The sequence below is a fragment of the Kouleothrix sp. 19917 genome (assembly GCF_057073505.1).
Map to the genome: position 1 here is coordinate 5,246,864 of NZ_CP097099.1, position 115,343 is coordinate 5,362,206.

At 65.0% G+C, this 115,343-nt stretch carries 88 protein-coding genes and 1 riboswitch (2 of these 89 running past the window's edge); of the genes, 37 read left to right on the forward strand and 51 right to left on the reverse strand.

What is annotated here, in order from left to right; translation table 11 throughout:
* The 4 genes from M1P90_RS21255 to M1P90_RS21270 all read right to left on the reverse strand — a co-directional run.
* Positions 1-256: the beginning of a PAS domain S-box protein gene (locus tag M1P90_RS21255; RefSeq protein WP_483697320.1), read on the reverse strand. It extends 2,339 nt beyond the left edge of the window; 256 of the gene's 2,595 nt are visible here — the first part of the coding sequence; it begins with the start codon at positions 254-256; its stop codon lies beyond the left edge, outside the window.
* A 395-nt stretch (positions 257-651) separates the two neighbouring features.
* On the reverse strand, positions 652-5,448 hold the full coding sequence (locus tag M1P90_RS21260) for a response regulator (RefSeq protein ID WP_483697321.1): 4,797 nt from the start codon (positions 5,446-5,448) through the stop codon (positions 652-654).
* A gap of 678 nt (positions 5,449-6,126) precedes the next feature.
* Positions 6,127-6,873, reverse strand: coding sequence for a methyltransferase family protein (locus M1P90_RS21265; RefSeq protein WP_483697322.1), 747 nt, complete (start codon positions 6,871-6,873; stop codon positions 6,127-6,129).
* A 90-nt stretch (positions 6,874-6,963) separates the two neighbouring features.
* Complete coding sequence (locus M1P90_RS21270; protein ID WP_483697324.1) at positions 6,964-7,812, reverse strand: methyltransferase domain-containing protein; 849 nt, start codon at positions 7,810-7,812, stop codon at positions 6,964-6,966.
* A gap of 376 nt (positions 7,813-8,188) precedes the next feature.
* Here M1P90_RS21270 and M1P90_RS21275 point away from each other — a divergent pair, with 376 nt between their 5' ends.
* From M1P90_RS21275 to M1P90_RS21285, 3 genes are all read left to right on the forward strand, one after another.
* Positions 8,189-9,571, forward strand: coding sequence for a bifunctional metallophosphatase/5'-nucleotidase (locus tag M1P90_RS21275; protein WP_483697325.1), 1,383 nt, complete (start codon positions 8,189-8,191; stop codon positions 9,569-9,571).
* Between the two features lie 776 nt (positions 9,572-10,347).
* A complete protein-coding gene (locus M1P90_RS21280; RefSeq protein WP_483697326.1) occupies positions 10,348-13,776 on the forward strand; it encodes a leucine-rich repeat domain-containing protein in 3,429 nt (1,142 codons plus the stop codon).
* Positions 13,777-14,608: 832 nt separating this feature from the next.
* Positions 14,609-15,271 (forward strand): PQLLE family protein, encoded by a 663-nt coding sequence (locus M1P90_RS21285; RefSeq protein WP_483697328.1) that lies wholly within the window; start codon positions 14,609-14,611, stop codon positions 15,269-15,271.
* A gap of 606 nt (positions 15,272-15,877) precedes the next feature.
* Here the strand turns inward: M1P90_RS21285 and M1P90_RS21290 are convergent.
* The gene (locus tag M1P90_RS21290) at positions 15,878-17,044 is read right to left on the reverse strand and encodes a M20 family metallopeptidase (RefSeq protein WP_483697329.1); all 1,167 of its coding nucleotides are present in this window, start codon (positions 17,042-17,044) and stop codon (positions 15,878-15,880) included.
* A gap of 318 nt (positions 17,045-17,362) precedes the next feature.
* On the opposite strand from M1P90_RS21290, the gene M1P90_RS21295 reads away from it, so the two are divergent.
* The 7 genes from M1P90_RS21295 to M1P90_RS21325 all read left to right on the forward strand — a co-directional run bounded on the left by M1P90_RS21295 (position 17,363) and on the right by M1P90_RS21325 (position 26,959).
* Positions 17,363-19,387: a hypothetical protein gene (locus M1P90_RS21295; protein ID WP_483697331.1), complete on the forward strand. Its 2,025-nt coding sequence runs from the start codon at positions 17,363-17,365 to the stop codon at positions 19,385-19,387.
* 470 nt (positions 19,388-19,857) lie between these two features.
* The gene (locus M1P90_RS21300; RefSeq protein WP_483697333.1) at positions 19,858-20,775 is read left to right on the forward strand and encodes a universal stress protein; all 918 of its coding nucleotides are present in this window, start codon (positions 19,858-19,860) and stop codon (positions 20,773-20,775) included.
* A 107-nt stretch (positions 20,776-20,882) separates the two neighbouring features.
* Complete coding sequence (locus M1P90_RS21305; protein WP_483697334.1) at positions 20,883-21,239, forward strand: DUF983 domain-containing protein; 357 nt, start codon at positions 20,883-20,885, stop codon at positions 21,237-21,239.
* 124 nt (positions 21,240-21,363) lie between these two features.
* Entirely contained in the window at positions 21,364-22,605 is a 1,242-nt protein-coding gene (locus tag M1P90_RS21310; protein ID WP_483697335.1) for a L,D-transpeptidase, read from the forward strand.
* A gap of 314 nt (positions 22,606-22,919) precedes the next feature.
* Positions 22,920-24,248 (forward strand): FtsW/RodA/SpoVE family cell cycle protein, encoded by a 1,329-nt coding sequence (locus tag M1P90_RS21315; protein ID WP_483697337.1) that lies wholly within the window; start codon positions 22,920-22,922, stop codon positions 24,246-24,248.
* A gap of 15 nt (positions 24,249-24,263) precedes the next feature.
* Positions 24,264-26,012, forward strand: a complete 1,749-nt coding sequence (locus M1P90_RS21320) for a peptidoglycan D,D-transpeptidase FtsI family protein (RefSeq protein WP_483697338.1) — start codon at positions 24,264-24,266, stop codon at positions 26,010-26,012.
* Positions 26,009-26,959, forward strand: a complete 951-nt coding sequence (locus tag M1P90_RS21325; RefSeq protein ID WP_483697340.1) for a tetratricopeptide repeat protein — start codon at positions 26,009-26,011, stop codon at positions 26,957-26,959. Before M1P90_RS21320 ends, M1P90_RS21325 begins: the two co-directional genes overlap by 4 nt.
* A gap of 126 nt (positions 26,960-27,085) precedes the next feature.
* Here the strand turns inward: M1P90_RS21325 and M1P90_RS21330 are convergent, their stop codons facing one another.
* The 3 genes from M1P90_RS21330 to M1P90_RS21340 form a co-directional block, all read right to left on the reverse strand.
* A complete protein-coding gene (locus M1P90_RS21330) occupies positions 27,086-27,358 on the reverse strand; it encodes a metal-sensitive transcriptional regulator (protein ID WP_483704669.1) in 273 nt (90 codons plus the stop codon).
* Between the two features lie 149 nt (positions 27,359-27,507).
* Positions 27,508-28,344 (reverse strand): alpha/beta fold hydrolase, encoded by an 837-nt coding sequence (locus M1P90_RS21335; RefSeq protein ID WP_483697342.1) that lies wholly within the window; start codon positions 28,342-28,344, stop codon positions 27,508-27,510.
* A gap of 169 nt (positions 28,345-28,513) precedes the next feature.
* Complete coding sequence (locus M1P90_RS21340) at positions 28,514-29,149, reverse strand: hypothetical protein (protein ID WP_483697344.1); 636 nt, start codon at positions 29,147-29,149, stop codon at positions 28,514-28,516.
* Positions 29,150-29,390: 241 nt separating this feature from the next.
* Here M1P90_RS21340 and M1P90_RS21345 point away from each other — a divergent pair, with 241 nt between their 5' ends.
* Both M1P90_RS21345 and rimI read left to right on the forward strand, forming a co-directional pair.
* Positions 29,391-30,209, forward strand: a complete 819-nt coding sequence (locus M1P90_RS21345; protein WP_483697345.1) for a hypothetical protein — start codon at positions 29,391-29,393, stop codon at positions 30,207-30,209.
* 63 nt (positions 30,210-30,272) lie between these two features.
* Entirely contained in the window at positions 30,273-30,947 is a 675-nt protein-coding gene (rimI, locus tag M1P90_RS21350; RefSeq protein ID WP_483697346.1) for a ribosomal protein S18-alanine N-acetyltransferase, read from the forward strand.
* Between the two features lie 259 nt (positions 30,948-31,206).
* On the opposite strand, the gene M1P90_RS21355 is transcribed toward rimI, so the two are convergent.
* The 3 genes from M1P90_RS21355 to M1P90_RS21365 all read right to left on the reverse strand — a co-directional run bounded on the left by M1P90_RS21355 (position 31,207) and on the right by M1P90_RS21365 (position 34,502).
* Complete coding sequence (locus M1P90_RS21355) at positions 31,207-32,865, reverse strand: ribonuclease J (RefSeq protein ID WP_483697348.1); 1,659 nt, start codon at positions 32,863-32,865, stop codon at positions 31,207-31,209.
* A 264-nt stretch (positions 32,866-33,129) separates the two neighbouring features.
* On the reverse strand, positions 33,130-33,717 hold the full coding sequence (locus M1P90_RS21360; protein WP_483697350.1) for a hypothetical protein: 588 nt from the start codon (positions 33,715-33,717) through the stop codon (positions 33,130-33,132).
* 116 nt (positions 33,718-33,833) lie between these two features.
* Positions 33,834-34,502, reverse strand: a complete 669-nt coding sequence (locus M1P90_RS21365; RefSeq protein ID WP_483697352.1) for a uracil-DNA glycosylase family protein — start codon at positions 34,500-34,502, stop codon at positions 33,834-33,836.
* Positions 34,503-34,688: 186 nt separating this feature from the next.
* Here M1P90_RS21365 and M1P90_RS21370 point away from each other — a divergent pair, with 186 nt between their 5' ends.
* The gene (locus tag M1P90_RS21370) at positions 34,689-35,654 is read left to right on the forward strand and encodes a quinone oxidoreductase family protein (RefSeq protein ID WP_483697354.1); all 966 of its coding nucleotides are present in this window, start codon (positions 34,689-34,691) and stop codon (positions 35,652-35,654) included.
* A gap of 176 nt (positions 35,655-35,830) precedes the next feature.
* Here M1P90_RS21370 and M1P90_RS21375 read toward each other — a convergent pair whose 3' ends face one another.
* Complete coding sequence (locus M1P90_RS21375; protein WP_483697356.1) at positions 35,831-37,951, reverse strand: glycosyltransferase; 2,121 nt, start codon at positions 37,949-37,951, stop codon at positions 35,831-35,833.
* 428 nt (positions 37,952-38,379) lie between these two features.
* On the opposite strand from M1P90_RS21375, the gene M1P90_RS21380 reads away from it, so the two are divergent.
* The 3 genes from M1P90_RS21380 to M1P90_RS21390 all read left to right on the forward strand — a co-directional run bounded on the left by M1P90_RS21380 (position 38,380) and on the right by M1P90_RS21390 (position 40,967).
* The gene (locus tag M1P90_RS21380; RefSeq protein ID WP_483697359.1) at positions 38,380-38,769 is read left to right on the forward strand and encodes a response regulator; all 390 of its coding nucleotides are present in this window, start codon (positions 38,380-38,382) and stop codon (positions 38,767-38,769) included.
* Positions 38,770-39,025: 256 nt separating this feature from the next.
* A complete protein-coding gene (locus M1P90_RS21385) occupies positions 39,026-40,408 on the forward strand; it encodes a hypothetical protein (protein WP_483697361.1) in 1,383 nt (460 codons plus the stop codon).
* 49 nt (positions 40,409-40,457) lie between these two features.
* Positions 40,458-40,967 (forward strand): response regulator, encoded by a 510-nt coding sequence (locus tag M1P90_RS21390; protein ID WP_483697364.1) that lies wholly within the window; start codon positions 40,458-40,460, stop codon positions 40,965-40,967.
* 4 nt (positions 40,968-40,971) lie between these two features.
* On the opposite strand, the gene M1P90_RS21395 is transcribed toward M1P90_RS21390, so the two are convergent.
* The 5 genes from M1P90_RS21395 to M1P90_RS21415 form a co-directional block, all read right to left on the reverse strand.
* Positions 40,972-41,925: a PrsW family intramembrane metalloprotease gene (locus M1P90_RS21395; protein WP_483697366.1), complete on the reverse strand. Its 954-nt coding sequence runs from the start codon at positions 41,923-41,925 to the stop codon at positions 40,972-40,974.
* A 77-nt stretch (positions 41,926-42,002) separates the two neighbouring features.
* Entirely contained in the window at positions 42,003-43,796 is a 1,794-nt protein-coding gene (locus tag M1P90_RS21400; RefSeq protein WP_483697368.1) for an aldehyde ferredoxin oxidoreductase family protein, read from the reverse strand.
* Between the two features lie 366 nt (positions 43,797-44,162).
* A complete protein-coding gene (tsaB, locus tag M1P90_RS21405) occupies positions 44,163-44,825 on the reverse strand; it encodes a tRNA (adenosine(37)-N6)-threonylcarbamoyltransferase complex dimerization subunit type 1 TsaB (protein WP_483697370.1) in 663 nt (220 codons plus the stop codon).
* 2 nt (positions 44,826-44,827) lie between these two features.
* Entirely contained in the window at positions 44,828-45,349 is a 522-nt protein-coding gene (gene tsaE, locus M1P90_RS21410; RefSeq protein ID WP_483697372.1) for a tRNA (adenosine(37)-N6)-threonylcarbamoyltransferase complex ATPase subunit type 1 TsaE, read from the reverse strand.
* Between the two features lie 92 nt (positions 45,350-45,441).
* Positions 45,442-45,813 carry a hypothetical protein gene (locus tag M1P90_RS21415; protein ID WP_483697374.1) on the reverse strand — a complete coding sequence of 124 codons (372 nt, stop codon included), beginning with the start codon at positions 45,811-45,813 and terminating at the stop codon, positions 45,442-45,444.
* Positions 45,814-46,097: 284 nt separating this feature from the next.
* Here M1P90_RS21415 and M1P90_RS21420 point away from each other — a divergent pair, with 284 nt between their 5' ends.
* The 6 genes from M1P90_RS21420 (at position 46,098) to M1P90_RS21445 (ending at position 51,176) form a co-directional block, all read left to right on the forward strand.
* Positions 46,098-46,976, forward strand: a complete 879-nt coding sequence (locus M1P90_RS21420; protein ID WP_483697376.1) for a class I SAM-dependent methyltransferase — start codon at positions 46,098-46,100, stop codon at positions 46,974-46,976.
* A gap of 3 nt (positions 46,977-46,979) precedes the next feature.
* The gene (locus M1P90_RS21425) at positions 46,980-47,192 is read left to right on the forward strand and encodes a hypothetical protein (RefSeq protein ID WP_483697378.1); all 213 of its coding nucleotides are present in this window, start codon (positions 46,980-46,982) and stop codon (positions 47,190-47,192) included.
* Positions 47,193-47,234: 42 nt separating this feature from the next.
* Positions 47,235-47,672 (forward strand): hypothetical protein, encoded by a 438-nt coding sequence (locus tag M1P90_RS21430; RefSeq protein WP_483697380.1) that lies wholly within the window; start codon positions 47,235-47,237, stop codon positions 47,670-47,672.
* 273 nt (positions 47,673-47,945) lie between these two features.
* The gene (locus M1P90_RS21435; protein ID WP_483697382.1) at positions 47,946-48,905 is read left to right on the forward strand and encodes a phytanoyl-CoA dioxygenase family protein; all 960 of its coding nucleotides are present in this window, start codon (positions 47,946-47,948) and stop codon (positions 48,903-48,905) included.
* Between the two features lie 560 nt (positions 48,906-49,465).
* Positions 49,466-50,605: an ADP-forming succinate--CoA ligase subunit beta gene (sucC, locus tag M1P90_RS21440; protein ID WP_483697383.1), complete on the forward strand. Its 1,140-nt coding sequence runs from the start codon at positions 49,466-49,468 to the stop codon at positions 50,603-50,605.
* 82 nt (positions 50,606-50,687) lie between these two features.
* Entirely contained in the window at positions 50,688-51,176 is a 489-nt protein-coding gene (locus M1P90_RS21445; RefSeq protein ID WP_483697384.1) for a hypothetical protein, read from the forward strand.
* Positions 51,177-51,265: 89 nt separating this feature from the next.
* Here M1P90_RS21445 and M1P90_RS21450 read toward each other — a convergent pair whose 3' ends face one another.
* Positions 51,266-52,264, reverse strand: coding sequence for a hypothetical protein (locus M1P90_RS21450; protein WP_483697386.1), 999 nt, complete (start codon positions 52,262-52,264; stop codon positions 51,266-51,268).
* A gap of 164 nt (positions 52,265-52,428) precedes the next feature.
* On the opposite strand from M1P90_RS21450, the gene M1P90_RS21455 reads away from it, so the two are divergent.
* Positions 52,429-53,157, forward strand: a complete 729-nt coding sequence (locus M1P90_RS21455; RefSeq protein ID WP_483697387.1) for an SDR family oxidoreductase — start codon at positions 52,429-52,431, stop codon at positions 53,155-53,157.
* A 99-nt stretch (positions 53,158-53,256) separates the two neighbouring features.
* On the opposite strand, the gene M1P90_RS21460 is transcribed toward M1P90_RS21455, so the two are convergent.
* Positions 53,257-54,006, reverse strand: coding sequence for a YesL family protein (locus M1P90_RS21460; RefSeq protein WP_483697389.1), 750 nt, complete (start codon positions 54,004-54,006; stop codon positions 53,257-53,259).
* Positions 54,007-54,058: 52 nt separating this feature from the next.
* Positions 54,059-55,069: a glycosyltransferase family 2 protein gene (locus M1P90_RS21465; protein ID WP_483697391.1), complete on the reverse strand. Its 1,011-nt coding sequence runs from the start codon at positions 55,067-55,069 to the stop codon at positions 54,059-54,061.
* Positions 55,070-55,130: 61 nt separating this feature from the next.
* Between M1P90_RS21465 and M1P90_RS21470 the strand changes: the two genes are divergently transcribed.
* Positions 55,131-55,439, forward strand: coding sequence for a hypothetical protein (locus M1P90_RS21470; RefSeq protein ID WP_483697393.1), 309 nt, complete (start codon positions 55,131-55,133; stop codon positions 55,437-55,439).
* Between the two features lie 161 nt (positions 55,440-55,600).
* On the opposite strand, the gene M1P90_RS21475 is transcribed toward M1P90_RS21470, so the two are convergent.
* Positions 55,601-56,038, reverse strand: coding sequence for a hypothetical protein (locus M1P90_RS21475; protein WP_483697394.1), 438 nt, complete (start codon positions 56,036-56,038; stop codon positions 55,601-55,603).
* Positions 56,035-56,559: a DUF2085 domain-containing protein gene (locus M1P90_RS21480; RefSeq protein ID WP_483697396.1), complete on the reverse strand. Its 525-nt coding sequence runs from the start codon at positions 56,557-56,559 to the stop codon at positions 56,035-56,037. Before M1P90_RS21480 ends, M1P90_RS21475 begins: the two co-directional genes overlap by 4 nt.
* 165 nt (positions 56,560-56,724) lie before the next feature.
* On the opposite strand from M1P90_RS21480, the gene M1P90_RS21485 reads away from it, so the two are divergent.
* Positions 56,725-57,195 (forward strand): hypothetical protein, encoded by a 471-nt coding sequence (locus M1P90_RS21485; RefSeq protein ID WP_483697398.1) that lies wholly within the window; start codon positions 56,725-56,727, stop codon positions 57,193-57,195.
* A gap of 160 nt (positions 57,196-57,355) precedes the next feature.
* On the opposite strand, the gene M1P90_RS21490 is transcribed toward M1P90_RS21485, so the two are convergent.
* From M1P90_RS21490 to M1P90_RS21510, 5 genes are all read right to left on the reverse strand, one after another.
* The gene (locus M1P90_RS21490) at positions 57,356-57,805 is read right to left on the reverse strand and encodes an FtsB family cell division protein (protein ID WP_483697400.1); all 450 of its coding nucleotides are present in this window, start codon (positions 57,803-57,805) and stop codon (positions 57,356-57,358) included.
* A gap of 9 nt (positions 57,806-57,814) precedes the next feature.
* Positions 57,815-58,231 carry a bactofilin family protein gene (locus M1P90_RS21495; protein ID WP_483697401.1) on the reverse strand — a complete coding sequence of 139 codons (417 nt, stop codon included), beginning with the start codon at positions 58,229-58,231 and terminating at the stop codon, positions 57,815-57,817.
* A gap of 133 nt (positions 58,232-58,364) precedes the next feature.
* Positions 58,365-59,135, reverse strand: coding sequence for a tRNA (guanosine(37)-N1)-methyltransferase TrmD (gene trmD, locus M1P90_RS21500; RefSeq protein WP_483697403.1), 771 nt, complete (start codon positions 59,133-59,135; stop codon positions 58,365-58,367).
* A 95-nt stretch (positions 59,136-59,230) separates the two neighbouring features.
* Positions 59,231-60,193, reverse strand: a complete 963-nt coding sequence (locus M1P90_RS21505; RefSeq protein ID WP_483697405.1) for an alpha/beta hydrolase — start codon at positions 60,191-60,193, stop codon at positions 59,231-59,233.
* 61 nt (positions 60,194-60,254) lie between these two features.
* On the reverse strand, positions 60,255-61,358 hold the full coding sequence (locus M1P90_RS21510; protein WP_483697406.1) for a glutaminyl-peptide cyclotransferase: 1,104 nt from the start codon (positions 61,356-61,358) through the stop codon (positions 60,255-60,257).
* Between the two features lie 202 nt (positions 61,359-61,560).
* Here M1P90_RS21510 and galK point away from each other — a divergent pair, with 202 nt between their 5' ends.
* From galK to M1P90_RS21525, 3 genes are all read left to right on the forward strand, one after another.
* Positions 61,561-62,727, forward strand: a complete 1,167-nt coding sequence (gene galK / locus M1P90_RS21515; protein ID WP_483697408.1) for a galactokinase — start codon at positions 61,561-61,563, stop codon at positions 62,725-62,727.
* A 99-nt stretch (positions 62,728-62,826) separates the two neighbouring features.
* Complete coding sequence (locus M1P90_RS21520; protein WP_483697410.1) at positions 62,827-63,516, forward strand: response regulator; 690 nt, start codon at positions 62,827-62,829, stop codon at positions 63,514-63,516.
* A gap of 195 nt (positions 63,517-63,711) precedes the next feature.
* A complete protein-coding gene (locus tag M1P90_RS21525; RefSeq protein ID WP_483697412.1) occupies positions 63,712-64,995 on the forward strand; it encodes a sensor histidine kinase in 1,284 nt (427 codons plus the stop codon).
* A gap of 87 nt (positions 64,996-65,082) precedes the next feature.
* Here M1P90_RS21525 and M1P90_RS21530 read toward each other — a convergent pair whose 3' ends face one another.
* On the reverse strand, positions 65,083-66,153 hold the full coding sequence (locus tag M1P90_RS21530) for an isocitrate/isopropylmalate family dehydrogenase (protein ID WP_483697413.1): 1,071 nt from the start codon (positions 66,151-66,153) through the stop codon (positions 65,083-65,085).
* Positions 66,154-66,299: 146 nt separating this feature from the next.
* On the opposite strand from M1P90_RS21530, the gene M1P90_RS21535 reads away from it, so the two are divergent.
* Positions 66,300-66,677, forward strand: coding sequence for a (2Fe-2S) ferredoxin domain-containing protein (locus M1P90_RS21535; RefSeq protein WP_483697415.1), 378 nt, complete (start codon positions 66,300-66,302; stop codon positions 66,675-66,677).
* 125 nt (positions 66,678-66,802) lie between these two features.
* Here the strand turns inward: M1P90_RS21535 and M1P90_RS21540 are convergent, their stop codons facing one another.
* On the reverse strand, positions 66,803-67,183 hold the full coding sequence (locus M1P90_RS21540; RefSeq protein ID WP_483697416.1) for a RidA family protein: 381 nt from the start codon (positions 67,181-67,183) through the stop codon (positions 66,803-66,805).
* Positions 67,184-67,577: 394 nt separating this feature from the next.
* On the opposite strand from M1P90_RS21540, the gene M1P90_RS21545 reads away from it, so the two are divergent.
* From M1P90_RS21545 to M1P90_RS21555, 3 genes are all read left to right on the forward strand, one after another.
* On the forward strand, positions 67,578-68,591 hold the full coding sequence (locus M1P90_RS21545) for an IS110 family RNA-guided transposase (protein ID WP_483697004.1): 1,014 nt from the start codon (positions 67,578-67,580) through the stop codon (positions 68,589-68,591).
* Positions 68,592-69,567: 976 nt separating this feature from the next.
* Positions 69,568-70,080: an HNH endonuclease gene (locus tag M1P90_RS21550; protein ID WP_483697417.1), complete on the forward strand. Its 513-nt coding sequence runs from the start codon at positions 69,568-69,570 to the stop codon at positions 70,078-70,080.
* A 173-nt stretch (positions 70,081-70,253) separates the two neighbouring features.
* Positions 70,254-70,856, forward strand: a complete 603-nt coding sequence (locus M1P90_RS21555) for a PRC-barrel domain-containing protein (RefSeq protein ID WP_483697418.1) — start codon at positions 70,254-70,256, stop codon at positions 70,854-70,856.
* A gap of 160 nt (positions 70,857-71,016) precedes the next feature.
* Here the strand turns inward: M1P90_RS21555 and M1P90_RS21560 are convergent, their stop codons facing one another.
* Positions 71,017-71,928: an MBL fold metallo-hydrolase gene (locus M1P90_RS21560; protein WP_483697420.1), complete on the reverse strand. Its 912-nt coding sequence runs from the start codon at positions 71,926-71,928 to the stop codon at positions 71,017-71,019.
* A gap of 178 nt (positions 71,929-72,106) precedes the next feature.
* Between M1P90_RS21560 and M1P90_RS21565 the strand changes: the two genes are divergently transcribed.
* A complete protein-coding gene (locus M1P90_RS21565) occupies positions 72,107-72,421 on the forward strand; it encodes a hypothetical protein (protein WP_483697421.1) in 315 nt (104 codons plus the stop codon).
* A 195-nt stretch (positions 72,422-72,616) separates the two neighbouring features.
* Here M1P90_RS21565 and M1P90_RS21570 read toward each other — a convergent pair whose 3' ends face one another.
* From M1P90_RS21570 to M1P90_RS21605, 8 genes are all read right to left on the reverse strand, one after another.
* A complete protein-coding gene (locus M1P90_RS21570) occupies positions 72,617-73,747 on the reverse strand; it encodes an FAD-dependent monooxygenase (RefSeq protein ID WP_483697423.1) in 1,131 nt (376 codons plus the stop codon).
* A 155-nt stretch (positions 73,748-73,902) separates the two neighbouring features.
* Entirely contained in the window at positions 73,903-74,520 is a 618-nt protein-coding gene (locus tag M1P90_RS21575; RefSeq protein ID WP_483697425.1) for a Uma2 family endonuclease, read from the reverse strand.
* Positions 74,521-74,886: 366 nt separating this feature from the next.
* Positions 74,887-77,400, reverse strand: coding sequence for a VWA domain-containing protein (locus M1P90_RS21580; RefSeq protein ID WP_483697427.1), 2,514 nt, complete (start codon positions 77,398-77,400; stop codon positions 74,887-74,889).
* The gene (locus M1P90_RS21585) at positions 77,397-79,211 is read right to left on the reverse strand and encodes a vWA domain-containing protein (protein WP_483697428.1); all 1,815 of its coding nucleotides are present in this window, start codon (positions 79,209-79,211) and stop codon (positions 77,397-77,399) included. Before M1P90_RS21585 ends, M1P90_RS21580 begins: the two co-directional genes overlap by 4 nt.
* The gene (locus M1P90_RS21590; protein WP_483697430.1) at positions 79,208-80,131 is read right to left on the reverse strand and encodes a DUF58 domain-containing protein; all 924 of its coding nucleotides are present in this window, start codon (positions 80,129-80,131) and stop codon (positions 79,208-79,210) included. The genes M1P90_RS21585 and M1P90_RS21590 overlap by 4 nt, the downstream gene beginning before the upstream one ends.
* Positions 80,103-81,512 (reverse strand): hypothetical protein, encoded by a 1,410-nt coding sequence (locus M1P90_RS21595; protein WP_483697431.1) that lies wholly within the window; start codon positions 81,510-81,512, stop codon positions 80,103-80,105. Before M1P90_RS21595 ends, M1P90_RS21590 begins: the two co-directional genes overlap by 29 nt.
* 372 nt (positions 81,513-81,884) lie before the next feature.
* A complete protein-coding gene (locus M1P90_RS21600) occupies positions 81,885-83,285 on the reverse strand; it encodes a peptidase MA family metallohydrolase (protein ID WP_483697433.1) in 1,401 nt (466 codons plus the stop codon).
* 209 nt (positions 83,286-83,494) lie between these two features.
* Positions 83,495-84,322 carry an alpha/beta fold hydrolase gene (locus M1P90_RS21605; protein ID WP_483697434.1) on the reverse strand — a complete coding sequence of 276 codons (828 nt, stop codon included), beginning with the start codon at positions 84,320-84,322 and terminating at the stop codon, positions 83,495-83,497.
* 156 nt (positions 84,323-84,478) lie between these two features.
* Here M1P90_RS21605 and M1P90_RS21610 point away from each other — a divergent pair, with 156 nt between their 5' ends.
* Positions 84,479-84,865 carry a DUF7712 family protein gene (locus tag M1P90_RS21610; RefSeq protein ID WP_483697436.1) on the forward strand — a complete coding sequence of 129 codons (387 nt, stop codon included), beginning with the start codon at positions 84,479-84,481 and terminating at the stop codon, positions 84,863-84,865.
* Positions 84,866-84,953: 88 nt separating this feature from the next.
* Here M1P90_RS21610 and M1P90_RS21615 read toward each other — a convergent pair whose 3' ends face one another.
* Positions 84,954-85,757, reverse strand: coding sequence for an alpha/beta fold hydrolase (locus M1P90_RS21615; RefSeq protein WP_483697438.1), 804 nt, complete (start codon positions 85,755-85,757; stop codon positions 84,954-84,956).
* A gap of 177 nt (positions 85,758-85,934) precedes the next feature.
* On the opposite strand from M1P90_RS21615, the gene treS reads away from it, so the two are divergent.
* The gene (gene treS, locus M1P90_RS21620) at positions 85,935-89,294 is read left to right on the forward strand and encodes a maltose alpha-D-glucosyltransferase (protein WP_483697440.1); all 3,360 of its coding nucleotides are present in this window, start codon (positions 85,935-85,937) and stop codon (positions 89,292-89,294) included.
* A gap of 334 nt (positions 89,295-89,628) precedes the next feature.
* Here treS and M1P90_RS21625 read toward each other — a convergent pair whose 3' ends face one another.
* From M1P90_RS21625 to M1P90_RS21645, 5 genes are all read right to left on the reverse strand, one after another.
* On the reverse strand, positions 89,629-91,782 hold the full coding sequence (locus tag M1P90_RS21625; protein WP_483697442.1) for a BTAD domain-containing putative transcriptional regulator: 2,154 nt from the start codon (positions 91,780-91,782) through the stop codon (positions 89,629-89,631).
* An 846-nt stretch (positions 91,783-92,628) separates the two neighbouring features.
* A complete protein-coding gene (locus M1P90_RS21630; protein WP_483697444.1) occupies positions 92,629-94,380 on the reverse strand; it encodes an NAD(P)-dependent oxidoreductase in 1,752 nt (583 codons plus the stop codon).
* Between the two features lie 327 nt (positions 94,381-94,707).
* On the reverse strand, positions 94,708-95,865 hold the full coding sequence (locus M1P90_RS21635; RefSeq protein WP_483697446.1) for a M20/M25/M40 family metallo-hydrolase: 1,158 nt from the start codon (positions 95,863-95,865) through the stop codon (positions 94,708-94,710).
* Positions 95,866-95,901: 36 nt separating this feature from the next.
* Complete coding sequence (locus M1P90_RS21640) at positions 95,902-96,591, reverse strand: cyanophycinase (protein WP_483697447.1); 690 nt, start codon at positions 96,589-96,591, stop codon at positions 95,902-95,904.
* Positions 96,592-96,757: 166 nt separating this feature from the next.
* Positions 96,758-97,723: a potassium channel beta subunit family protein gene (locus tag M1P90_RS21645; RefSeq protein ID WP_483697449.1), complete on the reverse strand. Its 966-nt coding sequence runs from the start codon at positions 97,721-97,723 to the stop codon at positions 96,758-96,760.
* Positions 97,724-98,339: 616 nt separating this feature from the next.
* Between M1P90_RS21645 and M1P90_RS21650 the strand changes: the two genes are divergently transcribed.
* Complete coding sequence (locus tag M1P90_RS21650) at positions 98,340-98,828, forward strand: NADPH-dependent FMN reductase family protein (protein WP_483697450.1); 489 nt, start codon at positions 98,340-98,342, stop codon at positions 98,826-98,828.
* 257 nt (positions 98,829-99,085) lie between these two features.
* Here M1P90_RS21650 and M1P90_RS21655 read toward each other — a convergent pair whose 3' ends face one another.
* From M1P90_RS21655 to fsa, 5 genes are all read right to left on the reverse strand, one after another.
* On the reverse strand, positions 99,086-102,790 hold the full coding sequence (locus M1P90_RS21655) for a methionine synthase (RefSeq protein WP_483697452.1): 3,705 nt from the start codon (positions 102,788-102,790) through the stop codon (positions 99,086-99,088).
* A gap of 64 nt (positions 102,791-102,854) precedes the next feature.
* Positions 102,855-103,028: riboswitch (SAM riboswitch) on the reverse strand.
* Between the two features lie 75 nt (positions 103,029-103,103).
* On the reverse strand, positions 103,104-103,544 hold the full coding sequence (locus M1P90_RS21660; RefSeq protein WP_483697453.1) for a response regulator: 441 nt from the start codon (positions 103,542-103,544) through the stop codon (positions 103,104-103,106).
* Between the two features lie 31 nt (positions 103,545-103,575).
* On the reverse strand, positions 103,576-105,093 hold the full coding sequence (locus M1P90_RS21665; protein WP_483697455.1) for a sensor histidine kinase: 1,518 nt from the start codon (positions 105,091-105,093) through the stop codon (positions 103,576-103,578).
* A 464-nt stretch (positions 105,094-105,557) separates the two neighbouring features.
* Positions 105,558-107,621, reverse strand: coding sequence for a transketolase (gene tkt / locus M1P90_RS21670; RefSeq protein WP_483697456.1), 2,064 nt, complete (start codon positions 107,619-107,621; stop codon positions 105,558-105,560).
* Between the two features lie 76 nt (positions 107,622-107,697).
* Entirely contained in the window at positions 107,698-108,345 is a 648-nt protein-coding gene (gene fsa, locus M1P90_RS21675) for a fructose-6-phosphate aldolase (RefSeq protein WP_483697458.1), read from the reverse strand.
* A gap of 332 nt (positions 108,346-108,677) precedes the next feature.
* On the opposite strand from fsa, the gene M1P90_RS21680 reads away from it, so the two are divergent.
* On the forward strand, positions 108,678-112,445 hold the full coding sequence (locus M1P90_RS21680) for a tetratricopeptide repeat protein (protein ID WP_483697459.1): 3,768 nt from the start codon (positions 108,678-108,680) through the stop codon (positions 112,443-112,445).
* 494 nt (positions 112,446-112,939) lie between these two features.
* Here the strand turns inward: M1P90_RS21680 and M1P90_RS21685 are convergent, their stop codons facing one another.
* Positions 112,940-114,031: a ferritin-like domain-containing protein gene (locus M1P90_RS21685; protein WP_483697460.1), complete on the reverse strand. Its 1,092-nt coding sequence runs from the start codon at positions 114,029-114,031 to the stop codon at positions 112,940-112,942.
* Between the two features lie 12 nt (positions 114,032-114,043).
* A protein-coding gene (locus tag M1P90_RS21690) for a hypothetical protein (RefSeq protein ID WP_483697461.1) crosses the window boundary here: on the reverse strand, positions 114,044-115,343 show its 3' portion. It continues 386 nt past the right edge of the window; the window shows 1,300 of its 1,686 coding nt (coding positions 387-1,686); the start codon falls outside the window, past its right edge — the gene reads right to left on this strand; its stop codon occupies positions 114,044-114,046.

The following is a 115,343-nucleotide window of genomic DNA, read 5'->3' on the forward strand; positions in this document are numbered from 1 at the left end:
GCAGCTCGGCATCGGCTTGCTCGCGGCCGCGCATTTCGGCCTGCTGACGCCGCTGGTTGGCGCGCAGCAGCGCATACAGCATGATCGTGCTGAACAGCACAAAGGCCCAGCCAGTGTATACCTGCAAACGATCAGCGCGGCGCGGATCGCCGATGCTGGCCTGCAGCACAAGGTTTGCCAGCAGCATCCACAGCAAACCAGCCAGGCCATAGGTCAGGCTCGTTTGCAGCGGTTCGTCGGCAATTTGTTTGCGCATATGCCCTCCTCATTCGGTCGCTCGAACCCAGGACGCAGTGGTCAGGGATCAGTGGTCAGGGATCAGGGATCAGAACCGCATGAGGTTTTGGGTCTGGGGTTTTGGGATTGAACCTGCATCGCAGTTTGCCATCGGCAGAAGGCAGAAGGCAGGTGCATTTTCCACACGCTGCGTTTCTTGCCGGTGCATGAGTGGTCAAGTGTTCTGCAAACCGCTATAACCTGCAAACAGGCGTATGTAATACGCCCCGGCGGCAACTCGCAAACCTGCCAACCTGCAACCGGCTAACCCGCAGCCCTTCGCGGTCTCTGCGCTCTTTGCGGTAAATCGTCCTTTGTCTTTCCCCCCTTCGTCTTTCGTCTTTCCCCCTTCGTCTCAGCACGCAGGAACGAACTTCACCCAAGCCGGGGCCGCTGCAGATAGCCCTCGATGCTGCGCAGCAGCGTGCGCAGGCTGACGGGTTTGGTAAGGTAATCGCTGGCGCCGGCCGCCAGGCAGCGCTCGCGGTCGCCCGGCATTGCCAGCGCCGTTACGGCGATGATTGGGGTATCGCGCAGGGCTGCGTCGGCCCGGATGCGCCGGATCGCTTCCAGGCCATCTATGCCCGGCATCTGAATATCCATCAGGATCAGCGCCGGAATCGCTTCCTGGGCGTGCAGCAGTGCCTCGCCGCCATTCCGCGCCACTAGTACTTCGTAGCCTTTGGAATGCAGATAATCGCGCATGAGATCAATGGTTGATTCATTATCTTCTGCCAGCAAGATGCGAAGCGGCCCAACGCCGGGCAGATCAGGGCCTGTTGCGGCGGGGGCATCAGGCGCGGGGGCCGGCTGGCCTGCCAGGCTCGCCACACGCTGCAATGTCTGCGCGAATACGGCGCGGTCGATCGGCTTCAGCAGGAAGCCGGCCGCGCCAAACACGCGCGCGCGCTCGGGGTCATCTATCACCGATGTGATCAGCACGGGGATGGCCTGTGTGCGCCGATCGTTCTTCAGCTGGTGGAGCACATCCCACCCCATGCCATCCGGCAAAAGAACATCGAGAATAATCAGGTCGGGCAGCAGGCCGACGGCGCGCGCAACTGCCCCGCTGGCCTGCGCGTGAATGGCGACCTGAATGCCAAGCTCATGCAGGTAACGCTCGATCTGTTCAGCGGAGGTAGCCGAGTCTTCGATCACCAGCACCGAGCGCACGGTGAGGTTTGGGCTGAAGGCTGGTTCACTGGCCGCCACCAGCGGTTCGGCAGCTGTATGCGGCTGCCAGGGCAATGTCACGCTGAAGCGGCTGCCCTGGCCGGGCGTGCTTTCCACTGCCACGCTGCCGCCATGGGCCTGCACCAGCCGGAGCACGAGCGCCAGCCCCAGCCCAGTGCCTTCATACTGGCGGCTTAGTTGGCTATCGATCTGCACAAAGGGCTTGAACAGCAACTCCATATGTGTTTCTGCAATGCCAATGCCGGTGTCCCAAACGGTGAGGGTAAGGGTATCGTGCTCAGCGTCGCCCTGCACTTCCAGGCCAACTTTGCCGCCCTCGGGCGTAAATTTTACAGCATTGGAAAGCAGATTTACGAGCACCTGTTTCAGGCGGCGCGCGTCGGCGGGCAGGGTTTCGGCCAGGGCGTCGATTGTGGAGGTGAGGGCGATGCGTTTCTTGCGGGCGGTTTGCGACACCATTTGCAGCGCGCTGCGGCAAATCGGCGCCAGCGCAATCGGCTCGATCTGCAGATCGAGCTTGTCGGCCTCGATTTTGGAAAGGTCGAGAATGTCGTTGATCAGGGCCAGCAGGTGGCGGCCGCTCGCTTCAACACCTCGAATTGCCTCGGCCTGCCTGGGCGCAAGCGTGCCATAAATTTCTTCTTGCAGGGCTTCGGAACGGCCAAGAATAGAATTCAGCGGCGTGCGCAGTTCGTGCGACATATTGGCAAGAAATTCGTCCTTGAGGCGGGCAGTGCGGGCCAGCTCGGCCTTGGCAATGCTCAGGTCGGCGGTGCGCTCGTCGACGCGGCGGGCCAGGGTGGCGCGCTCGGCGGCAAGCTGCTGCAGCAGGCGCGCATTGCCCAGCGCAAGCGCGGCGCGGTCGGCCAGATCCTGCGCCAGCGCCAGGTCGCTTTCATCGAACAGGGGCGCGCTGGCCCCTATGCGCAGCAGCACAAACGTGCCGATTGCGTGGCCCTGAACGCGCAGCAGGGTCGTCAGCACGCTGGCAACCTGGTTTTCTTCCCAGAATGCACGCAGGCTTGGGTGCAAGGCCGGGTCGTTCCTGGCCGCGCCCACATCGGCCAGCAGGAAAGGCTGCCCGGTGCGCAGCGCAATCGTGGCTGGCACGGTATCGGCGGCAGGGATGGGCGCGAGGAAGCTGCTTTGCTGAACGGCTGCCACGAGCGCCGAGTCGGCATGGTAGAGGTTCGAAACAAACAGGCGCTGGCCGTCTTCCGAAAGCAGGCGCACCACGCACAGCGCCTGAAGTTGTTCAGCGGCTATTCTGGCCATGGTTTCAAGCAGGCGCGGCTCGTCGTCGTAGGCCTCGGCAAAGGTGCGCGAGGCGTCGGCCAGCATCTGCGAGCGCTGGCGCGCGCGTTCGCGTTCGTGCTCGATCTGCTTGCGCTCGGTGATGTCGGCAATAATGCCATAAAAGCCAAGAAACTCGCCACTGGGCGCGTGGGAGGCTTTGCCAATGCCCTGCAGCCAGCGCCACGCGCCATCGGGCATGCGGCAGCGAAATTGCTGGTTATACACAATTCCGCGCTCGATTCCGGCTTGCATGGCGTCGCGCGTGTCGGGCAGATCATCGGGGTGCACGGTGGCAAAGAGCTGTTCGTCCTTGCCGGTGAATGTTTCGGGCGTGAAGCCAAGCAGCTGCATGCCCGTTGGATCAAGCTCGATGGTGTGCGCGCCTGGGTTCCATTCCCATGTGCCGAGCTGGCCGGCTTCCAGCGCAAGCGCGCGGCGCAGCTCGCTGGCCTGAAGCGCCAGGTTGGCCTGCTTGCGCTCGGTGATATCGGCGCTGGCAACCACCACTTTCCAGTCGGGGAAATCGACCGGCACGGCGCTGACGTTGAGCCAGAGACGGCTGCCATCTTCTTTGACAATGCCAGTTTCGACATTGTGCACCGGCTGGCGCTCGCGGTAGGCGCGCGCGCTGGCGAAGGCTTCCACGGGCATGGGCTCGCCCGACGCATCCACATACTGGCGCTGCATGTAGACTTGCCCCTGCAGCGATGTGTTGGATATGGCTGCAATGCGCTGGAGCGCCGGGTTGGCATAGAGCACATGGCGCTCGGCATCGAGGATCGAGATGCCAATCGGCAGCATGTCGAGCAGCGTACTGAGCTTGCGCTCGCGCTCGGAGGCTGCGGCTTCGGCGCGCTTGCGCTCGGCCAGCTCGGCCTGGATCTGGCCAAGCAGGCGCGCGCTTGCAATCGCCAGGGCGGCGCGGTCGGCCAGATCCTGCGCCAGCAGCAGGTCGTCTTCGTCGAAAGGCGGCTGACTGGGCTGGTTGCGAATCAGCGTCATGGTGCCGAACACCTGCCCCTGCGCCTGGAGCGGCACGATGATCGAGCTGTGCGGGTGGAACATTTCGAACAGCGCCCATTGCTCCCTGGGAACCGTTGGGCGGATTGCGGCAGGGTCGATCTGTGGAACAAGGAGCGCCTGTTTCTGGCGAACCACGGCCGCTGTGGCATTTGGCGCACTGATGCTGATGCGAATGCCGCTGTATACCTGCTGCAGCAGGGCCAGTGTGGCTGGGTCGCAATCGTAGAATGTGGCGGGAACAAGCCACTCGCGATCGTCGCTCAGCATATTCACCATGCAGCCAGTGTCGAGCTGTTCCGCGCTGATACGGGCAATCTGCTCGATCAGCGTTTGGAAATCGGCGCCCGCTTCGGCAAAGGCGCGCGAGGCATCGGCCAGGGTGCGCAGGCGCTCGGTGGCGCGGCGCGATGCTTCTTCGGCCTGTTTGCGCGCCGTGATATCGGTGAGCACGCCATACCAGATGCAGCTGCCGTCGTCCTGGCGCTGCGGGATGGAGTGACCTTCGACCCAGATTTCACCACCGGCCGGGTTAAGCACCCGAAACTCTTCGTGCCAGGGCGCCAGCTGCTGGTACGATTGCCCCAGCGAGGCAAACAGCCGCTCGGCGTCGGCGGGGTGCCAGAGCGACGAGACGCCCGATGCATCGCTCGCCAGTGCTTCGGGCGGCAAAGCGTAGATTTCGGCGATGCGCGGGCTGGCATAGGGGAAATCGCTGCGCCCGTCGGGCCAGAGCCGGAAGGCGTGGACAACGCCGGGCACAGTTTCGGCCAGCTTCATGAAGCGGTCGCGCTCGGTGCGCAGCGAGGCTTCGGCCTGCTTCTGGGCTGATATATCGCGGAACACAATCACCGCGCCTTCGATCGTGCCGCCGGCCTGCTGGATGGGTGTGATATTCATGTTGATCGGCGTCTCGCGGCCATCGTGCGCGCGCAGCAGGCAGGTGCCGGCTGGCGCGGCGGCCTGCCCGCCAAGCAATTCGGCAATGGGCGTTGCAATCGGCGCGCGCGTTGCTTCGCTGGCAATCTGAAAGACGGTTGCCACGGGCAGGCCCTGCGCTTCGTTGTAGGTCCAGCCAGTCAGGCGCGCAGCCTCGGGGTTAAGAAAGGCCACTGCGCCCCCGGCATCGACGCTGATCACGCCATCGCCAATGCTTGCCAGCGTCACATTCAAAAACCGCCGCTGCTCCGAAACGCTTGCCAGGGCTTGCTCAAGCCGGGTGTTGCTCACCATCAGCTCGCGGTGCTGCCCAACCAGCTTGCGCTGCAGGCGGGCGCGCTCGATCGCGCCGGCAACCGCGCGCCCAAGCTGGTGCTGAATGAGCGGGCCTTTTACCAGGTAGTCGTGCGCGCCGAGTTTCATGGCCGCAACGGCAAGCTGCTCGTTGCCCGAGCCAGTGAGCAAAAGCATAGCAAAGGCGTTGAGACCATATTCTTCAATAAACGCGCCGAGCAGCACCAGCCCTTCGTCGTCGGGCAGGTGATAGTCGAGCAGCACCGCATCGGGTTGCAGCTCGCGGCAGGCCGCTACCGCCTCGGCCGCGCTTGCGCACTCGTAGCAGATGAAAGAAAACTCGCCATCGCGCTCGAGAAAGCGCCGGAAGGCCAGGCGATCTTCGGCGCTGTCGTCGACAAGCAACACCCGATAAAATTGAGAGCCCATACACACACCCTATGTTTCGCGGTTCTTGTCAGGAAATCTGTTCGGGCCGCATAGCCACCCGTTCGTATATGTATCGGTTATGACGACATATGGAGTTGGCATAAAAAAGAGGAATGCAGGCAATTTGCTCACCTGCTAGCGTGCCTAATACGAAAAGAAAACCAAGAAACAAGAACCGCAGGGCAGCTATTCATGGTTTACGGCGCGGCGCAGTTGTACGGGTGGTTGTGTGGCTCGATCGGTTTGCCCTGGGCTATGGTATGCCCCCGCCGTACCCGAAATTCGTTGCAGGCCATAGCCGGGCGGCGCAGTTTTTGCCGAAAAGAAGAGCGCAAGCGAGGGTGAGCGTTTCGGTCGCTGGCGCGCCAGACGATCAGCGCGCTTGTCGCTATTGGCCCGTGTATCAGCACGGCGCAATGGTTCGAATATACCGGCAGCACATGGTATCTTAGTGCGTTTCGCGGGGTTTTTCAATAGGGGTGCCCGGCCTGTTCTGCGGGCAGTGGATGCGTATTCGCTCGCCTGATGCCAGGGGTGGGCGTTTTGATGGACAAAAGCCTCCGCGAACGCTTGCCTGCGTTTCCCTGAAGTGCAAGCCAGTGTAGTACTCTTCTGCACCAATGCTTGAGCTATGCTTTACGCACTCCGTTCTTCGGAATATCGTGCGTAGGGCGTAGCTTAACAGCAACTTTGGCGTAAGAGGTTTGCCCGAGCATGCCCGGAAACTGCCTGCGCCAATAAGGTAATGCGATCGCCCAGGTTCGCGGCGGCAACCGTTTCTTCCGCCACCTTCAGCGCCTCGGGCGAGTCGATCACGGTGCTGCGCAGGCGCGGGTAGCGCTGGCAGAGCGCAACGCTGTACATGGCGTGCCCGCCGCCAATGTCGATCACCTGCCGCGCCGCAGGCGGCACCTTGAGCTTGCCAACAATCTCGCCCGCGTTCATATGCGCAATCGCCACCATCCAGCGCTGAAAGGCGCGCGAAACCTCGGGGCGCGTTTCGATCCACTCGTAGAGGTTGGTGGGCGGCGCGCCCTGCCGCAGCGATTCGTCGAGGTTCGCCCAAAGCTCGTGCAGGATCGCGCCCCAGTAGATAAAGCCATCGGCGATGGTGTCGGGCGAGCTGCGCGCCAGCCACTTGCGCGCCATGGGGCTGTTGGCATAGCGCGCGCCCTGTTTGCGCAGGTAGCCCAGCGGCACGAGTGTTTCGAGCAGCACCGCCATGCCGCGCTCGCTGGCGCCAATGCGCGCAGCCAGCTCGGCGGGCGTGCGCGGGCGCTCCTGAAGCGCATCGAAGACGCCAAGCTGCACGCCCGCCAGCACGGCCCGGAAGCCCACCGCGCCAAACAGATCGAACAAAGGGCCAGGCCCGGCGTTCAGGCCGAAAAACAGCATGCGCTCGGGAATGTTTGGGAAAAGAGGCATCACGACCTCGTACTATACGTCGCCGCAGGGCAACAGCGGAACACGCCAACACAGGCGTTTCATGCGCCCAGCCGGTAACACGATATCACGCTAGCTTTCCGGCAGAACGAGCGGCGCGGGCGGCGCAGAGGGCCAGCGCAATTGCACGCTGCTGCATTCTTTCTCAAGCGTGAACTCGATGCGGGGCAGTGGCCGCGCCAGCCGTGGCGTGATCGTGATGCTGGGCTCGGCCCATTCCCAGGTGGCCGGGTGGGCGTGCTCGCCGCGCAAGGGCATGAAGCCGCACGGCCGCGCCGACACGCTCCGTAGCTCCTCACCATCGGCTTCGAGCGCCACCGACAGCATCAGGCCGGGCAGAATCGTGAGCGGCAGCACCAGCCGGCCGCCGGGCGCAAGCTGCGCGGGCCAGGCCGGCACAATATCCCACGCGCCCACGGTGAGAATGATGCGGTCGTAGGGCGCGAGCGGCGGGTAGCCATGCGCGCCATCGTGCTGCACAACCTGCACCTGCGCGGCATCGGCGGCGCGCAAATGCGCCTGTGCCCCGGCCACAATATCCTCGTCGATATCGAGCGCTACAACTGCGCCCTCCGGCCCAACGAGCTGCGCCAGCAGCGCGGCGTTATAGCCCGTTCCCGCGCCGATCTCCAGCACGCGCTGGCCGGGCTGCACAGCTAGCTGCTCCAGCATAATCGCCATGATCGCCGGCTGCGACGAGGAGCTGATTGCACGGCCGTTTTCGTGCTTAGTGGGGATGGCCTGGTCGCTGTATGCCTGCGCGACTGGCACCTCGGGCAGGAACAGGTGGCGCGGCACGGCCCGAAAGGCAGCCGCAATGGCGGGCGAAGTGATCAGCCCGCGCTTGACCAGATCATCGACCATGGCGCGATGCAGGTCGGCAGGCTCGGGCGCGTCGGCGCGCTCAGCAGCTTCGCTCATTTGGGCACTCCTTCGCACAGCAGAACCGCAGAACCACGGAACCACGGAACTGGGAACCACGGAACCGGGAACCGCAGAACCACGGAACCGCAGAACCGCAGAACCACGGAACCGCAGAACCGCAGAACCACGGAACCGGGAACCGCAGAACCACGGAACCGAGAACCAAGCAGTCGGCAGTTGGCAGTTGGCAGTTGGCAGTTGGCAGGGAGTGTGATCTGCAACCCGCAAACCTGCAACTCGCAAACCTGCAACTCGCAAACCTGCAACCTGTAAACTGCTATCAGCTCTCGCGCATGACTATACCATACAGGCGCGCAGCCCGGCGTGCTATGATGGCGGCGGCGCGGAACCGGATAGACAAAGGAATAAATCAATGCCATCTTTCACGATTCTGCATACCAACGACATGCACGGCCGCATTGCCGGGCTGGCGCGCGTGGCCACACTGGTGGCGCAGGCGCGCGCGGCCCAGCCCGACACGCCAGTGCTGTATATGGACGCGGGCGACAGCGAAGACACCTCGGTGCGGCTGAGCAACCTGACCAAAGGCACTGCAATGCACCACCTGCTCCATGCGGCCGGCTGCGACGCCGCAACCGTCGGCAATGCCGCGCCGCTGCGCTACGGCGCCGAGGTGCTGGCCGACCATGCGGCGGCGGCGCGCTACCCGCTGCTGCTGGCGAACCTGCGCAACCCCGACGGCTCGCCCGTGCCGGGCGTGCAGCTTCGCGCTATTCTCGGCGTGGGCGGGCTGCGCCTGGGCTTGCTGGGCCTCACCGCCAGCATCGACGGCAGCTACGAGCAGTGGTTCGGCCTGAAGATGCCCGAGCCCGCGCCGCTGGTGCGCGAGCTGGCGGCGGCGCTGCGCCAGGATGGCGCCGACCTGATTGTGCTGCTTTCGCACCTGGGCCTGCCCGACGACCGCGAGCTGGCTGCCGCGCTGCAGGGCAGCATCGATATCATCATCGGCGCGCACACGCACGACCTGCTGCCCAGCGGCGAGCAGATTGGCAGCGTGCTGGTGGCACAGGCGGGCGAGTATGCGCAGCACCTCGGGCGAATCGACGTTATGTGGGAAGATGGGCAGCTCCACGCGCAGGCCAGCGTGCAGCCCGTGCCGGAAGATACGCCCGCGTCGGCGGCGGTGCTGGCCGAGGTGGCGCGTCTGGAAGACGAGGTGGCGCAGTTCCTGAGCGAGCCAATTGGCGAGCTGGCCACGCCGCTTGATTTTGCGACCGACCGCGAGTGCGGCGCGGGCAACCTGATGGCCGACGCAATGCGCGAGCGCATGGATGCAGAGGTGGGCTTGGTCGCGGTTGGGCAGGCGTTCAGCGGGCCGCTGCCGGGCGGCATCCTGCCGCGCCTGGCGCTGTGGGAAGTATGCAGCAGCCCGGCCAACCCCGGCGTGGTTGAGCTGAGCGGCGCGCAGCTGCTGGCGCTGGTGCAGCGCGGCCTCGACCCGGCCTATGCGGCGGAGACTTCGCGCCAGCTGCGCGGCGCGGCACGCGGCCTGTTCCACCTGAGCGGCGCGGAATGGCGCGATGGGCAGCTGCTCGTTGGCGGGCAGCCGCTCGACCCGGCGCGCGCGTATCGCGTGGCCGCCACCGATTGGGAGTTCGAGCGCTATGGCGGCTACGCGCCACAGGAGTGGGGCTTGCAGCCGCAGTACGACATCCCGATCATTTTGCGCGAGGCGCTGGAAGAATACCTGGCGGCGCATCGCCCGGCAGTGGTGACGATGGGGCGGCTGGGGTAGGGCTTTGCCTGGGCGGACCTATGTGTTCGTCCCGTTTGTCTGGGCGGACCTTCGGTCGTGGGCGGACCTGTCTTGGCGGACCTATGTGTCCGCCCCTTATAGCTTTACCAACCCGATGTGCTGTTTGCTCAGGCCGCAGGCAGTACCTGCGAGTAAACCAGTTTGCTCGGGCCGCAAGGCCGCCGGGGCTCGCGCCGCCCCTAACAACCCCGCCGTCGGGGCGCTGCCCCGAACCCCAAAAAGAACGTGGCTGGCATGCGAAATGCCTGACTGTCATGCCTCCGTTGCGGGCCGCGCCGGCATCTGATGATACAACGTGTGCCAGATTGATAGCTTCTATAAACAGTGCTACTTTCATCGTCCGTTGCCAGCTTTTTGGCACAACAGAGGCATGACAGCACTGCCTTTCAGTCGAGTTGACATTCATTCGGGTTCCAAGGGCGCAGCCCTTGGCCGGGGTGCTGGGGCGGGAGCCCTAGCGGCCCTGCGGCCTGAGCAAGCTGGCTTCAAGCTGGCACTGCTTTCATCGCAAGTACATGCCCTGCTGGCAAGCACTCCTAGCGGCCCTGCGGCCTGAGCAAGCACAGCGGGGCGGGCACGCAGGCCCGCCCAGACAGCCACGGCCCTGCGGCCTGAGCAAAACCACGCCCAGCCGCTGAAGCAGCGGGCTACACAGAGCGAAGCCCGCCTGCGCGGGCTGCCCACCCCTTGCATCCTCTGCCGCCGCCGTGCTATCCTATCCCCGTCCTGAATGCCTGAAAACCAACGAGGCTCCTATGCCAGCACTCACCACTGCCCTGCTGTTCAGCGTTGGCCCTTCGGTGGCGAAGGCGCTGCTTGCCGCGATGCTCGACGACTACCCAGTGATCAAAGACCTTGCGCCCGAATTGTTGGAAAAGGGGGTTGACAGCTTCAAGGGCAAGCGCGAACAGCGCGAGGCCGGCGACCGCCTGGGCCTGGTGGGCGAGCACGTTGCGGCGCAGTTGCGCCCGGTGTTTGCCGAGGCGGGGCTGAACAACGAAGACCGCGTGGCGGTGCTGCGCGAGCTGCTGATAACCCTGCGCCAGACCGACGCCGAGCAGGTGCTCGAAAGCCGGGTGGACTCGCGCCGCCTGACCGATGTCCTGCTGACCCACCGCCCCGACGCCACCACAACGCTGACCGCCCGCCAGACCGACATATACAAGCGCGCAATCGCCAGTGCCTCGCAGGCGATTATTCCAATTGCCGCCGAGCTGCACGGCTATGCCAGCCTGCGCGACGCCGAGCTGCTGCACGGGCAGGACGCAAGCGCCGAGCGCGACGAGCGGATGATTGCCGTGCTGGAGGCATTGCTGCGCCAGCCCGAACAGGATATTGCGCGCTTTGAGCAGATGTACCGCGATGCGATTAAAGAAAACCTCGACAAGCTTGAGCTGATTGGCGTGCGCCGACTGAACCAGGCCCTGCGCCGCCAGCGCCTGAATGTAGCCTATGTGACGGTAGAGGTAGAGAACCGGGCTTCCGCGCGCGGCGACGACGTGAGCAAAGTGCTGCACCAGGCAGTTGCCGAGGCCGGACGCACCGCAGCGGCTGAAGGTGAAGCAAGCGGGGCCGGGCCAATTGACACTGTGCTGGCGACCGAGCGGCGTATTGTGGTGCGTGGCGACCCGGGTTCGGGCAAAACCACGCTGTTGCAGTGGATTGCGGTGAAGTCGGCGGGGCGCGATTTTCGTGGCGCGCTGAGCCTGTGGAACAATGCGGTTCCCTTCTTTATTCGCCTGCGCGAGGCTGCGGCGCAAGGTTTCCCACGGCCAGAAGAATATGTGCTCAAGGTCGATCCCGACCTGGCCGGGCGCTGCCCTTCGGAAGATTGGGCGCACCTTCAGCTCGATAATGGCCGGGCCGTGCTGCTGATCGATGGGGTGGACGAGCTGCCAGCCGGCAAGCGTGAGGCATTTCTTGAGCGCCTGCAACGCCTGGTGCGCCGGCACCCGAATGCCCGCTATATCGTTACTTCGCGGCCAGCGGCGGTGAGCGCGAAGAACTGGCCCGAGTGGCACGAATGGATGCGCGAGGCTGGCTTTGCCGAAGTGGCGATCAAGGAGATGAGCCGGAGCGCGATCAACACGTTTATCGACCAGTGGCACAGTGCCTATGATCGCGCCAGCGACGACCCGGCCGAGCGCGCCAAGCTGCCAGTGGCGGCCGCGCACCTGAAGGGGCGGCTTGATGCGCAGGCCGGCATGCGCAGGCTGGCCGGCAACCCGCTCCTCTGCTCGATGATTTGCGCGCTGCACCTCGAGCAGCAGAATACGCTGCCCAGCGAGCGCATCGAGCTGTACCGCGAGTGCATCAACATGCTGCTGGAACAGCGCGATACCGGGCGCGAGGTGTCGCACGAAGATTACCCAAAGCTGAATAGCTCGCAATGGCTCGAATTGCTTGAGGACCTGGCCTTCCGTATGATGCGTGGCGACGAAATCGAGATCGACCGGGAAACCGCCGAAAATCAGTTCAGGCAGTTTTTGCCGCGCCAGGGTTTAGCAGATACAAAGCCGGACCGCGTGCTGGCATTCCTGCTTGAGCGCGCTGGCCTGCTGCGCGAGCCAGCCGATGGCATGATCGACTTCCCGCATCGCTCGTTTCAGGAATATTTCACGGCGCGGGCGATTGCCGATGCTGCCGAAGTTAATTTTCTGCTTGGAAAAGCGAACGACGAAAGCTGGCGCGAAACCATCGCCTTAGCTGCTGGCACCTTCAAGCAGATTGAGCGCGAAGAATTACTACGCGGCTTGTTGTATGGCAAGCGCCACAAGCGCAAGCCCAAACCGGACAAGCCGCTGCCTACCCCCAACACACCGCCCGGTCACCGTGCGCTGGCGCTGGCTTGCCTGGAAACTGCTGGCAATATCGACCCCGCCCTGCGCGAGGAAATATTCAAGGCTGCCGAGGCGCTCTTCCCGCCCTACACCGCCGAGCAGCAGCGCCTTGTGGCGGCGGCTGGCGAGCACGCCATTCCCTACCTCGTGGCCGAGCGCCAGCCGAATATTGCTGCCGGCGCGGCCTGCATTGCCACGCTGGCACGCATTGGCGGCGACAAGGCGCTGGCCGCGATCGAGAGCTACCTGCCAGCCGCACACGGAGCAATTGAAAGGGCAATGGATGAAGCCTGGCCCAGCTTCGACTATCGACGCTTTGCAAGGCGGCTGCTTTCACAGCGTACAAGTGTGCGAGTGAGCGATGTCGCTTTGTTGCCAGCGCTTGCTGATCTATCCCAACTAATCACGCTTGATCTCAGCTACACAAAGGTGACAGATCTCAGCAGCTTGGCCGCGCTGGCGCAGCTGACCGAGCTTAATCTCAACAACACAAACGTGACAGATCTCAGCAGCTTGGCCGCACTGGCGCAGCTGACCAAGCTTAATCTCAACAACACAAAGGTGACAGATCTCAGCAGCTTGGCCGCGCTGGCGCAGCTGACCGAGCTTAATCTCAACAACACAAACGTGACAGACGTGAGTGTTTTGAAAAAGTTGACGCAGTTGACCACGCTCAGTCTTAGCAAGATGCAAGTAGATCGGTTGAGCTTGTTGAAGGAACTTCCTCACCTGACCACACTTAATCTAAGCGATACGCAGGTAACGGATCTGAGCATCCTGAATAAGTTGACACATCTGACTACACTTAATCTCAACAACACAAACGTGACAGATCTTAGCAGCTTGGCCGCGCTATCGCATCTGACCACACTCTTTCTCAGTGGTATGCAGGTGACAGACCTGAGTGTTTTGAAAAAGTTGACGCTGTTGACTACGCTCACTCTTAGCAATATGCAAGTAAGTCAGCTGAGCTTGTTGAAGGAACTTCCACATCTGACTACACTTAATCTCAGCGATACGCAGGTGACAGATTTGAGCATCTTAAATGAGTTGACACATCTGACCAAACTGACGCTTTGGGATAGATCAATGACAGACTTGAGTATGTTAAAGGAGCTGAAGCAACTGACCAATCTTTATATAAGCAATATGCATATAACGGACTTGAACGAATTGAGAGGGTTCAGGCAACTGACCACACTCTTTCTCAGCGATATGCAGGTAAAGGATCTGAGTGCATTAAAGGAGCTGACAAAGCTACAATTCCTCTATTTCGATAACGTGAAGGTGAGTGATCTAAGCGTGCTAAAGGAATTGCCTAACCTGAAGTGGGTTATTTTGTAGGGAATATCAGCGGCGGGTATCTATGCGCTCGCCGCTAGCAAGCCACCCTTATGCATTGCGCCCGGCCCGTGAACGGGCGGGCTACACCTGGCGAAGCCTGCCTTCGCAGGCTGTTTCTGTAAAGGCGGGTGTGAGCAGCGTTTGTATTCGTTCTTTTCCTTTCTCGTTTGCTGCCAGCACCCGGCACAACGGAGGCATGACAGCACAGCATTTCAGTTGAACTGGCATTCTTTCGGGTTCCAAGGGCGTTAGCCCTTGGCCGGGGTGCTGGGGCGGGAGCCCTAGCGGCCCTGCGGCCTGAGCAAGCTGGCTTCAAGCTGGCACTGGCGTAAAAGCAAGCCACGCCCCAGATCATCGCATATACCCTATTGACAAATCCCCGCCCAACGTGCTAGCATAGCGCCAATTCGCCCCGCTGCTTCCTGCCGCTCTGCCTGCGGCGCACCAACGCCCCGGCGCTTCTGGTTCTCACCTTTCGCACGATGCCCCGCCCGCACAACACGCTGTTCCGCTCGCTCGCAGCAATGTACCGCCCGTCAACGGCACTGTACCGTCCGGCAAAGACACTGTACCAGCCGGCAACGGCAGTGTACCAGCCGGCAAAGACACTGTACCGTCCGGCAAAGGCAGTGTACCAGCCGGCAAAGACAATGCACCAGCCGGCAAAGACAATGTACCAGCCGTCAAAGGCAGTGTACCGCCCGTCAACGGCAATGTACCGCCCGTCAAAGGCAATGTACCACGTACACAACCCTTGTAGCCCATAGCGGCAGCGTATTCGCGCATGGCCCGGCATCAACGACAAATGTCTTTGAAGCAGGAGAACAATGCGATGACAACTTCGCCCAGTATCGAATCGATCGCCGGTCGGCTGGCGCGCGCCCGCACCGCCATCGACAACGCCCAGAGCAACACAGCCATTGCCACCAAGCTGGCGGCCTATGGCTACAGCGCCGCCGTGATCGCCGTGGGCCAAACCCTGCTCGACGCGGCGACGAGCAAACAAACCGCGCAGGAAGACGAGTATGCCCAGCAGCTCACCGCCACCGACTCGCTGGAAGCAAACTGGCAGCAGGCGCAATCGACCTATACCCCGCTGGTGCAGCTTGCGCGCCTGGCGCTGAAAGGCGACCGCGGCAGCCTCGACGCCATGAAACTCGATGGGCGGCGCAGCCGCACCGTCAGCGGCTGGGCCAGCCAGGCGCGCGCCTTCTACACCCACGCCCTGCACAAACCCGACATCCTGGCGCGGCTGGCGCGCTTCAACATCACCGAGGCGCAGCTCACCGCCGGCCTGGCCGAAGTGAGCGAGCTGGAAGATGCGCAGGCCCGCCAGAGCGACGAACGCGGCGAGGCGCAATCGGCCACGCAGGCGCGCGACGCCGCCCTCGACGCGCTCGACGAGTGGATGGGCGAGTTCATTGAGGTGGCGCGGGTGGCGCTGCGCAGCGACCCGCAGCTGCTTGAGGCGCTGGGCGTGCGCGTGCTTTCGTAGGGTGCCTTGTCAGGGCGGACCTTCGGTCGTGGGCGGACCTTCGGTCGTGGGCGGACCTGTGTGTCCGCCCCCTATGGCAGTACCAACCCGATATGCTGTTTGCTCGGGCCGCAAGGCCGCCGGGGCTCGCGCCGCCCCTAACAACCCCGCCGTCGGGGCGCTGCCCCGAACCCCAAAAAGAACGTGGCTGGCATGCGAAATTCCTGACTGTCATGCCTCCGTTGCGGGCCGCGCCGGCATCTGATGATACAACGTGTGCCAGATTGATAGCTTCTATAAACAGTGCTACTTTCATCGTCCGTTGCCAGCTTTTTGGCACAACAGAGGCATGACAGCACTGCCTTTCAGTCGAGTTGGCATTCATTCGGGTTCCAAGGGCGCAGCCCTTGGCCGGGGTGCTGGGGCGGGAGCCCTAGCGGCCCTGCGGCCTGAGCAAGCTGGCTTCAAGCTGGCACTGGTTTGAAAGAAAGCATAGCGGCCCTGCGGCCCGAGCAAGCTGGCTTCAAGCTGGCACTGGTTTGAAAGAAAGCATAGCGGCCCTGCGGCCCGAGCAAGCATGGCAGGGCGGGCCCGCCCAGACAGCCACGGCCCTGCGGCCCGAGCACCCTACCGTTGCGCCGCCCGCAGCGCCAGCAGCGCCAGCAGCGCCGTGCGCGGCACAATGCTCGAAACCAGAATGTACTCCTGCGGGCTGTGGTCGAGCCCGCCGACCGGGCCAAGGCCATCGAGCACGGGCAGGCCGAGCGCCGCGAAGTAGTTCGCGTAGGAAACGCCACCCGTCGCGGCGGCACGCGTGCCAAAGCCCAGCTCGCCCGCGCAGGCCACCGCCAGATCGGCCAGGGCGGCAATTGCCGGCGTGCGGGCCATTGGCGGCGCGCCCCAGCCGCCACCCAGCTCGGCGCGCACACCCGCCACCACCTCGCGCCTGGCCACCTCGCGCATCGCCGCCACCAGCGGCTCGACGTCCTCGGGCGCGACGACGCGCGCATCGATTGTGGCGCGCGCGTAGTCGGGTACGGCGTTGGGCACCGTGCCGCCCTGCACCACGCCGACATTGAGCGTCACACCCGGGCGCAGGCCATTCAGCGCCTGCAGGGCAATCGTGTGGTGGGCCAGCGCCAGCACGGCGTGCGCGCCCTTCTCTGGCTCCACGCCCGCGTGCGCCGACCGTCCGAATTCTTCCAGAACATAGTTGCCGCCACCTTTGCGCGCGCCCACAATGTCGCCATTTTCGCGCCCGGCCTCCAGCACAAACACCATATCGTAGCTGGGGGCCAGCTCGTGCATCAGCGCCAGCGACGAGCGCATGTCGGTTTCTTCGTCGCCACCGCACATCAGGCTGAGCGTGCCAATCGGCGCGAGCAGGCCCAAATCCTCCAGCGCGGCCATGGCGTACAGCGCCGAAAGCAGCCCGCTTTTGTTGTCAGCGCTGCCCGGCCCGCGCAGCACATCGCCCTCGATCGTCATCGGGCGCGCGGCCGCCACCCCCACCGGGTAGACCGTATCGAGGTGCGCCGCCAGCAGCACGCGCAGCGTCCCATTGCCGCGCACCGTCGCCACCAGGCTGTCGCCCGCCGTCGCGTCGGGCCACGCGCGCAGCTCCCAGCCGCGCGCCTGCACCCATGCGCGCACCCACGCGCCCGCCTCGTCCACGCCCGGCTTGGAGGCCGTTGGGCACTCTATCGCGCACAATGCGCGCAACTCTTCAATATAGGTATCAAGGTGCGTCTCGAGATATGCCGAGATCGCCTGCGCTTCGGGTGTCTGGATCATTATGTTCCCTTTCGTTGCCAACATATTCACAGTGGGGTTTGGGGAGGCTTTGCCTCCTGCCGAGCAGGCAAGCACATGCGCAGCGCGCCGCCATTATACCGCCGCTGCGGATTAAATAATGGTGAGAAAAAGCGCCGGTTTCGAATGGCTGTTTGCGGCATCACAGCGCGCTTTATGCCATTCGGTTGCGGGTTCAGGAGGTTTGCCGCGCCCCCGGTCGGCGTGCTAGAATCATGCACGGGTGCCACGCCACGCGCCCCTCACCGATCCTCATTCCTGCGAGCGCGCCGCGCCGCACATCCTGTAGAAAGGCTTTGCATGCCATCCACCACTGCGCGCAGCGCCCTGGTGTACCGATATCACGAGCGCTTTTTTCGCCTGGCGCTGCTGCTCAGCGGCGACGCCAGCACTGCGGCGGCCCTGCTCGAAGGCGCCTTCCGCCAGCTCCCACCCAACACCACACCCGACGACGCCGAGTCTACGCTGGCGCGCGCGCTGCTGGGCCAGCGCCTGCCGCGCCGCCGCTGGAACTTCCGCCCGGCCGAGATCACCCACACCGGCCTCGATGCCGCCGCCGCCGACGCGCTGCTGGGCGTGCTGGCCGCGCTCACGCCGCTGGCGCGCCTGCAGGTGGGGCTAGCGCTGCTTGGCGGCCACAGCGCCGCCGACACCGACGCGCTGCTTGGCACCTTTAGCGCCGCCGCCACTCTAGCCGAGCTGCGCGAGCGCGCCGCGCTCGCCCTCGGGCTCGTTCCCGCCGGTGCCGAGCCCGCCGCGCTCGCGCGCCTCGACCGCTGGGCCGAGGGGGAGATGAGCGACGACGAACAGCTTGCCATGCGCCGCGACCTGCTGGCCGACCCGGCCATGCGCGAGCTGCGCGATGGCGTGCTGGCCGTGCGCGAGCTGCTGCCGCGCGCCGTGCCGGCCTTGTTCGCCGCCGCGCCGCCGCTCGCGCTCACCGAACGCCTGCTGGAGCTGGTCGACGAGCGCCCGGCCGCGCCACAGGCCCCCGGTCGGCGGCGCGCCCAGCTTGGGCTGGCGGCGGGCATTCTGCTGCTGGCCGCCGCAATTGTGGCGGTGCCCTCGTGGCTTGCCAGCCGCGCCGCCGCGCCCGCCGCCAGCGTGCGCCCGGCCATCACAAACCCGGCCGAGCTGCTGGCCGCCGCGCTGCATCGTTTCGAGCAGCCCGCGCTGACGAGTGGCATCCTGCACGAAGTGTATCGCGTGCAAAGCGGCGGCCAGCAGGATGTGATCATCGAGCGCTGGTACGACTACGCCGCGCCGCACCGGCTGGCAATCACCGTCACCCCCGAAGGCAACGACGCCGCGCCGCTGCTGCAAATCGCCAGCGACGGCAAGAGCATCGCGCAATTCCGCTATAGCGGCCAGCGCGCCTTTGGCGCACAATCGGCCGACGTGCAGCTTGCGCCAGCCGAGGCGGCGGCGATCATCCCGCTGCTGCGCGGCCAGCCGCAGGCGTCGATTGTCGGGCGCGACAGCCAGGACGAGCCGAGCGACCCCGGCCCGCTGTTTCTGGCGCAGGCGCGCGAAATCGGCGCGACGCAGCTGGGCCAGACCACGCTGCTGGGCCGGCCGGCCGTGCTGCTCACCTACACCACCACGCAATTGCCCGAAGCCGCGCCCAGCGACGCGCCCGCCCGCGTGATTCTCACCATCGACGCGCAAACATACGCCCTGCTCGACGTGGCCGTGCTGGCCGAGGGCGCGGCCGAAAGCACCGCCGAGCGCCCACTTCGCGCGCAGCAGTTCGAGCTATTGGCCGAAGCGCCCGCCAGTGCGCCCTTCACGCTGCCCAGCAGCGCAGGCGTGGTGCAGCGCATTGGCATGGGCAGCGTCCGCTTTCCATTCGTGGATCGGCGCGCCCAACTGACCATCGAAGATGCTGCGCAGCGCCAGACCGGCAATCTGCTGGCCCCGCTGCAACTCCCCGACAATCACATGCGCGGCCTGGCTTTCCAGAACGGCGGGCGCGACAATCAGGTTATTTTGCTCTACGAAGGCGAATTTCAGAATGTGCTGTTACTGCCAAGCTTTAACCCGCGCGGCAGCCAGAACCTGGGCGAAGAGCAAACTGCCGGCGCGTATCGCTACCGCGTGATGCAGAACGAAAACTCGGCTGGCATCACCACGCTGGTGTACCGCCCCGACGCGCCCGACCAGGGCATCGGCCTGATCCTGAACGACATTTTTTCCACCCCCGCCGAGCGGCAAACGCGCCTGCACGCCCTGATCGCCTCGCTCACGCCCGTCAACGAGCAAAGCCTGCCCCTGCTGCGCGCGCAGTTCGCCCCGCCCGACTCGACCGCCGGACACAGCGAGTAACGACTCTGGCAGTTGGCAGTTGGCAGTCGGCAGCGCAAACGAACCATCCACAGATGACGCAGATGAGAAGTTTCATATCTGCGTCATCTGTGGATAGATCTCGCTCTTATTCCAATGCTGCCCTAGCCTTGCTGCCCTGCTGCCTCCTGCCAACTGCAAACTGCTGGAATACTCTGTTGCTGCCATTGCCCTGCTGCCCTGCTGCCACCTGCCGACTGCCAACTGCAAACTGCTGGAATACTCTGTTGCTGCCATTGCCCTGCTGCCAACTGCCGACTGCAAACTGCTGTAGTGCGCTCTGTAGCGTATACTTTCTACCCGCATTGGCAGGACACAACCCCCGGTAATAAAACCTTCACCATGTGCGCGGCCAGCCCTTGCTAGCATACAAGAGCCAGCCCGCTGCAACGCCGCAACTCGCCTGCGCCGTGGCCGCTGGCCTGCCTGCCACTACGCAAAGCGAGGCTGCTATGCAAACCATCCTGGTGCCGCTCGATGGCTCGGCCTTGGCCGAACAGGTGCTGCCCTTTGTGCGGCAGCTGGCCCCTGCCCTCCGCGCCCGCGTCGTGCTGCTCCATGTCGTCACCGACCCCGAGCACGAATACCCGGTGACACACACGCCCGACCTGCCCGCCGCCGCGCCGGGTGGCCGCTGGGCGCGCGAGCAGTACGCGCACTGGCAGCAGCACCAGCACGAAATTCAAGCCTACCTCGCCGCTCAGGCCGCGCCACTGCTGGCTGCCGGAATCGCGGTGGAATACAGCATCGAAGCCGGCATGCCAGCCGAAACGATTCTCGCGGCCGCGCAGCACCACAACGCCAGCCTGCTGGCGCTGGCCACGCATAGCCACGGCCGCCTGCGGCGCTGGGCTTTGGGCAGTGTGGCAAGCCTTGTAGCGCAGCACGCTAACATTCCCATCCTGCTGGTGCGCGAAGGCCTGCACCCGCGCAGCGATCAGCTGCGGCACATCCTTGCCCCGCTCGACGGCTCGGTGCAGGCGCGCCATGTGCTGGCGCACGCGCTGGCCCTGGGGCACAGCGCCAGCGCCGAGCTGGTGGTGCTGCAAACACTCGCGCCCTCAATCGAAGACCTGCTCGGCACCGGCACCAGCCTGGCCGCCCGGCGCGACATGCTGGCCGCCAGCGTTCGCCAGGCCTATGCAACCCACTTTGGCGAAGCGCGCGCCAGCCAGGCGCGTATCACCGCCGTGATCGGCCTGGGCACGCCGCTCGATGCGCTGGCGGAAGAAACCTCCCAGCGCCCCACCGACCTGATTGTTGTGGCCAACCCGCCTCACACGAGCGCCCAGCGCCGATCCAGTCACGAAACGCTGGGCCCGCTGCTGCGTGCGGCCGGCGCGCCCCTGCTGATCGTGCCCTCGCACTAGCGCAATTTGCCATTCGCCCACTCCGTGCTACAATGCAAGCCCTGCATAATGGCCAACCAGTGCTGCCCCCACCGCCGCCGCATGGCGCGCAGGCTGCGAGTACACGGATGCTGCGAATTCTGCGAATTTTATCGCTGGGGCTGCTGCTGATCTGCCCGGCCTGCCAGCACGGCCGCATGTTTCGCTCGCTCTTCACCATGAACGTGCGCTGCCCGGTGTGTGGCGTCATTTTCGAGCGCGACGCCGGCGAAGTGACAGGTGGCATGGCGATCAACATGACGCTCACCTCCACGTTCGCCCTGGTGGTGGGCGGGCTGCTTGGCGTGCTGACCGATATTCCCGCGCTGGTGCTGATTCTGCTGATTGGCGCGGCCACGGTGGGCTGCGGCCTGCTGTTCTACCGGCACGCGCGCGGGCTATGGACCAGCATTCTCTACCTCACCGGCTCGATCTTCGAAGACTAACTGGCTCTACGAATGCCCTGCATACTGCGACAATTTGCGTATAGTCAGGAATTTGAAATGTACATATAATACAAAGAATGGTATCGTACCTTCTAGATCGTGCCGCTTTGTCACCGAGGCCTTTATGCGCCATTCTCGCACCCAACTGCTTGTCGTCCCGGCACTTGCTGCCGCGCTCGCCGCGCTGCTAGTGTTTCTTCCCCGCCCAACCAGCGCCCAGCCCGTCCCCGAGGTTTCCGATTTCTCTGCGCCCATGCCACGGGCGGAAGCCCAGGCGGTGGTTGCCGCCGCGCAAAATGCCGATCAGCAGCGGCGCGACGCGCTGGCCCGCACGCTCGGCGCGACATCGGCAGCCAGCCTGCCGCTTGCGCAGAACATGTTCTTTTCGGCCACTGGCCACCATGTCAGCAACCGCGCCGGCTTTCTCGATTTCTGGCGCGAGCATGGCGGCGTGCTGGTGCTTGGCTACCCGCTCAGCGAAGAAATCGTTGAGGGTGGGCGCATCGTGCAGTATTTCGAGCGCGCCCGCTTTGAATACCACCCCGAGGCGGCTGGCACCGATGCGCAGGTTCAGCTCTCGCTGCTGGGCCGCCAGCTGTTTGGCGATCGTGCCTTTCCCGCTGGCAAGGCCGAAGACGGCACGCTGTTCTTTCCCGAAACGCAGCACACGCTCAGCGGCGCGTTCCTCAATTTCTGGAACAAGCGCGGCGGCCTGGCCGTGTTTGGCTACCCAATCAGCGAGCCGTTCGAGGAAGCAAGCCCAACCGACGGTACGGTGCGGCTGGCGCAATACTTCGAGCGCGCCCGCTTCGAATACCACCCCGAGGAGCTTGGCAGCTTCTACCGGCAGGAAGCCAAGGCGCTGGGCCTGAACCTCGCCGCCCTGCACGAAGTGCAGCTCACCGATCTGGGCCGGCAGGCGGCTTTGCTGCAGAATGGCGCCTTTCCCACCAGCAGCCAGCTCGCCGGCACGCCCGACTGGTCGAACAAGCTCTACACGCGCCGCATCGATGTCGACCTGAGCGCGCAGCACCTGACGGCCTACGAAGGCGACACGCCCGTATTCACCGCGCCGGTCGCCACCGGCAAGGATGGCTTCAACACGCCAACCGGCACCTTCGCGATCTATAGCAAATATGCTATGGAAGATATGGCCGGCTCGGCGGGCGGCGAGACATGGTACGTGCCCGACATTCCCTGGGTGCAGTATATTGTTGGCGGTGTCGCCTTCCACGGCACCTACTGGCACGACCGCTGGGGCTCCGGCTTCCGCCTCTCGCATGGCTGCGTAAACCTGAATATCGACGATGCGCAGTGGCTCTACGAGTGGGCCGACATTGGCACGCAGGTCAATATTCATTATTAGTGCGCTTTCAGCGCGGGGGTTGGGGTTGGGGAATAGGGTTTGGTGTTAGCATTCTGATGCTTTCATCGGCTAGTAGCAGGCGCTACGCACTACGCTTTACGCACTCGTGTGCAACGGCGTAGTGCGTCGTTTTTTACTGCCACTTGGGTTTGCAGGTTTACCCCATCACCCTTTCACCCCCATCACCCAGTCATCGTGTCACCCCGTCACTCTGCCGCCCGCCCCGGCCGCGAACTTTCTGGTATACTGCCGCAATCCTGGCAGCGCCGCCCGCATGAATGGCTGCCACCGCTGCACAGCGCGAAGAGCGTTTCATGACTGCACAGCCCATTCGAAGCAAACTCACCAGCCGTTCGCGCGAGCTTCAACTGCTGATCACTGCCTGCCTGCTGCTGGCTGCTGGCCTCGGCACGCTTGTGCTGGGCAGCGGCGGGCTGGTGCGCTCGGTCGACATCGCGATAGTTGGCGCGTTCGCTGGCCTGTTTCTGGCGCTCAGTCTGGCGCTGGCCCTGCGCGGTTGGGGCGAAGATCAGGTGCTGCTGCCGCTGGCGGCTCTGCTTTCCGGCATGGGCCTGGTGATGACGCGCCGCCTCGAGCCCGACCTCGTGGCGCGCTATGGCGCGGTCTACACCGGCGTTGCGCTGAAGCAGGTGGTGTGGGTGCTGGGCGGCGTGCTGGTGCTGGCGCTGGCGAGCTTTGTGCCGTGGCGCATGCGCTGGCTGAAACACTACCGCTACAGCTGGCTCCTGCTTGGCCTCGCGCTGGTGTTTGTCGCCGCCGTCTTTGGCGTCGAGCGCAATGGCGCGCGGCTCTGGCTCAACCTCGGGCCGTTTCAGCTTCAGCCAGTCGAGCTGCTGAAAATTCTGCTGGTGGTCTACCTCGCCACCTACCTCGACGAACGGCGCATGCTGATTGGCAGCGGCGTCTTTCGGCTCGGGCCGCTGCGCCTGCCGCCGCCACAATACCTGCTGCCCCTGCTGCTGATGTGGGGCGTGACCATTGCCCTGATTGTGGTGCAGAAAGACCTCGGCGCGGCGCTGCTGTTTTTCACGATCTTCCTGGCGATGCTGTTTCTCGTCACTGGGCGCGTCAGCTACGTCGTCGCTGGGCTGCTGGCTTTCGCGATTGGTGCGGCGGCGCTCTACCCGGTGTTTGCGCATGTGCGCGTGCGCGTCGATGCCTGGCGCAACCCCTGGGCCGACCCGCTGGGCACGGGCTACCAGATGGTGCAGGCGCTGTATGCCCTGGCGAGCGGCGGCTGGTCGGGCACGGGCCTCGGCCTGGGCGCCCCCACGATGGTGCCCGAAAGCCACACCGACTTTATGTTCACCTCAATTGGTGAAGAATTAGGTCTGCTCGGCGGGCTTGCGCTGCTGCTCTGCTACGGCCTGTTCGCCGTGCGCGGCTACCAGATCGCACTGCGCACCCGCGACAGCTTTCAGCAGTTGCTCGCCGCCGGCCTCACCACCGCGATTGTCGCGCAGGCGCTGGTGATCACCGCTGGCACCACTAATCTCATCCCGCTCACCGGCATCACGCTGCCATTTGTGTCGTATGGCGGCTCGTCCACGCTCGTCAATTTTGCCATGGTCGGCATTCTGCTGCGCATCTCGGCCGCGCAGAAAGACCCACGCGTGCTCTAGCAGGAAGCCTTGCGCATGAAACGCCTCGCCATCACACCCCAGCGCCGCTACACCCTGGCCCTGCTTGGCGCTGCTCTTGGTCTCGCCATCGTTGGCGCGGGCCTGTTTGTACGCGACACAGCGATCTGGCGGCTGCAACTACTGGCTGGGGTCTGGCTCTTTTCGCTGCTGCCCCGCGCCATCCTCGACCGCAATTCTGCGCCGCTGGTGCGCAGCATGGGCCGGCTCGCGCTGGTGTTCGGCCTGGGGCTGGCAGCGGTTGGCCTGCAGCTCACCCGCGAGCAGGTCAGCCAGGCGGCGGCGGTGCGCCAGCAGGCCACCGCGCTCTTGCAGCCCGCCGCATCGGGCCAGCCCGACACCGCCACGCTGCGCCCGGCCGATCGCACTGCGCTTGGCAATGGCCGCGTCTGGCCGGTCGCCAGCAGCGTGATCACGCGCGGCACGATTTTGGATCGCAACGAAGCCGTGCTGGCCTTCACAAAAAATGGCCGGCGCGTCTACCCCAACCCGGACGTCGGCCTGATCGTTGGCTACCAGAGCCGCCTGTACGGCACCACCGGCGTCGAAAGCACCTTCGACAGCTACCTTTCTGGCGCGAGCAATCGTTCGGCCGAGGCAATCCTGCGGGCGCGCCTGCTTGGCACCGCGCCACAGCTTGGGCCAGCCGCTAACCTGCGCCTCACGCTCGACATGAATCTTCAGCAGGCCGCGCAGGCCGCGCTCGGCGACAAAGTCGGCGCGGTGGTGCTGCTCGATCCGCGCACCGGCGCAATTCTTGCGCTCGCCAGCTTCCCACGCTTCGACCCCAACCAGCTTGTGCTGCCAGCCCAGGCCAGCCAGGCCGATGTCGACACGGTGCAGGCCGCCTACGCCGCGCTGAGCGCCCGCCCCGACAGCCCGCTGCTCAATCGCGCCACCCAGGGCCGCTACGCGCCCGGCTCGGTCATCAAAACCCTTACCGGCGCAGCCGCGCTCGACGCCAAAGTTGTGAACGGCGCCGACGGCCAGGTCACCTGCCCCGAGCAGCTGCAAACCGAAAACGGCGCGCCGCCTGTCGTCAACGCGGTGAAAAACCTCGCCGCGCGCACCGGCAACCCGTCCGACCTGCGGCGCGTCTACGCGTGGTCGTGCAACACGGCCTTTGCGCAGCTTGGCCTCGCCCTCGGCCCCGAGCGCTTTGCCGGCTATGCCGCGCGCTTCGGGCTGCGCGCCGCCGACGCCGTGAGCGTCACTGCCGATCTGCGCGACATCCCTGCCGAGGCCGGCACCATCGCCAACAGCGTCAGTTTCCTCACCCGCCCGGCCGCGCTGGCCGACACCTCATTCGGCCAGGGGCAGGCGCTGGTCACCCCGCTCGACATGGCCCAGATGGTCGCGGTGATCGCCAATGGCGGCCGGCTGATGCGGCCCTACCTCGTGCAGCAGGCCAAGGCCGGCCCGCAGGTGCTGTACAGCGCCAAGCCCGAGGTGCTGCGCCAGGTGATTTCGCCGCAGGCCGCCCAGCAGATGCGCTCCGCAATGCAAACCTCGGTCGAAATCGGCTATGCCAGGCCAGTGGCGCTGCCCGGTGTGGCCATCGGCGCAAAAACCGGCACCGCCGAAACAACCAGTGGCGTGCCACACTCCTGGTTTGTCGCCATCGCCCCGCTCGATCAGCCGCGCTTCGCCATTGCTGTCATCACCGAGAACGGCGGCGAAGGCAGCCGCTCGGCCCTGCCGATTGCGCGCCAGGTGCTGGCCGCCGCGCTGGGAGTGCAGCCATGAAAAATTGGCGACTGAGAACTTGTGCGCGCTTCGTCGCCACGACTGCCGCCGGATTCGTCTTACTCGGGTGCGCGGGTTTTGGCGCGCAGCAGGTGGGGCCATCCGCAACACCCGCGCCACTCGCATCCTACAACGCCGCCATCGCCACCGCGCAGGCTGGCGGCGACCCCAAGGCCCAGGCGCTGGCCTTCTACGAGCGCGGCAATGCCAACCTCGATCAGGGCAACAACCAGGCAGCGGTCGCCGACTACACCCAATCGATCACGCTCGACGCCACCAACGCCCGCGCATTCAACAACCGCGCGCTGGCCTACGCCGCGCTGGGCCAGGCCAACCCCGCGCTGGCCGATTACGCCGCCGCGATCAAGCTCGACCCCACCTACACCCGCGCCTACCTCAACCGCCTGCACCTGCTCGAGCAGCGCGGCGACCTGAAGGCAATTGCCGCCAACTACGGGCAGCTCGCCCAGCTCGACCCGAAAAACGCCGCCGACTACCGCTACCGCCAGGGCAGCGCGCTCCACGGCCTGCGCGATTTTGCCGGCGCGCGGCTAGCCTACGAGGCGGCGCTGGCCGCCAACCCGCAGCACGTCGATGCGCTGTACGAGCGGGCATTGCTTAGCTTCGCCGAAGGCCAGCCCGCCAGCGCCATCACCGACCTCGACCGCGCGCTACAGCTCAGCCCGCGCGCTGCCAACGCCTACTACGCCCGCGGGCAGGCGCACGCCGCGCTTGGCGACCAGGCCGCCGCAATCGCCGATTTCACCCAGGCGCTCGCGCTCCAGCCCGAATACTCCGAAGCGCTGCTGGCGCGCGCCCTGGCCTACCACGCCACCTCCCGCGACGACCTCGCCCGCGCCGACATGGCAACGCTCGCGCCGCTCACGCTCGACCCCACGCTACAAAGCGCCGCCGACGCCTTGCAGCGCGAGCTGCCGGGCCAGTAGCGCGCATTTCCAGCAAAAAAGCACCGGGGCGGCGCTGCCACCCCGATGCTCAACATCTCTATTACAGGCCAGTTGCCATGCTTCAATCGACTGACTTCTGAAACATGACTCCCGACTCCCCGCTATCTATATCTTGCTGCTCGTCTCAAACACTTGCAGTAGCTCAGTAATCACGCGCTCGCGTTCGTCCGCATCCTCACTGCGAATGGCGGTCGTCACGCAGCCCTGCAAATGCCGCTCGAGTATAATGCTGTTGAACTTCTCCAGCGCACGCTGCACCGCCAGCGTCTGCTTGATAATATCCACGCAGTAGGCATCTTCTTCGACCATGCGCTCAATGCCGCGCACATGCCCCTCGATCGATTTCAGCCGGTTGCGGAGTTGTTGCTTGGTTTCCATCACGCCTCATACTTTCTCCCCCATCCCAGGGGGGTAGGGAGATTCTATCATCTGAAAAGGGCGACGTCAAGACATGTGTGCAGTGTGCAGCCAACAAAAAAGCGAAGGAGCATTCTCTGCTCCTTCGCCTGTCGGGTGTCAAGCCGATTTTAGCTGCTGACGATTGAGTTCTGTCGGGCACGCATCCGCCGTGGCGCAGCACGCGGGGCATCCTGCCGCAGAAAGCGCAGCAATGTTTCGTTGAACAAATCGGCTTCGTCGAGGAAGGGAAAGTGGCGACTTTCGGGCATCACCACCACCTCGGCGCTGGGAATATTATCGAACAGGTCGGCCTGATTGGGGTGCACAATTTCGTCGCGCCCGCCATGCACAATCAGGGCCGGCACGGTCAGGCGGCTTAGCTCTGGGCGCAAATCGGTGCGCCACATCGAGCCAACCGCCCGGCGCAGTGTGGTGGAGCTGGATTTCACACTGTCGTCGAGGATTTCGTTCACGGCCGGGTCGTTGGTTTCGCCCAGGAACATGCGGAACATATAGCGGCGGAACCACGGCACGCGCGCAAACGCATCGGCAAGCACCGGCCGGTCGGTCAGCTTCAGCAGCCACGAGAGCGAATCGCCCACAATTGGCGCGCCAACTGCCACCACGCGGCTCACACGCTTGGGGTGGTTGATCGCCGTTTTCAGCGCGACCATGCCACCCATCGAGTGGCCCACCAGCACCACGCGGTCGATGCCAAGCTCGTCGAGAAAGCGAATAACCTGATCGGAGTAGCTTTGGATGCTTTCGGGGGTGGACTGGCCCAGGCGCGTGTCGCCGAAGCCCCAGAAATCAAACGAGTAGGTGCGGAAATTTTCGGCCACGCGCTCGATGGTGGGGAACCAGTAGCGCCAGCTGCCCAGCCAGCCATGCAGAAACAGCACTGGCTGCCCGTAGCCGAAGACTTCATAATGAACGACTTGCTGATCGACGACCATGATACTCATAAGAGTGCCCGTCTGTATTGGCGGCAGTTCAGGTAAGGCGCGTGCATGTCGTTCACGGCATTTACTATACCATAGAACCGCCGAAGCTCGTATGTTGGTTATGGTTGTTGCGCCAATTCAGGACTTTTGACCCATGAGTATGCGCTAAACGGCATTTTGGGCAGGGCAATTAGTCGCCGCTGATGGCGCGCGTGCGCAGCACTGAAATATTCGACTCGCGCTCGTTGAGCGAGCGGCGCAAACGCCACTGAAGCATGGCAATTTCTTCCGAAATGCCGCGCAGGTTCTGCATTTCGTGCTCAAGCTCTTCGAGCAGCGCGCCAGCTTGCAGGCCCGCCATTACCTGCGCCCGATCTTTCGAAAGCGCGCCAACGCGATCCTGAATCGTCGCGAGCAAGCCCATTAGGTGTGCCCAGGCTTCGTTATCCTGCGCAGCCTTGGCGCGCGCGCCGCGCTGGCGGCCCTCGCTCCACTCTTTGATCTGCCCCTGAATATCGGTCAGGCGCGTTTCAAGCTGCTGCACCGTCTGGTCGGCCAGCGCCGCCGACTCAGTGCGCGAGCCGTTTGCATTCTGAACAATCTCAGTCAGCCGATCCTGCAACTGGTTCATCGACGATCCGAGCTGCGTCTGGCGCATGGTGACGGCTTCCTGCTCGTTTAGCAGATCGAGCAGCATTTCGCGCAGCTTGCCCGTTTCGCCGGCGACGCGAGTGGCTTGCTGCTGCAGCAAGTGCGGAACAAACCAGAGCAGCAGGGCCAGCAGCGCCAGCACCATTATTCCCAGAGCGACAAATAATGCACTCATGTTTTCCTCCTAAAGAACTAGTTGGATTATATGCAGAGCGCCCGCTTCTGGTCAACGATTCCAAAGCCCCGCAAATGACATGTGCATTACACCATCATCCCACCACGACGGCGAAAGGCCACTCCACCGCATTCCCAGGGCAGCCCCATGCGCAATGCCGCGCCCGCGCCAATGCGTTGACAAGTTTCGGGGCCGCTTCTATAATGCTGCCGCATTACCGGGTAAAGGCGAGGATGGTACGATGATGGTTCGCAAATGGCGCGTGCTGGCGTTCCTGGCGCTTCTTGGCGCAATGGCGCTGGCCGCATGTGGGCAAGACAATACGCTTTCGGTGCAAAAGCTCGTAAGCGATGCGCAGCAATATAATGGCAAGCAGATCACCGTAAACGGTTTCTACCTCAGGGGCGGCGAAAACCCGGCTGTGTCGGTGCTCGCCCCGGTGATCAGCACGCTCGATAACGGGCTCAGCGCCCGCGCCAACGGCGATATGATCTGGGTCGACGGCTTTCCCGACGATGTGCTTGGCCAGCTGCACCAGCCCGGCGATTCGACCTATGGGCTGGTGCGCGCGACCGGCCAGTTCGAATCGGGCGGCACCTATGGGCCGGAAGGGCAGTACAAATACCGCATGCAGATCGCGTCGGCCGAGGCGATTGAGCGGGTGCAGCGCACTGAGGTGCGTGTGGAAAACAAGCCGCTTGGCGATGGCAAAGTCGGCCTGCTCGAGCTCACCGCTGACCCGGCCAAGTACAACGGGCAGTCGGTTACGACGCAGGGGTATTATTTCTGGAACGGTGTGATCTTTGTGCTGGCCGAGGGCATCGCCACCGAGAAGGATGGCAGCAGCCCGCAGCCGGTTGGCAAAACGATCTGGATGGAAGGCTTCCCGCCCGATGAGTCGGGCAAGCTGCACCTGGGGCCAGGCACGCCGCCCGGCTATGTCTGGGGGCTGGTTGAGGTCACTGGCGATTTCAAGAGCGGCGGGAATTTCGGCAAAGACGGCAAATACACCGAGTTCTTGCAGGCAACCAGCGCCAAAGCGCTGGAGCAGGCAAAGTAACGATTCGTTTATGCGCTGAACTGGCTGGGAGCTTGCGGCTACGCACACGCCAAAGGATCAGTGGTGTATTACTTCATCGAGCCAATGGTCGAGAACGATATCGAGCAGGTGCAGGCAATCGAGCGCCGCAGCTTCACGACCACCTGGTCCGCCACGACCTATCGCCACGAGCTTCGCCACCCCGCCAACAGCCGCTATATTGTCGCCCGCGCATCCACCACGCCGCCGCCGCCGCGCAACGCCTCGCAGCCGGCCCGGCGCGGCTTGCTGGCCAACCTGCTGCCCGCGCTGTTTGGCAGCCCGCCCACCATTCCAATCAGCCCCTACCCGATTGTTGGCTATGGCGGGCTGTGGCTCAGCGTCGACGAAGGGCATATTACCACCATCGCTGTCTCACCCGAGCATCGTGGGCGCGGCATTGGCGAGCTGGCGCTGAACGGCCTGATCGACCAGGCGCTCGCGCTCAACGCCGACATGCTGACGCTGGAAGTGCGCGTCAGCAACCTGGTGGCGCAGCAGCTCTACCTCAAATATGGCTTCAAGCCGGCCGGCACGCGCCCGCGCTACTACACCGACAATGGCGAAGACGCGCTGATTATGTGGACCGACTCGATCCACGCGGTCGCCTACCAGGATCGCCTGCATGCCCTGCGCGAAAAGCTCTTCGAGCGCCTGCGGCTGGAGGCCGCCGAGCCGCCACCGCGCCCCGAGCGCGGGCCGGGCATCCCAGCTTCGTAAATTATATAGCTTGCGCTGTTGTTTTGTTCGGATACCAACGTTGTGATTTTCGCCTGCGGCAGCAAGGTAAAACGACAGTTTCGTGTGCGATGTTTCCGCGCTACGCGCGGAAACATCGCACACAAAGAAAAAATCGAGTACCACGGTTCCCGAACTTGATGAGGGGCTGCCGAAGGCTCAGCAGACCGATTGCGTAAGTCATAAAATAAAAAAAACGCGCCAGCCCGCAAGCTGGCGCGTTTTTGTTTGGCGAAACGCCTTACACTTCCATCACAACCGGGATGACCATTGGCCGGCGGCGCGTCTGGCTGTACAGGAATTCGCTCACCGCATCCTTGATCTTGCGGTGCAGGAACGAGCTGTCAGTCTCGGTCTGGCTGTCGCCCATGTGGCCGTTCAGCGCCTCGCGCACCGCGCCCTTGGTCGCTTCGATCAGGTCGTCGGACTGGCGCATATACACGAAGCCGCGCGACACCACATCCGGCCCGGCAACCATCTCGCCACTGCTGCGGTCGACGCTCACCACCACCATCAGGATGCCATCGCGCGCCAGCATCTGCCGGTCGCGCACGACGACATTGCCAACATCGCCCACAGTCGTGCCATCCACATACACATAGCCAACCGGCGCTTTGCCCGTGATCTTGCCGTAGTTCTGGCTGAACTCAAGGATCGAGCCATTCTCGGCAAGGATGACATTATCGGGCTGGAACAAGCCGCCCATGCCGAGCGCCAGCTTGCGGTACTGCACCATATGGCGGAAATCGCCGTGGAACGGCACCACAAACTCGGGGCGCAGCAGCGTCAGCACCATCTTCAGCTCTTCCTGCGCGGCGTGGCCCGAGACATGCACGCCCGAGGTGCCATAGACGACGTCGGCGCCAAGGCGGAAGAGGTTGTTAATCACGCGACCGACCGAGACCTCGTTGCCGGGGATGGGTGTGGCCGAAACCACTACCGTGTCGCCGGGCTTGATCTTGACGTGCTGATGATCGCGGTTGGCCATGCGCGCCAGCGCCGCCATCGGTTCGCCCTGGCTGCCCGTGCAGACGATTGCAACCTGGTCGTCGGGGTAATTTGCGGCCTCGTGTGGGCGAATAAGCGTGCCTTCCTCGGCGCGCAGGTAGCCCAGCTCCAGCGCGATCTTGCTGTTGTTTTCCATGCTGCGGCCAACCAGCGCAACCTTGCGGCCATAGGCTTCGGCCGAGTCGATTGCCTGCTGCACGCGCGAGATATTCGAGGCGAAGGTTGCCACGATAATGCGGCCCGGCGCGGTGGCGTAGATGTTGTCGAACGCCTCGCCAACGGTTTGCTCGCTGGGTGTGTAGCCGCGCGACTCCACGCGCACGCAGTCGGTGATCAGCGCCAAGGGCTTGCGATGGCCCAGCTCGGCAATAAAGGTCGTGTCGGTCGGCTGGCCGTCGACGGGCGTGTGATCGAACTTCCAGTCGGTCAGGTAAATCACCAGACCAGCCGGCGTGGTGATTGCAAAGCCAACCGTGTCGGGGATGGAGTGCGCGACGTGGAAGGGCTCGATCGTGAACGTGCCGACGGTGAACTTCTGCCCGGCCTGGAAGCGCACCAGCGTGGCGCGGTCGAGCAGGCGGTGTTCTTTCAGCTTGCCGGTAACCATGCCAATGGTGAGCGGCGTGCCGTGAATGGGCGGGAAGCCCAGCTCGGCCAGCAGGTGCGGAATAGCGCCAATGTGGTCTTCGTGGCCGTGGGTGAGCAGAATAGCCTTGATCTTGTCTTTCTGCTCGCGCAGGTAGGTGATGTCGGGTAGCACGAGATCGACGCCCAGCATCTCAGCTTCGGGGAACATCACGCCACAATCGAGCAGCAGAATTTCGTCGCCGTACTCGAGCACCCACATGTTGCGACCGACCTCGCCGGCACCGCCGAGAGGAATGACTCGCACTCTATTTTTCGCCATAGGTTGTAATGAAGCCGGTTGCCACCAATATCACGGGAGGCTCCGCCTTCGCTCCTTTCTATACGGCCGCGCTGCTGCCTGCGACTATGCCGAACCAACCGGTCGGGCATACGCTCGGCCGGCTGTGTCCAGTATGATCGCAGTCGCAGCCGCGACCACTACATCAAAAACCAATATCCTCAGGGTGCCACGCTCGGGCAACCCTTTTGACCACCAGTACGGGGCTCCATGCCCCACCAGAAACAAATATTATACCTGCGGCTCAAGTGTCGGCGCTTCATAGGCCGGCTCGGCGCTCAAACCTGTGCGCTGGCGGATTTCGGCCAGCAGTTCGTCGCGCTCGGCCAGGCCCGCGTAGATCGGCAGCCGCAGCCGGCCATACGCCTGCGCATGGAGCCAGCGCAGCACGGGGTTGCGAATCTGGCCCGTAAAATCCTGGTTCAGCACCAGCTCGTCGGCGGGCTCGTCGGCGTCGGGCTCAAGCCGCTGGATGGCAGCAATGCCATCCCACGGGTAGATAAGCGCCAGGCCCAGCGACGCAAAGTGCAGGCCATCGTCGGCGGGCGTATAGCTCGCGGCCCATTCTTCCAGCAAGTTCCAGATCACGAGGGGGGTGGCTACAATCAGCACCAGCATCAGCAGCGCCGGCACGATCTGGCTAATCGTGAGGCCCTTTTCGATGCTCGCGCGCAGGCTGCCCCAGAAGGCGAGGGGGCTGTAGCTAATACCAAGCGTGGTTTGAAAAACCCAGAGCGCAAAGGCCCAGATGATCAATGCGCCGATCAGCAGCACCAGCGCGGTGCGCCGACCCGAGGAAGAAAGGTTATACGATTTCATAGCACGCGCGCCCGGCAGATCCGGGCAATTTCATCATGGCTCGCTGGCCTGTTGCAGCGGCGCAAGGGCTGTGCCCCGCGCCCGGCTGCGTCGCCACGCAAGCCCATTAAAACATCTCAAAACATCGAAAGCTGCTCAAGCCCCGGTTCGTCGGGCTTGTCAGGTGCCGCATCCGGCTCGTCGGCGTGCGCGCCATAGTCGCGCTCGGCCTGCTCCAGAAGTGCCGGCAGCCGCTGAAAATCGGCTTCGAGCAGCGGGCGATTTTGCGGCTGGTGCAGCGCCGCAGCCGGGTGCATCATTGGGACGATCATGCGCCCGCCGGCCCAGCGCGGCTGCCCGTGAATGCGTGTAATTTTCTCACCGGGAAACCACTTCGCCATCGAGAAGCGGCCCAGCGTGACGATTACGCGCGGGTTGATGGCGGCAATCTGTCGTTCCAGAAACAGCCCGCAGGCCGCGATCTCATCGGCCTCGGGGTCGCGGTTGTTTGGCGGGCGGTGCTTCACCACATTGGCGATGAACACATCCTGCCGCTGCAAGCCAGCCAGCGCCAGTAGCTCGGAAAGGAACTGGCCAGCGGCACCGACGAATGGGCGGCCCTGACGATCTTCGTTGAAGCCGGGCGCCTCGCCAATGAACATAATTTTCGCGTCGGCGGGCCCTTCGCCCGGCACGGCCTTGATTGCGCCACGGTGCAGTTTGCACGCCGTACACACCTGTACTTCGGCGGCGATCTGCGCCAGTTCTTCGGCTGCGCCCACAGTGGCTCTTTCCAGCTCGATCATAACCGCGCACATTATACCATACGCAGGGCGAAAAAGGGGGTCTTGTGCGATCTGCACAAATGCAAATTCAAGGGGTGAATGGTGCTGCAATGCGGCGGAATGTGCGGCTGCAGCGCGGGTTCGTGCTAGAATAGGGCCGCGCAGTCGTTTCGGTTCACGGCCGCGCGAGTCACAGGAGGCGTTTCCATGAAGGCAATTCGTGTTCACGAGTTTGGCGGCCCCGAGGTTCTGCGTATTGATGACATCGCGCTGCCCGAGCCCGGCCCCGGCGAAGCCCGCGTGAAGCTGGCGGCCAGCGGCGTCAATTTTATCGACATTTACCATCGCAAAGGGCTGTACCCCGGCAAGCTGCCGCTGACGCTCGGCCAGGAAGGCGCCGGCACCGTCGACGCGCTGGGCGAGGGCGTGAGCGACCTGCAGGTGGGCGACCATGTGGCCTACGCCAGCGTGCAGGGTGCCTATGCCGATTATGCGATTGTGCCGGCGGCGCGGCTGGTGCCAGTGCCGGCGAGCGTGCCGCTTGAGCAGGCCGCCGCCGTGATGCTGCAAGGCATGACCGCGCACTACCTGGCGTTCAGCACCTTTGCGCTGAAGCCGGGCGACACCGCGCTGGTGCATGCGGCGGCGGGTGGCGTGGGCCAGCTGCTGGTGCAGATCGCCAAGCGGCGCGGGGCGCGCGTGTTTGGTACGGCATCGGCGGCCAAGCTCGATCTCGCACGCGCAGCCGGTGCCGACGAGGTGATTAGCTACAACGAAGACGATTTCGAGGCGGCGGTGAAGCGGCTGACCGATGGCAAGGGCGTGGATGTGGTGTACGACTCGGTGGGGAAAACGACCTTCGACAAAAGCCTGAACTGTCTGCGCCCGCGTGGCTACATGGTGCTGTACGGCCAGTCGAGCGGGCCGGTGCCGCCAATGGACCCGCAGGTGCTGAATGGCAAGGGCTCGCTGTTCCTTACCCGCCCAACGCTGGCTCACTACACCGCCACCCGCGCCGAGCTGCTGGAACGCGCCACCGACCTGTTTAGCTGGATCGCGGCTGGCGAATTGAATGTGGCGATTGACCAGAGCTTCGCGCTCGACGCCGCCGCCGACGCGCACCGCTACCTGGAAGGGCGCAACACCAAGGGCAAGGTGCTGCTGATACCGTAGAATCGAGAACCAAGAACTGAGAACCGAGAACCAAACGCCAGGGAGCGCGGTTCTCGGTTCTTGATTTTTGCTTTCGCACCCTATGGCGAAAGGTGGATTACCTGGGCCACAGAGCGCACAGAGCATACAGAGTTTGGTTCTCTCGGTGATCTCTGTGTTCTCTGTGGCTATAGTTTCTAGGCTGGCTTTTTCGCCTTCACCACGATATTCACAAACGTTTCTTCGTCGCCGCGCAGCTTATCGTTGCGGCGGTCGGCCCAGCGAAACGCCTTGACGCCCAGGTTGATTGGGTTGAGCATGCTGCCGCTGTTGCGCTCGCCACGAAAGCGGTCGGCCGAGTTGCGCAGTTTCTCGGGCAGCAGGTTCAGCTCAATGAGCGGCTTGCCAATGCTGTAGACGATGAAATGGATGAGCGGAAAGGCGTAGTGCGTCTGCTCTTCCAGCGCCTCGATCTCAAAGCCCGCGCCGGCAATCACGCTGCGCAGCGTTTCGGGCGTGTAGAGCCGCCAGTGGTTGCTCCACAGCCCGGTGATCGGCCCCGGGCCGCGCATTGGCCGCAAGCCCAGCGCCTCGATCGCCTTGTTGATCGGGTCCCACAGCACCGGGTAGTTGGCGTGCGGCACGCTTAGTGCCAGGGTGCCGCCGGGCTTCAGCACGCGGAAAACCTCGCGCATCGCCACGCGATCTTCCGCGATATGCTCAAGCACCTCGGTCATCAGCACCTTGTCGAAGCTCCCGTCGGCAAAGGGCAGCGTGTGAATATCAACACGCGAGAGCCGCGCATCGACACCTTCGCGCTCGGCCCACTCCAGCCGACCCACATCGCCGTCCACGCCCACAATATTCAGGTTGCGCAGGCGGCTCATCATCATCATATACACGCCCATGCCGCAGCCGCAATCGAGGATGTTGTCGCCATCGTGCAGGTCGAGATGGTCGATCAGGGTCATGGCGCGGCGGCGAAAGGCCATGTCGGCCTCGTTTTGCAGCAGGCGCTCCAGCGTTGCGCGGTCGCTCGGGCTCAGCTTGCTTGGCGCGGAGGCGGACTGTTGCGGCAGCACGGCCGGCGCGGTCAGCAGCGTGCCGGCGCTCACGGCCTGCAAGGTGTTGCGCGCCTGCGTGCGGGCCGCGTCGATCCTGCCTTTGCGGCCCGATTGCGACTCGCCCACCAGCTGCTGCATTAGCGCCTCGTACTCGTCGAGCGAGCGCGCCGGGCTGAATACTGCCTGCACGCGCTCGCGCGTCGGCTGGTAGGGATGCGGGTCGTTCAGCAGCGCCACAATGCCATCGGCCAGCGCCTGCGGGTCGCGCGGTGCTACCATACGGCCCAGGCCCGTCACCTGCACCACCTCGCGCGCGCCGGGGATGTCGGCCGTCACCAGCGGCGTGCCGCTCATAAGCGCCTCGATCTGCACGCTTGGGAAGCAATCGGTGCGCGAGGGCAGCGCAAAAATATCGCACATGGCGTAGAAATTCGCCATCTTCTGCGGGTCGCGGATCAGGCCGAGGATCGAAATCGCGTCCTGGTGCTTGTCGAGCAGGTGCCGCCAGCGCTCGAAGAATGGCTCGTAGACCACCTGGGTTTCGCCGGCATACAGAAAATGCGCGTCGGGCACCTGTTCGACCACCAGCGGCACGGCGCGCAGCAGGAAGTCGAAGCCTTTTTCCTCGACAAAGCGCCCGGCAAAGCCGATCAGGCGTTTCCCTTCCAGGCCCAGATCGCGCTTCCAGGCGGCGATCATCTCGGGCTGCGGCTCGGGCATTTCCACCGGCGGATAGATCGCGTCGAGCTTGCGCGTAATCGGCGCGAGAAAGGCCGAGTGGCGGCCATAGTCGGCGCTGTGCACCACCACGCGGGTGGCAAGCTGCATGCCCATGGTCATGGTGGTGTCCATGGCGCGCTGAATCACCTGATTCATCACGCCCGCCGGCATCACCACATCGCCCTGGTGTGTGACAATCGAGGGTTTGCCCAGCGCGCGCGCCAATGCCGTCACCAGCATCAGCTCGGGCATGGGTGTGTGGATGTGCACAATATCGTGCTCGGCAATCAGGCGCGCCGCCGTGCTCGGGAAGGCTGGCATCAGCACGGTGCGGCTGACGCGCGCCACAAAAGGCAGGCGCACGACACGCACGCCACCCACCCATTCTTCCAGCGGCAGATCGGGGCTGTGCTGCGAGGTAAGCACCGTCACCTCGTGGCCGCGCGCCACCAGGCCCTCGGCAATGCGCTTGGCATAGGCCGTCAGGCCCGTCCAGTGCGGGTGGTAAAAAGTCAGGGTCACCAGTATCTTCATCGATTCCTCGTCGTATGGGCGCATTGGCAGTGCCAATGACGGCAGGCAGTTCGCTATGAACAAACGCACGCCCAAGCGGGTATGTTGGCAAGCGTGGGCAGTGGCTTGGTTCCAGGCACAGCGTGCCTATTATAGCGGCAGCGCGGGCGAATGACAAAAAGCCGCTTGCAAGGCCCCAATGCGGCGCATGGGCGATCGCTACACAGGGTCGCACGCAGCTTGCAGCCGCCGCGTATCCTCGCTTCCGGACAGGTCGTTTTCCTTGTAAGCTCGTTCGGCCCGCAAACGAATGATGCGCCAGTGTGTCGAGTGCGCTTTCAGCGCAGGGTTAGGGAATAGAGTTGAGTGATTACAATCCACAAACGACACACTGATAGCGCGCAAAACCCGTTGATCGCCATTCTCGCCCGCGTGAGGAGCAATCGTCCATGGAGGCACGTATCCTGGTGATTGAGGCGAATACCGACCTGCGCAAGCTGTTTGGGCACCTGCTGGCCGCCGAAGGCTACCTGGTGGACACATGCGCCGACTGGCAAGCGGCCGACGACTACCTGAAACAGGGCCTGCCCAACCTGATCATCTACGATTGGGAGCAGAATAGCTCGGCTGGCTACCTGTGGGCAGAATCGCTGCGCACCGCCAGCCCGACGGCAAAACTACCCGTGCTGTTCGTGTCGGACAGCCCGCCTTCGCGCCAGCTTCTCGAGCGCCTGACGGCGGCCGATATCTCGCTGATCGACAAGCCCTTCGATATTTTTGTGTTTCGCCGGCGGGTGGATGCCCTGCTTGGCGTTCGCGAGCGCGCGCTGGGCGTGTAAACCGCGCCCGGCTGCGGCGCACGCCCCATTGCGCGTCGCCGCCAAAACCTGCTACCCTCAATAGTACTTCGAACTTCCCCTGCCCCACATCCCATTGCAGCGCGCCGCGCCCGCCACAGGCGGCAGTTAGGCCGCGCGCCGCCCTCCCCACGAGCTTGACAAGTCCTCACACGGCTCGTATGATAAACCGTCATAAATACACGTTTATCGCATACCGCCCATCGCAACCGCGTGTTGTAACCACCGAGGAACGGCTATGATCGCCACCCTTGCGCGCCGGGCCTTGCTCCAATTCCGCTGGATTGCGGTGTTGATCGCCGTGCTGCTTTCGGCGGCCTACCTGCCAGTGGCGCAGGCACAGAACGCCCCACGCTACTTCAGCCAGACCGGCCACTACGTGCGTGGCGCGTTTCGCTCGTTCTGGGAGCGCAGTGGCGGCCTGAGAAGCTTTGGCTACCCGGTTACTGAAGAATATGTGCGCGGGGCCGATGGGCGGATCGTGCAGTATTTCGAACGCGCGCGCTTCGAGCTAACAGTCAGCAACGGGCAGGCAATTATTGCGCTGGGGCGGCTGGGTGCGGAAGTGACGGGCAATCGCGCCTTTCCGCAGGTGCCGCCGTTCCGCAGCTATGCCGCGCGCACCTACTTCCCCGAAACCAGTCACAGCCTGTTTGGCGCATTCAAAAACACCTGGGAGCGCGGGGGCGGCGCGGTTATTTTTGGCGCGCCAATCAGCGAAGAAATTCAGGAGCAGCTGGCCGATGGGCGCTGGCACACCGTGCAATATTTCGAGCGCGCCCGCTTCGAGCTGTGGGCGGATGGTGTGCGCCTGGGGCTGCTGGGCCGCGCACTCGCGCCCGCGCAGTTGCTGGAGCCCTGGCCATCCACGGTTGCGCCGGGCGGCCCGCTGAACGAAAAAGGCGAGCCGCACCCGCCAGCTTCGCCACCCCAACCAACGCCAGCGCCCGCGCCACCAAGCGCGCCGCCCGGCAACCCCGAGCGGCTGGGCGTGGTTATTCATCAGGGGCTGGGCGTGCGCGGCTCGGGCGCGATCTCGCCGCTGGCCGCGCCGCCGGGCGTGGGCTTTACCTTCACCGCCGTCGGCTTCGACGCGGCTGAGCGCGTGGGCGTGTGGCTCACCCGGCCGGGCAAGGGCGGCGTCGAGTCGGTTGATGCGCGGCTGGTGCGCAGCGACACGCGCGGCGGCATTCAGGTGATTTTCACGCCGTCGGCCAAAACCGAAGGCATCTGGACGATCACCGCGCAGGGCGTGAATACGGGCCGCAGCGTCACCGCGCCCTTCAAGCTCACCCGCGATTATGTCGCGCCGCTTGGCACGCCGCGCCCGGCCAGCGTCGGCGGCAGCGTTTCGCCGGCCGAGGGCGGGCGCAGCACGATTTTCGCGCTGACCGGCCGCGGCTTCCGCGCCAACGAGCTGCTCGAGCTGTGGATCACCTCGCCTGATGGCGTGTATGTGCTGGTGTCGGGGCGTGCCGACCGCAGCGGGCGCATTGGCTACGCACCCAGCCTGCTGGTGCAGCTTGGCGCGCAAAACCCAGCTGGCGTCTACGGCTACCACTACATTGGCACACAAACCGGCCACCGCGTCGATCTCTACTTTACCTTTACCGGGCGCTAGGTTTGGCTTTCCCGCGCCCAACATGGCAGTGCTGCAATGGCGCCGCCACATGCACGTCCTACCGCGCACCGCACCGCTGCGCCGCCTGTGCACGGAAGGATCGGAGCGCCCGCACGCCCCGCGGGGCATGGCCGGGCACCCCGAAACGACCACGGAGCGAAGCGAGGCTATGACCGGGTATTTGCTGATTGTCGAAAACGAGCTGGATATTGCCGATGTGATGCGGCGCTACCTTGAGTTCGAGGGCTTTGAGGTGGCGTGCGTGGCAAACTGCGACGAGGCGCGCGCGCTGTGCGAGCGGCGGCTGCCCGACCTGATCATCCTCGATTGGCACCTGCCAACCATGGACGGCGACGAGTGGGTGGAAGAACTGCGCGCCAGCGGCCGCACCGCCGACATCCCGATTATTATGATGACCGGCGGCTACCCAACCCCGGCACTGCTCACGCAACTGCGCGCCGCGCGCATCCCCCTGCTGATCAAACCCTTCTCGCTCAATGAAATGGTCGAGTCGATCAAAGACATGACCAGCCGCGAGCGCACCCTCGGCGCAGCCTAGAGCATCATTCCGCCATCACGCGCCGCAGCGCCACTATCTGGGCGCGCAGCCGGTCGCGATCATCGCAGGTGTGGCGTTGGTCGGCCATTTGCAGCTGCGTTTTACAAAATGCCAGCTTGGTGGCAAGGTGGTGAAAGCGCCGCACCTGCTGGAAGCTGCCCCAGCCGCCCGCAAGCAGGGCGTGAAACTGGCGGCGCACGCGCAGCCCAGGCTCGCTGATCTCGGCATACTCATCCTCGGAAAGCACGCCCTCGCTCACTTCTTCGCGCAATTCCTGCTCGATCCAGCGGCGCTCGTTGCGCCAGGCCAGGATCGCAATCGCCAGCACCACCAGCACGCCACTCGACTGCACCAGCCACGAGGCGAACAATCCCGGCAGCTGAAAGCGCGTGGCAAAGTTATGCAGGGCGTGGAACAGAATTGCCATTGCCAGGCCGATACTCAGCGCGCTAAAGCGCAGCGCGCGCTCGGGCCGGAAACGCACCGCGCCCAGCGCCATGCCAACCAGACTGGTGAAAAAAGCGTGGTTCAGCCCGAAGAAAATACTGCGCACCCAGAACAGCGCGCCGAGGTTGCTGGGGTAGTGGAGGAAATACAGCAGGTTTTCGGTCATTGAGAAGCCGAAACCCACCAGCGAGCCGTAGACAATCCCATCGAGCACGCCATCGAATTCGCGGCGCATAAACAGAAACAGGGCCACCAGCGCCAGCGCCTTGATCGGTTCCTCGACCAGTGGCGAAATGCCCCACGCTGCCACATTCGGCCCCACCGGCGAGGCGGCCAGCGGGATTTCGAGCACGATTTCGAACACAATCGAGATGCCAATTGCCGGCAGCGAGCCCCACACAAACGCAACGGCAATGAGCCAGAGCGGCTCTTTTTCGTAGCGATCGAGCCACCAGATCAAAACGCTGTATACCGCTGTGGGAATAGCGGCAGCGAGAATCGCGGCAACCATAAATATTGGCCAAAGGAGCAAGGAGAAAAGGTGGTGGGGCGGCGTGTCTCCTCATCCTCCGCTTGCCCGCCTCCTTGTCAATCAGTGGCCAGCCCAAGCTCGCGCAGGCGCTCGGGCGTGGGGTCGCCTTCCTGGTTCCAGCCGTGGCGGCGATAATACTCGCCCAGCAGGTCGTCGAGCGCGGGCAGGTGGCCCGAGGCGCGCCCTTCGCTGAGCGGGGTTTCGAGCCAGCGGGCGGGCAGGGTGTCGGGCACGCCGTCGCGCCGGGCGAACAAACGCTCCAGTGTCACAATCCGCTCGCCGAGGCGTGCCAGTTCGCCGCTGGTAAACGTGCGCCCAAGCGCCGCGCCAATCAGCTCAGTCAGCTCGGTAGGCATGACCTGGTAGGCCAGCAATGCCAGCCGCCGGCAGAAACCGGCTGCGTCAAGCGCGGCGGCAAAGCGTTCGTGCCAGATCAGGCGCACAGCCTTGCCTTTGATCGCCTGCGGGTGCGAAGGTTCGTCGGGCAGCCATGCCGGCGGTTCGGCCAGCAACTCTTCGTAGGCCATGGCGTAGCGGTAATCGCCGCCAATGGGCGAGGCCGCCATTGCCAGCGCGATCTCGTGCATGGCGCGGGGATCAATCGCGGGCATGGCCATGTTCTTTACCTGCGGCGCGAAATTTTCGCTGCCGAAGAAAATTTCCTTCATTTCGCCAACGCCCAACGAAAGCACATCGCGCTTTTCCTGGCGCTGGCTCAGCCGCTCAAGCGCCAGCAGCACGGCATCGTCGTCGCCCCAGGGCAGCGTGCCCGAGCGATTGAGGCCGCGCTGCTGGCATTCCATCATAAAGCCAATCGCCGCGCTGGCCGCCACCGGGTCGATCCCCAGGCGCAGACACAGGTCGTACGCGAAAATCACCGAGTCGATGTTCGCAATGCCACACCAGCCGCCAAAGCCAGCCAGCGCTTCGAGGTTCGGGAAAGCCATTGGCTCGCCGCTCCGCTTGATATAGCTGCTGCTACACGGCATCGGGCTGTCGTCGCAGCCAATTGGCACGCGCTTGCCGCGCTGCCCGAACGCGACACGGCCAAGCGCTGCCAGGTGCGGGATACGCCCTTCCTGACCATTGCGGCCGGTCAGCGCGCCCCACTCGGCGGCATGATCGCTGTAGAACAGGCTGCCGAACTGGCGGATGCCGGTGGCAAGTTCGCTGGCGGCAATACGCCGCTCGATGCCCGCAAATACCGCCGCAACGCGCTCGGCGTCGGCGGGGGCGCGCTGGCCCATGCCACGCACCGCTATCGCTTTCACGCGCTTGTGCGCCATGATCGCGCCAGTGCCGGCCGGCTCGGCGATGTGGGCACCTTCCGCGACGATGCCAGCATAGGCCACGCCAGCCTCGCCCGCCGGCCCGAGGCACGCGACACGATACTCTTCGCCCAGCTGTTCCAGGAGTTGCTGGTTGGTCGCGCGCGTATCGCTGCCCGCCACGGCGTCGGCCGGCAGGAACTGCACCGTGCCATTGTCGATCTGAAGCACGCACCACGCGCTGGCCTGCCCTTCGAGCACCAGCAGATCGAAGCCAGCGCGCCGCAGGGCATTGCCCCAGCCACCATGCCCCCACGAGTGCGCGATCAGGCGGGTGAGTGGCGAGCGCGTGCTGACAACGAAGCCGCCAGTGGCGGGCAGACCCATGCCGGCGAGCGTGCCGACGCTGAAGATCAGGGGGTTAGCGGGAGAAAGGGGGCCAGTATTTGGCGGCAGGCGATGCGTCAGCCACCAGGTGGCGGCACCGCGGCCGCCAAGCACAAGCTGCTCGATTTCGGCGGGAAGTTCCTCAACGTGCGTTTCTTGCGTATCGAGGGCAACCCGCAGGATGCGGAGCGGCATAATTTGACCTTTGCTCAAGGCAGGTTGGCGCAAATGCCAGCCAGATTGTACCGCATAGATCTGTTCAAATCAACGGCAATTGCACAACAGCAAGCGTGCGATAGCTTCTCGTACAGCCAGAAGCGCCGAAGGGCGTATTGCTATACGCCCAAACCGCAGAACCGAGAACCGACCAGTGGGCAGCAGGCAATCGGCAATAACCTGCAACCGTAGAGGGTCTAGGGTCTGGGGTTTTGGGATTGAGCCTGCAACCCGCAACCTTCAAACCTATTCTTTGCGCTCTTCGCGCTCTTTGCGGTTTGTTCTTGCGGTCGCCGTCGCAACCCGCAACCTGAAAACCTTCAACCCGCAGACGCCCAGCGGCGCTCAGGCTTGCGGGCGCGCTTTCACCGCCTCGCCCAGGTAGATCGGCTCGAGCGTGGCGATGTCGGCCACGGCACCGGCTTGCCAGCGCTGCCAGGCCAGATCGGCCAGAAAGGCAGGGCGGCGAATGCGGGCGGCGGGCGTGGGAAACAGCGCGCGCTTGCCCAGCTTCTCGCGCAATTCCGCCTGCATAGTCGCATCCACATCGCCGCAGAATAGCGCGCGGCCAGTTGTTTCGGCGCACAGCTCGGCCAGCGTGACATTGCGCGGCTCCAGCACGCCCGCCTGATCGGGCTGACCGGTGGCAAAGCGCTCGCGGCCCAGGCGGATGATCGGCACGGTGGTCGCGCCGGGCTGCGCGAACTGGTAGAGCAGCGCGTCGAGCGTGCCCACGCCCACCAGCGGCAAACCCAGCGCCAGCGCCAGACCCTTGGCGGCGCTCATGCCCACGCGCAGGCCGCTCCAGCTGCCAGGCCCCAGCGCCACGCCCACTGCGCGAATGTCGCTGCGCGGGCGGCCCAGGTGCCGCAGCAGCAAGGTGAGCTGGGGCAGCAGCTGGGCACTGTGGTCGCGGCCAGAATGCCAGACGCACTCGCCCAGCACGCCCTGCTCGTCGTAGCAGGCCAGGCCCGTTTGAACTGTTGATGTATCGATGGCTAGTAACATAGCTATGCAAACGCTGTTTTCTTGAATTCGGCCACCAGCGCCTCGTAGCGCGCGCCATGCGGCACCATGCGCAGGGTACGCTTGGTTTCGGCCAGGTGCTGAAGGTGGATTGCCAGGTGTTCGCTGGGAATGCGCCCGCCGGCCTGCTCGGCCCACTCGACCAGGCACACGCCATCGCCGGCCCAGGCTTCTTCCAGGCCAATGCCAACCAGCTCGTCGGCGTCTTCAATGCGATACAGGTCGGCGTGAAAAATTGGCATGCGGCCGTGCTGCGGGCCGGCGCGGTATTCGTTGATCAGCACAAAGCTGGGGCTGTTCACCATGTCGGTCGAGCCAAGCCCCTGCGCAATGCCTTTAATCAGGTGGGTTTTGCCGGTGCCAAAATCGCCCAGCAGCAGAATGAGGTCGCCGGGGCGCAGCAGCTCGCCGAGGCGCTGGCCGAGCCGGATGGTTTGCGCGACATTGTGCGAAATAATATCCAGCACATGCTGGGATTGAACGGCGTGCGAAATCGGCTTGCTCATGGGCGGTATTGTAGCACAACTGCCGCTCCGCCACGCCCAGTGCGCTTTCAGCGCAGGGGTTAGGGCATGGGAATGGGGGTGGTGACTATGCCCTAGCTGCCAGCTTGCAGCGCCGCGCCAGCCGGCAGCGTGGCGGCAACCGCCGGGGGCAGGCTGCTGGCCAGGTGCAGGCGCTCATTCGCCAGCTCGGCAAAGGTGCGCTGCGCAGCCGGGCTGAATGCGCCGTCGAGCGCGAGCAGCACGCCATGCACGGCGGGGCGCAGCCGCACCAGATCGGCCAGATCCTGCACATCGGCGGCGGTGATCAGCGGGCGGGCCTGCGCCAGCACAAGCAGCAGCGTCCCAGCCGGGTTGCGCAGCAGCAACGACCAGCGATTCGGGCGCAGCTGAGCGGCTTCCATCACCTCGTAGCCGGCCTTGCGAGCAAGCGCGCACAGTTCGCGCGTGGTGGGTTTCACAGCCATTCTCGCCTCACGATTGCGAAAATCGATGCACAGATGGTACGCATAATCGTAGTATCTGCGCGCAAACAAAACGCTGACACAGGCGCGGGCGGGGCGCGATACTCTTGGCAAAAACCTGGGTTGCAGCCAGTATATCATGAAACAAGCGCGCCTACTAGACCCATGCGTACCGTGATGCAGGCGAAGCACAGACAATCGGCTGTTCACACAACAGTTCGCGCCGCCAGCACCTGTTCACCTGAGGTATAATTCTTCAGGAACAGCAGCAACAGTTAGGCGCAATAATGAACGTAACCGAACAACCAGGCATTGCAGCCGGCGGCTACGACTGGCTGGCGATCTGGCACGATATGTACGACCGCGAGCGGGCGCAGGCCGAGCAGTTCCCGCCGCCCGCGCCCGAAACCCGCAACGACTGCTGGGCCGGGCAGGCTTCGCGCTTTGCGGCGGCCGCCCAGCGCGGCCAGCAGCCCGACGGCTTTATGCGCTTTGTGCTGCCACGCCTGCGCCCCACCGATCGCGTGCTCGATATTGGCGCGGGCAGTGGGCGCTACGAGCCAACCCTGGCGGCGGCAGTGGCAGAGGTCCACGCGCTGGAGCCTTCGGCGGCGATGCGCGAACACCTGGCGGGGCGCGTGGCCGAGGCGGGCCTGGCGAATGTGCAAATACACGACACGAGCTGGCCGGCCGACGGCATCCCGCCCTGCGATGTGGCGATTGCCGCGCACGTGCTTTACGCTGTAGGTGAAGTCGGGCCATTTCTGCGCGCCATGTACGATTCGGCGCGCCGCGCCGGCTTTGTGCTGCTCTCGTTTCGCCACCCGTCGTCGTTCGTTGGCCCATTCTGGGAACGGCTGCGCGGCGAGGCGCGGCTGCCGCTGCCGGGAGCGCTCGAATGCCTGAACGCGCTGTATCAGCTTGGCATCCCGGCGCAGCTGGCACGCGTACCCATGCTCAATCGCTTCAGCTATGCGAACGAGGGCGAGGCGCTGGCCGATCTGCGCTGGCGCTTGCGCCTGCCGAACAACGCCGCGACGAATCAGGCGCTGGCTGCCGCGATGGGCGAGCTGCTCGACCGCGACAACGATGGGCAGCTGGCCCCGCGCCAGCAGCCCAGCCACGCCGCTGTGCTCTGGTGGGAGCGCGCGGCCGGTGAGGAATAGGATATGATCGCTTCATTTTTGTTGGTGGCGCTGTGCGCCTCGATTGCATTCGTTGTGCTGGGCCTGGGCGTATTTTTTGCGCTGCTGAAGCTGGGGGTGATAGTGCGCGAGTCGCAGCGGCCAGTGCATCAGGATTTTGGCACCTATACCCTTAGCCAGGGGCGCGAGGTGCGCCCGGAAGAAGAGCAGCCCGCCGCGCGCGAGCGTGTGCAATAAGAACGTGGCCGCGCCCGCACGCGCTGCGGGCCGTGACGATGTATGCGTGACGATGTGATCGAAAGTGTGCTGATCGGCTCCAGCGCGGCGTTGCTGGCTTTGGCAGTGCATGCGTGGACTGCCGAATTGGCGGGGAGCGTGCAGGCGCTGGCGCTGCTGCTGGCTGGCGTGGTGCTGATTGTGGCGCAGCTTGTTTTCAGCGCGCGCCGCAAGCGCCAGCAGCGCCCGCCCGATCCCGACGAGCAAGCTACAGGCATGCTCGGCCCGCCGCGCCAGAACCTGTTTCTCCGCGAGCTGAACAGCGACTGGACTGGCCTGGACGCCCCGCAGCCCGCCCGCAATGGCGCAGAAGAAACTGCTGCGGAAGAAGCCGAATCGGCAATCACAGAAGCGCCGCCCGCCGAGCAAGACCGCAGTTGGAATTCAAGGCCGCAGGAGAAACGAGGGCAGAATGATTCAGCCACAGAGCACACAGAGTAAGCCAGAAACGGTGGTTCTGTTGCTCCATTGATCTGCTCGTTGCTGTAAAGCGCCAAATGCCTTTCGCCAACGGCAATTGTTTCTTTCTCATGTCTTCGTATTCTGGAAAATGCGTTATTTCATACAACGGGCAAGCTTCCAGGAAGCTCATCTGGCTACCAGGTTGAAAGAAAACTGGCTTGAGCTTCCTGGAAGCTGAGTACAGGGAAATTTATTTTCCAGAGCACTTCGTGTCTTCGTGGTTTATTTCCCCCCATAAGCAAAGGAGCTGCCATGCGCGCCGATGCGATTGCCACGCCCTTCCCGCCACCCGCCGCCACACCAGCCTCGCCCAACCACCTTTCGCCCGAGCAGATCCACTTTTTCGATGAACACGGCTACCTGGTGCTGCGCCAGTGGATCCCGCCCGCGCTGCTGGCACGCCTGCGCGCCGCCGGCGACGCCTGGATCGACGCGGGAATGGGCGCGGAGGGCAGCGACCCGGGCCGCGACGATTTTGTGTTTGCCGACCGGCCGGGCGGGCGCGTGATGTTCCGCGTGAACTACCTGCACAACAAAGAGCAGCCCGCCTCGCTGGAGCTGCTGGGCAGCCCGCAGATGCTGGGCGTGGCCGAGAGCATGTGCGGCCCGAACTTCGTGCCGACCTACGAGTCGATGGTATTCAAGCAGGAAGGCGACGGCGAGGCGATTCCCTGGCATCAGGACGCCGTGCACCCGCGCGGCTACCGTATCTTCAACTTCGACCTGTACCTCGACAGTTCACGTGCTGGCGCGGGCGCGCTGCGCGTGCTGCCGCGCTCGCAAACCCACCGCCACGATGTCTGCGCAATTGCGACCGAGCACGGCTGGGATCATCCGGGCGCGATTGACGTGGAGATGGAGCCGGGCGACGTGCTGCTGCATGACGTGATGGTGGTGCACGGCTCGGCGCGCACGCTGGGCAATGCGCTGCGCCGCACAATCTACTACGAGTTCCGCGCGGCCGAAGAAATTCTCGAGGATGGGCCGTGGGATCGCGAGTGGATCGACCGGCGGATGCGGCTGGTGCCGCTGGGTTTGGCACGCCATCGCGCCGCCTTCCCCGACGCCGAGCAGTTCGACTGGCAGGTTGCGCCCGAGTTTCGCCCGGACAGCAGCGGCGACGAGGCGGCCGAGCTGAGGATTGCGCATGTGGTGCATATGCGCGGCTCGTACTGCAGCGCCGGCGATGCACTGCGCGCCCTGAAGGCGTAACATTACCAAAGACGAAGGACGAAGGACGAATGACCAAGAAGCGAACGTTGGTCAGTCGTCCTTCGTCTTTCGTCAATCTAATCAAGCAAATCGCGGCGCCAGGCCACTTCGGTGGGCAGCCAGCCAAGCGCGCCGTAGTGGCGCACCTGCGGGGCGGCGGGCAGCGCGCACTCTAGAAACGTTTGCCACGAAGGCACGAAGGGGTAGCTGGAGTGGTGCGTAGTGCGCAGGGATAGGAAGAAACAATACTCCTGACCCAAGACCCCTGCCCCCGCAAAGGCATTCTAGCACGGCGGGGGCATGCAGCACGGCGCCGTCCACGACACTGGCATCAAATTTCTCAAACGAACCGCGCTGTAACTGGCACGCGCTACTATCAGGGCCATGTCAACGTTGAAAAGTGCGCGAGATATATCCACAGATTACGCAGATTACGCAGATATGAGGTCTCTCATCTGCGTAATCTGCGTAATCTGTGGATGAATTTTGAGATTTTGACGCCCCCTGATGAACGTGCTACCATTCCGGCAGCATCCGCCCGGCGAAAAGAAGGAACACGCATGAAACTGCACGAATACCAGGCGCGCGATATTCTGGAGAAATATGGAATCCCCGTCACTGGCGGCGGTGTGGCCAGCACGCCCGCCGAGGCCCGCGCAATTGCCGAGCAGATCGGCGGCCGGGTGGTAGTGAAGGCGCAGGTGTTTGTGGGCGGGCGCGGCAAGGCTGGCGGCGTGAAGCTGGCCGACACGCCCGAGCAGGCCGAGCAGGTTGCGGGGCAGATCCTGGGCATGGACATCAAGGGCCTGACGGTTGAGAAGGTGCTGGTGGCCGACGCAATCACCTACGAGAAAGAAATCTACCTCGGCGTGGTGATGGACCGCGCCAGCAAGCGGATTGTGCTAATGGCGTCCTCGGAAGGCGGCGTGGAAATTGAGGAAGTTGCCAAAACCAACCCCGACGCAATTGTGAAAGTGGCCGCCGACCCTACGCTGGGCCTGCAGCCCTTCCAGGCGCGCGAGCTGGCCTTTGGCATCGGCCTGACCGACGGCAAGCAGGCGCGCCAGTTCGCCAGCATCGCCACCGCGCTGTTCAAGGCGTATATGGACACCGACGCCAGCCTGGCCGAGATCAACCCGCTGGTGATTCTGCCGGGTGGCGCATTGCAGGCGCTCGACTCGAAGATCGTGCTGGACGACTCGGCGCTGTTCCGCCACGCCGACCTTGAGGCCATGCGCGACTCGTCCGACGAGCCCGAGGCTGAGCGGCAGGCACGCGAGGCGGGCATCACTTTTATCAAGCTCGACGGCGATATTGGCTGCATGGTGAATGGCGCGGGCCTGGCGATGGCGACCATGGACGTGGTGAAGCTGTACGGCGGCGAGCCGGCCAACTTCCTCGACATTGGCGGCGGCGCGGGCAAAGACAAGGTGAAGGCCGCGCTGCAGATCATCCTGGCCGACCCGAACGTCAAGGCGGTGATGTTCAATATCTTTGGCGGCATCACGCGCGTGGACGAAGTGGCGAAGGGCATTATTGCCGCGCTCGACGAGGTGAAGACCGACGTGCCGATGGTTGCGCGCCTGGTGGGCACCAACGAAGAGGCCGGCCGCAAGCTGCTGGCCGAGTCGGTGCTCATTCCCGCCGACAGCCTGGCCGACGCCGCGCAGAAGGCCGTGGCCGCTGCACGCGCGCGCTAAGCCACCGACGAAGGACGAATGACCGAGGACGAAGGGCGCTGTGCCTTTCGTCCTTTTGTTGCAATGACAGCCGAGGTACCCCATGACTCGTTATCATCCATCAATCGGGCATATCGTAACCGGTTTGCTTTTGCTGTTGCTGCTGGCTGCCGGATGTGGCACATCATCGACAGCTAACTTTATACATGTAAAGCTTGACCATGGCCCTCTTCCAGCTTTGGGTGGTAACTTAACGTTACGTGCTACAGTCGATTCAATTGTTGATGGTTCCGATGCTGAGGTAGTCTTTTATCTTCCATCTGGAGTAGTAATCACAAATGGCCAAGTACGCCAAAAAGTGAAAATCCAAAAGAATACATCGCAAATATATGAAATCCAAGTTCAGCTTGTACAGCCTGGTGAACAATTTATTCAAGCTGGGGCAATTATTCATCAAGGGGGAGAAGGTCTAGCAGGTGGTTATGATAGCTTATACCTTGAGGTCAGCGATACTGAGACTGTAGTACGTAAGGACTCGCTCACCCCCACGCCAACCACCGAAGGTATTGTCAGCAGCATTCGTGTTCAGTAAGCAAAAGTTGCATAACAAGAGAACGAGCAACGAATGCTCGTTCCCTTCGCGATAGCTTGCAAGATCAATAGAACGCGGACGATTTTCTGCTAGCTGCCCGCGATCACCTGGAAGCTCGCAACCTGCACCGCGCCGCTGGTGCGGCCCTGCACCACAATCTGCCAGGTGCCAAGCGGCGCGTTGGCCGGCACCGCCCAGCTAAAGCCTATGCTGCCATCGGCCCCGGCGCGCCATTCCCAATCCTTCAGGTCGCGAATGTTGGGCTTAAAGGTATCGTTGTCGATCGGCAGCACCGTGCCGTCGGGCACGTTCGCCCAGGTGCTCAGCACCTCGCCAGGCTGGAAGCCGCCCATTTTGAACAGGAAGGTGCTGCCGGGCCGGCCCACCGCCGGGCTGACGGTCGGCGCAAGGGTGGGCTGCGTGGCGGGCGCGTTAATCGTCGCGGGCAGCGCGACCTCCACGCCGCTATCGGCACCCTTCAGCACGATCTGCCAGGTGCCATATTGCGTGGTATCAGCGGGCGAAACCCAGCTGCCATCGACGCGCCCGCCCGTGTGGGCCTTGCCGTCAAACGTCACTGGCGTCTTGGAGTCGCTGCCGTCGGGCGCGCGCACCCACGCCGACACGCTCTCGCCCTCGGTGAAGCCGGTGGCGTAGAAGCCGAAGATCTGGCCAGGGTTCCCGCTGCTGGGCTGGACGTTATAATCCGCACTGGGCGCGGCATCGGCCGGCGGGTTGATGCCAAAGGTGAACAGGCGCACAGTACCACTGCTGCGGCCCTGCACCACAAACTGCCATGTGCCGGTCTGTATGCCCACTGGCGCAACCCAGCTCCACGATACGCTGCCGTCGGAGACGGCGTTCTTCAATATGCCAGTGTCGTACTCAACCGCGCGGCCATCGGGCGTGTTGGCCCAGGCGCTCAGTCCTTCGCCGGCCGCAAAACCGTTCGCCAGGAACACAAAGCGCGTGCCCTGCGTCCCATTCTCGGGGAACACGCTCCCCGGCTCGGTGGCTGCCTGCGCCGATGGGGCCGCTGCTACCGTGAGCAGCAGCGCCGCCAGCGCGGCAACAATCAGTCGTTTCATATCGCAAACCCTTCTGTTAGGAAGTGAAGTCCTCCGCGCACTGTTATAGCACAGAATGATGAGAATGGCCTGAGGAATCGGGGAGAAAAGCGCGAGCAACATCGCACTGGCGTCGATCTTGCTCTTTTGGCAGGGAAAGAAAAGCCATTACTGACGAGGAAACTATGGAGCTACAAGGCGCAAAGGTGCTGGTGACGGGCGGCGCGCAGCGGCTGGGGCGCGCTATCGCTACCGAGTTGGCGCGGCACGGCGCACACGTGATGATTCACTACCACAGCTCGGCCGACGAGGCGCAGACGGTGGTGGAAGAGCTGGCCGCGCTGGCTGGCGAGGCCGGCAGCGTCCAGGGCGATCTCGCCAAAACCAGGGAGGCCGAGCGCGTGGCCGATGCTGCGCTGAAGCGCTGGGGTGGGCTCGACCTGCTGGTAAATAATTCGGGCATCTGGGGCAAAACGCCGCTTGGCAGCGTCACCGCCGAGCGCTGGGACGAGCTGATCGCCACCAATGTGCGCGGCGCGTTTTTCGTGTCGCAGCGCGCCGCCCCGGCCCTGCGCGCGGCGCGTGGCGCGATTGTGAATATTGCCGACGTGGGCGCGCTGCGGCCCTGGCGCAACTACACACCCTACCTGGTGAGCAAAGGCGCGGTGGTGACGCTCACCGAGGCGCTGGCGAAAGACCTTGCGCCCGATGTGCGCGTGAACGCGGTCGCGCCCGGCCCGGTGCTGCTGCCCGAATCATCCTCCGAGGAAGATGTGAAGAAGGCCGCGCGCAGCACCCTGCTCGGGCGGGTGGGCAGCGCGGAGGATATTGCGCGAGCGGTGGCATTTCTCGCCAGCGCCGACTACATCACCGGCGTGATTCTGCCGGTGGATGGCGGGCAGCGCCTTATTTAGGGGCTAGGGTATGGGGAAAGAACATCCACAGATTACACAGATGACACAGATTTTGCTGTCTGCGTAATCTGCGTAATCTGTGAACAAGCAATTGGCAGCTTACTCGCGCGGGCGCACCTGGCCGCCACGCCCTTTTGCGGCGGGCGCATTGCCGGCTGCGGCGAGCTTTTCCTGGCGCGCTTCGGCCTCGGCAATAAGCGTGAGCGTGGCGCGGAAGCCCCACAGCGCGAGAAAGGCGAAGGAAATAGCGAAGGCCAGAATCGGCAGCCAGATCGATGTGACTGTGATGATGATCATCAGCACCAGCGTGCCGAGCGTAAACACTGGCCGGCCAAACACCATCAGCGCGGCGTTGCGCGCAATCGTGCGCACGCGCTTGTCTTCCTGCAACAGCATGAGCGGGCCGAGGTAGATCAGCAGCGCGCACCAGACCAGCAGCAGGTAGAGGAAAACCACCGACAGCAGCGCGGCGAGCGACGAGCCATTCATGTTATAAAACTGCAGGTTGAAGATGATCAGGCCCAGGCCAACGACCCACAGGCCATAGACCTTCCAGCTCAGGCGCGCGTAGCTGCGCATGCCCGCAATGAAATCGCGCCACGAAGAGGTGCGCCCCTCGGTGATGCGCTGCGCAATCGTGAACAGACCGGCGTTGGATGGCCCAAACGACACCAGCGCCACCAGCAGCGACACCAGCAGCATCACGGGCGAGGCGCTCAGCACCACCACCACAACGCAGAAAATCAGTGGCAGGTTGATCAGGCACCAGAGCAGATTGGTGATGAAGAGAATAAACATCTCATCGAGCATTTCACGTACTGCTCGCCAGAAGGTTCGGAAAATATTCATTGTCGTCTCCGCGCGATGGTTTTGGAGCCGCAATTATAGCATGAGTCGCTGCTTAGGCCGCCCGCTCCCGCAGGATGGCGTCGAGCCGCCGCTGCTCGCGCAGGGTCTGCCAGGGCGGCGGCACCGCTTCGAGCCAACGGGCGAACGCGCCACGCGGGGCCGTGCGCCGCGCCTGAATCACGCGCCGCTGCGCCAGCAGTGTTGGTAACTCGCGCAATGCCTCCCAGCGGCCGGCCAGCATGGCGCGGTTGCGCGTGGCCAGGCCATAGCCCGCCGCCATTGTGTCGTAGGCGAGAATAGCCGGCAGCGCGCGCGGCAGCTCTTCGGCGGGGAAGCAGCGCACGATCGTGCGCAGGCGGTTGCGCCCCAGCAGGCGCTGCTTGAAGGGCGAGCCCTGCCCCGACGTGGCCGAGTAGACGTGGCGAGCGCGTGCCTGCGGCACCGCCAGCGTTTCCCAGCCACGCAAACGTGCACGCCAGGCCAGATCGGCGTCTTCCAGGTAGTTGAAGAAACCCGCCTCCAGCACGCCAGTGTCGTCGAGCATGGCGCGCCGGTACAGCGCAAGGCCGCCGCTCGCCCCAAAGGCCGGCTGTGGTGCGGCAGGCAGTTCGGCCACCGTCTGGCCCGTCCACAGATCGAGCGCAAGCCCGTCGCGGCGCACGCGAATGCCAGCCGCCGCCACCAGCTCAGGGCGATGATTGAACACGAGCGTGCCGCTGGCCGCGCCGGGCGCCGGGTTCGCGCGCATGGCTTCCAGCAGCGCAAAAATGCAGCCCGGCTCGGCAAAAGCGTCGTCGTTGATCAGCAACAGGAGTTCACCCAGGGCCACACGCAGCCCGGCATTGACGCCACCCGCAAAGCCCAGGTTCTGCCGCAATGGCAGCACGCGCGCTGCTGGATAGTTCGCCCGCGCCCAGGCCGGCATGCCATCGCTGGAGCCGTTGTCGACCAGCACCAGCTCGGCGTCGGCGGGCAGCTGCGGAACGAGCGCGGCCAGGCAGTCCGGCAGGTGGCGCATGCCGTTCCAGCTCACAATAATGGCGGAAATGGATGGGGTTTGCATGGGTGTTTCGGCAGGGCGGCTGGCCGTGCTATCATGGCGGCGACAGCATGACGAGGACGCAATGAACACTATTCCTGGGACCATCGAGCGCAGTTACCGCGCCGAGCCGCACGCCCTGTTTGGCGCGTGCCTGACGGCGCTCGGCACCATGCAGGCGCGCATCGAGCGCCACGATGTCGAGCGCGGGCTGATTGTGGCGCGCGCGGGGCAGGGCTGGCTTGCGCCGGCCAGCGAGATCACCCTGCGCATTAGCCCCGCTGGCACCGGCAGCGCGCATCTTTCGGCCAGCATGCGCCCGCTGCGGCGCGGCGGCGATCCGCGCTTTCTGCCGGCGCTGCTGCAACTCATTGACGGGATGCTGCAGGTATGACCACCGACGACCGACTACTGACCACCGAGTGGTCGATGTTTAGTTGTCGGTCGTCCAACGCGCGACCACCGACCAACGACTACCAACTACTGGCAACGAAGCGTGCGTTCTACATAGCACGTACTTCCAAATCTTCGTGTCTTCGTGGTGAATGCGGTCTCTTACCCCGCTTCTGGCTTGGGCTGGGCGGGTGCGGCGCGCGGCGCGCCTGAGCGCGCAAAGCGAAACGCCAGCGCCGCCAGCGCCAGGTAGATCGCGCCGACGCCAGCATACAGCAGCTGGCCGTGCTGAAACAACGCGCTCCCGATCTGGTACAGGCCGTAGAGCACCAGGCCCACGCCCGCCATCAGCGCGCCAAACTGCACCATCAGCGCGTGGCGCAGCAGCGCGCCCAGCAGCGCAATCGCGCTGTTCAGGGCAATTATCAGCGCAAAGGCCAGCAGAATGATCGCGCGGATCGTTTCGGCGCGCGGGGAAATGCCCAGCTGCGCAGCGGCGGGCGCGGGGTCACCCAGCGTCACAATCAGGCCGGCCAGATCGCCAATTTCGGCCAGCGTCAGCAGCGCAAACAGGCCAATCGCAAAGGCGCGATTCTTCATCGGCGCACCGCTTCGCGCAGCCAGTCGGCGCGGCCCTGCAAAATTGGGTGGAACATCAAACCCAGGCCCACGCCCGTCACCAGCCCCGCCAGCGTGGTGACGGTGTTGCTGAAGCCCCACAGGCCAAAGACCTGCCCGGCAAACTCAGCCGCATACGCGAAGATCAGCAGCGCGAACACTGGCAGGGCGCGCAGGCCGTACTGCGGCAGCCAGGCACGACTCGCTCCTCCATCGGCGGCGTACCACAGGCGGGTGAGCAGCAAACCCAGCACGGTGCCATAGCAGCGCATGCACACCGCCATGATTGCGCCCCCGGCGAGCGGCACGCCCATGGCGGGCTGCGGGCAGACAAAGCTGCCCATGGTGTAGATAATTCCTGCGACCGTGCGCGGCACCAGCAATCCCCAGGCTTGCAGGAGGGGCGCGGCCAGCGGCCCGCTCAGCAGGGCAACCAGCACGGCATCGGCTACGATTCCGCGCCAGTTCAGCGCGCGCGGCAAGGGCCTCGAAAGTGTTGTCATTGCTTCTTTTCTGCACAAGAATGCGGCATGTGCGCATAAGTACGCGCCGCCGCAGGCTGGCGGATGTTCGCCTATGATACCGCAACATTCCCCGGGCCGCCAACGTCATACGGGCAGATGCACATCCCGCCCGTGGGATGCACTCGATAGATAAGGAGCACAGCAATGAATATCAACAAGCAGCCGCCGGTTGTGGCTGGTGTTTTTCTGATCGCGCTTGGCCTGGTGTGGTGGCTGAACCTGTGGGCGCTGCTGCTGCCCGGCGCGCTGCTGGCTGGCGGCGTGGTTGCGTATCGCCAGCGCCGCGCAATGGGCCGCATGGCCGAGGGCGTTCAGGCCGGGCTGTGGTGCGTCGGTTTGGCGCTGCTGTTCATGCTGCACTTTGTGTGGCCGGGCATTCTGTTCGTTGCTGGCGCGAGCTTCCTGGCGCGCGGCCGCGAAGGCCAGATCGACGCGGCGGTGCAGCAGCTGGGCAGCCGTTTCAGCAGCCGCTCGGCGGCGCGCCCCGCGAGCAGCACCCCTGTGCAGCAGGTGCAGATCAGCACGGTTTACCCCGCGCCGATCGCCCCGCAGCAATCAGCCGCCCCGGTTGCCTCGGCTGATCGTTCGGCCACGGGCGATACAACGCGGCTGTAAAGGCGCAGGGGTCAGGAGTCGGGGTACAGAAGTCAGGGTTCTGAATAACGATCGAACATACCAAAGGGGCGAGTGAGCATATCACTCGCCCCTTTGTTGTGTTCGTTAGCGGAGGCCCTCACCCCATACCCAAAACCCCAAACCCTATCCCCACCACCGCCTACTGTTGATCGGGCGGGAAGAGCGCCGCGCCCCAGCGCTGCCAGTTTGGCACCGGCACAGCCGTGGGGACGGGCGTGGCAGCCGCCTGGGCAGATGTGGGCGTAACCTGCGGGAAGCTCGGCAGGATAACGGTGTCGCCTTCGCGGGCGTAGCCGCGCTGCTCGCGCAGGATGCGCTCGGCATAGGCGGGCGATTGCGAATCGGCCACCTGCGTGGCAAGGGTGGCGTTTTCGGTGGCAAGCTGGGCGTTTTGCGCGCGCACCTCGGCCTGGCTGCGCTGCATTTGCGCGCTGGTGAGGATCTGGCCCACAAAGCCCGAAAGTGTCCACAGCGAGAGGATGATCAGGCCGATCGTCACCACGCGCACGCCCGAGCGGCCAAGTTGCGGGGGACGCATATTCTTGGCTTCGGCGTTGGCCGAACCCCGGCGTGGAGCAGTGCGTCGCATGAGGTTGCCTTACTCGGCGCGGCTGGTGCGCGGCGCTTCCAGCAGCAGCGGCTCGTCGATGTTTGTCGACATGGCGCTTTGCCCGCGGAACAGCCCACCCGGCTCGATATGCAGCGCGGCAGTGGTGATATCGCCCCAGATTTTGCCGGTTGGCGAAATCTCAAGCTGCTCGACTGCGGTAATTTCACCCTTGACAGCGCCCGAAACATGCACGTTCTGCGCCTTAATGGTGGCGATCACGCGGCCAGTTTCGCCAATGATCAGGTTGCCGAGAATTTCGATATCGCCTTCAACCGTGCCATCAATGCGAATATTGCCATCGGATTTGAGGGTGCCCACAATATTGGTGTTCGCGCCAATCACTGTTTCTGGCCGGCCATTCATGGCGGCTGGCGCTGCTGCTTGCGGTTTTTTGTTCCCGAACATTGGACCTCCTATGTTGTCCCGGCTGGAGGAGAAGGAGCGTGGTGGCGGGCCGGGCGACCGTCGGACCCAGAAGATCAGCAAGAATACCGCTACGACCGCAGCCGCACCGGCAATTATATAAGACGTTGTAGGTTCAAGCAAGTTCATGTGGCTCTTTCGGCGCCCATCCAAGCGTTTGAAGGTAGCTACGGTCTGTCGGATTAAGCTCGGCGTGGGCCAGCAGATCGGGCCGGCGTTCGAGCGTGCGGCGCAGCTGCTCGCGCCGCCGCCAGCGCGCCACTTCGCCGTGGTGGCCGGAAAGCAGCACCGCCGGCACCTCGCGGCCTTCCCACACGGCAGGGCGCGTGTAGTGCGGGTATTCCAGCAGCCCGCCGCTGTGCGATTCTTCGCCAACCGACTCGGCGTCGATCACGCCGGGCACCAGCCGCGCCACTGCGTCCACAATCACCATTGCGGCCAGTTCGCCGCCGGTAAGCACATAATCGCCAATCGACAGGTCGCGGTCGATCAGGGCTTCGCGCACGCGCTCGTCGATGCCTTCGTAGTGCCCGCACACCAGCACCAGCCGGTCATATTCGGCGAGCTCGTGCGCGATTTGCTGGCTGAACAGTTCGCCGGCTGGCGTCATCAGCACGGTGAGCGTGCGCGGTGCGGGCGCTTCGGGCGCTTCTGGCGCGGACTGAACGGCGCGCAGGGCGGCGGCCAGCGGCTCGGCCTTCATCACCATGCCCGCGCCGCCGCCATAGGGCGAGTCGTCGGCGGTATGGTGGCGATCAGTCGCGTAGGCGCGAATGTCGTGCAGCGCAATGCTGATCGTGCCGGCCTGAGCGGCGCGTTTCAGAATGCTTTCGGTGAGCGGCCCGCTAAACATGCCGGGAAATAATGTCAGAATATCGAAATGCATATATGCCGAATCTATAAGTTGAAAGCAAGAATTGCTAGCCACAGAGCGCACAGAGAGCACGGAGATTGGTTTCTCAGCTCGGTGTTCTCGGTGGCTCATCTATTTCGCTCGGGGCTATCGCTTTCGACGCTGCCGAGGTGCCGGTCGAAAAACTCGCTCACGCGCGCGACATACGCCGCACGGTCGGCGAAATACGCGCCACAGTGGTCCATTCCCTCGACGATCCAGCGCTCCTTCGGCTCGCGTGCGGCGCCATAAAAGGCATGCACGTGCGACACGGGAATCAGCGAGTCGGCTGAGCCGTGGATGAGCAGCAGCGGGCGCGGGCTGATTGCGGCAACCGCCTCGACCGGGCGCACCGCGCCAAAGCGGTAGCCGTAGCGCCAGCGAGTCAGCGCGTCGGCCAGGGGCACCACCACGCGGGCGGGCAGGTGCAACTGCGCAACGCCGTGCGCCACAACCTCGGCAATGCCAGTGAAGGGGCTATCGGCCACCACGGCGGCGACGCGGGGGTCGCGGGCGGCTAGCAGGATCGCCACCGACGCGCCCATTGAGAAGCCAACCAGCCCCACGCGCGCGCCCGGCACGCGGCCAAGCGCATACCCAAGCGCGGCTTCGGCGTCGCGCAGCTCGTAGTAGGCGAGCGAGTGCTGCGCAATGTCGCTCTGGCCGCGCGAGCGCCAGTCGAACAAGAGCACGTTGTTGCCGGCGCGCCACAGCCCGCTGCCAATGCCCAGCAGGTCGGATTTCGCGCTGCGATGCCCGGCCAGGCCCACAACCACGCGCTGCGACTCAGGGTGCGGCAGCCACCAGCCGGTCAGGCGCAGGCCATCGGCGGTGCGGAAGGAGACTTCTTCGTAGCCCTCAACGCGTGTTTCAAACGGCGAGAAGGTGTAGGCAGACATGAAATCATCGGGGAGGCGATTGTTGATGCGGGCGGTGGCATAGGCGGCAGCGCCAAGCACCACGCCTGCCGCGCCAAGCGCGGCCGCCCCGGCAAGCCCGGCCAAATGGCGCGGCCGGAGGGCTAATTGGTGATTCTGATGCTTTATGTGCATGGCGCGTATTGTAGCATAAGTTATGCTGGCCCCTGAAGATGCGCCCGATTACAAAGCGCTGTCATTGGGTGGGCACCAGCGCGATCTCGAACAATTTCGGCCAGTATTTGCCAGTGACGAACAAGCGCTTGCCAGCGGCGTCGTAGGCGATGCCGTTGAGTACATCCACCGGCTGCGCGCGGTCGGCCGCGCTGAGCAGGCCGCTCAGGTCGATCCAGGCCGTCACCGCGCCGCTGGCCGGGTCGATCCGTGCGATGCGGTCGGTTTGCCACACATTTGCGAGAATCGCGCCATCGACGTATTCCAGCTCGTTAAGCTTTTCCACTGGCCCGTGGTCGTCATAGACACCGACATGGGCGGTTTCCTGCAGCGTGGCCGGGTCGAGCCAGCGCAGCGTTGGCGTGCCATCGCTCGTAATCAACTGCTGGCCGTCGGTAGTCATTCCCCAGCCCTCGCCCGTGTAGCGAAACGTGCGCAGGAACTGGAAGCTGGCCCTGTCGTAGACCATGCCGGTGCCGTTCTGCCAGGTGAGCTGGTAGATCATCCCGCCAAGCACCGTGAGCCCTTCGCCAAAGGCTTGCTCGGGCAGGGCGCAGCGCTGCTGTGTCGCACCGCTCGCCAGATCCACGCGCCGCAGCTCGGAATGCCCGTTCAGGCCCGTGCTTTCGTAGAGCTGGCCGTCGACGTATTGCAACCCTTCGGTGAAGGCCGTTGGGTCGTGCGGGTAGATGTTTACGACGCGATAGCTAAAGGTTGGAACCGGCGCGGGCGCCGTGCGTGTATCAGGCGCGGCAGGCGTTGGGCGCAGTTGTGCGCTCGCCGCGATCTGCTCGGGCGCGACGCACAAGGCGGCCGGCGGCGCAGCCGCGGGCGTTGCCGCAGCGGGCTGCTCGGTAGGCGCGGCAGTAGCAGAGGGTGGCTCGGTCATTGTAGGCGCGAGCGTTGCGGGCGGCGGGCTGGGCGTGAATGTGGCGGGTACAGCACTAGGCGCGGGCGGCGGGCTGGGCAGCGCGGTTGGTGCGGGCGTTGCGGGCAAAGCGGGTGGAGCACTGGTGGCGGGCGCGGCGCTGGGCAGAGCCGTGGGCGGCGCGCTGGCTGTCGGGGCGGAGCCGCCACAGGATGTGAGCATCAGCGTGAGCATGAGCGAAAGCGCCATTCGCCGCATCGGGCGTTCCTTTCTTCCGAAACCCGGCCAGCGCCTGGGCGCGCCCCATGTACCATAGCGCGCACAATTGCGCAAGCAGGGGCGAGAGCCGCACGGGCATATTGCATATGCCCGCTGACTCCTCGCATCTGAATACTGCTATAATGCGCCCAGCAGGCGCACCTGCGCCGCACTGTGTCCGCCCTTCAGCACGAGCACACTCATGATTGATGTCGATATCATTCGCGCTCAGTTCGAAAAACACTACGGAATCCACCCGCACCTGATGGTGCGCGCGCCCGGCCGCGTGAACCTGATTGGCGAGCATACCGACTATAACGACGGCTTTGTCTTCCCCGCCGCGATCGACCGCGCCACCTACGTGGCCGCCCGCCCGCGCGACGACGACCGCGTGCATATTGTGGCGGTCGATCTCAACGACGAAGACGAATTTTCGCTCAGCGACGCAATTGAGCGCAGCGACGCGCACCCGTGGAGCAACTACATTCGCGGCGTGGCGAAGGGCCTGCTGTTCGCCGGGCACCTGCTGGGCGGCGCGAACCTGCTGATCACCAGCGATGTGCCGCGCGGCTCGGGCCTTTCGTCCTCGGCGGCGCTGGAAGTTGCCACCGGCTATACCTTCCAGCTGCTGAACCGGCTCAATATTCTGGGCGAAGAGCTGGCGCTGCTGGCGCAAGGGGCCGAGAACTCGTTTGTTGGCGTGCAGTGCGGCATTATGGACCAGTTCATCTCGGCGCTGGGCCAGCGCGACCACGCCCTGCTGCTCGATTGCCGCGACCTGAACTACCGCCCGGTGCCGCTGCCGCGCAACGTGCAGATCGTGGTGTGCGACAGCCACACCGAGCGCCGGCTCGACAATTCGGCCTATAACGAGCGCCGCGCCGAGTGCAACCAGGCGGTCGAGATTTTCCGCCAGTGGTACCCGAAAATCCTGGCGCTGCGCGATATCAGCGTTGCGCAATTCGAGGAGCACGAGGCCGACCTGCCCGAGCCAGTGCGCGCGCGTGCCCGCCATGTCGTCACCGAGGACGACCGGGCCGTGCGCAGTGCCGCCGCGCTGGAGGCGGGCGATGTAACCACATTCGGTAAACTCATGAACGAATCGCACGTCAGCCTGCGCGACGACTACGAGGTCAGCATTCCCGATATGGACGCGCTGGTAGCGGCGGCGCAGGCCGTGCCGGGCTGCTATGGCTCGCGCCTGACCGGGGCGGGCTTTGGCGGCTGCACCGTCAGCCTGGTGGCGAACGACGCGGTCGAGCGCTTCAAGCAGGAGGTTGGCGCGGCCTTCAACGCCGCCACCGGCCGCAACACCACCATTTATGTTTGCCAGGCCAGCGACGGCGTTGGCCGGGCCGTGCCCGAGTAGGGAGCTTGCGGATATCTCATCCGCGCTTAACATGCTTTTAAACCCAGGAGTGTAGAATGCAAACATCGTGACCCTGTTTGCATTCTCTCACAACACATTATGCCAACCATCCTCCTCGTCGAAGACGAACTGACCCTGGCGGAAACGCTCCGCTACAATCTCGAGCGCGAAGGCTACAGCGTGCTCACCGCTGCCGATGGCGTGCACGGCCTGGAGCTGGCCCGCCGCGAGCAGCCCGACCTGCTCATCCTCGATATTATGCTCCCGCGCCTCGACGGCTTCTCGGTCTGCCGCATTCTGCGGCAGGAAAGCGATGTGCCCATCCTGATGCTCACCGCGCGCCAGGATGAAGTCGACCGCATTGCCGGGCTGGAGCTTGGTGCCGACGACTATGTCGCCAAGCCGTTCAGCCTGGGCGAACTGCTGGCACGCGTGCGCGCAATCATGCGCCGCACCGACCGCCAGCCAGCCGCCAGCCGCGAAGTGCTCGACGCAGGTGTGCTGCGCGTGGATACCGGGTCGCGGCGGGCGTGGCGCGCGGGTGCCGAGCTGACGCTCTCGCAGAAAGAATTCGACCTGCTGACCTGCCTGATCCGCAATCGCGGCATGGCCCTTTCGCGCGATGTGCTGCTTGAGCGCGTGTGGGGCTACGACTTCCTCGGCGACAGCCGCACCGTCGACGTGCACATCCGCTGGCTGCGCGAAAAAGTCGAAGCCGACCCCGGCCGCCCGGCCTACATCCAGACGGTGCGCGGCGTTGGCTACCGCTTTGAGATCCCGCCCCAGTAGCGCGGCAAGGAGACGAACAATCGCGAGGCACGAGATCGAGGGCAGCCGGCTGCCTTGGCTCGTGCCTTTTTTGCGTATGTTCGTGAAAGAAATTATCCTACCGGGCTCGCTTACCAAACTACGCACTACGCACTGCGAACTATCATTATTTTGGCTTTGTAGTGCGTACAGCATCATTGTTCAACCGGATTAAATATGACACTATTTGAAATTGTGCTTCTGCTGGCCCTCGCCGCCACAATCGGCATTGCCTTCTGGCTGTGGCGCAGCCGCCTGACAATTGTGGAAAGCCCCGCGCCGCCCGCCGAGCTGTTCTCGCCCTTGTTTCGCATCGCCTCCGACGCGCTCGACGCTGGTATGCTGATCGCCGACCAGCAGCGCGAAGTGCGCTACCTGAACCAGCAGGCCGCGCACATGCTCGATGTGCCGCAGCCCTATGAGGGCGGGCAGGGCCTGATCGCGCTGGTGCGCGACTACCAGGCCGACGCGCTGGCGCAGGAAGTGCTGCGCGATGGCGAAGCGCGCGAGCTGGTGCTGCAGCCGCTGCAAAGCGGGCGCACGCTGCGCCTGCGCGCCAACCGCATCGACGCGGAGGAGTTTCGCGGGGTTGCCGTGCTGGTGCGCGATGTCACGCAGATCAACCTGCTGGAACGCGCCCGCCGAGACATGGTTGCCAACGTCTCGCACGAGCTGCGCACGCCGCTGGCCTCGGTGAAGCTGCTGGTCGAAACACTCCAGTCGGGGCCGCCGCTGCAGATCGCCGAGCGCATGCTCAGCCAGATGGCGCAGGAAGTGGACGCGGTGACGCAGCTGGTGGACGAGCTGCACGAGCTGTCCCAGATCGAGTCGGGGCGGGTGGCGCTGAAACTCGCGCCCACGTCGCTGCCGGGGGTTGCCGCGCGCGCAATCGAGCGCATTCGCCCGCAGGCCGAGCGCAAAACGCTCCAGGTGGGTACCGAGGTGCCCGACGAGCTGCCGCCGGTGCTGATGGATGCGGGGCGCGTCGGGCAGGTGCTGCTGAACCTGCTGCATAACGCCGTGAAGTTCACACCAGCTGGCGGCAGCATCACCATTCGCGCAACGGTGATCGCAATTGGGCCGGATGCGCCTAAGGTCGGCTATATCGACCGGCGGCTGAGCGGCGAGCCACACCCCTACCCGCCGGGAGAGCGCCGCCAGCGCACGCCCCCGCTGGCGCGCCAGGGCCGGCCCAGCGTGTCGCTGCCGCAGCCGCTCGGCCCGGGCGAGTGGATGCTGATCGGCGTCAGCGACAGCGGCATTGGCATCCCGCGCGCCGACGTTTCGCGCGTATTCGAGCGCTTCTACAAAGTCGACCGGGCGCGCACACGCAATGCTGGCGGCACCGGCCTGGGCCTGGCAATTGCCAAGCACCTGGTCGAGGGGCATGGCGGCTGTATCTGGGCCACCAGCGAAGAAGGCGTGGGTTCAACCTTCTCGCTGGTGCTGCCCCTGGCCTAGAACGATTTACGATTTATGATTTCGGATTTACGATTACGCCGAATGTGCAGCCAATCGTAAATCCAAAATCGTCAATCATAAATGAGCCTACGCAAGCGTCGGCCACACGGCCAGCTTGGTGCGCACGCGCTTGATCACTTCGTCCGTGAAATCGGTGGTGCTGGCGTGGCCCATCAGGTCGGCCGTGCGCATGCCGTCGTACACCGCTTCGAACACCGCCTCCGAAATCGCGCGCGCCGCCAGCGTGGCATTCCCGCCGATATATGAAAGCAGCGAGCCGCCCGCCAGGATCATCGCCATGGGGTTGGCGACGTTCTTGCCGAACAGACGCGGCGCGGTGCCGTGCGGCGCTTCCGCCATCACCACCCGCGTGTTCCACTGGTCGTCGAACCCGATCAGCAGCGACTCCGAGCCGGCGATCGAGCCAAACATTTGCAGCACAAGGTCGCTCATGCAGTCGCCGTCGCGGTTGAGCGTGGGGATGACCATCGCATCGCCCATGTTGGCGAGCAGCAGCGCGTAGGTCGCGTCGATCAGCTGCGGGTCGTACTTGATCGCGGGGTAGCGCGCGGCGGCGGCATCCATCTCTTCTTTCAGCATGCCCTCGTACACCGGGCTGACGGTGTACTTCGGCCCGCCAAAGACCTTGGCGTGCATCTTCTCGGCGTGGCGAAAGGCATATTCCGAAACGGCGCGGCAGTGCCGGCGCGTGATGCGCTCGGTGCGATAGGCCACTTCGTCCAGCCCTTCGCCTTCGCGCCACTCCTTCGCGCCATAGGCGTCGCCCACGGCCATGCGAATCACCGAGATTGGCGCGTACACGCCGCCCACGGGGCGCACACCCGGGATGCGCCGGCCAGTGCGTACGATCACCGTGCCATCCACGCGCTCGCGCAAGATCGCGTTCGGGCTGCCAACGTCGCCCTTGGTTTCGGGCGTGATCGTCGCGGCCTTGAGGCCCAGGCCGGATTGCAGCATCGCGTCGGCGGCATCCTGCACCACCTGGTTGCGCGTGGCGCGGCGGTTTTCCAGCCCCAGATCAAAGCGCTGAAATGCGACCTCCACGCCGGTGACGCTGGGATCGAGCACGCGTAAGGCTTCCTCAAGCAGTTCCTGGCCGGTTTCATCGCCTTCCAGCACGACAATTGTGTGGCTCATTGTTCCTCCTATGGCTTGTGCGCCGCGAGAGCGTCGGCGCGCGAACAGGCAAGTTTCCGCGCACAAAGTATACTCGAAGTGCGGGCGGCGTGCCGTTCGGGAGTATAATGCAGGCACGCCAGACGCCTGCCTGTCAAGGAATGAGCATGACCCTGCAAGAAGAACTCCAGGCCAAGGCCGACGAATATTTCGTTGGCAGCTATGTTCGCCATATTCTGCTGTGCGCCGACCAGACCGAACCAAAATGTTCGCCCAGGGAAGCGAGCATTGAGTCGTGGAATTACCTGAAGAAGCGCCTGAAAGACCTGCGGCTCTCGATGGTGCGCGGCGGTGTCTACCGCAGCAAAGTCAACTGCCTGCGCGTGTGCGTGGGTGGGCCGATTGCGGTGGTGTACCCCGAGGGCGTGTGGTACCACTCGTGCACGCCAGCCGTGCTGGAGCGGATCATTCAGGAGCACCTGATTGGCGGGAAGGTGGTGGAGGAATTTGTGTTTGCGCGCAACCCGCTGCCGGCGGAAGCGTAGGCGAAAATAATCCACAGATTACGCCGATTACGCCGATTTCCTGTTTATCGTTGCCCTGGCCATATGTCACTACGCACTACGCACTCGGGAATCAAGTGCGTAGTGCGTCGTGCATTTTTCGTGGCTTAGCCGCGCACCGCAATCGCCTCGATCTCAACGCGCACATCGCGTGGCAGGCGCGCAACCTGCACCGTCGAGCGGGCCGGCGGCTCGCCCGTGAAGAACTCGGCATATACAGCGTTCATGGCGGCGAAATCGTTCATGTCGGCCAGAAACACGGTTGTCTTCAGCACATTGCCCAGTGAGCTGCCGGCCGCCTCAAGCAGCCCCTGCAAGTTCGTGAGCACCTGGCGCGTCTGCGCGGCCACGTCGCCCTCGACGACATTGCCCTCAAGGGTGAGCGGGATCTGGCCCGAGCAGAATACCAGATTGTCAAGGGTGGTTGCCTGCGAATACGGGCCGATTGCCTGCGGGGCGCTGGCCGTTGCGACAATATTGCGTGGCATGGTTTTACCTCCAGCTAGCTGATTCTGCACTGCGGCGTATTCTACTCGATCATGGGCAACCCTATTGTGTATGTGTTTTTCGAGGCGCTTCGCCCCCGTGCCCCATTTGATGTGTTATAAATCTTTTGCAGGGCGCTCTGCCCCACCCACTCTGTGGGTACCCGCCCCGCTAGGGAACCGAGCCGGCTCCTCAGACCCCTCGTATACTAGTGATGTTCCACGGTGGTGGTGTGGCTGCCAGACCCCTAGCGGCAGTGACCGCGTGACGGAGATTAGCCCCCACCACTGCGGGCAACCTGAGTCAGTACCGTATCGTGTGGCTCTGACCACGTATCACGAGGAACGATGGGTGTTGCCCTGGAGCTTGGTATCCATTTGTGCTGTGAGGTGGACTATGCTCGTGTCTGCGCCTTCCTATCGCCTGTTTGTCGGCGTCGACATTGCCGCAACTTCCTTCGCCTCCGCCTGGACCCTGAGTGGCCCGGCTCGTGGACGCGCTCAGACTTTCAGCCAATCCCCTGACGGCTTTACAGCCTTTCAGGCAGCCCTCGCCCGTACTGGCGTGGAGGCTGCCCAGACGCTGATCGTGCTCGAAGCCACCGGGAGTTACTGGATTACGCTCGCCGTCACCCTTCACCAAGCCGGCTATGCTGTGAGTGTCGTCAATCCGGCGCACGCACATAACTTCTTGCGCTCGCTGCCGCGTCGCGCCAAAACGGATGCCCTGGACGCGCAGATGCTGGCCCAGTTTGCCGCCGAGCGACAGCCGCCACGCTGGAGCCCGCCCGAGCAGGTCTACCACGAGCTGCGCCAGCGCTTGCTGGTGCGCGATGGTTTGCTGACGATGCGTCAGCAGGCACGCAACCAGCGCCACGCGCTTGAGCAGTGGCCAGTCACCATCGAGGCCGCACTGACGGCTTTGGATAAGGTGGTGGCCGAATGCGACCGCCAGCTGCAGAGCCTGGAGCGAGAGATTGCGACGGTGTTGCAAGAAGGCGCCTGGGCTGAGACGGCAGGCTTGCTCGCGAGCATCAGCGGTGTGGGACTGGTCACAAGCGCCTGGTTGCTGGTCAGCACAGTGAACTTTACCGCCTGCGCTTCGGCGGAAGCCGCAGCCGCGTATGCCGGGCTGGTGCCGCTGGCGCACGAGTCGGGCACGAGTGTGCGCGGACGACGCCAGATTGGGCACGCTGGAAACGCACGCTTGCGGACGGCATTGTATATGGCGACGTTGAGTGCGGCACGCTACAATCCAGTGATACGCGCACAGTATGAGCGACTGCGAGCAGCGGGCAAGCCGACGAAAGTGGCGCGCTGTGCGTGTGCGCGCAAGTTGTTGTATTTGGCGTATGCGGTGGTGACAAAAGGACAGGAGTTTGACCCGCACTACAGAGAGCACAGCGGGTAAGCCGACCAGGTGAGGCAAGACGCAAAAGGCAACGCCTGCGCGGAGCTGTCCACAATCCAGTGGCACAGCGGTGAAGGTGCGCGCAGCGATTGGTCGGTGGGAAAGCTTGTTGTGGGCAGGTCGGTGCAGGCCGCCGCAGGCAAACTGGAAGAGCATCACATATTCCCACTTGACAATCAATACCGTATCTCCGGCAAAGAGCGCCGGTATCACTCAAAACGCTCGTTGTCATGCCTTGCGGCGACGGTGGAAATAATTAGAACTTTTGTATGCGGATGGCTCTACTGGCAGATGCCAGCTTTCGGCACAACGGAGGCATGACAAATTAACCTCAACAAGCCGGCCACATCAAATTTGGGGTTCGGGGCAAAAGCCTCGACGCCGGGCGGGTACCCACGAAGTGGGTGGGGCGGCGCGAGCCCCGGCGGCCCTGCGGCCTGAGCAAACGGCGATAAAGCTGGCACTGGCTTGAAATATGCCCTGCGGCTTGAGCAAGCAAACTGTATAGTTTAGAAACCCCGCCCATACAAAAAATTTGCCACGCAAAGCAAAGAGCCAGTACTGCACTTGCCGGGCCTGGAAAGAGCCATTCAAAAGCTCAGCGCGCCACCTGGGCAAGCCAGAAAATATTTGACAGACATGGCGCGGATCGTGTATTCTATACGTGCTAGATCAGATGGATCACTAGCACTAAATAGCGTTCGGCACAACATAATCGTAAAAGTATGATGAACCACCTGGCCACCTCAATATTTGCCGCCTGCGCCGCCAAGAATATGGCCGCGCGCAGCCCCCGGCGTATTCCCCCCGGCCAGGTGAATGTGTGCCGAAACCATTTACACCGAGCCCGGCGCGCTCGCGCGGTGCTGGTTGCCAGCGCTGCAGATATCATAGGCAGAGCGCTCTAATTCGGGGCGGTCCCCCGTTCTAGAGTGCGTGCGTGCGAATCGTGCGGCTTTGGAAAGGGGGTTCTGTCTTGGGGCAACGTGTTCTCGTCCTCAACGCGAGCTACGAGCCGCTTCAGATCGTTTCGACCCGGCGGGCAGTTGTGCTGCTCCTTCAGGAGAAAGCCGAGCTTGTCGAAGCGGCCGCTCAGCGCTTGCGCGCGCAGGGTTTCTCCCTCGATGTTCCGGTGGTTATCCGCCTGGTGCGCTATATCCGAATTCCCCGCCGCCTGCGGCTGCCCTGCTCGCGCCGTGGCGTGCTGACGCGCGACCGCGAAACCTGCCAGTACTGCGGGATTATGCCCGGCCGCACGCAGCTCACCGTCGACCATGTGATGCCGCGCTCGCGTGGCGGCCTGACCACCTGGGATAATGTGGTGACGGCCTGCCGCGAGTGCAACCACCGCAAAGGCGGCCGCACGCCCGAAGAAGCCAACATGCTGCTGATGAGCAAGCCGCGCCAGCCGCAGTATGTCGCGTTCGCGCTGCTTGGCGAGCTTGAGCGCCACGATGTGTGGCGGAAATACGCCTATAGCATCGACTAAACACGCGCAATAGTTGATCCTCAGAAGGTGAACGGCCGAGGCAAAATCGCGCCTCTGGTGTTCGCCTTTTTTGTTTTCCCCGCAGCGCTGGCGCGAAACTTGCGTTTTCCTTCCCCCAGAGCCAGAAGACAGACGCTGGCAGGTTGCAGACGCAGTGAAGCGGAGGAAAAGCGATGTATCGTGTGAACGAACTGTTGGGGAAAATGGCGATCAACCAGGCGAGTGGCGAGCGGATTGCGCCCGTGCGCGACGTGGTGCTGAGCGGCGATACGCGCAGCATTGTGGCGCTGATTACCGGCACAGGCGGCTTGTTTAGCGCCGAGCAGGTCATTCCCTGGTCGGCGATTGTGAGCCTGGGCGATGTGATTGTGGTCGATGGCGCGTCGCCGCTGGGGACGGTGAAGGAGAATGCCGAAGTGGCCGGGCTGCGCAAGCAGTCGTTTCAGATCACGGGCGCGGCGGTGATCAGCGCCACTGGCGAGAAAATTGGCACCGTGAGCGACATGATGGCCGATACGGATGGCGCGATCCTGGGCTTTACAGTGAAGCAGGGGCTGCTGGCAAACCTGATGGGCACGCGCTTCCTGCCAATCGAGCAGGTGCAAACCGTCGGGAAAGACGCGATTATCACGACGATCACCGAGCTGATGTCGCTGCGCGAGTATACCGACATGGGCACGCCTGTGGCGAGCGCGCCAGCGACGGAAACGCCTGCCCCGGAAACGCATGTGCCGAGCGCGCCCAGGCCACTCGAGCTGCCGAGCGATAAGGCGTAGTGTTGAATGTTGAGTGTGGCGAGGCTATTCCTTGAGGATCAGGAAAAGCCTCGCCGCTTTTGTTTGCAAAGAAGCCTTTTTGCCTGAATAACCCTTACCAACCAGCGGGGCATGCAGCACCAGCGCATCGCGTGCCGATCACTTCTCTTTTCCCAAAAAACTACAGCCCTTCGCGCTTGCGCCAGTAGCGCGCCAGGCCCTGCCAGCTTTGCTCGGATGAGCTGGCCTGCTCGAACAGCGCGGTCATGTCGGCGGGCGGGTCGCCAATTTCGCTTCGCGCCAGCGCGCTGAGCTGCGCTTGCTGCTCGGCCTCGCTTGCGCCGCTGTGCAGGCCATCGTGCACCACATCCGCCCAACGCTGCAATGCCGTGGCGTAATCGTCCAGGTAGGCGGCGGGCGCGTAGGTTGGGCCGAAATGGGTGAGCAGCAGCAGGCGCGGCGCGAGCGACCCGACGGTGGCGAGCGTGCGCAGCCACGCCTCGACGTCGATGTCGGGCGGGGGCGTGGCCGGGCGCGGCACGCGCCGCTCGGGCAGGCACGCGCCGCCGGTGTCGCCCATAAATACCGTGCCAGTCGCCTCCTCGAAGTAGACGAGGTGGTGCGAGGCGTGGCCGGGCGCGTCGAATACGCGCAGGGCGCGCGTGCCAAGCTGGAGCGTTTCGCCGCCGCCGAAGGTGGTGATGCTTCCGGCAGGCACCGACAGCACCGGCCCCCACAGCGTGCCCATTGCATCGCCATACAGCCGCTCGGCGCTGCGCAGGAGCCTGGCGGGCTCGGACAGGTGTGGCGCGCCGCGCTGGTGCACATAGACCTTCAGGTGCGGGAAGCGCCGCAGCAGCTCGCCGGTTGCGCCCGCGTGGTCGAGGTGAATGTGCGTCAGCACTATCGCGTGCAGCTCGGCAAATGGCACGCCAGCGACGGCCAGGCCGGCCTCAAGCGTGTCGAGCGTGCTGGCCGGGCCGGGATCGACGATTGCGGGCGCGTCGCCATGGAGCAGGTAGGTGGCGATCACATGCGGGCGGCCGAGGTGCATGTCGTCAATGAGCGAAATATCGGGCGGAAGCGTGTTCATAGCAGTCGCTTTCGTTTGCGGGCGTGCGCCCAGGCTCCAGCTCATCTTACCACAGGCAGGTACGTCAAAGTACGTAGCCAGCTTCGCGCGCAAATACCGTAGTTCTCACGATGCGCGGGCGCGCCCGGGCTGCTATGCTATGGCCACTGAACGAGGCGCTACCGGCAAGGAGACAGCGATGAGCATGGCAGAGATGGCACAGGGTCGGGCGGCAACACCGTGGTTCGCACGCTGGGCGCAGGCGGCCCGCGCACTGTTCGCCCGCCCGGCGGCGCAGGCGGCCCGCGCAACACTCAGCCCGCTTGCTGCAGCGCAACGCTTCGAACACGCGCTGGCCGCCGACTCAAACATCGCGGCCGACTGGCTGGCCTGCGCCGAGCAGATGACCGGCGTGGTCGAGCGGCGCTACTGCCTGCACCGCGCGCTGGTGATCGACCCCGACAGCGAGTGGGCCACTCAGGAACTGCGCGCCCTGAACGCCAGGCGGCGTTAATCGCTTCTCGCCTGCTCCGCAACCGGGCGATGATTTTGGCTTTGTTACGCCAAACACAGCATAAAGCTACGCACTACGCACTATAGCGAAGTGCAGAAATAATGAGCCACAGAGAACACAGAGAACACCGAGTTTGGGATCCCTACTCAGTGGTCTCTGTGTACTGTGTGGCTCAGCTATTGTTCGCTTGGATTGCTAGACCTGGTAGGCGACAATCTGGCGCAGCTGGCGCGATTGCATGGCCGGGAGCACGTATTTCGCGGCCAGCGCGCGCAGCCCAACGGCGAGTGGGTTCTGCCACTGGCCCACCTCGCCTACACGCCGCGACTGGGCCGCCAGCCAGCGGGTGCGCGCAATCCGCTGGGCTTCGTAGTGGCGCAGGGCGGCGGGCAGGTCGCTGGCGGCGCGGAGCGACTTCATTAGTACCACTGCGTCTTCAATCGCCTGGCACGCGCCCTGGCCGAGGTTGGGCGTCATGGGGTGGGCAGAATCGCCCAGCAGCGTCACGCGGCCCGCGCCCCACTGCGCAAGCGCTGGCCGGTCGAAAATGTCGTTGCGCAGGATCTGTGACTCATCGGCAGCGCGCACCAGTTCCTCGACGGGCGCGTGCCAGCCGCGCAGGTTGCGCAGCAGCTCGGCCTTTTCTGCGCCGGGCTTGCGCTGGCCGGCGGGCACGTTCTGCGTAGCAAACCAGTAAGCCAGGCCATTCGCCAGTCCCACCTGCCCAAAGCGCACGCCACGCCCCCAGGTTTCGCCCGGCGTCAGCCGCGCATGGTCGAACGGCACAACCGCGCGCCAGGCCGTGTAGCCGGCGTACACGGGCGGCTGCGCGCCATGGAGCTGCGCGCGCACAAGCGAGTGCAGGCCATCCGCGCCTATGAGCACATCGCCGCGCGCCTGGCTGCCATCGGCAAACGAGGCCGTCACGCCCGCGCCGTCCTGCTCGAAGCGCGTGATCTGCCGCCCAAGCACCACGTGCTGTTCGCCCAGCGCGCTCAGCAGCTTGCTGTGCAGGTCGGCGCGGTGAATGGCGATGCTGGGCGCGCCAAACTGCCCGCGCAGCTCGCTGTTGTCCAGGCGCGTCAGCACCTCGCCGTTTGCTGCGCGGATGCTGCCCTGCAGCTCGGGCATGCCCAGTGCCATGATCGGCTCGGCCAGATCGAGCTGCGCCAGCGCAGCAATTGCGTTTGCCCACAGCGTAATGCCCGCGCCGACCTCGCGCAGTTCGGGCGTGCGCTCGTACACCGTGGCGTCGATGCCGGCGCGGCGCAGCGCAATCGCGGCAGTGAGCCCGCCAATCCCGCCGCCAATAATCAATGCATTCATATGCATACTTTCCAAAAGAAAAACGAACCCGCAGCGTTCGTGAAGAATAGCGATACGCAGCGCCGAGCATGATATTTCGGCTTTGCAAAGGCCTGCTCGTGCTTTCTACTGGTGAGGACGTTTGGGGGAAATTTGAGGTTTCGCGCGTGAGGAATCTAGCGCGCGTCGAGAACAGCGTCGACCAGCACGTCGAAGCCGGCCAGCAGCGCCGATTGCGCCTGCGCGCCGCGCCCAAACACGCCGTGCGTAAGGTATTGCGCGCCGTCGAGCCGCAGCACGGTGATCGTCTCGTCGAGCGGGTTGACGATCCAGTACTCGGGAATGCCGGCCTCGGCGTAATCGGCCACTTTCTCGACCGTATCGCGCTCGGGGTCGTCGGGGCTAACGATTTCGACCACCAGATCGGCGCCGAGCCAGAATGCCTCTTGGCTGCGTGGATCATTTTCGTCGCGTAGCACTAACAGGTCAGGTTCGCGGAATTTGCCAGGACGCACCTGAACGCGGAGCGGCGCATAAAAGACAGTGCCGCCAACACCCTGAACAAACGCCAACAAGGCCAAAAAAAGCCAGCGAGAAATTGCCTGATGAGAACGAGTGGGCATTGGCAACACCTCAATCACACCATCCGTAAACTCCAGCAGGCGGTTGGTCTGGCCGGTGAGACGCAGATACTGGGCATCGCTCCAGAGCCCCTGGAGGACGCTCAGGTCGATCAAGGTGTTGTCGCCCGCGAGCTTGAGGTGCATGGTCGGGGCGTCGATTGCAACGGTCATTCGCGCCTCCTGATTGCAAGTGCTTCGGTGCAGTATAGCCCATCGGCGGGGCTGGATGCAAACCGGGTGCGTACTGGGGGTGTGACGGATCTTTCTGCGGCGCGGGGCTGAAGCCGCCGCGCTACCGAGCGACGCCCGCTGAAGCGGGCTTGAACGAGGCATATGGCAAGCCCGCTTCAGCGGGCGTCGCTTCGAAGCCCGGTCGTTTACGGCCGGGCGGTGCGCAAGACGATCATTGTGCAGAACTTTCCGTCACACCCGCGTACTGGCGTACTGGGCCACAGAGCGCACAGAGGACACTGAGATTGATCTTTTTCTCCGTGCTCTCTGTGCGCTCTGTGGCTCAGGCATTTAGCACCTTGTTCGCTAGCGCCCGAAGCGCAGCCAGCCGCGCCGCATGGCGATTTCCAGCGGCCAGAGGATGGCGGCGGCAGCAAGCAGCCAGGGCCACAGCTCGCGCGGCGCGGGCGCGCTGGCTGGCGTTCCCGCAGCGGGCACACCTCCCGGCCCATTCAGCACATTTCCCCCCGTCGCAGCACTGATCTGCGCCAGCAGCGCCGCGCCGCCCTGCGTGGGTGTGTACTCAGCCGGCGGTGCCTGCACATAGCCCGTGGCGGCCGTGCGCGTTGTGCCATCTTTCTGCTGCGTCACTGCAATCGCATATGGCCCCTCGCCCGGCAGCGTCAGCTCTTCCACATAATGCCCCGGCGCGGTTTGGCGCAGCGCAATGCGGCGCGTGCTGCCGTCGGGCAGGGTGATGGTAGCGGCAGTGTCGGCCAGATCGATCGGCTCGCCGCTGGGAGCCAGCGCATCGACGGCGAGCGTGACGACGTCGCCATGAGGCGTGGCGCGCACCTGCAGCGGGCCGGTGTCGGGCTCGGGCAGGGTGTAACGCACGAGCTGCGCCCAGAAGCGACCATAGTCGGGCCAGCCCGGCCAGTCTGCCGCCCAGGGCGCGTTGGCGCTGGGCGTCCAGGCCACAGCGCGGCCCAGGCCGTATTGCCATGCGGCCAGCACCGGGTCGTTCTCGGGCGATTTCAGCACCAGCTCCGCGCCGGGCTTGATCGTCGTGCCAACATAGCCTTCCAGTCGCGGAATCTGGCTGGGTGTGAAATCGCGCAGCAGCGGATGCGGCGCCTGAAGCTGCGCGCGAAACTCACCTTCGATCTGCGGCTCGGCGCTGGCGATCTGGCTTTCGATCAGCGTCAGGCGCGGGATGTCGCCTGGCTGCGCGGCGAAGTGGTAGCGGCCCGCGCCCCAGCGCGCCAGATTTTGCAGCAGGTTGGTGTCGGCGTCGTCGCCAATGGCGATGGACGAGAGCGTGATGTCGGCGGCGCGGGCGCGATCGATCAGCGACTGGTAGGGGCCGCAGCGGTCGTTGCGGAATGATTGCCCGTCGGTCATGATCACGGCGTGGCGCACGCTGCCGGGCTGCTGTTCCAATGCGCTCAGCCCGCGATCGAGCGCGGCGCAGATGTCGGTGCCGCCACCAAGCTGAATTGCGCCGATCTGCTCCTGAATCTGCCCCAGGCTCAGGCCGGTGCCAAGCACCTGAAACTCAACCGCCCACATTTGCGTGTCGTCAAAGGCCAGCACGCCAATGCGGTCGTCCTGCCGCAGCGAGTCGGTTGCGAGCAGCGCCGATTCTTTGGCCATATCGAGCTTCGAGACGCCGCTCGACGTGCCCATGCTGAGCGAGTGATCGACGATCAGCAGCAGGGTGACGGGCGGGCGCTCAGGGCGCGGCGGCGGGTCCATGCTCACGGGCAGCGCTTCTTCCAGCGGCGTGTCTTTGTACGCGCCCAGTGTGAAGCTGGCGCGCCCGCCGGCCACCACCAGGCCACGCCCCTCGCTGCGCACAAACTCGCGCAAAGTCGCCATCTGGTCGAGCGTGAAGTCGCCGGCCGGCACATCCAGCAGCACAATGCCCTCGAATGGGTCGAGCGCCGAAAGCTGGGCGGGCAAATCGCCGGCCGGGAGCACTTCGGCCAGCACGCCCGCGTTGCGCAAGGCGCGGCTGAGCTGGTCGCCACCGCTGCCGGCCTGGCTTTCGAGCAGCAGCACGCGCGGCTGCGGGGCAATTAGCGCGGTGGCCGCGCCGCTGTTGTTCTGGGCGAAGGTGTCGGGCTGGCCGTTGACAAGCGCGCGGAACCGCGCCACGCCGGCTGTTTCGGCGCGATCCTGGTAGGTGAAGCGGTTCGCGCCCGGCTCCAGCGACACATTCTGCGTGGCAAGCTGGCGCTCGCCCTCAAACAGTTCGAGCTGCGCGGAAGCCGCGCCGCTGCTGCCCACCACGACGGTGATGCTGAAATCCTCGCCAACGCGCAGGGTCGTGGGTGCCTCCACCGACGCGACCCACAGCTCGGGCGGGGCGGCGGGCGCGTAGGCCAGGGTGTCAACCGGCACGCCCAGCGCGCGGGCAGCACCTAACGCATCGCCGCGTGTTTGCGCGCCATCCGACAGCAGCACCACGCGCCCGCCGCCATTCAGCAGGCCGCGCGCCGCCGCCAGCGCCGCCGCAATGTCGGTGCCGTCGGTGCGCAGCGGGGCGGCCGGGTCGGCCTGTGGGGCCGCGCCAAATGGCAGCATGTGCGCATCGGCACCGTGCGCGCGCGCCAGCGCCTCGGCCTGTGTGCGCAACGCAGCCTTGCCCGCGTCGCCCAGGCTGTCCGACTGATCGAGCAGAATTGCCAGCGCGCCGGGCGCTGGCGCGGGCTGGCCCAGCACCGGGTTCGCCAGGGCCAGCACCAGCAGCCCTGCGATCACGAGGCGCAGCGCCAGCACTGCCGCGCCCACGCGCGCGCCGCGCCAGCGCCACACGAGTGCCAGCACCGGCAGCAGCAAGAGCAGAAGCAGAAACAGCGGTTGCCGCACGATCATCGGTGAATGTATCCCCATTCCAGCATCAGCAGGGCCAGCGCGCCGAGCGCAAACCACGGCCAGATGTCGTCCGCACGGGATTCGGTTTCCACACCGCTATTTGGCGCGGCAGAAACAATTGCCGGCGCGGGTTGCGGCCGCAGGTCGGATTCGACCGCCGCGCCGGCGTTGACCGGCAGCGTGCCGCGAAACAGCGTGCCCGTCGCGCTGCGCTCCTCAATCGCATATTCGCCCGGCTGCGTAAGCTGATCGAGCGTGAGCTGCGGCGCGGCGGCAAGCGTTGCGGCAGCGCCGCCCGGCCCGGCCACGCGCAGCTCGGTGGCGCGCGCGTCGGGGCGCAGGGCAAGCGGCGCGCCGGCCAGCAGGCTCGCCGGCAGCGGCGGCGGCGTCAGGTCGCGCACGGTGCGCGCCACCAGCAGCGGAAAGGCCAGGCGCGTGGCGAGGTTGCCCGCGCTCGGGTCGAAGGCCCAGATCGCCAATTCGTGCGCGCCGCTGCGCCCGCGCACAATCAGCGGCGTTTCGCCCTTCGCCAGCAGCGTCGCAAAGCCCTGCGTGTCAAGCACGCGCAGCGGGCCAAAATCCACCCCGGCCAGGCTCAGGCCATCGAGCACCGCGCCGCGCGCCATCAGCGCATCGCTTCCCGCCGGCACTGCCCCACCGCGCACTGGCAGCAGCGCGCTGTCGGCAGGCGGGTTGACCACCAGCGCCGGGCCGTCGGGCCACGCAGCCGGCAGAAAATCGTCGAACACAGTGAGCGCAGCGGTGGCCGGCTGGTACGCCTCAGGCGCGGTGACGGTCACGCTTGCGCCCGGCACAGCGGCCAGCGCGCGGCGCAATGTCTCGGGCGCGGCGGAAACAAGCTGGATGGCGAGCGGGCGCGCGTGAGCGAGGTTCACGCTCGCCGCGTCGTCCTGCGGCAGGGCGTCGCCGCCGTCGAGCGCGACGCGCAGGTTCGCCGCGCCAGCGGGCAGCGTCCACGTCAGCTCGGTTTCGCCATTCGCGGCAATAGTTACGGCGCGCGCGCCAAGCGCCTGCCCGTCGGCCGCGAGCGTCACGCTGCCGCTGAACGGCTCGGGCGCGTAGTTGGCCACGCGCGCATACACCTGCTGGTTCGCGCCCCAGCGCCGCGCGGCCAGCGCCACAATTGCGCGGTTCGGCTGCGCCGCGCCAATCTGCCGCCAGTCCAGGTCGGCCGGGACGCTGGCGGGCAGCTGCGCCGCACTGACCGGGCCGTTGTCGGTCAGCACCACAATCTCGCGCCGGGCCGTTCCTTCAAACGCCGCCTCGGCCAGCGTCAGCGCGCCGGCAAGGTCGGTGCCAGTGCCGCCCGGCTGCTGCGCATCGAGCGCGGCCAAAAATGTGGGAAGATCGGCGCCAGTGCCAAGCGCAAGCACGCGCGCTGCGGGGCCAGCCGCCACAAGCACAGCCCGGTCGCCAGTGCCCAGGCTGCGCAGCGCCGCGCGCGCCTGTTCCTGCGCCTGGGCAAAGCGCGTGCTGCCGCCATCGCGCGCGGCCATGCTGGTCGAGGTGTCGAGCACAATCGCGAGCTGGCGCGACCCGCCAAGGATTCGCGCGATCTGCGGGCGGCCAAGCGCCAGCGCGATCAGCGCCGCGGCCAGCAGTTGCAGCAGCAGCAGCAGCGTCAGCGGCAGGCGGCGCACGCGCTGAGCCGACTGGCGGCGCGGCACGTTTTGCCAGAGCAGCAGGCTCGGCACGACCACGCGCCGCCGCCGCTCGCGCAGCAGGTGCAGCACAATAATCACTGGCAGCGCCAGCAGCGCCAGCAGGCCAATTGGCAGAAGAAAGGTCATTGCATGATCCGTCGCGCGCGCAGGTAGGGCACCACCTGGCGCTCAAGCGGCCAGCTGGTAAGCACCTGGGCGTAGGTTGCGCCGCGCCGCGCACAGGCTGCCGCCACCCGTTCCTGCCAGCCGTGTACCTGCTGACGGTAGGCGGCCAGCGTCGCAGCATCGAGCGTGAGCGGCAGGCGCTGGCCGGTTTCGGCGTCTTCCAGCTCAATCGGGCCGCTCAGGTCGGGCGCAAGCTCGCGCGGGTCGAGCAGGTGCAGCATCAGCACCTGCCAGCGCGGCGTGGGCAGCGCGGCCAGCGCGGCGTCGAGGTTGTCGGGCGCGAGCAAGTCGGAGCAGACGACCAGCAGGCCACCGTGCGGGTGCTGGCGCGCATATGCCCCGAGCGATTGCGCCAGGCCGGTTGGCTGGTCGGGCGGCACAGCCTCGATGAAGCGCAGCATCTCAAGCGCACGCGCCTTGCCCTGCGCCGGGCCAAACGCTGCCCCCGGCGCGCTGCCGAACGGCACCAGCCGCAGCCGGTCGTGGTGCGCCAGCGCAAGGTAACCGATCGAGGCGGCAAGCTGGCGGGCCACGCGCATCTTCGGCGGCGCGCCCCAGTCCATCGAGCGCGAGGCGTCGAGCAGCATGTGAATATTCACGCTTTGCTCGATTTCGCCCAACCGCACAAAATATTCTTCCTGGTGCGCGTAGGCGTTCCAGTCGATATAGCGATAGTCGTCGCCGTGGCTGTAGGGCCGGTGGTCGCTGAAAATCGTGGCGGGCAGCTGGTTGCGGCTCAGGTGCTCGCCGCCCGAGGGCCGGCCGCGCAGCGTTTGCTGGGCTTGCAGGCTCAGGCGTTCGAGCCGGCGCAGAAAGGCCTCGTCGAACAAGGGCGGCTCGGCGGCAGCACCCTTACGGCTGAAAATATTCTTGAACCACATCGCGCTCATCCATTGGCACGCGCAGCGGGTCGGCCCCGACATCCACGCGCTGGTTGCTGGTGTTTCCGCCCTGAGTGAATCCGGGGCGTTGCTGGCCCTGCCCGGGCTGGAGCGGGCCACTCGGCTGCGCCGGAATATCGCCCTGGCCGGCCGAATCGAGCGGCACGGGCTGCCCTTCGACGCCCAAGCGGTCGGAGGTGTCGGCGGGGCGCTGTTCGCCGCCGGGGCCATCGCCCGCGCCGCCGCCGCCCTGCCCAGGCGAGTTTCCAGAGCCGTCGGGCGCGGGCTGCTCGCCCTGGCTGCCGTTCTGGCCGGCACCGGGGCCTTCCTGCGCGCCCTGCCCATTCTGGCTTCCCTGGCCGTTCTGCCCCTGTTCGCCCTGTCCCTGATCGCCGCCGGCTGGCGGTGGCGTGGTGGGCAGGTCTTCAATCGCCTGGGCAAGCTCGTCGAGCGCCTCGGCGGCGCGCTGGCCGCCGCGCTCCAGGCCATCCGCACTTTGCTCAAGCTGGTCGGCAAGGCCGGGGTTGCGCTGGCGAATGTCGTCGGCGGCGGCGCGCAGGTTGTCGGCCAGGGCGTTGCGCGTGGCCTCGGAAAGCTGGCTGGCCTGATCGGCGAGCTCGCGCAGCTGGCTGGCCGCGCCGCGCACATCACCACGGTCGAGTGCCTCGGCGGCGGGGCGGGTTGCACCCTGGTCGCGCAGCGCGTCGGCGAGCGCCTGCAAGGTCTGCGGGTCGGCTGCGCCACCGGCCTGGTTGGGCGCGGGCTCGCTGCCGCCGGGCTGGCCGCCTTCGCCCGGCTGGTTCGGGTCGGGTTGCTGCGCTTCCTCGGGAAGCTGCTGCGCCGGGTCTTGCGGCTGGGCCAGCGGCGGCAGCGGCAGCGGGGCGGTGTTGAACTGCGGCAATCCTACACCCGACATGATCCACAGCCCAAGCGCGACGACCACAAGCAGGCCCAGCGTCAGCATGTCGTTCCACGGCGGGCTTTGGCGGCGCGCAATCCGCCGCTGGAGCAGCGCGGCCGTTTGTTCGGCTTCGGCCACAAGCCGCGCCGCGACGCTGCCGGGTGGCGGGTTGCTGGCGGCGACTTCGGCGGCGGTGGCAAGCTGCTCATCGAGATGGAAGCGCCGATCAAGCCGGCGGGCGGCCTGCGAGGCGCGCAGGCGCGGGCGCAGCAGCAGGGCCACGCCACCGCCAACCACAGCCAGCGCAGCCGCGCCCAGGATGTTCACGCGCAGCGGCCAGCCCCAGACCATGCTCGCGCCCAGGCCAATGCACCAGATGCACACGCTGAGCCAGGCCGCGCGCAGCAGCACACGCACGCCGCGCCGCGCCCAGCGGTCGGTGGCAAGCTGATTCAGTGTGTGGAACAGGTGCTGTCGCATAGTTCGGTTACAGGTTGCGAGTTATCAGGTTACAGGTTTGCAGGTTGCAAGGTATCGCCGCGACGTATCGCATACGTCTGTGTGCAAATTTACGGCGACCGACGAGTGATTTACGATTGACGATTTACGATTGGGCGAGCGACGGTGGATGACCGACGAGCAGATTATTCACCGCAAAGAGCGCAAAGGGCGCGAAGAGTTGATAGGTTGCACGTTTGAATGTTGCAGGTTTGAAGGTTAAAAGGTTAAAAGTTGGTCGGCGACAGCCTAACTCAACATTTAGCCCTCCAAATTCCCTCGCTGCCTGCTTTATCAAGATATTCTCTGCGTCCTCTGTGTCTCTGTGGTTAAATTTCAGCCCTTTTAAAGCATCTACCACGCCTCGGCCTCGCGCACGACAAAGCGCCGCACGGTGCTGCCAGCCACACCGAGCAGGCCAAACAGAAGCAGCGCCGCGCCCACCCAGGTTTGCCGCTGGTCGAGAAAGGCGCGCAGGGCCAGCGCCTCGTCGGCGCGCGCGCGGTCGCCAATGGCAAGGTAGACGGCTGCTGCCTGATCGGCGGCGGCACGCGCCTGCGGGTAGCGCAGCGCCTGCGCCAGCGCCTGCGCCTGGGCAAGAGTCCCTGCCGCCGTTTGCCCCTGCTCGGCGCGCGCGGCATAGGCGGCCAGTACCGCCTCCTGGCGCGTGTCGCCCAGCGCGGCGTAGGCGGCGCGTGCCTGCGCGACAAGGTCGGTGGCGCGCGGGTAGTCGGCAGCGCCGAGGGCGGCGCGGGCATCGCGGGCGAGCCCATCGGCATCTAAGCCCTGCTGGCTGCGCGCCAACAATGCCTCGGCTTCCTGCTCGACATCGCGCTGGTCGGTTGCGCGCAGCCACTCCAGGGCGGTTTGCAGCTCGGTTTGCGCGTCGGCGTAGCGGCCCTGCGCAATCAGCGCCTCGGCGCCGCTCAGGTCGTAGGCCGAAAGCGCGTTGCGCTTGTAGCCACCCGCCAGGTAGCTTGGCAGCCAGTCGCGCCACTGGCGCTCAAGCTCGTCGGGCGCGACGCCATAGGTGCGCTCCAGCGCCGAGCGGTAGCCACTGCTGCGCGCGGCAATCGTCAGGAATTCGCGCAATTTGGCGAAGGAATATTTTTCTACCAGAAAGCCCACCACCGACATGCTTTCGGGGTAGCCAACCTCGGGCGCGCCATACACCGTGTCGCGGTCGTCGAGGTCGCTCCAGGGCATCAGGATCTGCTGGTCGTAGGCGCGCTGGAGCAGGCGAATGCGCTGTTCCAGCTCGGGCGCGGGCCGCTCGACATACTGCGCGATGCCTTCCTGAAAGCCCACGTTCAGGCGGTTGCCCGACAGCTCGGCAATGACGATGTGCGTCAGCTCGTGGCGCACGTTGTTTTGCACTTCTTCGGGGGTTTGCCGCGCCGTTTGCGAGAGAATGACGACGACTTCGTGAAGCTGGAAGTCGGCGTGCGCCACCACGCCCGTCAGGCTGCGCGCCAGCGGGTTGATCTGCTGGTAGCGCTCCAGCGTGGGGTAGAGGCGCAGAGTGACCGGCACCGCCGTTTGGTGCCCGAACACCGCCGATATTTCGTCGTAGATTGAGTCGACAAAGCCGGCGTACAGCTCGGCCGTCGCGGCGTCGCCATCGACATACAGAATGGCGAAACGCTCGGTACGGCGCTCGCGCCAGTCGGATGGTTGGGCGTGCGCGCCAGCAGGGGCGAGCAGAAGCAACGCTAGCAGCGCAATGGCGAGGCACAGGAACCGCTTCAACAGCATTTCCTCCGGAGTTGGAGCGGGCGCCGCGAAAGGCGCAACAGGGCAGGATGGCTGGCTGTCAGTCTACCATATTCTGCCCGGTTTCTGGGGTGGGCTGGCTGAGAGTATTATGAGAGGGGTGGGGCCGACACGCTGATCGGCCCAAACAGGTTTTTTGGGGCCGACACATAGGTCGGCCCGAACAGAATCAATGAATTGTCAGGGCCGACCTATGTGTCGGCCCGCGCTCCCAAAACCTCGCCAATGAACTCGTTCACGGCGGCGGCGTAGCGGGCTGGCTCGCCACGGCGAATCGAGTGTCCGACGTTCGGGATGTTCACCACGCGCCCGTTCTGCCAGCGCGCCGCCAGCCCCTCTGCGAACTCGGGCGTCACCAGCGCGCCCAGCGCCGGGTCGCCAGTGACGAGCAGGATGGGGCATGCGACTTGTTCAATCAGATCGAACCAGGGTGTGCCAGGTGTGCGAATAATGTCGAGCGCCTGCAATGACACCAGCGTCTTGTCGTCCAGCCACTCGGCGTAGTCGGCGTCGGTCCAGCCGGCGCGATTTGCGTGCACTTTCGCCAGCTTCTCGTCGCGGCTGAGCGCCTTGGTGTCCGCCAGATCAGCGCGCCAGTCGTCGTAAATTTTCTGAAGAACTTCCGGGCTGGGGTCGCGGCCGGCCGGTGGGTCTTCCAGCACCACGGCGCGCGCCAGCCCCGGGTAGCGCGCCGCCATCAGGGCAGCGGTGGCCGCGCCCATCGAGTGGCCGATCACAATCGGCTGCACGAGGCCGAGCGCGCCAATCACAGCGGCCAGATCATCGGCCAGCTGGTCGTAGGTATAGCCGCTGTCGGGCTGTTCCGAGCGACCGTGGCCGCGCGAATCGTACAGTACCAGCTCGTGCCCCGCCGGCATGCGATCCAGCACTGGCCGCCAGTAGTGCCCGCTGTCGCTCAGGCCATGCACAAACAGCAAGGCCGGTTCGCCGCTGCCGCTGCGCTCGTAGTGCAGCCGCACGCCGTTGATCGTCAGGTCGCCCGTGCGCCAGGATTCCATGCTTCCCTCGCTTCCATTCGCGTGTCGGCGCTATGATACCACGGCGCGCGGCACGGGCATTGCAGAGGAAGGCAGGCGAGAGACGGGGAAGGAACTCAGGGCCGGGGCAATCGCTTCGGCCCTGAGTGTACCTTGACGCAGCGAAAGGAGCGTGCAATGGCGCAGAAGCGCACCCAGGACTGGGAGATCTGGTACCCGCAGGCCGCCGCCACCGGGCTGCTGTTTGCGCGCGGGCGTGTCGATGCCGGCGCGGAGGTGATGCTGGTGCATGCCGCGCCAACCGTGCTGACGGTGGCGATTCGCGGCGCCGACGGGCGCGTGCTTGCCGAAGGCACCGACCTGCGCTCGACCAACGATTCGCCGATTACAAAGCTCACGCGGCGCGGCGAGCGCATCACCCGCGAGGATGCCTGGCCGACCGCGAACGACCTGGGCTTGCCGGTGCTGCTGGCCGGCGGCGAGGCGGGCATTCTCAAGGAATGGTGGCATGCTGCCGACCGCAGCGAGTGGCGCTGGCAGATCGAGCTGTATAACCACCGGTAGGAAATAAAATCCACAGATTACACAGATGGCACAGATTATAGGTCGCACGAAAGCGAAAATCTGCGTAATCTGCGTAATCTGTGGATAACTACACTTCCGCCAGAAATGCGCGCACGGCTTGCATCCAGGCTGCGGGCGCTTCGCGATGCACCGAGTGGCCCGCGCCCGCGATCCGCACGAACTGGCCGTTGCGCCACGCGCCCTGCACCTGCGCCGCAATCTCCGGCGCGACCGCCGACCCTAACGCTTCGTCGGCGGCGACCAGCAGCACCGGACAGGCGATCTCGCCCACATGCGCGAACCACTGCGTGCCGGGCGTGCGAATGATCTCCAGCGCGTTCGGGCTGGCTTGCAGCTTGGCGTCGGCCCAGTGCGTGAGCTCGGCATCGCTCCAGGTGGGCGATTGCGTGTGCCCGGCCGCGACCAGCGCGTCGTGGCTGAGCGTTTGCTCCTTCAGCAGCCCGGCGCGCCAGTTCGCCATGAACTCGTTTTCCTCTGCCGCTGGCCGGTTGCGCGCCGGCGGGTCTTCCAGTATCACTGCGCGAAACAGCTCGGGCGAGCGCGCCGCCGCCAGCCCGGCCGTGGCCGCGCCCATGGAGTGGCCGATCACAATCGGCTGCGCGAGGCCAAGCGCGCCAATCAGGCCAACCATGTCGGCGGCAAGATTGTCGTAGGTGTAGCCGCTGGCGGGCTTCTCCGATTGCCCGTGGCCGCGCGCGTCGTACATCACCACGTCGTAATCGGCGCGCAATTGCTCGGCCACTGGCAGCCAGCACGCCCCGGCGTCGGTCAGGCCGTGCGCCAGCAGCATGGGCGGCTTGCCGTTGCCGGCGCACATGAAATGCAGGCGCACGCCGTTCGTCGCTATCTCGCCCGTGTTCCACTCTGCCATGAAAATTCCCCTTCGCTTCCAAACCGAATTCGGCATCGAGAAATACGCATAAAGAACTGCGCCTGGCTTTCTAATGCATAGTGCGTAGTGCGTGCAGTGCTTTCTGCATTATTCTCATCAATCGCCATGACCGCCAAGCATACCACTTCTTGGCACGCTGCGTGCAGGTCGGGAGCTATGGAGAGAGAACAAGAACTTCAAACAGAAAGCACGCGCGAGGCGCTCTGGTACAAAGACGCAGTCATCTACGAACTCCACGTCCGCGCGTTTTACGACAGCGACGGCGACGGCATTGGCGATTTTCGCGGCCTGACCGCCCGGCTCGATTACCTTCAGGAGCTGGGCGTCACAGCGCTGTGGCTGCTGCCTTTCTACCCCTCGCCGCTGCGCGACGACGGCTACGACATTGCCGACTACACCAGCGTTCACCCGAACTATGGCACGTTGCGCGACTTCAAGGCCTTTCTGGCCGAGGCGCACCGGCGCGGCCTGAAGGTCATCACCGAGCTGGTGCTCAACCACACATCCGACCAGCACCCCTGGTTTCAGCGCGCCCGCCACGCCCCAGCCGGCAGCCACTGGCGCAACTTCTATGTGTGGAGCGAAACACCCGAGCGCTACGAGGACGCGCGCATTATCTTCCAGGATTTCGAAAGCTCGAACTGGAGCTGGGACCCGGTGGCACAGGCCTACTACTGGCACCGCTTCTACTCGCACCAGCCCGACCTGAACTACGACAACCCGCATGTACGCAAGGCCATCCTGAAGGTCGTCGATTTCTGGCTCGACATGGGCGTGGATGGCTTGCGGCTCGACGCCGTGCCCTACCTGTTCGAGCGCGAAGGCACCACCGGCGAAAATCTGCTGCAAACGCACGCCGCGCTGCGCCGCCTGCGCCGCCACATCGACCAGAACCACCCCAACCGCATGCTGCTGGCCGAAGCGAACCAGTGGCCCGAGCAGGCCGCCGCCTACTTTGGCGATGGCGACGAGTGCCACATGGCGTTTCACTTCCCGCTGATGCCGCGCCTGTTTATGGCGCTGCGCATGGAAGATCGCTTCCCGATCATCGACATCCTTGAGCAAACGCCGCCCATCCCCGAAACCGCGCAGTGGGCATTGTTCCTGCGCAACCACGACGAGCTGACGCTGGAGATGGTGACCGAGGAAGAGCGCGCGTTTATGTACCGCTCCTACGCCCGCGACTCGGCGGCGCGCATCAACCTGGGCATCCGCCGCCGCCTGGCCCCGCTGCTGCACAACGACCGCCGCCGCATCGAGCTGCTCAATGCACTGCTGTTCGCGCTGCCCGGTACGCCCGTGCTCTACTATGGCGACGAGATCGGCATGGGCGATAATGTCTACCTGGGCGACCGCAATGGCGTGCGCACGCCCATGCAGTGGAGCGCCGACCGCAACGCGGGCTTTTCGGCCGCCAACCCGCAGCAGCTGTTTCTGCCGCTGATCACCGACCACGAGTACCACCACGAGACCGTTCACGTCGAGGCGCAGGAAGAAAACCCCTACTCGCTGCTGTGGTGGATGCGCCGCATGATTGCGCTGCGCCAGCGCTATCAGGTGTTTGGGCGCGGCTCAATCGAGTTCCTGCAACCGAGCAACCGCAAGGTGCTGGCCTTTGTGCGCCACTACGAGGGCGAGCACATGCTGGTGGTGGCGAACCTGTCGCGCTTTTTGCAGCACGCCGAGCTCGACCTGAGCGAGTATCGCGGGCGCATGCCGGTCGATCTGTTCGGCCACAGCGCCTTTCCCATGGTAGGCGAGCTGCCCTACCTGCTCACCATCGGCCCGCACAGCTGCTACTGGTTCGCGCTCGCGCCGTCCTCCGCCGATGCTGCCGTGGCCGGGCCGGCCGGCGCGCCAGTGATCGAAACCGACCTCGCGTGGGCCGATCTGGTGCGCGGCGAAGGCCAGTCGCTGCTGGAAGCGCGCGCGCTGCCGGCCTACATGGGCGCGGCACCGTGGTACAACGGCGCGAGCCGCTCGATCCTTGGCACGTCGATCCAGGACACGATTGAAGTGCCGACCCGCGACGGCCCGGCCGTGATTGCGCTGGTGCAGCTCCACTGTGCCGAGGGCGAATCGCAAACCTACACCGTGCCGCTGGCCTACGCCACTGGCCGCGCCGCCGCCCGCCTGCGCGACGAGCACCCCGAGGCGCTGGTGGCGCAATTGCGCGCGCCCGGCGCGAGCGAGCCCGCCGCCGTGATCTACGACGCGCTCTGGTCGCCGGCCTTTGCCGCAGCGATGCTTGATACGATTGCGCGGCGCAAGCAGTTGAAAGGAAAAGCAGGCACGGTGCATGTCCAGGCCGGGCCAGCATACAAGCGCGTGCGCGAAACACGCCCCGCCGCACTGCGTGACACGGGCGCGCTGGAAGGCGGGCGCAACAACACCTCGCTGGCCTATGGCGAGGAGCTGATGCTGAAGCTGTTCCGCTGCGTCGACGAAGGGCCGAACCCCGAGGTTGTGCTTGGCAATGCGCTCACCGCCCACGGCTTCGCGCACACGCCGCCCGCCGTCGCTGCGCTGGAGTACCGCCCCGCCGACGGCGAGCCGCTGCACATTGCTATGATGCAAGGCTTTGTGCCCAACCAGGGCGAGGCGTGGGATACCATGCAGAAGCACATCCGCGCCTACACCAGGCGCGCCGACGCGCAGGCCACGCCTGCGCCGAGCGACGTTGCCGCGCTGCTGGCACGCGCCGCCGCCCCGCCCAGCGCCGACGAAAAGAAGCTGCTGGGCAAGGCCCACGCGCAGCTCGAGCTGATTGGCACGCGCACCGCCGAGATGCACGCGGCGCTGGCCGCCAGCGACGACCCCGAATTCGAGTTGCTGCCCTGCACCGGGCTGTACCTGCGCTCGATCTACCAGTCGTTGCGCGGGCTGGCGGGCAACCTCGACTACCAGCTCCAACTGGCGCTGCCAACCCTGCCCGACGCAGAGTGCGAGCTTGTGCATGCGCTGCTTGGCGCATTGCCCGCCGAAAAGGAGCGCCTGCACGCCCTGGCCGACCTGACGCCCAGCGGGGCGCGCATCCGCTGCCACGGCGACTACCACCTCGCGCAGTTGCTCGACACGGGCGATGATTTCGTGATCTTCGATTTCGAGGGTGATGGCGCGCGACCGCTGCCCGAGCGCATGCTGAAAGGCCCGGCCCTGCGCGACGTGGCGGGCATGCTCCAGTCGCTGTGTTTTGCGGCCTGCGCGGCGCTGCCCGCCAGCGACGAAACCGCCGCCGAGGAGCGCTTTGCGCTGGCGCGCGGCTGGTACAGCCACGCCGCGGCGGCCTTTTTGCGCGGCTACGTGGGCGCGGCTGGCAGCGCACCCTTCCTGCCCGACACGCGCGAATCGCAGGCGGTGATGCTCGATGCGCTGCTTGTGGAGCAGGCGATCAGCCGCTTGCTGCGCCGCCTGGGCCCGGAGAACGAGGACGTGGGCGCGGCCTTGCAGCAGTGCGCTATGCTGCTGGGGCTGGATGTGGCGGCGGCCTACGCGCCGATGGCGGAGGAGGAGTAGGCTCGTATCATCCACAGATTACGCAGATTACACAGATTGGATTCGTTCAGGGCGAATGACAAAGGACGAAAGACGAAGGAAGATCATCCTTCGTCTTTCGTCCGTCGTCAAGAGGGCGCGCCGTTGGCAGTATGCAGTAACTTGCGCACGTGCGAACCTTCAAACCTGCGACTTGCATACCCGCAGCCCTCCGCGTCCTTTGCGCTCTTTGCGGTGAAATAATCCCGTCGCCCTTCGATACGCGGCTGCGCCGCACTCAGGACGAAGTCGTTGATCGGCCTGCCCTGAGCTTGTCGAAGGGTCATTCGTCCTTTGTCGTTCGTCGGACCTCGCCTCACCCCACCTGCTGCACGCGCGCGAGGGCGTCTTCGGCGCGGGGGCAATCGCCGTCGGCGGCGGCGAGCGCGCGCCGGTAGGATGTAGCCGCCTCGCCCGCGTGGCCCAGCCGCTCGTAGCAGCCGCCCAGCGCCAGCAGCGCGTCGATGCGCTGGTCGCGCAGCTCGGCGCGGCGCCCCTCGACATAGGACGAATCGCCGAAGAAGGGGCAATCGTCCATGTAGTCGCCGCGATACAGCTCGAGCGCCTCGGCCAGCGCCGCGCGCGCATCCTCAAGCTGGTTCTGGCGCAGCAACGTGTGCCCCCGCTCGGTCGCCACGGCAAAGGCGTCGGCGTCGCACCAGGCCACCGCGCTCGCATCAAACCAGTAGCGCTCGTGGTGGTAGGTCACTAATTTACTTTCATTCCCCCGGCGCAACCCTGGCTCAAGCGTGCGTCGCAGCGCCGCCACCGTGCGATGAAAAGCGGTATCGGCCTTGTCGAGGTCGAGATCGGGCCAGATCACCTCTGCGGCCTCGTCCTTGGTCACCCCGCGCCCGCGCCGGTCGAACAGAAAGGCGAACAGCGCCTCGGCCTGGTAGGTGCCGGCCTTGTCGCCGCCCCAGCGCTCGATCAGCACGCCGTCGCGCTCGGCGCGCAGCGGGCCAAGCGCAAACACGCGCAGACCGTCCTTCTGGGCTTGGGGCGGGCTGGGCGCAGGCGCAGGCTGGGCAGCCAGGCGCAGCGCCTCAAGCGCCTGCGCTTCGAGCAGCTCCTGCTCGGCCTGGAGCTGGCGGCTTTGCTCGGCCAGCGCGGCCAGGGTCAGCTCTTCTTCCTGCTGGGCGCGCAGCAGCTTCACCGTGCGGGCGAGGTAATCGGCAAGCAGGCGCAGCAGGGCGCGCTCGGTTTCGCGGAAGGGCTCGCCCGAGCGCTTGGCCCCGAGCATCAGCAGGCCATAGGTGGCCTCGCCGCGCTGGAGCGGCAGCAAGAGGCGCGCAGCCGGCCAGGGCTGCCAGTCGCCATAGTGCGTCTGCGGGGCGTCGGGCGCACGCACCTCGGCAAGCGCGGCGTCGGCGGGCGGCTCGCCGCCGTAGCTGGCCAGCACGCGCAGGCCACTGCCTTCCTGCACGGCCACCGCCCCGGCGCGCAGCCCAAGCGTGCGGCAGATCGCGGTGAGCGCAGCCTGAAGCTGGCCGGGCAGATCGCCGCGCTGGTTCCAGTCGTCGCTCATTTCGCGCAGCAGGCGCGCGTAATCGAACTCGCGATGGAAAAAGCGCCGGTCGATCAGGGCGTTGGCCCAGTCGCGCAGCGGGCCGAAGACGGCGATCAGGGCGGTGAGCGTGAGGATGGTGAAGACCGGCAAGGGCGTGCGCGGCTGGATGAACTCATTGACGACTGGCTCGGCCAGCAGCAGCAACCCAACGTACAGCGCGGTGAGCAGGCCGCCGAGCAGCGAGCGGTAGAAGGTGCGCTGGACGACGCGGGCCGGCAGGAGCGAGCGGTAGGCCAGCACGGCGTAGGCCAGCAGCGCCAGGGCGGCGTCCATCAGCGTGTGGCCGGGCGCAGAAGAAAAGCCAATGGTGCGCGCCAGCGTGGCCCACAGCGCGCCCGCCACGCCCACCACTGCCGCCAGCGCAAACAGCGCGCGCCGCCGCCGCTCGAGGTCGTCGTCGACGGCGCGGCGGTAGCTGAGGAACATGAGCAGCAGGGCGGCGAGCATGGGCAGGGCGCGCTGGAGCGTCCACGGCACAACCAGGGCGGGCGGGAAGGCGAGCACGCCGAGCGGACCGGGCCGCAGCGGGCCGAACAGCGCCGCGCCGGCCAGCAGCAGGCCAGTGGCGTAGAACAGCGCGGCCAGGGCGATCTGCCAGCGCGGCGCGGGGCCATCGCCCACCAGCACCACGATGAAGTGGAAGAAGACCGGCGGCAGGAGCACCGTCTCGACAAGCTGGGCCATGTCCATGGCTGTGCGCGCCGCCGAGGAGTCGCTGATGTCGGCCAGGAAGATGCCGAGGCCGTAGACGGTGAGGTGCAGGCAGAGCCAGGCAAAGGCCTGCGCGGGGCGGTCGCGCGGGGCGCGCACCAGCAGGCTCAGGCCGAGCCAGCAGGCCAGCACGGCCATGAGAAAGGCGGGCAGCCCATGCAGAATGGCGAGGAATGCGTCTAGCGACATAGCGCCCCAATCGTGCGGCGATTCGCGTGGCAGTATAGCATTGGGGTGGGGTGGGGGCAAGGGGTGCGGGGCGGACACACAGGTCCGCCCACGACACAAGCTGCTCGGGCCACAAGGCCGCTAGGATGCTTGCCAGCAGGCTGATTGCTCAGGCCGCAAGGCCGCTATGCTTTTCTTTTCGAGCCAGTACCGGCTTCGAACCAGCTTGCTCGGGCCGCAAGGCCGCTAGGATGCTTGCCAGCAGGGCATGTGCTTACGAGGAAAGCAGTGCCCGTTTCAAGCCAGCTTGCTCAGGCCGCAGGGCCGCTGGGGCTCCCGCCCCAGCACCCCGGCCAAGGGCTGCGCCCTTGGAACCCAAATGAATGTCAACTCGACTGAACGGCAGTGCGGTCATGCCTCCGTTATGCCAAAAAGCTGGCAACGGACGAGATATGTCAGATGCGATAATGGGGCGTGGCATATTCCTACCTCGCAATTTGCACTCACCTCATTCGCGTGATGCCGGCGCGGCCCGCAACGGAGGCATGACAACCAGCATTTCGCATGCCGGCCACGTTCTTTTTGGGGTTCGGGGCAGCGCCCCGACGCCGGGTGCCGGGGCGGGCGCCGCCCCGGCGGCCTTGCGGCCCGAGCAAACTGCCTTACTCACAGGTACTGCCGTAGGGGGCGGACACACAGGTCCGCCCACGACCGAAGGTCCGCCCACGACCGAAGGTCCGCCCACGACCGAAGGTCCGCCCAAACACGCGGGAGCGCGAGGGCGCGCAGCCCTCGCAAAAGTACGGGGCGGACACCCAGGTCCGCCCAGACAGGTCCCCCACGGCCCTGCGGCCCGAGCAAACTTCCCTATTCATCCAAAAGAACCACTGGTTCCTGGTAGTAACGAATGCGCCGGCCGGCCAGCTTCTCCTGCAAAATCGTGTCGAGCTGCTCGCTCTTCGCGGCCAGCGGCGCGGCGTCGCGCAGGAAATCCAGCGGCATATTCAGCCGCAGAATGCGCCCCGGCACCACAAAGCGCGTCACGCCGGCCGGCAGCACGCGCCCCGCCGCCGCCAGGCCCAGAATGCTGTCGGCGGTGAGCTGCGGGAACAGCACCAGCCCCACCAGCTCGGGGAACTGCGCCTTCAGCGCGGCCAGGTCGGTCGCCAGCGTGCGCTCGACCGTGCCCCACGCCGTGTAGCGCTCGACCGTTGGGTTCAGCACGTCGAGCCAGTCGTGGGTGGCATCGGGCGCGGCGCGCAGCAGAAACGCGCGCTTGTCGGCGGTGAACAAGCCCGCCAGCGCCTGCTCGATCTGCAAGCGGTCGCGCAGCTGCTCGGGCGCAAGCTCGGCCAGCTCCAGCCCCGACACTTCGCGCAGCAAACCCAGTAATTCCTCCACGCCCGCGCCCGAGATAGCGTGGAACCATGTGTGCGCGTGCTGGTTCGCCACCTCGGCTGGCACCACCTGCACAATCGTGTGCGGCAGGCCAAGCTGCTTCATCGCCGCTGTGCGCGTCGCACCATCCAGCACCACATAGCGGCCGTCGCGCTCAGCCACCACTGGCGGATTGATCAGCATATTTTCGCCCACCAGCCGCTCGGCCAGGTCGGCGGCGCGCTGCGCATCGAACGTTTCGTGCGGCACCACCTGATTCAGCGGCACCACGCGCAGCGCCAGGGTATCGGCCACGCGGCGCGGGCGAATGATCGCCACAATCTGCTCGGCCACCACCATCGCCGCGCTGCGCTGCGCGTCCTCGGTGCTCGCCGCGATATGCGGGGTCGCCAGCACGCGCGGGTGCGTGGCAAGCTGGCTGTCCATCGCCGGCTCCTGCGTAAACACGTCCAGCGCCGCGCCGGCCAGCCCGCCAGCGTCCAGTGCCGCCAGAAGCGCCGCCTCATCGATTACGCCACCGCGAGCGGTATTGATAATATAGGCGGTTGGCTTCATCAGCGCCAACTCGGATGCCCCGATCATGCCATTGGTTTCGGCGCGCATTGGCACATGCAGCGTCACAAAATCGGCTTCGCGCAGGAGGATCGTCAGGTCGGCCTGCTCGACGCCCCACTCCAGCGCCAGCTCGGGTGTCAGGCGCGGCTGGTTCACCAGCACGCGCATGCCAAAGGCCTGGGCGTAGCGCGCCACCTGCCGACCGATCCGCCCAAAGCCCACGATCCCGAGCGTTTTGCCCATCAGGCCCGTGCCCATCAGCCGCGATTTCTCCCAGCGCCCGGCCTTCATGCTCTGGTCGGCAGCAACCAGTCGCCGCGCCAGCGTCAGCATCAGGCCGATGGTGTGCTCGGCCACGGCCACGGTGTTGGCGTCGGGCGCATTCACCACCTCAATGCCCTGCACGCGCGCGGCCTGCACGTCAATCGTGTCGAGGCCCGCGCCGGCCCGCCCGATCACGCGCAGGCGGTGGCCGCGCGCAATCACCGAGGCCGGCACTTTGGTGGCGCTGCGCACAATCAGCGCGTCGGCGTCGCCCACCGCTTCTTCAAGCTCCGCGCGCGACAGGCCTGGCCGAATGTCGACGGTGGCGTGCTGGCGCAGCAGAGCGACCCCGTCGTCGTGGATTGGGTCGCACACAAGAACGCGCGGTTGCTGGGGGTTCATGGCGATGCTCCTTGTTTGGCGGCGGGTGCGGATGGGCGTTCATGATACCGCAACTGCGGGGCGGCGCGTGCGCGCGGTGTCGCGCCAGGTGGAACGGGTGGGCGGGAGTCAGGAGTCAGAAGTCAGGAGTCAGCGGACAGGAGGCAGGAGGCAGTGAGCAGTTGGCAGTAAGCACGAACTTACAACTTTCAACCTTCCAACTTTCCAACCTGCAACCCTTTGCGTCCTTTGCGCTCTTTGCGGTTCAAACTCCCGTGGTCGGTCGTCGGTCGTCAGTCGTCGGTCGTCACTCCCCAACATACAACCTTCCAACCTGAAACCTGCAACTCATCCCGCCCCCGTCGCGGCGAGCACCAGGCGCAGCAAGGCGCGCATGCCGGCGGGGATGCGGCCCGGCTCGATATACTCGTCGAGGCGGTGCTCGTTTTCGCCGTCGCCAATGCCCACGCACACGGCCGGGATGCCGCGACTGAGCGGAATATTCGCGTCGGTGCTGGCGATGTCGAGCGCGGCGGCGAAACCCTCGGCGCGGTAGGCCGCCTGCGCGGCGCGCACCAGCGGGTGGCTGGCCGGCACGCTGCCAGCCGGGCGGTCGCCCACGGTTTCGAGCGCGAAGGTAATCCCTGGCTCGCTCGCGCGCGCCGCCTCGACCGCGCGCTCGACTTGCGCGATCAAGCCCTTCAGCGCAATCGGCGCGGTCGAGCGCAGGTCGAGCAGCAGGCTGGCGGCGGCGGCGATCGTGTTCACCGAGCTGCCGCCCTCGATCACGCCAATGTTAAAGCTGCTGCGCGGCTCTTTGGGCGCGTCGAGCTGCGCAAGGCGGGCGGCAAGGCGCACCAGGGCGTGAATGGCGCTGGGCGCACCAAAATCAGCCCAGGCGTGGCCGCCACCCGCCGCCGCGCTGATGCGGTAGCGCCGCACGCCCAGCCCGGCGTGAATAATGCGATCCGGGCCGGTTCCTTCCAGCGCAATCGCCGCGTCGATGCTGGCGTGCAGCCGCTCGGTAGCCGCGCGCATGCCGTGCAGGTCGCCCAAACCTTCTTCACCAACATTCGCCACAAACCAGATATCGCCATCGTGGGGGAGCTGGTGCTCGTGCAGGGCGCGGGCGAGGTGCAGCAGCGAGGCCACGCCCAGGCTGTTGTCGCCCAGGCCGGGGCCATACACGCGTGTGCCCTCGCGGCGGATGCGCAGGTCGGTGCTGGCGGGGAACACTGTGTCGAGGTGGGCGGCGATCATCAGGGCCGGGCGCGTGGCGCGGCCGGGGCGGCGGCCATACACATTGCCAATCGCGTCGGTATCGACATCCTGCAAGCCGAGCGCCTGCATCTGTGCGGCCACGGCCGCGCCGCGCGCCGCCTCGTCGAAGGTGGGCGCGGGGATCTGCTGGATGGCAATTGCCGTCTCGACAATCGCGGCGGCCTCGAAGCTGCGCGCGGCGACCTGGGCAGCCGGCATGTCGCGCCAGCGATCGATCTTGTTCATCATCGCTCCATTGCGGTGGAAAAGCCGAACCGGCGGCTATTGTAGCACAAACCCCTGGCCGGACTTGTAGCTTGTGGCCCGCCCGCCGCGGTACAATGTCACGCTGCCTTGGCCATACACCTGCCACGCGCCATCCGGCCCGTCGTCAATCATGCCGGTGCGCTCGTCAATGCCGATCAGCACGGCGTTCGGCAGCAGCGTGCCCAGGCGCTCGGCCCAGCCTTTGCCGAAGGTATTGTGGTGCGGCAGCACGCAGCTGTTCGCGATCATGCCGAGGCCGGGCAGCACCGCGCGCGCCTGTGGGTCGAAGTAGTGTTCGCACAGCACCATTGCGCCCGCGCTGCTGCCGCCCAGCACCGCACCCGCCGCGTGGGCTTCGCGCGCGGCCCGCCACGCCTCGCTGCCCAGCAGGGTTTGCCCGAGGTAGTGCGGGAAGCCGCCCAGCATGTAGATCAGGCGGGCCGCGCGCAGGGCATCGACCACCGCCGGGCTGCGCGCCGCCGCCCGGTCCGTCAGCGGCAGCGACTCAACGTTCTGCGCGCCCAGGCTGCGAAACCAGCGCACGCCATTGCCGCCCGCGCGCGCGTGGTTGTTGTCGGGCGCGGCGGCGGTGGGGATGATTGCGATGGGCGCATCGGGGCCGCCGGCCAGCGCGATTGCGCGCTCGTCGGGCTCGCGCATGCGCCCGCCAAACTCCGCGCCGCCTTCGAGAAGCAGGTAGCCCATGCGATGTACTCCTGTGAAACTATCACCAAAAAGGCTGGCTGACGAAAGACGAAGGACGAAGGACCAAAAGCCGCTTTCGTCCTTCGTCCTTCGTCCTTCGTCTTCCGCACGGCCGTGCCAGTGAGCGTAAATACGCACTATGCACTACGCACCAGCGGCACTTAGGCTACTCCGGCTTGTTTTCCAGCACCGCGTCGATCGCGTCAAGCACTTCGGGCGTGAGCTTGGGCGCAACCTCCAGCGCCTTCATGTTCTCGGTCACCTGCGCGGCGCGGCTTGCGCCCGTGATCACCGTGCTGACGTTCGGGTTGGCGAGGCACCAGGCCAGGCCAAGCTGCGCCAGCGTGCACCCTAGCTCATCGGCAATCGGCTGGAGCTTGCGCACCTTCTCGATGCGATCGGGCGTGATCGCGGCGTCCTTCAGCCACTCCATGCCCTTGGCGGTGGCGCGGCTACCTTCGGGGATGCCGTCGTTGTACTTGCCCGTCAGCACGCCCGAGGCCAGCGGACTCCAGATCGTCGTGCCGTAGCCAAGCTCGCTGTAGAGCGGCGCGTACTCTTTCTCGAAGCGGTCGCGCACAAACATGTTGTACTGCGGCTGCTCCATGCTCGGCGGCGTCAGGCCATACTGGCGGGCCACCGCGTCGGCGCGCATGATCTCGGCCGCGCTCCACTCCGAAGTTCCCCAGTAGAAGGCCTTGCCCTGCTTGATCACAATATCCATCGCCCGCACCGTTTCCTCAATCGGCGTGTTTGGGTCGGGCCGGTGGCAGAACACCAGGTCGACATAGTCGAGCTGCAAGCGGCGCAGCGCGCTGTTCATGCCCTCGATGATATGCTTGTGCGAAAGGCCGGTGTCGTTCGGGCCGTCGCCGCCCCAGAAGATTTTGGTGGAGACGACAATGCTTTCGCGCCGCCAGCCAAGCTCCTTGATTACGTTCCCCATCACTGTTTCGGCATTGCCGCCGGCGTAGGCCTCGGCATTGTCGAAAAAGTTCACCCCGGCGTCGTAGGCGGCAGCCATGCACTCGCGCGCCACCTGCTCGCCCACCTGCCCACCATACGTCACCCACGCCCCAAGCGACAGCGCGCTGAGCTTGATGCCGGCCTTGCCAAGACGACGATACTCCATGAGACTGCTCCTTGTTCTTGCCCCAGCCGCCTGTTGGCCGGAAACCTGTGCCGCCAGCAATCGCTGCGGCGACTCACTATGATACACCCTGCAGGGTTCAGCAATAACAGTGCCCCGTATGGAGAAAGCATCCCGTTTGGTGAAGAAATGTTTTCGCACAAAGCCGCGCCGGCCGGGTATGCTAGGGGCGTGGCGAGCGGGCCGGGCCGGCAAGCACACGGAAGCCCCGCCGGAAGGCGCTTAAGAGCACGCGGCACCAGAATGAGCCGCCGCGTGGGTGTATGCTTTCGCAGTGTCCGCGCCTGGCCCCGCCGCACCGCATAGCCGGAAAGGAGGCACCGCACTCACTTTTCACGCTCGATAACAAAGCTACATAGGGGGTAATAGCGGCGCGCCGGCCTACTCGGTGCGCCGCTTGTTTCGCTCGGTGTTGCTGGGCCTCCGCCAGCGCGCCGAGTGCAACCGCGGCCTGGTGGCGCAGCAATAGGCAGGTGCCGCATCACACATCTTTTCTAATTACCACCAAGACACCAAGACACCAAGTTTTGATGATCTTGGTGCCTTGGTGCCTTGGTGGTGAAGCGCTCTTGCGCAATTCACAGCAGAAAGAACGTTTATGAAAGCATTAATAGTCTACTCGTCGTGGTTTGGCCACAACCGCGCCATTGCCGGCCTGCTGGCGGGCGAACTGCGCCGCCATGGCGTTGCCGTGGCCTGCAAGCCTGTTCGGGATGTGCTGAACAGCGAGATCGGCGGCTACGACATGCTGGTGCTCGGCACCTACACCCACCACGGGCGCGCGTCGCACCGCCTGCGCCTGCTGATCGAGGGCATTCTGACGCGCCAGCTTCAGCGCATGAGCATCGCCGCCTTTGGCACGCAGGTGTTCGACAGCCCGGCCTACCACCACCCCGGCGGCGTCGATGACCTGGAGTTGGCAGTGGCCGCGCGCGGCTGCGACCTGGCCGCGCAGCCACTGCGGATCGAGCTGCGTGGGCTGGCGCGCTTTGCACCCTGGCTCGGCATTGGCAGGCACGAGCGCGCGGCCATTCGCGCATTCGCCGCCGACCTGTGGGACGCGTGCGTGCCGGCCGCGCTGATATAAATTCTATCTTTTCTCTCGTTTTGGGGTTATGCCATTACGGAACTGCACATCCAACGCAGTGCTTTTTGCCTGCGGCAGCAAGGTAATTTGATTATTTTTGTATGCAGTGTTCTGCGCGTAGCGCAGAACACTGCATACAAAGAAAAGGACGAGTACCGCTCTGCCGAAGGCTAAGGACGCTAATAACGTCGGGAAAATGTGAAATTGTCCGCTGGGCGCTGCGCCTGAAGCAGTTATGATAGCGGCTTTGCCGCCAGCTACGCCTCAATCGCCGCGACATCGCCCTCGGCGCGCTCGGCCACCGAGCCGATGCTGAAGTACTTCGCGTCGGGGTGGTGAATGACAATTGCGGCGGTGCTTTGCTCGGGCACAAGCTGGAATGCCTCGGTGAGCGTCACGCCAATGCGCTCGGCCGGCAGGATCGCGAACAGCTTGGCGTGCTCGTCGAGGTCGGGGCAGGCCGGGTAGCCCCACGAGTAGCGCTTGCCGCGCTCGCCGGTTTTCGAGCCGGGCTCAGTGCGCAGGCCCAGGCTTTGCCGCACCACGCGGTTGGTGTATTCCGCCAGCGCCTCGGCCAGCGACACGCTCAATCCATGGATATAGTAGCCCCGGCTGTAGTCGCCCGCGCGCTGCAACTCCTCGGTCAGGTCGTCGACGCGCGTGCCCATGGTTACGATCTGGAAGGCTGCGACATCGTACTCGCCGCTGGTGGCGGCGCGGAAGTAGTCGGCCAGGCACAGTCGCTCACGCTCGGGCTGGCGCGGGAACACGAAGCGCGTCAGTTCGCGGGGTTGGGAGTTGGGGGTTAGCGAAGCTGGATCGTACACCACCAGCTCGTTGCCGTCGCTCTGCACCGGGAAGTAGCCATACACCACTTTCGGCTCCAGCCAGCCATCGCGCTCGGCCTCGCGCAGCAGCTCGCGCACCTTCACGTCGAACTCGCCCTTCAGCCGCTCCCACTCCGCGCCCTTGGCGTTTTTCGCGCCCCATTGCAGGCGATACAGCGCATTGCGGTCGAGGCAATCGACCACGTCCTGCAGCTTGATGCGCGTGACCACCTGCGTGCCCCAGAAGGGTGGCGTCGGCACCGGCACGTCGCGGCGCACATTCGAGCGCGCCGTGTCGCCGCGGGTGGCCTGCCCCAGCTCGGCCAGCGCCACACGGCCGCGCTGCTTCTGGCGCAGCACCTGCGCCGCGTCCACAATCGTCTGCTGCACAAAGCTCGGGCGCACCGCCGGGTCGGCCAGCTTGTCCATCGTCTCCAAACCCTCGAAGGCGTCTTTGCAGTAGAACACGCCCGATTCGTAGGGTTCCTCATCCGCCACAAAGGTAATGCGCTGGCCGTACTGCTTGTTGATCGCCGCGCCGCCCACCAGCACCGGGAAGCTCAGCCCGCGCCGGTGCAGCTCCTGCACGCACAGCGGCATCTGCTTCGAGGTGCTCACCAGCAGCGCCGACAGGCCAATCGCGTCGGCGCCCACTTCCACTGCCTTCTCGATGATCGTGTTAAGCGGCACCTGCTTGCCCAGGTCGTAGACGGTGTAGCCGTTGTTGGCGAGAATCGTGTGCACCAGGTTCTTGCCAATGTCGTGGACGTCGCCATACACCGTCGCCAGCACGACTTTGCCCTTGGTAGAGCCTTCGAGCTTATCGAGATACAGTTCAAGATGCGCGACAGCCTTTTTCATCACCTCGGCGCTTTGCAGCACAAAGGGCAGGATGAGCTGGCCCGAACCGAACAGGTCGCCCACTTCTTTCATTGCGGGCAATAGCACGTCGTTCAGTACGTCGACGGCGGCTTCGCCACGCGGCATTGTTTGCTCTTCTTGTCGGGGCGCAGCAGCCTGAGGGCCTGTGCCTGTTGAAGGATCTGCGGGCTGCTGCGCCTCTGCTGCGGGCTGCTGCGCCGCTACTTGCTGCGCCCTTACAGCGTCGGGCGTGATGCCCATCCGCTCGGCCATCAGCGTGTCGATATCGCTTTCGACGCCTTCTTTCTTGCGGTGGACGATCTTCCAGTGCAGGCGCTCGCCCACCGTCATGCCGGCGGTCGGGTCGGCGCGGGTTTCGGTTTCGGCGGCGGCGTTTTGCTCGTAGAAGTTGATGAAACGCGCCAGCGCGTCCTCGCGCCGGTTGAAGATCAGGTCTTCGCAGAGCGCGCGCTGCTCGTCGGGAATTTCGGCGTAGGGCGTGACGTGCGCCGGGTTGATGATTGCCGTGTCGAGGCCGGCGTCGACGGCGTGCTTGAGAAAGACCGAGTTGAGCGCGGCGCGGGCGTGCGGCGCGACACCAAAGCTCAGGTTCGAAACGCCCAGCGTGGTGAAGCAGCCGGGGATGTTCTGCTTGACGGCGCGGATGCCCTCGATCGTTTCAATCGCGGCGCGGCGCAGCTCTTCCTGCCCGGTGGTGATTGGGAAGGTCAGCACGTCGAAGATCAGCGCCTCGGCCGGCACGCCATACTCGTCCTGCGCGATCTGCGCAATGCGCTGAGCAACCGCCAGCTTCTTCTCGGCCGTGTGCGCCATGCCGTCTTCGTCAATCGTCATCGCCATGGCCGCCGCGCCATAGCGCGCCAGCAGCGGCAGCGTGCGGTCGAGCTTTTCGCCGCGCCCGCCTTCCAGCGAGAGCGAGTTGATCACCGCGCGGCCAGGGTAGGTTTCCAGCGCGGCCTTCAGCACGTCGGCCTCGGTGGTGTCGATCACCAGCGGCAGCTCGACATTCATGGTCAGCTTTTTCACCAGCGTGACCATCTGATCCTGCTCGTCGGGGCGCTCGGTGGTGGCCACGCACACGTCCAGCAGGTGCGCGCCGCCGTCCACCTGCTCGCGCGCAACTTCCAGCACGCCGTCGTAGTCGTCGTTCAGCAGCAGGCGCTTGACTTTGCGCGACCCAAGCGTGTTGACGCGCTCGCCAATCATTGTGAGCGTGATGTCCTGGCGCAGCGCGGCGGCCTTCACGCCCGACGAAACGCTGGGAATGTATTCGATCTCGCGCTCGGCGGGGGCGCGCTCGAAGCCAAGCGCCGCTCGCAGGGCGCGCAGGTGCGCGGGCGTGGTACCGCAGCAGCCGCCCACCACATTCACGCCATACTCGCGCACAAAACCGCCCAGGATGCGCGCAAATGGCTCGGGCTCCATCGGGTACACGGTCTCGCCATCGACCTCGATCGGCAGGCCGGCGTTGGGGATGCACGAAATCGGCAGGCGCGAGTGCGCGCACAGGTACTGAATCGCCTCGCGCATATGCTCGGGGCCGGTGCTGCAGTTCAGGCCGATCACATCCACCGGCATGGCTTCCAGCGTGGCGATCACGGCCGGCACCTCGGTGCCGAGCAGCATGCGTCCCGACAGGTCGAGGAAGATCTGGGCCTGCACGGCCACGCTGCTGCCGGTTGCTTTCTTTGCGCGGCGGATGCCATCGAGCGCGGCCTTCACTTCCAGAATATCGACGCTGGTTTCCACCAGCAGCACATCCACGCCACCCTCGATCAGCGCGCTGGCCTGCTCGAAAAAGATGTCGGACAGCTCGTCGAAGGTGATGTTGGACAGCGCGGGGTCGTCGGAGGAAGGCAGCTTGCCGGTTGGGCCAATCGAGCCAGCCACATAGCGCGGGCGGCCATCCTGCGCCTGGTAGCGGTCGGCCACGCTGCGGGCCAGGCGCGCGGCGGCGATATTCAGCTCGGCGGTGCGCTCGGCCAGGCCCCATTCTTCCAGGCGCAGGCGCGTGCTCTGGAAGGTGTTGGTTTCCAGCACATCGCAGCCGGCCTCCATAAACGAGGCGTGAATCTGCTCGATCACGTCGGGGCGCGCAATTGCCAGGTAGTCGCGGTTGCCGTTGGTGCGCTCGCCGCCGTAGTCGTCGGCGGAGAGGTTGAAGGTGTCGATGCTGGTGCCCATTGCGCCGTCGTAGAGCAGCACGCGCTCGCGCAGCGCTTCGAGGTAGGTGGGTTTGGTGGCGTGTGTCACAGTATAGTATTCTCCTGGTTTTTGGGCATAAAAACACCCCACGCGCTGGCGTGAGGCTGTGTGTTCCTCATCTCCCAGCTTGCGCTGTCGGAGTTAGCACCGTGCCGAGATTTACGATTGACGATTTATGATTTACGAATGTGAGGCCGCAATCGTAAATCGTACATCCAAAATCGTAAATGGCTCGGGGGTTGCCGGGGTTTCACAGGGCCGTTCCCTCCACCCCTCTTGATGAGCGGTCTTCAATTGGCGCGCAGTATAGCAGCCGGGGGCGGGCTTGTCAACGCCGTGTTGCACATTGCGCAACGGCTGGCTACCACCAGAAGGTGTGGCCGCCAAGCATGCGGCGGATCTGTTCGCAGATTTTGTCGGGGTGGATGGGCTTGCTGATAAAGCTGTCGAAGCCGGCATCCTTGGCGCGCAGGCGCGTCTGGTGCATGATGTTGGCGGTGACGGCGGCAATATGCGCGCGCGCCGATTGTGGGTGAGCGCGCAGGCGCTTGAGCACCGAGAAGCCATCCTCGCCGGGCAGGCCAATGTCGAGCAGCACCAGATCGACCTGGGGCAGCGCCTCGATCAGCTGGATGAGCTTGGCGCCGCTGCCGCGATGGTAGAAGTGCTTGAAGCCAGCATATTTCAGCAGCTCTTCGATCACCAGGTAGGAATTGGGATCGTCTTCAACCAGGATGATATACGCATTTTCCGGGTTGTCGATCGGTGTTCGGTTGTGCTGGCGCGCAAATGGTTGCGTCATATCATTCACCTGCATGCAATGGTGGCAGCGGTTAATTCAGCACTGCCGGGCTTGACTCGGGCTGGGTTGAAAGGAACTCGGCTTCTTCGACCTTGATCGGCATGCTCATGCGCTCGCTCACGGCGCACATGTCTTCGGCAGTGACGGCCGGCACGGTAAAGCGGAATGTCGAGCCGTAGCCGGGCTTGCTTGTGACATTCAGCTGGCCGCCATGCAGCTCGACCAGGCGCCGGCTGATTGGCAGGCCCAGGCCAGTGCCGCTGTAGCGCCGCGAAAGCGTTTCGTCGGCCTGGCGGAATTCTTCGAAAATAATGTCGATATTTTCGGGCGCGATGCCAATGCCCGTATCTTCAACCTCGACAATCACCTGGCTGGCGTCGGCTTGTGCTTCGCCCGCGCTGCCATAGACGCGCAGGGTAATGCTGCCGTGCTCGGTGAATTTCACCGCGTTCGAGAGCAGGTTCAGCAGCACCTGTGCCACGCGCACACGGTCAATATACACCAGGGGCAGGTCGCCCGCAATCTCGCTGCGCAGCATGATCGGCTTGCCCAGCGTCAGGCTGCTGGCGGTGATCAGCGCTTCCTGCACCACCAGCTCGATCTGGCTTGGCTCGCGCTGCAAATCGAGCCGCCCGGCCTCGATCTTGGCGTTGTCGAGAATGTCGTTCAGCAGCTTGAGCAGGTAGTTGCCCGAGTCGTAAATTCGGCCCATGTAGTCGTGCTGCTCGGGCGCAAGCGGGCCTTTCAGCTCTTGCTTGAGAATGTAGGAAAAGCCAATGATCGCGTTGAGCGGCGTGCGCAGCTCGTGGCTCATGTTTGCCACAAAGTGCGATTTCATGCGGTTGGCGTATTCGGCAACGGCGCGGGCATTTTCAAGCTGCTTGTTGCTGTTTTGCAGCTGGCTGTTCAGGTAATCCTGGTCGCGCAGTGCGCGCTGAAGCTGTTTTTCGCTTTCGTAAAGCTGTGTTTCGCGCCGTTCGACCTTGTGGTAGCTGTCGATCGCCCACTCCACGGCGGCGGCAAAACTCTGCGAGGTGAGCATGGAAACCGTTGCGCTCAGGTAGCTCAGGACGGTGGCCGCCAGAAATGGCAGGTGCCAGATCTGATCGTGCTGCCCGAGCAGCAGGGCCAGCAGCGCCATCAATAGCATTGCGGCGCTGGCAGTGATAAAGCCGGTGCGCGGCTGCAGCAGAATGCCGCTGGCGGCGATCAGGAGTGGCGTGAAGAAGATGAAAGGGTTGCTGTCGAGCGGGTAGAAGGCAAACGACGCGGCCAGCGCGGCCATGATGCCGGCCAGAAACGCGCAGACGGCGGCGGGGTAGTTCTTGCGACGGCGCAGCTTGTCGGCCAGCCAGTAGCTCAGCATCAGGGCAATGCCCATATACATGCTCAGCCGCGTTGCGGGCATGCCAACCAGGCCAATACACAGCAGCAGCAAGCCCAGGCCGCCCAACGAATAAAGCAGCACAACAAAGACGTCTTCACGCAGCGATTGCGTGTACTCTTCCAGGCGCGGCTCGTTTACATCGGTCTGGTCGATCGTTGCCACAGGTGTGCGCTTTCAGTACGCCACAGGTCGGAATAGCTCTATTGTACGATCGAATGTATCATTGACTATAGTTTTCTGGTGACAAGTGTATGACAATCTGGCCGGGCCAGGAAATAGTGAAGCTGGCGGCTTGCGTGAGCCACCAGCTTCGTTTGACCGCATTGCGTTTCGTTGTTCGTCATTCGTCTTTGGTCATAACCAGCAACGGATTTCGATAGGACTTTCGCTCAGGCGGATTTACGCCTGCGGCGGGCAAGGTAGAATTTCTTTTTCTTGTCACTTTTTTGCGCTGCAGCGCAAAAAAGTGACAAGGAATTGAATCATGCATCCCTGCAAGCGAAAGTCCTGTCCGAAAAGCCGCGCTCGTGCAGTATCAGGAAAGCGATCGGAACTTAGGGAAGAGTTTCTGCATTGCAATCACCAAACCCTATTCTCCAAACCCTAAACCCTGCGCTGAAAGCGCGCTAGGAATGACCTTCCGACGGCGCGGCGCTGCCCGGCACCTGCTCGCCGCCAGCGTTGCTGCCGCCACGGCCCAGCAGGCGCAGGCTGCGATCCACCACATCGCCCACGGTCAGGCCGTAGTGCTGGTAGATCTCCTTGTAGGGGGCCGACGCGCCGAACTTTTCGATGCTCATCACGTCGCCGTGGTCGCCCACCCAGCGGTGCCAGCCCTGCCCCACGCCCGCCTCGATCGAGATGCGCGCACTCACGCTCGGCGGCAACACGCTGGCGCGGTAGTCGTCCGATTGGGTGAGAAACAATTCCCAGCTCGGGAAGCTGACCACACGCGCCTTGACGTCCTGCTCCACCAGCTTGCCGTGCGCCTCGACCGCCAGCGACAGCTCGGAGCCAGTCGCCATCAGGATCAGCTCGGGCGCGCCACCTTCGGCCTCGATCAGCACATACGCGCCGCGCAGGGTGCCATCGGCCGCGCCCATGCTGCCCCGGTCGAAGGTTGGCAGCTTCTGGCGGCTAAGGATAAGTGCTGTGGGGCCGTGCGTGTTTTCCAGCGCGGCCCGCCAGGCGTAGCTGGCCTCGTTGGCGTCGCCAGGGCGAATCACCGTCATGTTGGGGATGGCGCGCAGCGCGGCGAAATGCTCGATCGGCTGGTGGGTCGGACCGTCTTCGCCCAGGCCAATGCTGTCGTGCGTGAACACATACGTCACCGGGTGGTGCGAAAGCGCCGCCACACGAACCGCGCCGCGCATGTAGTCGGAGAAGGTCAGGAAGGTGCCGCCGTAGGCATGCACGCCGCCGTGGGCCGACATGCCGTTGAGCGCCGCGCCCATGGCATGCTCGCGCACGCCGAACCAGATCACGTTGCTGCCGTAGGTGCCGGGCTGGAAGCTGCCATCCGTCACCATTGGCGTGCGCGTCGAGCCGGCCAGGTCGGCCGAGCCGCCGAGCATCCAGGGAATTTCTTCGCGCAGCGCATCGAGCGCCTTGCCAGCGGCCTCGCGCGTGGCCAGCTCGGTGCCGGCCGGGAAGCTTGGCAGCGCCTTTTGCCAGCCCTCGGGCAGCGTGCCGCCAAAGGAGGTATCGAAGCGGCGGGCGGCGTCGGCGTGCTCGCTGCGGTAGCTTTCGAGCTGCTGCTTCCACGCGGCCTGCAGCTTCGCGCCGCGCTCGCCCGCCTCGCGCGCACGCGCTGCTGCTTCTTCTGGCACCACAAAGGTCTTGTCGGGGTCCCAGCCGAAATATTCCTTGGTCTTGCGCACCGCGTCGGTGCCGAGCGGCTCGCCATGTGCCTTGCTGGTGCCGGCCTTGGGGCTGCCAAAGCCAATGATTGTGCGCACCGCAATCAGCGACGGGCGCTCATCCTGCTGGGCCGCGCGAATCGCCGCGTCGATCTCGTCGAGGTTGTTGCCGTCGTGCACGCGCACGGTGTGCCAGCCGTAGGCGTCGAAGCGCGCCACCACATCTTCGGTGAAGGCCAGGTTGGTCGGGCCGTCAAGCGAGATCAGGTTATCGTCGTAGAGGTAGATCAGCTTGCCGAGCTTGAGGTGGCCGGCCAGCGAGGCGGCTTCCGAAGCCACGCCTTCCATCAGGTCGCCGTCGGAGACGATTGCGTAGGTGTAGTGGTCGATTGGCGAGCTCTCGCCCTGGCGGTACGAGGCCGACAGAAAGGCCTCGGCAATCGCCATGCCCACGCCATTCGCAAAGCCCTGGCCAAGCGGGCCAGTGCTGACTTCCACGCCGGGCGTCAGGCCAAACTCGGGGTGGCCGGGGGTTTTCGAGCCCCACTGGCGGAAGTGCTTCAGCTCGTCGAGCGACAGGTCGTAGCCAAACAGGTGCAGCAGGCTGTACAGCAGCATCGAGCCGTGGCCGGCCGAAAGCACGAAGCGGTCGCGGTTGGGCCAGTGCGGATCGTGCGGGTTGAAGCGCAGGTGGCGCGACCACAGCGCGTAGGCCATGGGCGCAGCGCCGAGCGGCAAGCCCGGGTGGCCCGAGTTGGCGGCCTGCACGCCATCGATCGAGAGCATGCGCAGGGTTGTGACGGCCAGTTGATCGGTATCGTTGTATTCCATAATTTTGAGTTTTGAGTGCTGAGTGTTGAGTTGAGCTATTGAAACTCAATCTCGCAACGCCCAAAACTGCTCCTTTCTATTGTCGCGCTCGCCAGTCGGCCAGGAACTGCTCGATGCCCTTGTCGGTCAGCGGGTGCTTCATGCTCTGCTGCAGCACTTTGAACGGGCAGGTAGCGATATGCGCCCCGGCCAGCGCCGAGTCGATGATGTGGCGCGGGCTGCGGATCGAGGCCGAAAGAATCATCGTCTTGATCTGGTCGTCCTGGCGGTAAATCTGGGCGATCTCGCGGATGAGCTGCATGCCCTCAACGCCGGTGTCGTCGACGCGGCCCACAAACGGGCTGATGATGAACGCGCCCGCGCGGGCGGCCAGCAGCGCCTGGGCGGCATTGAAGCACAGCGTGACGTTGGTGCGAATGCCGTCTTTGGCGAGCTGAGACACCGCCTTCAGGCCCTCGGTGGTGCTTGGCACTTTCACAATCACGTTCGGGTGCCACTGCGCAAATTCGCGCCCTTCCTTGATCATCCCTTCGCCGTCGAGCGAGACGGTTTCGGCGCTGATCGGGCCATCCACAAGCGTCGCAATTTCGCTGATGGTGCTTTTGAAGTCGGCGCCCTTCTCGCGCGCAATCAGCGTCGGGTTGGTCGTCACGCCGCTGAGAATGCCCCAGCTGGCGGCCTCACGGATTTCGTCGATGTTGGCGGTGTCGAGGTAGATTTGCATGCTAAGCTCCTTTGCATCTGCTGTTGCCCTGTGCAGATGGATTGATGATACCGTACAGCACTTTGTGAAGAAAATCGCCAAAAGACGACATCTGGCCCTCTTCTTTTGGCGAGGGTACACTTTCCAAAGTACGAGGAACGCTGGCCGAGACGATGCGGGCTGGATAGAAACGATTATAACACGCACGATCTGTGCGGTCGGCATATTCCAGGTAATAGTCTCGTGAAAGTACGTGGCGTTTCAGTCATTGCGCGCAGGCTTGCGCGGGGCTACAATGCACCGTGCATGTGCTTCTGCATAAACCACGCCTAGAACTGTGAGTGTGGCCCGGAATGGACCTGAGCAGTTTCATCCCGATCGACCGGCGCTTGGCGCTCGCACAGGGAAAGCCTCTGCCCGAGCAGACGGCTGGTGCCGTTCTTTTTGCCGATCTTTCGGGCTTTACAGCCCTGACCGAAGCCTATGCGCTGGCGTTTGGCCCGCAGCGCGGCGCGGAAGAAATGACGGCGCTGCTCAACCGAATGTTCAGCGCGCTGATTGAGCATGTACACAGCTTCCACGGCAGCGTGGTGGGATTTAGCGGCGATGCAATTACCTGCTGGTTTGTGGGCGATGCCGGGCTGCAGGCGGCCACTGCCGCGCTGGCGCTTCAGGCCACAACGGCGCAGTTCGCCAGGGGGCCGCAGCTGCTGGATGGGGCAGCGCCACTTGCCCTGAAGTGCGCGGTGGCGGCCGGGCCGGCGCGGCGCCTGCTGGTGGGCGACCCAGCGATTCAGCTGCTGGATGTGCTGGCTGGCACTCCAATCAGCCGCGCCGGCCAGCTGGAAGAACAGGCCGAGCGCGGCGATGTGCTGCTCGACGCGGGCATAATGCTGGCGCTGGCAGAAGCAGGCACGCAAGGGGCGTGGCGCGCGCTTGGCCCGGGCGACCGGGCATTCGCGCTGGCTGGGCTGGCGCGGCCCGCTGAACCCCAGCCCTGGCAGCCGCTCGCGCCTGGCGCGCTGAGCGCCGAGCAGATTCGCCCGTGGCTGCTGCCAGCGGTGTGGGAGCGCCTGCGCCACAGCGACAGTGAGTTCCTCACCGAGCTGCGGCCGGCAGTGGCGCTGTTTGCGCGCTTCGCCGGAATCGACGACAGCCCCACAAATATGCGCGCCACCCTTACTGCCTATGTGGCCTGGGTGCAGCGCCTGCTCGCGCGCCACGGCGGTTCGCTGCTCCAGCTCACGCTGGGCGACAAAGGCAGCTATTTCTATGCCGCGTTTGGCGCGCCAATTGCGCACGGCGACGACGCCGCGCGGGCGGTGGCAGCGGCCGCCGCCTTGCTTGCGCCGCCGCCCGAGCTGGCATTCATTCGCGGCACGCAGATCGGGCTCGCGGCCGGGGCAATGCGCGCCGGCACCTATGGCGAAGCCAGCCGCCAGACCTATGGCGCGCTGGGCGATGCTGCCAACCTTGGCGCGCGCCTGATGCAGCTTGCGCGGCCCGGCCAGGTGCTGGCGACCGACGACGTGAGCCGCGCGGCCGGCCCGCACGCGCGCTGGGCTGCGCTGCCGCCGGTTGTGCTGCGCGGCAAAGCCCAGCCTGTGCCGGTGCGGCAGCTTGCCACTGGCCTGGCCGAGCGCCAGCTGGGCCAGCTTGAACTCACGCAGCGTGGCACGCTGATAGGCCGGGTGGCCGAGCGCGCCCGCCTGGAAGCACAGCTCGGGGCCGCGCGCCGCGGCCAGGGCCAGGTGGTTGCCATCACCGGCGAGGCCGGGCAGGGCAAAAGCCGGCTCGCCGCCGAGATGGTGCGCGGCGCGCAGGCGGCTGGCTTTCAGGTGTATGGCGGCGCGGCCGAATCGTCGGGCCGGCAATCGCCGTTTCTGGCGTGGCGGCCGATCTGGCGTGCCTTGCTTGGGCTGCCCGCCCCGGCCAATCTGGCAGCTGACATGGCGGCCCTGGCGGCGCAGCTTGGTAGCATCAACCCCGAAACACTGCCGCGCCTGCCGCTGCTCGGCCCTTTGCTTGGCCTGCCCCTTCCCGAAACGCGCCTGACCGCTGAGATGGATGCGGCGCTGCGCGCGGCCTCGCTGGAAGCGCTGCTGATCGACTGCCTGCGCGCCATCGCGCGCCACCAGCCCGTGCTGCTGGTGCTCGAAGATTGCCACTGGCTCGACGCGCAATCGCTCGACCTGCTCATCGCCATCGCCCGCGCCATCGCCGACTACCCAATCGCGCTGCTGCTAGCCTACCGCCACGACCCCGACGCGCCGCGCCTGCGCCATGTCGAGCGGCTGCCGCACAGCCTGGTGCTGCACCTGGGCGCGCTCGCCGCTGCCGATGCGGAAGCATTGTTGCGCGAGCGTTTTGGCGCGCCAGCCGACCCGGCGCTGGTGCAGCAGATTGTCGAGCGCGCCGAGGGCAACCCGTTTTTCCTGGAAGAACTGAGCAGCTATGTGCTGGAACATGGCGCAGGCAACCAGCCAATCGAGCTGCCCACCAGCCTGCAGCGCCTGCTGATTGCGCGTGTGGATCAGCTGGGCGAGCCGGCCCGCCTGCTGCTGAAGGTCGCCAGCGTGATCGGCCGGCGCTTTGCGCAAAGCGAGCTGTGGGGCGTGTACCCGCAGCTTGGCCCGGCCGGGCCGGTGGCTGGCGAGCTGGGCGCGCTCGACCGGCAGGAGCTTATTCTGCAAGAACAAGGCGCGAACGAGCCGGCCTACCTGTTCAAGCACCAGATGACACGCGAGGTGGTGTACGCCAGCCTGCCGCAAACCATTCGCGCCCGCCTGCACGAGCAATTCGCCGCCTGGCTCGAAACGACCCGCCCGCCCGCCGCGCTGCCGCTCGACCTGCTGGCCTACCACTACGGCCAAAGCAGCAACACCGCCAAACAGCGCCAGTTCTACCGCCTGGCCGGCGACGCGGCAGCGCGCAGCTATGCCCACACCATCGCCGCTGAATATTTCGAGCATCTGCTCGAACTCACTGAGCCAGCCGCGCAGCCGGCAGTGCTGATCGACCTCGGGCGCGTGCAGACGCGCGCCGGCAATTGGGACGAAGCGGCGGCACGCTACGCCAGCGCGCTTGCGCACGCGCCCGCCGCCCCCGAGCGCAGCGCGGCGCTGGCCGGGCTGGGGCGCGTCCGTCGCCTGCAAGGCGCGCTGGACGAAGCCGAAGCGCAACTGCTGGAAGCCAGCGCGCTGTATACACGCCTGAGCGATGCAGCGGGCATCACCGAAATCTTGCAGGACCTGGCGCGCATCTATCGCGTGCAGGGCGATTATGCACGCATGGCACAGGCTGCCAGCGACAGCGAGCGTATGGCCCGCCAGGCCAGCAATTTGCTGGGCGTGGCGCAGGCGCGCGGTATTCTGGGCCGCGCCGCCTTCGATCAGGGCGATTATGCCAATGCCAGCGCGGCCTACGAGCAGGCGCTCGATCTGTTCCGCACACTCGATGCCCAGCCCGAGCTGCCACACGCCCTGCTTGCCCTGGCCATGGTTGCCGATGCGCAAGGCCAGGGCCAGCAGGCGCACCGCCTGGTGGAAGAATGCCTGCTGCTTTCGCGCAAGCTCGGCGACCGCCCCGGCATTGTGTATGCGCTCGGCAGCCTGGGCATGATTGCGCTCAATCAGGCCGACTATGCCACCGCGCGCGCCCGCGCCGAAGAAAGCCTGGCGCTGGTGCGTGAGCTTGGCGACCAGCACGGCATGGTGATCGCGTCAACGAACCTCGGCCTGGTGGCGCTCAGCGATGGGCGCTGGGCAGAAGCGGCCGGCCACTACCGCACCACGCTGCGGCTCGCGCTGGAGCTGGGCTACCCTACGCAAGTGGCGATTGCGCTGGCAGGGCTTGCCGCCAGCCAGGTGGGCGGCGCAGGCGGGCCGGGGCAGCTTGCGCAGGGCGTGCGCTGGCTCAGTGCCGCGGCGCGCTATGTTGCCGAGCTGGGTATTATGCTGGAGCGGCTGGAGCGCGACATACTCGATCAGGCCAGAGCTGCCGCCCAGGAAGAGTTACCGCCTGCCGAATTTGCCGCCGCGTGGTCGGCTGGGCAGGCGCTGGGGTGGGAAGAAGCCAGCGCCGAGGCACTTGCAGCGGGTGGCAGGTCGCAGGAGTTGTGAATGCTGAGTGGCACGAACTGCAACCGTACGAGGGTTTAGGGTTTGGGGTTTTGGGATTAGGCTTGCAATCTGCAGCCTGTAACTTTCGACCCTGCAAACTTGCAACTTTCAACCTGCAACCCGCAACCTTCAAACCTGCGACCGAGGGTTGAGGGTCTGGGGTTTTGGGATTTGGTCTGCGAACCGCAGAACCGCAGAACCGCAGAACCAAGAACTACGGAACCCGCAACGTTCGAACCTGCGACCGAGGGTTGAGGGTCTGGGGTTTTGGGATTAGGCTTGCAATCTGCAACCTGTAACTTTCGACCCTGCAAACTTGCAACTTTCAACCTGCAACCTGCAACGTTCGAACCTGCGACCGAGGGTTGAGGGTCTGGGGTTTTGGGATTAGGCTTGCAATCTGCAGCCTGTAACTTTCGACCCTGCAAACTTGCAACTTTCAACCTGCAACCTGCAACGTTCGAACCTGAAAACTGGTCTAAAAACCCCAAACGCTAGGCCCCACCCCCTACCTCGCGCTCGGCCAGGGTGCGATCCTCGGCGTGCGCGGGCATGTACTCAAAGCTTGGGCCAGCGTGCGTGCGCTTGCGCGTGCCGTCGGGGGCGCGCAGCGGCGTGGCCATAAGCTGTTGCGCTTGCAACTGCACGGCGAACATCATGCCTACGGCGCGATTCAGCCATTCGGGATGCCCGTTGAACACCGCATGCAGCACGCGCAGCAGGTCGCTATACGCCTGGTTGAAGGCATCGGCACGCAGGCGGGCCGCCGAGCCGGGCGGCATGGCGGCGGCTTTGGGGTTCGCCTCCGCCGGCCAGACGCGCCGCCGCTCGAACGGCACGGTCGCGCCCGAATACGCGATTTCCCCATGCTCCATCACCAGACGCTGGCCGTGGTACAGCTCGGCAAAGCGATAAAAATGCGCCAGCTCGTCGCCGCCCTCGTCGGGCCGCAGATCGACGAACGGGTCGCCAGCGCGCGCGCCCTCGCCCTGGTCGATGATCTCGTTCAGCGCGTTGCAGGCGGTTGCGACGCTTGTGACGGGTTGGAGCTTTTCGCGGCCAATTGGCCCACGCACTTGCCGCGCAGGGTCGCCAGTGAAGATCGTTTCGCCCAGCGCCACAATCGAGCGCTCGATCCGCTCGTAGAAGGCGGCGAGCGTGTGTTCGCGGCCGGGCTCGCGCGGCTGCTCAATCACCATAAACACGCGCCTGATCAGTTGGCGCGAACAGCGCTGCAGCGGCACCAGCAGCTGTCCCGCAGGGCCGAGCGGCAGCTGGCAAGGGTATTCGGGCACGAAGCCAGGATGGCTGAGGCTGGGCGTGCCGCCAACGGCATTCAGGATGTTGCACACCAGCGCCATATGCAGCATTTCTTCCGTCACAATGCTCTGGATGATTCGCGCCGCCTCGTCATTCGCGCCGGGCCGCAGCGAATAAAGCGCGTAGGTGTAAGCCGGAATGGTGGCGTGCTCCAGCTCCAGCGCGGCCTGCAGCGCCAGGTGCAGCTCTTCACGCGACATTGTTGCGGCGGGCGCGGCATGGTGGGCCAGGCGTTTCCCAAGCGATAGTTGCGCTTCTGCCAGCATGGCGTGCTCCTTCTAGCCTTCGCGCTGCCCTTCCAGCGGGTTTTCGAGCCAGCGGCGGATCAGGTCGCGTTTGCTGCGCGACAGATCGCGCATGGTGGGCATGGCATTTGGGTCGTGCTCGGGCAGGCCAAACACCAGCGTGAGCAGGTCGTTGCGTTTCAGCACCGCCTGGTAATCGCCCAGATCGACGATTGTGCGCATCACCGGGTAGAGGTTGGCGTATTGCTTGAAGATCGGGAAAATATCGCTCCACCACGTTGGCTCGGCCACATGCGGGTGGTTCTGCCATACGCGCACGCTGATGAAATTGGATGGGTTGGCATCCGGGTCGGGCGGCGCGCCATGCCAGGTGTAGCCCAGCGCATAGACCTGCCCGTCGATATAGCCGCGCGGGTTGCCCGGGTCGCTGGCGGAAAGGGTGAAGCGCGCGCGCCCGGCGTCGTCGGTGACAACCGAGGGCGGGAAGCCAAGCGCGGCAGCTGGCGTGCCGGTGGGCGGGTCGCCTGCTTCGGGCGCAAGCGCGTCGGTCAGCGCCAGATCGATGCGCTGGCGGGCGGCTGCTTCGCCAAAGCGCGTGGCGATGATCTCCACAATTGGCGCATCGCCCAGGGCGGGGCGCTCGGCATCCAGCGGGTTCAGGCGGAACACAAACTGGTCGGCGCGAACGTACTGCCCGCTGGGATGCTCTGCGAGCAAAGGTGTGGCGCCTTTCCGCGCCGCGCGAATGATCGCCAGCGGCTTGGCGAGCTGATCGGCAGTGGCAGAAAAATCCTGCACGCCGGCGGTGCTCAGGTAGGCTGCCTCGCTGTAGTCGATGGTGCCAAGCTGCTCGTATTCACCGGCCTCGGCTGCGGGCACCGCCAGCGCCAGCGCGCCCACCGCCGGGTCGGGCGGGCCGCCAACGCTGGTGCTTGGCACGCTGTTGCCCATGTCGAGTGTTAGGCGGCCGCGTTTGGCATCAGCCCGCGCGTAGGCATAGGAAAGCGGCGACTTTGCGGTGGGGCGCAGCATGCGGCCCATCAGCGCCTGGGCCAGCTCGTTGGGCGCGGCCGGGCCGATCGTGCCAACAATGCGCCCATAGGTGAAATCAGGCTGCTTGCGGTCGTCGACATAGCCGTCGACAATGATTTTGATCGCGAGCTGATCGGGGCTGGCATCGCGCAGCTCGCGCAGCAGCCGCGATTCGCCCACCTCGCCCCATTCGAGCGGGCCGATCAGCGACTGGTAGCAGGCGCTCAGCACCGAGTCGGTGTCGCCGGGGCCGGCGGCAAAGCGCTTCCACATGTCGGTGAACGCGGCCACGTGGTATTCG

Coding starts and splice junctions, on each gene's coding strand:
- M1P90_RS21360 (WP_483697350.1), bottom strand. CDS start 33,717: ATGAAATCGTATAACCTTTCTTCCTCGGGTCGGCGCACCGCGCTGGTG.
- M1P90_RS21380 (WP_483697359.1), top strand. CDS start 38,380: ATGGAGGCACGTATCCTGGTGATTGAGGCGAATACCGACCTGCGCAAG.
- M1P90_RS21315 (WP_483697337.1), top strand. CDS start 22,920: ATGACTGCACAGCCCATTCGAAGCAAACTCACCAGCCGTTCGCGCGAG.
- M1P90_RS21475 (WP_483697394.1), bottom strand. CDS start 56,038: ATGAAGAATCGCGCCTTTGCGATTGGCCTGTTTGCGCTGCTGACGCTG.
- M1P90_RS21325 (WP_483697340.1), top strand. CDS start 26,009: ATGAAAAATTGGCGACTGAGAACTTGTGCGCGCTTCGTCGCCACGACT.
- M1P90_RS21420 (WP_483697376.1), top strand. CDS start 46,098: ATGAACGTAACCGAACAACCAGGCATTGCAGCCGGCGGCTACGACTGG.
- M1P90_RS21310 (WP_483697335.1), top strand. CDS start 21,364: ATGCGCCATTCTCGCACCCAACTGCTTGTCGTCCCGGCACTTGCTGCC.
- M1P90_RS21445 (WP_483697384.1), top strand. CDS start 50,688: ATGACTCGTTATCATCCATCAATCGGGCATATCGTAACCGGTTTGCTT.
- M1P90_RS21570 (WP_483697423.1), bottom strand. CDS start 73,747: ATGAATGCATTGATTATTGGCGGCGGGATTGGCGGGCTCACTGCCGCG.
- M1P90_RS21320 (WP_483697338.1), top strand. CDS start 24,264: ATGAAACGCCTCGCCATCACACCCCAGCGCCGCTACACCCTGGCCCTG.
- M1P90_RS21580 (WP_483697427.1), bottom strand. CDS start 77,400: ATGATCGTGCGGCAACCGCTGTTTCTGCTTCTGCTCTTGCTGCTGCCG.
- M1P90_RS21625 (WP_483697442.1), bottom strand. CDS start 91,782: ATGTCGCTAGACGCATTCCTCGCCATTCTGCATGGGCTGCCCGCCTTT.
- M1P90_RS21290 (WP_483697329.1), bottom strand. CDS start 17,044: ATGATCCAGACACCCGAAGCGCAGGCGATCTCGGCATATCTCGAGACG.
- M1P90_RS21565 (WP_483697421.1), top strand. CDS start 72,107: ATGAGCATGGCAGAGATGGCACAGGGTCGGGCGGCAACACCGTGGTTC.
- M1P90_RS21560 (WP_483697420.1), bottom strand. CDS start 71,928: ATGAACACGCTTCCGCCCGATATTTCGCTCATTGACGACATGCACCTC.
- M1P90_RS21535 (WP_483697415.1), top strand. CDS start 66,300: ATGACCCTGCAAGAAGAACTCCAGGCCAAGGCCGACGAATATTTCGTT.
- M1P90_RS21450 (WP_483697386.1), bottom strand. CDS start 52,264: ATGAAACGACTGATTGTTGCCGCGCTGGCGGCGCTGCTGCTCACGGTA.
- M1P90_RS21525 (WP_483697412.1), top strand. CDS start 63,712: ATGACACTATTTGAAATTGTGCTTCTGCTGGCCCTCGCCGCCACAATC.
- M1P90_RS21285 (WP_483697328.1), top strand. CDS start 14,609: ATGACAACTTCGCCCAGTATCGAATCGATCGCCGGTCGGCTGGCGCGC.
- trmD (WP_483697403.1), bottom strand. CDS start 59,135: ATGCATTTCGATATTCTGACATTATTTCCCGGCATGTTTAGCGGGCCG.
- M1P90_RS21630 (WP_483697444.1), bottom strand. CDS start 94,380: ATGAACCCCCAGCAACCGCGCGTTCTTGTGTGCGACCCAATCCACGAC.
- sucC (WP_483697383.1), top strand. CDS start 49,466: ATGAAACTGCACGAATACCAGGCGCGCGATATTCTGGAGAAATATGGA.
- M1P90_RS21485 (WP_483697398.1), top strand. CDS start 56,725: ATGAATATCAACAAGCAGCCGCCGGTTGTGGCTGGTGTTTTTCTGATC.
- M1P90_RS21265 (WP_483697322.1), bottom strand. CDS start 6,873: ATGCCTCTTTTCCCAAACATTCCCGAGCGCATGCTGTTTTTCGGCCTG.
- M1P90_RS21400 (WP_483697368.1), bottom strand. CDS start 43,796: ATGCCGCTCCGCATCCTGCGGGTTGCCCTCGATACGCAAGAAACGCAC.
- M1P90_RS21555 (WP_483697418.1), top strand. CDS start 70,254: ATGTATCGTGTGAACGAACTGTTGGGGAAAATGGCGATCAACCAGGCG.
- M1P90_RS21495 (WP_483697401.1), bottom strand. CDS start 58,231: ATGTTCGGGAACAAAAAACCGCAAGCAGCAGCGCCAGCCGCCATGAAT.
- M1P90_RS21505 (WP_483697405.1), bottom strand. CDS start 60,193: ATGCACATAAAGCATCAGAATCACCAATTAGCCCTCCGGCCGCGCCAT.
- M1P90_RS21610 (WP_483697436.1), top strand. CDS start 84,479: ATGGCGCAGAAGCGCACCCAGGACTGGGAGATCTGGTACCCGCAGGCC.
- M1P90_RS21370 (WP_483697354.1), top strand. CDS start 34,689: ATGAAGGCAATTCGTGTTCACGAGTTTGGCGGCCCCGAGGTTCTGCGT.
- treS (WP_483697440.1), top strand. CDS start 85,935: ATGGAGAGAGAACAAGAACTTCAAACAGAAAGCACGCGCGAGGCGCTC.
- M1P90_RS21275 (WP_483697325.1), top strand. CDS start 8,189: ATGCCATCTTTCACGATTCTGCATACCAACGACATGCACGGCCGCATT.
- tkt (WP_483697456.1), bottom strand. CDS start 107,621: ATGGAATACAACGATACCGATCAACTGGCCGTCACAACCCTGCGCATG.
- M1P90_RS21615 (WP_483697438.1), bottom strand. CDS start 85,757: ATGGCAGAGTGGAACACGGGCGAGATAGCGACGAACGGCGTGCGCCTG.
- M1P90_RS21575 (WP_483697425.1), bottom strand. CDS start 74,520: ATGACCGTTGCAATCGACGCCCCGACCATGCACCTCAAGCTCGCGGGC.
- M1P90_RS21660 (WP_483697453.1), bottom strand. CDS start 103,544: ATGACGCAACCATTTGCGCGCCAGCACAACCGAACACCGATCGACAAC.
- M1P90_RS21365 (WP_483697352.1), bottom strand. CDS start 34,502: ATGATCGAGCTGGAAAGAGCCACTGTGGGCGCAGCCGAAGAACTGGCG.
- M1P90_RS21430 (WP_483697380.1), top strand. CDS start 47,235: ATGCGTGACGATGTGATCGAAAGTGTGCTGATCGGCTCCAGCGCGGCG.
- M1P90_RS21300 (WP_483697333.1), top strand. CDS start 19,858: ATGCAAACCATCCTGGTGCCGCTCGATGGCTCGGCCTTGGCCGAACAG.
- M1P90_RS21305 (WP_483697334.1), top strand. CDS start 20,883: ATGCTGCGAATTCTGCGAATTTTATCGCTGGGGCTGCTGCTGATCTGC.
- M1P90_RS21635 (WP_483697446.1), bottom strand. CDS start 95,865: ATGAACAAGATCGATCGCTGGCGCGACATGCCGGCTGCCCAGGTCGCC.
- M1P90_RS21680 (WP_483697459.1), top strand. CDS start 108,678: ATGGACCTGAGCAGTTTCATCCCGATCGACCGGCGCTTGGCGCTCGCA.
- tsaB (WP_483697370.1), bottom strand. CDS start 44,825: ATGTTACTAGCCATCGATACATCAACAGTTCAAACGGGCCTGGCCTGC.
- M1P90_RS21470 (WP_483697393.1), top strand. CDS start 55,131: ATGAACACTATTCCTGGGACCATCGAGCGCAGTTACCGCGCCGAGCCG.
- M1P90_RS21650 (WP_483697450.1), top strand. CDS start 98,340: ATGAAAGCATTAATAGTCTACTCGTCGTGGTTTGGCCACAACCGCGCC.
- M1P90_RS21685 (WP_483697460.1), bottom strand. CDS start 114,031: ATGCTGGCAGAAGCGCAACTATCGCTTGGGAAACGCCTGGCCCACCAT.
- M1P90_RS21280 (WP_483697326.1), top strand. CDS start 10,348: ATGCCAGCACTCACCACTGCCCTGCTGTTCAGCGTTGGCCCTTCGGTG.
- M1P90_RS21545 (WP_483697004.1), top strand. CDS start 67,578: ATGCTCGTGTCTGCGCCTTCCTATCGCCTGTTTGTCGGCGTCGACATT.
- M1P90_RS21340 (WP_483697344.1), bottom strand. CDS start 29,149: ATGAGTGCATTATTTGTCGCTCTGGGAATAATGGTGCTGGCGCTGCTG.
- M1P90_RS21460 (WP_483697389.1), bottom strand. CDS start 54,006: ATGAATATTTTCCGAACCTTCTGGCGAGCAGTACGTGAAATGCTCGAT.
- M1P90_RS21600 (WP_483697433.1), bottom strand. CDS start 83,285: ATGCTGTTGAAGCGGTTCCTGTGCCTCGCCATTGCGCTGCTAGCGTTG.
- M1P90_RS21455 (WP_483697387.1), top strand. CDS start 52,429: ATGGAGCTACAAGGCGCAAAGGTGCTGGTGACGGGCGGCGCGCAGCGG.
- M1P90_RS21425 (WP_483697378.1), top strand. CDS start 46,980: ATGATCGCTTCATTTTTGTTGGTGGCGCTGTGCGCCTCGATTGCATTC.
- M1P90_RS21490 (WP_483697400.1), bottom strand. CDS start 57,805: ATGCGACGCACTGCTCCACGCCGGGGTTCGGCCAACGCCGAAGCCAAG.
- M1P90_RS21415 (WP_483697374.1), bottom strand. CDS start 45,813: ATGGCTGTGAAACCCACCACGCGCGAACTGTGCGCGCTTGCTCGCAAG.
- M1P90_RS21590 (WP_483697430.1), bottom strand. CDS start 80,131: ATGTGGTTCAAGAATATTTTCAGCCGTAAGGGTGCTGCCGCCGAGCCG.
- galK (WP_483697408.1), top strand. CDS start 61,561: ATGATTGATGTCGATATCATTCGCGCTCAGTTCGAAAAACACTACGGA.
- M1P90_RS21585 (WP_483697428.1), bottom strand. CDS start 79,211: ATGACCTTTCTTCTGCCAATTGGCCTGCTGGCGCTGCTGGCGCTGCCA.
- fsa (WP_483697458.1), bottom strand. CDS start 108,345: ATGCAAATCTACCTCGACACCGCCAACATCGACGAAATCCGTGAGGCC.
- M1P90_RS21295 (WP_483697331.1), top strand. CDS start 17,363: ATGCCATCCACCACTGCGCGCAGCGCCCTGGTGTACCGATATCACGAG.
- M1P90_RS21260 (WP_483697321.1), bottom strand. CDS start 5,448: ATGGGCTCTCAATTTTATCGGGTGTTGCTTGTCGACGACAGCGCCGAA.
- M1P90_RS21435 (WP_483697382.1), top strand. CDS start 47,946: ATGCGCGCCGATGCGATTGCCACGCCCTTCCCGCCACCCGCCGCCACA.
- M1P90_RS21510 (WP_483697406.1), bottom strand. CDS start 61,358: ATGCGGCGAATGGCGCTTTCGCTCATGCTCACGCTGATGCTCACATCC.
- M1P90_RS21375 (WP_483697356.1), bottom strand. CDS start 37,951: ATGAAGATACTGGTGACCCTGACTTTTTACCACCCGCACTGGACGGGC.
- M1P90_RS21520 (WP_483697410.1), top strand. CDS start 62,827: ATGCCAACCATCCTCCTCGTCGAAGACGAACTGACCCTGGCGGAAACG.
- M1P90_RS21345 (WP_483697345.1), top strand. CDS start 29,391: ATGATGGTTCGCAAATGGCGCGTGCTGGCGTTCCTGGCGCTTCTTGGC.
- M1P90_RS21640 (WP_483697447.1), bottom strand. CDS start 96,591: ATGGGCTACCTGCTTCTCGAAGGCGGCGCGGAGTTTGGCGGGCGCATG.
- M1P90_RS21540 (WP_483697416.1), bottom strand. CDS start 67,183: ATGCCACGCAATATTGTCGCAACGGCCAGCGCCCCGCAGGCAATCGGC.
- M1P90_RS21330 (WP_483704669.1), bottom strand. CDS start 27,358: ATGGAAACCAAGCAACAACTCCGCAACCGGCTGAAATCGATCGAGGGG.
- tsaE (WP_483697372.1), bottom strand. CDS start 45,349: ATGAGCAAGCCGATTTCGCACGCCGTTCAATCCCAGCATGTGCTGGAT.
- M1P90_RS21270 (WP_483697324.1), bottom strand. CDS start 7,812: ATGAGCGAAGCTGCTGAGCGCGCCGACGCGCCCGAGCCTGCCGACCTG.
- M1P90_RS21595 (WP_483697431.1), bottom strand. CDS start 81,512: ATGCGACAGCACCTGTTCCACACACTGAATCAGCTTGCCACCGACCGC.
- M1P90_RS21645 (WP_483697449.1), bottom strand. CDS start 97,723: ATGGAGTATCGTCGTCTTGGCAAGGCCGGCATCAAGCTCAGCGCGCTG.
- M1P90_RS21480 (WP_483697396.1), bottom strand. CDS start 56,559: ATGACAACACTTTCGAGGCCCTTGCCGCGCGCGCTGAACTGGCGCGGA.
- M1P90_RS21605 (WP_483697434.1), bottom strand. CDS start 84,322: ATGGAATCCTGGCGCACGGGCGACCTGACGATCAACGGCGTGCGGCTG.
- M1P90_RS21530 (WP_483697413.1), bottom strand. CDS start 66,153: ATGAGCCACACAATTGTCGTGCTGGAAGGCGATGAAACCGGCCAGGAA.
- M1P90_RS21390 (WP_483697364.1), top strand. CDS start 40,458: ATGCACGTCCTACCGCGCACCGCACCGCTGCGCCGCCTGTGCACGGAA.
- M1P90_RS21335 (WP_483697342.1), bottom strand. CDS start 28,344: ATGAGTATCATGGTCGTCGATCAGCAAGTCGTTCATTATGAAGTCTTC.
- M1P90_RS21395 (WP_483697366.1), bottom strand. CDS start 41,925: ATGGTTGCCGCGATTCTCGCTGCCGCTATTCCCACAGCGGTATACAGC.
- M1P90_RS21465 (WP_483697391.1), bottom strand. CDS start 55,069: ATGCAAACCCCATCCATTTCCGCCATTATTGTGAGCTGGAACGGCATG.
- M1P90_RS21385 (WP_483697361.1), top strand. CDS start 39,026: ATGATCGCCACCCTTGCGCGCCGGGCCTTGCTCCAATTCCGCTGGATT.